Origin of the sequence: Paraburkholderia fungorum, assembly GCF_900099835.1 — a bacterium.
GTDB classification, from domain to species: domain Bacteria; phylum Pseudomonadota; class Gammaproteobacteria; order Burkholderiales; family Burkholderiaceae; genus Paraburkholderia; species Paraburkholderia fungorum_A.
This window is the reverse complement of record NZ_FNKP01000003.1, coordinates 1,152,835-1,268,177: the sequence shown is the minus strand read 5'-3', so window position 1 is coordinate 1,268,177 and position 115,343 is coordinate 1,152,835. Positions and strand designations below refer to the sequence as shown.

Annotated in this window: 98 protein-coding genes and 1 pseudogene (2 of these 99 only partly in view); 48 read left to right on the top strand and 51 right to left on the bottom strand. The window is 59.3% G+C overall.

Annotated features, from left to right (window positions below; genetic code table 11):
- The 4 genes from BLS41_RS34835 to BLS41_RS34820 all read right to left on the bottom strand — a co-directional run.
- Nucleotides 1-2,705 carry the 5' portion of an efflux RND transporter permease subunit gene (locus BLS41_RS34835; RefSeq protein WP_074772654.1) on the bottom strand. The gene continues 517 nt to the left of window position 1, outside the view, so only the first 2,705 of its 3,222 coding nucleotides appear in the window; it begins with the start codon at nucleotides 2,703-2,705; the stop codon falls past the left edge of the window.
- Between the two features lie 201 nt (nucleotides 2,706-2,906).
- Nucleotides 2,907-3,593 (bottom strand): response regulator transcription factor, encoded by a 687-nt coding sequence (locus BLS41_RS34830; protein WP_074772651.1) that lies wholly within the window; start codon nucleotides 3,591-3,593, stop codon nucleotides 2,907-2,909.
- Nucleotides 3,594-3,604: 11 nt separating this feature from the next.
- The gene (locus tag BLS41_RS34825; protein WP_074772648.1) at nucleotides 3,605-4,972 is read right to left on the bottom strand and encodes a sensor histidine kinase; all 1,368 of its coding nucleotides are present in this window, start codon (nucleotides 4,970-4,972) and stop codon (nucleotides 3,605-3,607) included.
- A gap of 3 nt (nucleotides 4,973-4,975) precedes the next feature.
- The gene (locus BLS41_RS34820; RefSeq protein WP_074772645.1) at nucleotides 4,976-5,653 is read right to left on the bottom strand and encodes a response regulator transcription factor; all 678 of its coding nucleotides are present in this window, start codon (nucleotides 5,651-5,653) and stop codon (nucleotides 4,976-4,978) included.
- A gap of 284 nt (nucleotides 5,654-5,937) precedes the next feature.
- On the opposite strand from BLS41_RS34820, the gene BLS41_RS34815 reads away from it, so the two are divergent.
- On the top strand, nucleotides 5,938-6,228 hold the full coding sequence (locus BLS41_RS34815; protein ID WP_074772642.1) for a DUF4148 domain-containing protein: 291 nt from the start codon (nucleotides 5,938-5,940) through the stop codon (nucleotides 6,226-6,228).
- A gap of 141 nt (nucleotides 6,229-6,369) precedes the next feature.
- On the opposite strand, the gene BLS41_RS34810 is transcribed toward BLS41_RS34815, so the two are convergent.
- The 6 genes from BLS41_RS34810 to BLS41_RS34785 all read right to left on the bottom strand — a co-directional run bounded on the left by BLS41_RS34810 (nucleotide 6,370) and on the right by BLS41_RS34785 (nucleotide 12,384).
- The gene (locus BLS41_RS34810; protein ID WP_074772639.1) at nucleotides 6,370-7,266 is read right to left on the bottom strand and encodes a fructose bisphosphate aldolase; all 897 of its coding nucleotides are present in this window, start codon (nucleotides 7,264-7,266) and stop codon (nucleotides 6,370-6,372) included.
- Between the two features lie 252 nt (nucleotides 7,267-7,518).
- Nucleotides 7,519-8,298, bottom strand: a complete 780-nt coding sequence (locus BLS41_RS34805; RefSeq protein WP_083380239.1) for a dienelactone hydrolase family protein — start codon at nucleotides 8,296-8,298, stop codon at nucleotides 7,519-7,521.
- Between the two features lie 413 nt (nucleotides 8,299-8,711).
- Entirely contained in the window at nucleotides 8,712-9,602 is an 891-nt protein-coding gene (locus tag BLS41_RS34800) for a type 2 periplasmic-binding domain-containing protein (protein WP_074772636.1), read from the bottom strand.
- Complete coding sequence (locus BLS41_RS34795; RefSeq protein WP_074773505.1) at nucleotides 9,595-10,425, bottom strand: ABC transporter permease; 831 nt, start codon at nucleotides 10,423-10,425, stop codon at nucleotides 9,595-9,597. Before BLS41_RS34795 ends, BLS41_RS34800 begins: the two co-directional genes overlap by 8 nt.
- Before the next feature lie 19 nt (nucleotides 10,426-10,444).
- Nucleotides 10,445-11,296 (bottom strand): ABC transporter ATP-binding protein, encoded by an 852-nt coding sequence (locus BLS41_RS34790; protein WP_074772633.1) that lies wholly within the window; start codon nucleotides 11,294-11,296, stop codon nucleotides 10,445-10,447.
- Complete coding sequence (locus tag BLS41_RS34785; protein ID WP_083380238.1) at nucleotides 11,293-12,384, bottom strand: ABC transporter substrate-binding protein; 1,092 nt, start codon at nucleotides 12,382-12,384, stop codon at nucleotides 11,293-11,295. Before BLS41_RS34785 ends, BLS41_RS34790 begins: the two co-directional genes overlap by 4 nt.
- A 352-nt stretch (nucleotides 12,385-12,736) precedes the next feature.
- On the opposite strand from BLS41_RS34785, the gene BLS41_RS34780 reads away from it, so the two are divergent.
- Together BLS41_RS34780 and BLS41_RS34775 are read left to right on the top strand one after the other, a co-directional pair.
- Nucleotides 12,737-14,092: an LLM class flavin-dependent oxidoreductase gene (locus BLS41_RS34780; RefSeq protein WP_074773498.1), complete on the top strand. Its 1,356-nt coding sequence runs from the start codon at nucleotides 12,737-12,739 to the stop codon at nucleotides 14,090-14,092.
- A gap of 58 nt (nucleotides 14,093-14,150) precedes the next feature.
- Nucleotides 14,151-15,098, top strand: a complete 948-nt coding sequence (locus tag BLS41_RS34775) for a TauD/TfdA dioxygenase family protein (RefSeq protein ID WP_074772630.1) — start codon at nucleotides 14,151-14,153, stop codon at nucleotides 15,096-15,098.
- A gap of 69 nt (nucleotides 15,099-15,167) precedes the next feature.
- Here the strand turns inward: BLS41_RS34775 and BLS41_RS34770 are convergent, their stop codons facing one another.
- Both BLS41_RS34770 and BLS41_RS34765 read right to left on the bottom strand, forming a co-directional pair.
- The gene (locus tag BLS41_RS34770) at nucleotides 15,168-16,517 is read right to left on the bottom strand and encodes an LLM class flavin-dependent oxidoreductase (RefSeq protein WP_074772627.1); all 1,350 of its coding nucleotides are present in this window, start codon (nucleotides 16,515-16,517) and stop codon (nucleotides 15,168-15,170) included.
- Between the two features lie 62 nt (nucleotides 16,518-16,579).
- Nucleotides 16,580-17,548, bottom strand: a complete 969-nt coding sequence (locus BLS41_RS34765; RefSeq protein WP_253189882.1) for a sulfonate ABC transporter substrate-binding protein — start codon at nucleotides 17,546-17,548, stop codon at nucleotides 16,580-16,582.
- Nucleotides 17,549-17,891: 343 nt separating this feature from the next.
- Between BLS41_RS34765 and BLS41_RS34760 the strand changes: the two genes are divergently transcribed.
- Entirely contained in the window at nucleotides 17,892-18,743 is an 852-nt protein-coding gene (locus BLS41_RS34760; protein ID WP_074772621.1) for a MetQ/NlpA family ABC transporter substrate-binding protein, read from the top strand.
- Nucleotides 18,744-18,787: 44 nt separating this feature from the next.
- On the opposite strand, the gene BLS41_RS34755 is transcribed toward BLS41_RS34760, so the two are convergent.
- From BLS41_RS34755 to BLS41_RS34735, 5 genes are all read right to left on the bottom strand, one after another.
- The gene (locus BLS41_RS34755) at nucleotides 18,788-20,518 is read right to left on the bottom strand and encodes an ABC transporter ATP-binding protein (RefSeq protein WP_074772618.1); all 1,731 of its coding nucleotides are present in this window, start codon (nucleotides 20,516-20,518) and stop codon (nucleotides 18,788-18,790) included.
- 29 nt (nucleotides 20,519-20,547) lie between these two features.
- Entirely contained in the window at nucleotides 20,548-21,537 is a 990-nt protein-coding gene (locus BLS41_RS34750; RefSeq protein ID WP_074772615.1) for an ABC transporter permease, read from the bottom strand.
- 47 nt (nucleotides 21,538-21,584) lie between these two features.
- Nucleotides 21,585-22,565, bottom strand: coding sequence for an ABC transporter permease (locus BLS41_RS34745; protein ID WP_074772612.1), 981 nt, complete (start codon nucleotides 22,563-22,565; stop codon nucleotides 21,585-21,587).
- A gap of 25 nt (nucleotides 22,566-22,590) precedes the next feature.
- Nucleotides 22,591-24,195 (bottom strand): ABC transporter substrate-binding protein, encoded by a 1,605-nt coding sequence (locus BLS41_RS34740; protein ID WP_074772609.1) that lies wholly within the window; start codon nucleotides 24,193-24,195, stop codon nucleotides 22,591-22,593.
- A gap of 347 nt (nucleotides 24,196-24,542) precedes the next feature.
- Nucleotides 24,543-25,760, bottom strand: a complete 1,218-nt coding sequence (locus tag BLS41_RS34735; RefSeq protein WP_074772606.1) for an acyl-CoA dehydrogenase family protein — start codon at nucleotides 25,758-25,760, stop codon at nucleotides 24,543-24,545.
- 354 nt (nucleotides 25,761-26,114) lie between these two features.
- On the opposite strand from BLS41_RS34735, the gene BLS41_RS34730 reads away from it, so the two are divergent.
- From BLS41_RS34730 to BLS41_RS34700, 7 genes are all read left to right on the top strand, one after another.
- Nucleotides 26,115-26,405 carry a co-chaperone GroES gene (locus BLS41_RS34730; RefSeq protein ID WP_074772603.1) on the top strand — a complete coding sequence of 97 codons (291 nt, stop codon included), beginning with the start codon at nucleotides 26,115-26,117 and terminating at the stop codon, nucleotides 26,403-26,405.
- Between the two features lie 13 nt (nucleotides 26,406-26,418).
- Nucleotides 26,419-28,059, top strand: a complete 1,641-nt coding sequence (groL, locus tag BLS41_RS34725) for a chaperonin GroEL (RefSeq protein WP_074772600.1) — start codon at nucleotides 26,419-26,421, stop codon at nucleotides 28,057-28,059.
- Nucleotides 28,060-28,170: 111 nt separating this feature from the next.
- Complete coding sequence (locus BLS41_RS34720) at nucleotides 28,171-29,205, top strand: ABC transporter substrate-binding protein (protein ID WP_436972077.1); 1,035 nt, start codon at nucleotides 28,171-28,173, stop codon at nucleotides 29,203-29,205.
- A gap of 28 nt (nucleotides 29,206-29,233) precedes the next feature.
- The gene (locus BLS41_RS34715) at nucleotides 29,234-30,085 is read left to right on the top strand and encodes an ABC transporter permease (protein ID WP_074772595.1); all 852 of its coding nucleotides are present in this window, start codon (nucleotides 29,234-29,236) and stop codon (nucleotides 30,083-30,085) included.
- Between the two features lie 26 nt (nucleotides 30,086-30,111).
- On the top strand, nucleotides 30,112-30,996 hold the full coding sequence (locus BLS41_RS34710; RefSeq protein ID WP_083380236.1) for an ABC transporter permease: 885 nt from the start codon (nucleotides 30,112-30,114) through the stop codon (nucleotides 30,994-30,996).
- A gap of 51 nt (nucleotides 30,997-31,047) precedes the next feature.
- Nucleotides 31,048-31,911 (top strand): ABC transporter ATP-binding protein, encoded by an 864-nt coding sequence (locus BLS41_RS34705; protein ID WP_074772591.1) that lies wholly within the window; start codon nucleotides 31,048-31,050, stop codon nucleotides 31,909-31,911.
- A gap of 56 nt (nucleotides 31,912-31,967) precedes the next feature.
- On the top strand, nucleotides 31,968-33,329 hold the full coding sequence (locus BLS41_RS34700) for an LLM class flavin-dependent oxidoreductase (RefSeq protein WP_074772588.1): 1,362 nt from the start codon (nucleotides 31,968-31,970) through the stop codon (nucleotides 33,327-33,329).
- Between the two features lie 94 nt (nucleotides 33,330-33,423).
- Here the strand turns inward: BLS41_RS34700 and BLS41_RS34695 are convergent, their stop codons facing one another.
- The 4 genes from BLS41_RS34695 to BLS41_RS34680 all read right to left on the bottom strand — a co-directional run bounded on the left by BLS41_RS34695 (nucleotide 33,424) and on the right by BLS41_RS34680 (nucleotide 35,917).
- Complete coding sequence (locus BLS41_RS34695) at nucleotides 33,424-34,263, bottom strand: CmcJ/NvfI family oxidoreductase (RefSeq protein WP_074772585.1); 840 nt, start codon at nucleotides 34,261-34,263, stop codon at nucleotides 33,424-33,426.
- Nucleotides 34,264-34,281: 18 nt separating this feature from the next.
- A complete protein-coding gene (locus BLS41_RS34690) occupies nucleotides 34,282-35,043 on the bottom strand; it encodes an SDR family NAD(P)-dependent oxidoreductase (RefSeq protein WP_074772582.1) in 762 nt (253 codons plus the stop codon).
- 158 nt (nucleotides 35,044-35,201) lie between these two features.
- Nucleotides 35,202-35,450, bottom strand: a complete 249-nt coding sequence (locus BLS41_RS34685) for a hypothetical protein (RefSeq protein WP_074772579.1) — start codon at nucleotides 35,448-35,450, stop codon at nucleotides 35,202-35,204.
- A gap of 164 nt (nucleotides 35,451-35,614) precedes the next feature.
- Nucleotides 35,615-35,917: a hypothetical protein gene (locus BLS41_RS34680; RefSeq protein ID WP_253189881.1), complete on the bottom strand. Its 303-nt coding sequence runs from the start codon at nucleotides 35,915-35,917 to the stop codon at nucleotides 35,615-35,617.
- 356 nt (nucleotides 35,918-36,273) lie between these two features.
- Here BLS41_RS34680 and BLS41_RS34675 point away from each other — a divergent pair, with 356 nt between their 5' ends.
- The gene (locus BLS41_RS34675; protein ID WP_253189905.1) at nucleotides 36,274-37,071 is read left to right on the top strand and encodes a MetQ/NlpA family lipoprotein; all 798 of its coding nucleotides are present in this window, start codon (nucleotides 36,274-36,276) and stop codon (nucleotides 37,069-37,071) included.
- A gap of 111 nt (nucleotides 37,072-37,182) precedes the next feature.
- Here the strand turns inward: BLS41_RS34675 and yghU are convergent, their stop codons facing one another.
- The 4 genes from yghU to BLS41_RS34655 all read right to left on the bottom strand — a co-directional run bounded on the left by yghU (nucleotide 37,183) and on the right by BLS41_RS34655 (nucleotide 40,720).
- Nucleotides 37,183-38,058: a glutathione-dependent disulfide-bond oxidoreductase gene (yghU, locus tag BLS41_RS34670; RefSeq protein WP_074772571.1), complete on the bottom strand. Its 876-nt coding sequence runs from the start codon at nucleotides 38,056-38,058 to the stop codon at nucleotides 37,183-37,185.
- 166 nt (nucleotides 38,059-38,224) lie between these two features.
- Nucleotides 38,225-38,947: an oxygen-binding di-iron domain-containing protein gene (locus tag BLS41_RS34665; protein ID WP_074772568.1), complete on the bottom strand. Its 723-nt coding sequence runs from the start codon at nucleotides 38,945-38,947 to the stop codon at nucleotides 38,225-38,227.
- Complete coding sequence (locus BLS41_RS38750) at nucleotides 38,944-39,549, bottom strand: DUF6875 domain-containing protein (protein WP_143026464.1); 606 nt, start codon at nucleotides 39,547-39,549, stop codon at nucleotides 38,944-38,946. The genes BLS41_RS34665 and BLS41_RS38750 overlap by 4 nt, the downstream gene beginning before the upstream one ends.
- Nucleotides 39,550-39,676: 127 nt before the next feature.
- Complete coding sequence (locus BLS41_RS34655; protein WP_083380235.1) at nucleotides 39,677-40,720, bottom strand: ATP-grasp fold amidoligase family protein; 1,044 nt, start codon at nucleotides 40,718-40,720, stop codon at nucleotides 39,677-39,679.
- A 445-nt stretch (nucleotides 40,721-41,165) separates the two neighbouring features.
- Between BLS41_RS34655 and BLS41_RS34650 the strand changes: the two genes are divergently transcribed.
- The 8 genes from BLS41_RS34650 to BLS41_RS39280 all read left to right on the top strand — a co-directional run bounded on the left by BLS41_RS34650 (nucleotide 41,166) and on the right by BLS41_RS39280 (nucleotide 51,847).
- Nucleotides 41,166-42,356: a sugar transporter gene (locus BLS41_RS34650; protein ID WP_074773488.1), complete on the top strand. Its 1,191-nt coding sequence runs from the start codon at nucleotides 41,166-41,168 to the stop codon at nucleotides 42,354-42,356.
- Between the two features lie 377 nt (nucleotides 42,357-42,733).
- Nucleotides 42,734-43,849 carry an alkene reductase gene (locus BLS41_RS34645; protein ID WP_074772561.1) on the top strand — a complete coding sequence of 372 codons (1,116 nt, stop codon included), beginning with the start codon at nucleotides 42,734-42,736 and terminating at the stop codon, nucleotides 43,847-43,849.
- 324 nt (nucleotides 43,850-44,173) lie between these two features.
- Nucleotides 44,174-45,421, top strand: a complete 1,248-nt coding sequence (locus tag BLS41_RS34640; protein WP_074772557.1) for a porin — start codon at nucleotides 44,174-44,176, stop codon at nucleotides 45,419-45,421.
- A gap of 203 nt (nucleotides 45,422-45,624) precedes the next feature.
- Nucleotides 45,625-46,122 carry a sigma-70 family RNA polymerase sigma factor gene (locus BLS41_RS34635; RefSeq protein WP_074772553.1) on the top strand — a complete coding sequence of 166 codons (498 nt, stop codon included), beginning with the start codon at nucleotides 45,625-45,627 and terminating at the stop codon, nucleotides 46,120-46,122.
- A gap of 30 nt (nucleotides 46,123-46,152) precedes the next feature.
- On the top strand, nucleotides 46,153-47,136 hold the full coding sequence (locus BLS41_RS34630; protein WP_074772549.1) for a FecR domain-containing protein: 984 nt from the start codon (nucleotides 46,153-46,155) through the stop codon (nucleotides 47,134-47,136).
- 180 nt (nucleotides 47,137-47,316) lie between these two features.
- Complete coding sequence (locus BLS41_RS34625; RefSeq protein ID WP_083380234.1) at nucleotides 47,317-49,806, top strand: TonB-dependent siderophore receptor; 2,490 nt, start codon at nucleotides 47,317-47,319, stop codon at nucleotides 49,804-49,806.
- Nucleotides 49,800-51,581, top strand: a complete 1,782-nt coding sequence (locus tag BLS41_RS34620; protein WP_143026463.1) for a PepSY-associated TM helix domain-containing protein — start codon at nucleotides 49,800-49,802, stop codon at nucleotides 51,579-51,581. Before BLS41_RS34625 ends, BLS41_RS34620 begins: the two co-directional genes overlap by 7 nt.
- Nucleotides 51,569-51,847, top strand: coding sequence for a DUF3325 domain-containing protein (locus BLS41_RS39280; protein ID WP_074772543.1), 279 nt, complete (start codon nucleotides 51,569-51,571; stop codon nucleotides 51,845-51,847). Before BLS41_RS34620 ends, BLS41_RS39280 begins: the two co-directional genes overlap by 13 nt.
- 66 nt (nucleotides 51,848-51,913) lie before the next feature.
- Here BLS41_RS39280 and BLS41_RS34610 read toward each other — a convergent pair whose 3' ends face one another.
- Complete coding sequence (locus tag BLS41_RS34610; RefSeq protein ID WP_074773481.1) at nucleotides 51,914-52,777, bottom strand: LysR substrate-binding domain-containing protein; 864 nt, start codon at nucleotides 52,775-52,777, stop codon at nucleotides 51,914-51,916.
- A gap of 162 nt (nucleotides 52,778-52,939) precedes the next feature.
- Here BLS41_RS34610 and phnX point away from each other — a divergent pair, with 162 nt between their 5' ends.
- From phnX to BLS41_RS34590, 4 genes are all read left to right on the top strand, one after another.
- Nucleotides 52,940-53,791, top strand: a complete 852-nt coding sequence (gene phnX / locus BLS41_RS34605) for a phosphonoacetaldehyde hydrolase (RefSeq protein ID WP_074773478.1) — start codon at nucleotides 52,940-52,942, stop codon at nucleotides 53,789-53,791.
- Nucleotides 53,788-54,912: an iron-containing alcohol dehydrogenase PsrA gene (psrA, locus tag BLS41_RS34600; protein WP_074772540.1), complete on the top strand. Its 1,125-nt coding sequence runs from the start codon at nucleotides 53,788-53,790 to the stop codon at nucleotides 54,910-54,912. Before phnX ends, psrA begins: the two co-directional genes overlap by 4 nt.
- A gap of 47 nt (nucleotides 54,913-54,959) precedes the next feature.
- Nucleotides 54,960-56,318 carry an MFS transporter gene (locus BLS41_RS34595; RefSeq protein WP_436972076.1) on the top strand — a complete coding sequence of 453 codons (1,359 nt, stop codon included), beginning with the start codon at nucleotides 54,960-54,962 and terminating at the stop codon, nucleotides 56,316-56,318.
- A gap of 296 nt (nucleotides 56,319-56,614) precedes the next feature.
- Entirely contained in the window at nucleotides 56,615-57,154 is a 540-nt protein-coding gene (locus BLS41_RS34590) for a P-loop nucleotide/nucleoside kinase family protein (protein ID WP_074772534.1), read from the top strand.
- Between the two features lie 26 nt (nucleotides 57,155-57,180).
- On the opposite strand, the gene BLS41_RS34585 is transcribed toward BLS41_RS34590, so the two are convergent.
- Nucleotides 57,181-57,885: a GntR family transcriptional regulator gene (locus tag BLS41_RS34585; protein ID WP_074772531.1), complete on the bottom strand. Its 705-nt coding sequence runs from the start codon at nucleotides 57,883-57,885 to the stop codon at nucleotides 57,181-57,183.
- Nucleotides 57,886-58,093: 208 nt separating this feature from the next.
- Between BLS41_RS34585 and BLS41_RS34580 the strand changes: the two genes are divergently transcribed.
- The 4 genes from BLS41_RS34580 (at nucleotide 58,094) to BLS41_RS34565 (ending at nucleotide 63,858) form a co-directional block, all read left to right on the top strand.
- Nucleotides 58,094-59,368 (top strand): glucarate dehydratase family protein, encoded by a 1,275-nt coding sequence (locus BLS41_RS34580; RefSeq protein ID WP_074772528.1) that lies wholly within the window; start codon nucleotides 58,094-58,096, stop codon nucleotides 59,366-59,368.
- Between the two features lie 154 nt (nucleotides 59,369-59,522).
- Complete coding sequence (locus tag BLS41_RS34575; RefSeq protein ID WP_074772524.1) at nucleotides 59,523-60,854, top strand: MFS transporter; 1,332 nt, start codon at nucleotides 59,523-59,525, stop codon at nucleotides 60,852-60,854.
- Nucleotides 60,855-60,872: 18 nt separating this feature from the next.
- The gene (locus BLS41_RS34570) at nucleotides 60,873-62,180 is read left to right on the top strand and encodes an MFS transporter (RefSeq protein WP_074772521.1); all 1,308 of its coding nucleotides are present in this window, start codon (nucleotides 60,873-60,875) and stop codon (nucleotides 62,178-62,180) included.
- Nucleotides 62,181-62,316: 136 nt separating this feature from the next.
- Nucleotides 62,317-63,858 carry a hypothetical protein gene (locus tag BLS41_RS34565; protein WP_074772519.1) on the top strand — a complete coding sequence of 514 codons (1,542 nt, stop codon included), beginning with the start codon at nucleotides 62,317-62,319 and terminating at the stop codon, nucleotides 63,856-63,858.
- A 403-nt stretch (nucleotides 63,859-64,261) separates the two neighbouring features.
- On the opposite strand, the gene BLS41_RS34555 is transcribed toward BLS41_RS34565, so the two are convergent.
- Entirely contained in the window at nucleotides 64,262-64,636 is a 375-nt protein-coding gene (locus BLS41_RS34555) for a phage holin family protein (protein ID WP_074773471.1), read from the bottom strand.
- A 286-nt stretch (nucleotides 64,637-64,922) separates the two neighbouring features.
- Between BLS41_RS34555 and BLS41_RS34550 the strand changes: the two genes are divergently transcribed.
- Nucleotides 64,923-65,216 (top strand): DUF6566 family protein, encoded by a 294-nt coding sequence (locus tag BLS41_RS34550; RefSeq protein WP_253189880.1) that lies wholly within the window; start codon nucleotides 64,923-64,925, stop codon nucleotides 65,214-65,216.
- Nucleotides 65,217-65,271: 55 nt separating this feature from the next.
- On the opposite strand, the gene BLS41_RS34545 is transcribed toward BLS41_RS34550, so the two are convergent.
- Complete coding sequence (locus tag BLS41_RS34545) at nucleotides 65,272-65,658, bottom strand: ester cyclase (protein ID WP_074772516.1); 387 nt, start codon at nucleotides 65,656-65,658, stop codon at nucleotides 65,272-65,274.
- A 291-nt stretch (nucleotides 65,659-65,949) separates the two neighbouring features.
- On the opposite strand from BLS41_RS34545, the gene BLS41_RS34540 reads away from it, so the two are divergent.
- Nucleotides 65,950-66,237 carry a transposase gene (locus BLS41_RS34540; RefSeq protein WP_074772513.1) on the top strand — a complete coding sequence of 96 codons (288 nt, stop codon included), beginning with the start codon at nucleotides 65,950-65,952 and terminating at the stop codon, nucleotides 66,235-66,237.
- Nucleotides 66,238-66,518: 281 nt separating this feature from the next.
- Here BLS41_RS34540 and BLS41_RS34535 read toward each other — a convergent pair whose 3' ends face one another.
- The 3 genes from BLS41_RS34535 to BLS41_RS34525 all read right to left on the bottom strand — a co-directional run bounded on the left by BLS41_RS34535 (nucleotide 66,519) and on the right by BLS41_RS34525 (nucleotide 67,834).
- On the bottom strand, nucleotides 66,519-66,827 hold the full coding sequence (locus BLS41_RS34535) for a hypothetical protein (protein WP_074772510.1): 309 nt from the start codon (nucleotides 66,825-66,827) through the stop codon (nucleotides 66,519-66,521).
- 192 nt (nucleotides 66,828-67,019) lie between these two features.
- Nucleotides 67,020-67,313, bottom strand: coding sequence for a hypothetical protein (locus BLS41_RS34530; protein ID WP_074772508.1), 294 nt, complete (start codon nucleotides 67,311-67,313; stop codon nucleotides 67,020-67,022).
- 86 nt (nucleotides 67,314-67,399) lie between these two features.
- The gene (locus BLS41_RS34525) at nucleotides 67,400-67,834 is read right to left on the bottom strand and encodes a response regulator (protein ID WP_074772505.1); all 435 of its coding nucleotides are present in this window, start codon (nucleotides 67,832-67,834) and stop codon (nucleotides 67,400-67,402) included.
- Between the two features lie 181 nt (nucleotides 67,835-68,015).
- Here BLS41_RS34525 and BLS41_RS34520 point away from each other — a divergent pair, with 181 nt between their 5' ends.
- Nucleotides 68,016-69,842, top strand: a complete 1,827-nt coding sequence (locus tag BLS41_RS34520; RefSeq protein WP_074772501.1) for a thiamine pyrophosphate-requiring protein — start codon at nucleotides 68,016-68,018, stop codon at nucleotides 69,840-69,842.
- Between the two features lie 203 nt (nucleotides 69,843-70,045).
- Here BLS41_RS34520 and BLS41_RS34515 read toward each other — a convergent pair whose 3' ends face one another.
- Nucleotides 70,046-70,420 carry a DUF4148 domain-containing protein gene (locus tag BLS41_RS34515; protein WP_083380274.1) on the bottom strand — a complete coding sequence of 125 codons (375 nt, stop codon included), beginning with the start codon at nucleotides 70,418-70,420 and terminating at the stop codon, nucleotides 70,046-70,048.
- 375 nt (nucleotides 70,421-70,795) lie between these two features.
- On the opposite strand from BLS41_RS34515, the gene BLS41_RS34510 reads away from it, so the two are divergent.
- Nucleotides 70,796-71,533, top strand: coding sequence for an ABC transporter substrate-binding protein (locus tag BLS41_RS34510; RefSeq protein WP_074772498.1), 738 nt, complete (start codon nucleotides 70,796-70,798; stop codon nucleotides 71,531-71,533).
- Nucleotides 71,534-71,692: 159 nt separating this feature from the next.
- Here BLS41_RS34510 and BLS41_RS34505 read toward each other — a convergent pair whose 3' ends face one another.
- The gene (locus tag BLS41_RS34505) at nucleotides 71,693-72,544 is read right to left on the bottom strand and encodes a LysR family transcriptional regulator (protein WP_171910383.1); all 852 of its coding nucleotides are present in this window, start codon (nucleotides 72,542-72,544) and stop codon (nucleotides 71,693-71,695) included.
- Nucleotides 72,545-72,642: 98 nt separating this feature from the next.
- Here BLS41_RS34505 and BLS41_RS34500 point away from each other — a divergent pair, with 98 nt between their 5' ends.
- Nucleotides 72,643-73,494 (top strand): alpha/beta fold hydrolase, encoded by an 852-nt coding sequence (locus BLS41_RS34500; RefSeq protein WP_074772495.1) that lies wholly within the window; start codon nucleotides 72,643-72,645, stop codon nucleotides 73,492-73,494.
- An 85-nt stretch (nucleotides 73,495-73,579) separates the two neighbouring features.
- Here BLS41_RS34500 and BLS41_RS34495 read toward each other — a convergent pair whose 3' ends face one another.
- The 6 genes and pseudogenes from BLS41_RS34495 to BLS41_RS39275 form a co-directional block, all read right to left on the bottom strand.
- Nucleotides 73,580-75,304 carry a dihydroxy-acid dehydratase gene (locus tag BLS41_RS34495; protein ID WP_074772492.1) on the bottom strand — a complete coding sequence of 575 codons (1,725 nt, stop codon included), beginning with the start codon at nucleotides 75,302-75,304 and terminating at the stop codon, nucleotides 73,580-73,582.
- A gap of 8 nt (nucleotides 75,305-75,312) precedes the next feature.
- Complete coding sequence (locus BLS41_RS39800; RefSeq protein ID WP_083380233.1) at nucleotides 75,313-75,546, bottom strand: aldehyde dehydrogenase family protein; 234 nt, start codon at nucleotides 75,544-75,546, stop codon at nucleotides 75,313-75,315.
- Nucleotides 75,547-75,608: 62 nt separating this feature from the next.
- Nucleotides 75,609-77,546, bottom strand: coding sequence for a thiamine pyrophosphate-dependent enzyme (locus BLS41_RS34485; protein ID WP_083380232.1), 1,938 nt, complete (start codon nucleotides 77,544-77,546; stop codon nucleotides 75,609-75,611).
- Entirely contained in the window at nucleotides 77,543-78,313 is a 771-nt protein-coding gene (locus BLS41_RS34480; RefSeq protein ID WP_074772489.1) for an ATP-binding cassette domain-containing protein, read from the bottom strand. Before BLS41_RS34480 ends, BLS41_RS34485 begins: the two co-directional genes overlap by 4 nt.
- A 44-nt stretch (nucleotides 78,314-78,357) precedes the next feature.
- Nucleotides 78,358-79,179 (bottom strand): sugar phosphate isomerase/epimerase family protein, encoded by an 822-nt coding sequence (locus BLS41_RS34475; protein WP_074772487.1) that lies wholly within the window; start codon nucleotides 79,177-79,179, stop codon nucleotides 78,358-78,360.
- Between the two features lie 52 nt (nucleotides 79,180-79,231).
- Nucleotides 79,232-79,843 (bottom strand): annotated as a pseudogene (locus BLS41_RS39275) (Gfo/Idh/MocA family protein); the annotation flags it as partial.
- Between the two features lie 656 nt (nucleotides 79,844-80,499).
- On the opposite strand from BLS41_RS39275, the gene BLS41_RS34465 reads away from it, so the two are divergent.
- Genes BLS41_RS34465 through BLS41_RS38150 form a run of 4 tightly spaced genes read left to right on the top strand, consistent with a single transcriptional unit; the run spans nucleotide 80,500 to nucleotide 85,539 of the window.
- Nucleotides 80,500-81,363, top strand: coding sequence for a site-specific integrase (locus BLS41_RS34465; RefSeq protein WP_171910382.1), 864 nt, complete (start codon nucleotides 80,500-80,502; stop codon nucleotides 81,361-81,363).
- Nucleotides 81,341-83,062, top strand: a complete 1,722-nt coding sequence (locus BLS41_RS38735) for a site-specific integrase (protein ID WP_074772478.1) — start codon at nucleotides 81,341-81,343, stop codon at nucleotides 83,060-83,062. Before BLS41_RS34465 ends, BLS41_RS38735 begins: the two co-directional genes overlap by 23 nt.
- Nucleotides 83,046-85,091: a hypothetical protein gene (locus tag BLS41_RS39795; RefSeq protein ID WP_253189879.1), complete on the top strand. Its 2,046-nt coding sequence runs from the start codon at nucleotides 83,046-83,048 to the stop codon at nucleotides 85,089-85,091. Before BLS41_RS38735 ends, BLS41_RS39795 begins: the two co-directional genes overlap by 17 nt.
- The gene (locus BLS41_RS38150) at nucleotides 85,060-85,539 is read left to right on the top strand and encodes a hypothetical protein (protein ID WP_216350639.1); all 480 of its coding nucleotides are present in this window, start codon (nucleotides 85,060-85,062) and stop codon (nucleotides 85,537-85,539) included. Before BLS41_RS39795 ends, BLS41_RS38150 begins: the two co-directional genes overlap by 32 nt.
- Before the next feature lie 1,163 nt (nucleotides 85,540-86,702).
- Here the strand turns inward: BLS41_RS38150 and BLS41_RS34450 are convergent.
- From BLS41_RS34450 to BLS41_RS34415, 8 genes are all read right to left on the bottom strand, one after another.
- Nucleotides 86,703-87,638 carry an electron transfer flavoprotein subunit alpha/FixB family protein gene (locus tag BLS41_RS34450; RefSeq protein ID WP_074772476.1) on the bottom strand — a complete coding sequence of 312 codons (936 nt, stop codon included), beginning with the start codon at nucleotides 87,636-87,638 and terminating at the stop codon, nucleotides 86,703-86,705.
- Nucleotides 87,639-87,652: 14 nt separating this feature from the next.
- Nucleotides 87,653-88,402, bottom strand: a complete 750-nt coding sequence (locus BLS41_RS34445) for an electron transfer flavoprotein subunit beta/FixA family protein (RefSeq protein WP_074772473.1) — start codon at nucleotides 88,400-88,402, stop codon at nucleotides 87,653-87,655.
- A gap of 59 nt (nucleotides 88,403-88,461) precedes the next feature.
- A complete protein-coding gene (locus BLS41_RS34440) occupies nucleotides 88,462-89,421 on the bottom strand; it encodes an ABC transporter permease (RefSeq protein WP_074772470.1) in 960 nt (319 codons plus the stop codon).
- A 7-nt stretch (nucleotides 89,422-89,428) separates the two neighbouring features.
- Nucleotides 89,429-90,928, bottom strand: coding sequence for a sugar ABC transporter ATP-binding protein (locus tag BLS41_RS34435; RefSeq protein ID WP_074772467.1), 1,500 nt, complete (start codon nucleotides 90,926-90,928; stop codon nucleotides 89,429-89,431).
- A 16-nt stretch (nucleotides 90,929-90,944) separates the two neighbouring features.
- Nucleotides 90,945-91,898 (bottom strand): ABC transporter permease, encoded by a 954-nt coding sequence (locus tag BLS41_RS34430; RefSeq protein WP_074772464.1) that lies wholly within the window; start codon nucleotides 91,896-91,898, stop codon nucleotides 90,945-90,947.
- 62 nt (nucleotides 91,899-91,960) lie between these two features.
- Nucleotides 91,961-93,040, bottom strand: coding sequence for a sugar ABC transporter substrate-binding protein (locus BLS41_RS34425; protein ID WP_074772461.1), 1,080 nt, complete (start codon nucleotides 93,038-93,040; stop codon nucleotides 91,961-91,963).
- Nucleotides 93,041-93,164: 124 nt separating this feature from the next.
- Entirely contained in the window at nucleotides 93,165-94,835 is a 1,671-nt protein-coding gene (locus tag BLS41_RS34420) for a GMC family oxidoreductase (RefSeq protein WP_074772458.1), read from the bottom strand.
- 114 nt (nucleotides 94,836-94,949) lie between these two features.
- On the bottom strand, nucleotides 94,950-96,458 hold the full coding sequence (locus BLS41_RS34415; protein ID WP_074772455.1) for an aldehyde dehydrogenase family protein: 1,509 nt from the start codon (nucleotides 96,456-96,458) through the stop codon (nucleotides 94,950-94,952).
- A gap of 293 nt (nucleotides 96,459-96,751) precedes the next feature.
- Between BLS41_RS34415 and BLS41_RS34410 the strand changes: the two genes are divergently transcribed.
- A complete protein-coding gene (locus BLS41_RS34410; RefSeq protein ID WP_253189878.1) occupies nucleotides 96,752-97,348 on the top strand; it encodes a TetR/AcrR family transcriptional regulator in 597 nt (198 codons plus the stop codon).
- Between the two features lie 53 nt (nucleotides 97,349-97,401).
- Here BLS41_RS34410 and BLS41_RS34405 read toward each other — a convergent pair whose 3' ends face one another.
- On the bottom strand, nucleotides 97,402-98,943 hold the full coding sequence (locus BLS41_RS34405) for an acyl CoA:acetate/3-ketoacid CoA transferase (RefSeq protein ID WP_074773453.1): 1,542 nt from the start codon (nucleotides 98,941-98,943) through the stop codon (nucleotides 97,402-97,404).
- Nucleotides 98,944-99,143: 200 nt separating this feature from the next.
- Between BLS41_RS34405 and BLS41_RS34400 the strand changes: the two genes are divergently transcribed.
- From BLS41_RS34400 to BLS41_RS34375, 6 genes are all read left to right on the top strand, one after another.
- Nucleotides 99,144-100,289 (top strand): acyl-CoA dehydrogenase family protein, encoded by a 1,146-nt coding sequence (locus BLS41_RS34400; protein WP_074772449.1) that lies wholly within the window; start codon nucleotides 99,144-99,146, stop codon nucleotides 100,287-100,289.
- Nucleotides 100,286-101,065 carry a 3-ketoacyl-ACP reductase gene (locus tag BLS41_RS34395; protein WP_074772446.1) on the top strand — a complete coding sequence of 260 codons (780 nt, stop codon included), beginning with the start codon at nucleotides 100,286-100,288 and terminating at the stop codon, nucleotides 101,063-101,065. The genes BLS41_RS34400 and BLS41_RS34395 overlap by 4 nt, the downstream gene beginning before the upstream one ends.
- 7 nt (nucleotides 101,066-101,072) lie before the next feature.
- The gene (locus BLS41_RS34390; RefSeq protein ID WP_074772443.1) at nucleotides 101,073-102,242 is read left to right on the top strand and encodes a dihydrodipicolinate synthase family protein; all 1,170 of its coding nucleotides are present in this window, start codon (nucleotides 101,073-101,075) and stop codon (nucleotides 102,240-102,242) included.
- 52 nt (nucleotides 102,243-102,294) lie between these two features.
- Nucleotides 102,295-103,146: a sugar phosphate isomerase/epimerase family protein gene (locus BLS41_RS34385; protein ID WP_074772440.1), complete on the top strand. Its 852-nt coding sequence runs from the start codon at nucleotides 102,295-102,297 to the stop codon at nucleotides 103,144-103,146.
- A 40-nt stretch (nucleotides 103,147-103,186) separates the two neighbouring features.
- On the top strand, nucleotides 103,187-104,155 hold the full coding sequence (locus BLS41_RS34380; protein ID WP_074772437.1) for a Gfo/Idh/MocA family protein: 969 nt from the start codon (nucleotides 103,187-103,189) through the stop codon (nucleotides 104,153-104,155).
- A 409-nt stretch (nucleotides 104,156-104,564) separates the two neighbouring features.
- Complete coding sequence (locus BLS41_RS34375) at nucleotides 104,565-106,046, top strand: GDSL-type esterase/lipase family protein (protein ID WP_171910381.1); 1,482 nt, start codon at nucleotides 104,565-104,567, stop codon at nucleotides 106,044-106,046.
- Between the two features lie 899 nt (nucleotides 106,047-106,945).
- Here BLS41_RS34375 and BLS41_RS34370 read toward each other — a convergent pair.
- A complete protein-coding gene (locus BLS41_RS34370; protein ID WP_074772431.1) occupies nucleotides 106,946-107,875 on the bottom strand; it encodes a Gfo/Idh/MocA family protein in 930 nt (309 codons plus the stop codon).
- A 127-nt stretch (nucleotides 107,876-108,002) separates the two neighbouring features.
- Nucleotides 108,003-109,736, bottom strand: coding sequence for an IlvD/Edd family dehydratase (locus BLS41_RS34365; RefSeq protein ID WP_074772428.1), 1,734 nt, complete (start codon nucleotides 109,734-109,736; stop codon nucleotides 108,003-108,005).
- Nucleotides 109,737-111,070: 1,334 nt separating this feature from the next.
- Between BLS41_RS34365 and chvE the strand changes: the two genes are divergently transcribed.
- The 4 genes from chvE to BLS41_RS34345 all read left to right on the top strand — a co-directional run.
- A complete protein-coding gene (gene chvE, locus BLS41_RS34360) occupies nucleotides 111,071-112,138 on the top strand; it encodes a multiple monosaccharide ABC transporter substrate-binding protein (RefSeq protein ID WP_074772425.1) in 1,068 nt (355 codons plus the stop codon).
- A gap of 125 nt (nucleotides 112,139-112,263) precedes the next feature.
- A complete protein-coding gene (mmsA, locus tag BLS41_RS34355) occupies nucleotides 112,264-113,793 on the top strand; it encodes a multiple monosaccharide ABC transporter ATP-binding protein (protein ID WP_074773450.1) in 1,530 nt (509 codons plus the stop codon).
- 1 nt (nucleotide 113,794) lies between these two features.
- Nucleotides 113,795-115,006, top strand: coding sequence for a multiple monosaccharide ABC transporter permease (mmsB, locus tag BLS41_RS34350; RefSeq protein WP_074772422.1), 1,212 nt, complete (start codon nucleotides 113,795-113,797; stop codon nucleotides 115,004-115,006).
- 82 nt (nucleotides 115,007-115,088) lie between these two features.
- A protein-coding gene (locus BLS41_RS34345; protein ID WP_074772419.1) for a hypothetical protein crosses the window boundary here: on the top strand, nucleotides 115,089-115,343 show its 5' portion. It continues 9 nt past the right edge of the window; 255 of the gene's 264 nt are visible here — the first part of the coding sequence; its start codon is at nucleotides 115,089-115,091; its stop codon lies beyond the right edge, outside the window.

The following is a 115,343-nucleotide window of genomic DNA, read 5'->3' as shown; positions in this document are numbered from 1 at the left end:
AGATAGATCAGCAGCACCGCACCGGCCAGGCCGAGCAGCAGGCCCGCGAACGCGCTGTGCATGGTCTGCACCTGGCCGCGAATCGTCACGTGCGAGCCGACCGGCAATTGCGGCTGCATCTGCCGCACGATTTCGCCGATGTCGTCGGTGACGCCGCCCAGATCGCGGCCTTGCGGCGTCGCGTAAATCTCGACCAGCGGCATGATGTTGTAGTGCGACACCACTGCGCTGGTCACGCCACGGTGAATCGTCGCGAGTGCGCCGAGCAGCTGCGCGCCGCCGGTGCCGCTGACGGGCATTGTGCGCAGCGAATCGAGCGTGGTCATCCGGTATTGCGGTGTCTGCGCGACGATCGGATACGACACGCCATTGCGCGGATCGAGCCAGAAAGTCGGCGCGACCTGCGAGGTGCCCGACAGACTTGCGACCGTCGCATTCGAGATGTCCTGCTCGGTCACGCCGAGCTGGTCCGCGAGAATACGGTCGACGTTCACGCTCAGTTGCGGATAGTCGAACGCTTGCTGGATACGCGCATCCGCAATGCCCGGCACGTGCTGCACGCGTTGCAAAAGTGCCTCGACGTAGCGGCGATTACCGGCTTCGTTGGTGCCCGACACCTGGATATCGATAGGAGCCGGTGCACCGAAATTCAGAATCTGACTGACGATATCGGCGGGCAGGAACGAGAACGTCACGCCGGGATAGATCGCGGGCAAGCGTTCGCGCAAGGTCTTCACGTAGCTCGCGGTGGGTGCGTGCTTGCCGGTCAGGCCGATCAGTACGTCGCCGTCCTGCGGGCCGATCGTGCCGCTGTTGCTATATGCGAGATTGATACCGCTGCCCGGCAAGCCGATGTTGTCGATGATGCTGTCCACGGCGGCAGGCGGAATCACCTGGCGCACGCTGCCCTCCACACGGTCGAGCAATGCCGCGACCTGTTCGACCCGCGTGCCGACCGGCGCACGCACATGCAGCGCGATTTCGCCCGCGTCGATATCGGGGAAGAAGTTCATGCCCAGCCACGGCAAAGTCGCGAACGACACCAGCGTCACGACGATGAACCCCGCCGCAAAGCGCAGCGGATTCGCCACCGCCAGATGCAACAGTCCCGAATAGCCCGCGCGCAATTTCTCGAACGACGCTTCGAAACCGCGCTGAAAACGCGCAAGCGGATGATTCGACACCGCCATATGCTCGCTGTCGTGACCATCCTGCAGATGCGCATGCGGCTTCAACAGCGCCATGGCCAGCGTCGGCACCAACGTTCGCGACAGAATGAACGACGACACCATCGCCAGAATCACGGCCTCGGCCATCGGCACGAACAGGAATCGCGCGACACCGTCGAGCAGCAGCATCGGCACGAATACGATGCAGATACACAGCAGCGACACGAATGCGGGCGTCACGATCTGCGCCGCGCCGTCGAGAATCGCGTCGCGCACGTTCTTGCCTTGCTCCAGATGCCAGTTGATGTTCTCGATGGTGACGGTCGCGTCGTCGACCAGAATGCCGACGGCGAGTGCGAGGCCACCCAGCGTCATCACGTTCAGCGTTTCGCCGAGCGCGGCGAGTCCGGCAATCGCCGCCAGCACCGCGAGCGGAATCGAGGTCGCGATGATGAGCGTCGAACGCCAGCTGCCGAGGAACAGCAGAATCATCAACGAGGTCAGCGCCGCCGCAATCACGCCTTCGCGCGCCACGCCCGTCACCGCGCCCTTCACGAATACCGACTGGTCGCCCATCACGACGAGCTTCAAACCTGCCGGCAATGTGGCCTTGATGCCAGGCAGCAGATCCTTGATACCGCTGACGATATCGAGTGTCGAAGCGGAGCCGCTTTTCAGCACGCTCATCAACACCGCGCGGTGTCCGTCGACTCGCACGATGTTGCCCTGCGGGCCGAAGCCGTCGCGCACGTGCGCGACATCGCGCATCAGCACCGTGGTGCCACTGACGGATTTAATCGGCAGGCGGTTCAATGCGTCGATCGACAACGGGCTGTTGTTCAGGTGCACGTTGTATTCGAAGTCGCCGATTTTCTGCGTACCAGCCGGGATGATCTGATTCTGCCGCGCGAGAGCGGTCGCAACGTCTTCCGCCGACAAACCATGCGCGACCAGTTCGGCCGGATTCAGATCGATCTGCACCTGACGTGTCTTGCCGCCGTATGGCGTCGGAATCGCCACACCCGCCACGCTCAACAGTTGCGGACGAATGATGTTGGTCGCGTAATCGGCGAGCTTCTGCTCGTCGAGACGATCGCTCATCAACGCGATCTGCAGCACGGGAACCGTCGACGCGTTGTAGTTCAGAATCAGCGGCGCGGTGGTGCCGGGCGGCATCTGCTTGAGCACCGTCTGCGAGATCGACGTGACCTGGGCCGTGGCGGTGCGAATATCCACCGACGGCTGGAAGAAGATCTTGACGATGCCGTAGCTGCGGTACGACTGCGACTCGATATGCTGGACATCGTTGACGGTCGTGCCGATCGAGCGCTCGTAGTAGGTCACGATTCGCCCGGACATATCGCCCGGCTGCAGCCCCGTGTATTGCCACACCACGCTGATCACCGGTATGCGGATGTCGGGAAAGATATCGGTCGGCGTTCGCATCGCGGCGAGCGGCCCGACGATCAGGATAAGCAGCGCCATGACCACAAACGTGTGCGGCTTCGATAGCGCGAGACGGACAAGCCTTAACATCGAATACGAGCTCCGGTCAGTGAAGTCCGCCAGAACACGGACCTCGTTCCCCGATCAGTGAAGGCCGATCCAGGACATGCCGGGTCATTTTGCGATCGCCGTTAAAGGCCGCCGTGGCGCAAAGATGAAGGAATCTTTAGTGAAGGGAACAACGCGCTTCGTCAGCGCGCGTGTAGCGAGCCGCTTGCCTGATGCAAACAGCTAGTCCGCATTCACGACGGCGCGATAGCCGAGCTTCGGCACGGTCATCAACGTGATGGGCAGATTGGTCTGGGATAGACGGGCGCGCAACCTCGACACGAGCAGATGAAGCGACGTGGTGTCGGCATCGGCTTCGCCGAAAATATAGTCGACCAGTTCGTCGCGCGCGACGGCTTCGCCGGGCACACGCAGCAGCCGGTCCATCAACAGATACTCTCGTTTGCGTAAAAGCAGTTGGTCGCCATCGCGACCGACGAGGCTGCGAGTGGCCGGAGAGAGGAGCGGTCGCGTGAACGCAGCAGACGGTGTTAAGGGTCTCGCAGCAGCCAATGCCGCATGATCGCGCTGACGGCAAAGCGCCTGCAATCGCGCGTGCAGTTCCGCATATTCATACGGATGATCCAGGCAGATATCGGCACCCGCTTCGAGCGCGGCCACGCGGGCGTCCTTCTGACCTTGGCGGTCGATCACCACCAGCACCGTATGAGCGGGACGCACGGCAAACGCTCGCGCTGCGTCGGATGCGCCGCCCGAGGTCAGCACGATGATCGCATCGACATGCTCGGCGCTCGCCAGATAAGCGGCATCGTCGAAATGGTTGAATTGGACGACGCTGTGATTCGACTCAGCGAGTGCTTCCGCAAGATAGCGCTGCGCGCCGCTGGTTCCCACGCAAACAATCCGCATGTCCGGTTCCTTTATGCGCGAGTGCGATGCTGCCAGCAGTCGAGTGTGACGCACAGTCCCGGCATCGCATCCGACAAGCTCAGTTCGAACTCGTGCAGATGCATGACCGCCTGCACGACCGACAACCCAAGCCCGGAACCGGGCACGGTGCTGGTCAATTCGCTTCGATAGAAGCGCTGGAAAACCGCCAGCCGCTCCGAGTCGGGAATGCCGGGACCGTTATCCTGAACGACAATGCGCGGACCGTCAGACGCGGCGCTGACGGAAAGCTGCACACGTCCCCCTTCCGGCGTGAATTTGATCGCGTTGTCGAGCAGATTGACGAGCGCTTCGAACATCAGCGGATAGTCGGCACGCACCATCGGTACGCTTTGCAGATCCTGCACCAGTTGCACACGCCGGGCGGCGGCAACCGGAGCGTACAGGTCGCCCACCTTACGGCAAAGGTCTTCCATCGATACATCGCAGAAGCCTTTTCGCCGGTTCATCGACTCGATTTCGGAAATGCGCATGATGGCGGCAAAGCGTTTTAGTACTTCGTCTGCTTCGTCGAATGCCTGATCGACGAGTTGCGCGTCTTCGGCAGCCATACCTTCTGTTGGAATACGCGCGAGCAGCGAACGAATGTGGATCACGGGCGTGCGCAGATCGTGTGCGATGCCGTCGCAAGCGCCCTTCACTTCGCGCATCAGCCGCGATACTTCGTCGAGCATGTGATTGACAATCTGCGACAGCCACGCGATTTCGTCGCGGCCCGCATCGGGTAAGCGGGCGTCGAGATCGCCGAGTGCAATCTGTTGCGCCACGCGTCGCACCTCGTTGACGCGCCGCAGTTGCGCCGTCGACACCAGCAGCCCCACGCCCAGGCCGCCCAGCATCACGATTGCCGCGCTCCATGCGAGGCCGCCGAGCATATAGCCGCGCAGCCGTGCCATTTCGTCGACGTCGCGAGAAATGACGAGCACGTTGCCATCCGCGAGACGCATGGCTTTGGTGCGCATGTACTCGGGCCGGGCGCTCGACTGTCCGTTCAACTCGGGCTTGCTCCACACGCCGTCGGCATCGGCGATCACGTCTTTGGGCAGCGCGACGATGTCGCCGGCAATCCATGTGCGGTCCGCGGCGAACAGGCCATAGTAATTCGTCGGACGGTGCATTTCACTGCGGATATGCGCGGCAATCTGCGTCGGCATCTGATCGACTGGCAGCGACGAAAAGTAAGCGAACTGCCAGTTGATGTTGTAATCCGCCTGGGTCGCGGTATAGGACGCCGATTTCCAGTAGTTCAGATACACCAGCCCCGACATCGACACCGCGAACACCAGCGCGAACATCAGCAACAGGCGGAAAATCGTCGTGCGCCACAGACTCATAGTCATCTCTCAGCCCAGCATGTAACCCGATCCGCGGACGGTTTTGATCAACGGCCGCATGCCCTGGGTGTCGATTTTCTTGCGCAGCAGGCCGATGTACACCTCGATCAGGTTCGTCCCCGGATCGAAGTGCATGTCCCAGACAGACTGGAAGATCATCGTCCGCGTGACGATCTGGCCGGAGTTGCGCGCGAGGTATTCGAGCAGCCTGAATTCGACCGGCGGCAACGCGATTTCCTGACCCGCGCGCCGCACAGAACGCGCGATCAGGTCGATCTCCAGATCGTCGACCTTGAGCATCGTGGCGACCGGCTGTTGCAAGCGGCCACGGCGACGCAGCAGCACCTGCACGCGCGCTTTCATCTCATCGGGTGCGAAGGGTTTGGCGATGTAGTCGTCGCCGCCTGCCAGCAGTCCGCTCACCCGCTCATCGACATCGGATAGCGCGCTGATCATCAGCACCGGCGTCTCGATGCCCACGCCGCGAATCGTCTTGACGATCGTCAGGCCGTCGATGCCGGGCAACACGCGGTCGAGCGTGATCACGTCGAACACGGGGTCCACCGCGCGGGCGATGCCCTCCTGCCCCGTGCGTACCCACTCCACGTCGAAACCGGCGTCGCGCAACGTATCGGTAATGTCGCGACCCACGATCGGGTCGTCTTCAATCGTCAGGATTCTGGTCATGGCTAACGCCTCCGCTGCGAGCATCGGCCTTCGATGAGAACAGCCGACAGTATCGCAAAGCCATTAACCGTGAAGATGAGAAATCCTTTAGGTTGCGGCCGGTTGTGTGGCCGCCTCATGCTGGAAGGCGTCTAACGCGCACCTGTGAAGCGCTGGAGGGATCGCTAAAGGAAGCTTCATGTTTCGGCAGCAAGCTTCCCGGGGCCGCTCTGCAAATATGGCTGCACGCTGTCCCACACGGTGCGAAACCGCATCGGATCAACCCTCTGGAGTCTTTCCACGCCATGAAACGAACCCTTTCCCTGCTTCTGATCGCAAGCGCAATCGCCCTGCCCACCGCCTCGGCGTTTGCCGTGCCGACACAATCCGCCCCGACGGGAATCAGCCGCCTGCAGGTTCGCCAGGAGCTGTACCGGGCCTTTCTGACCGGCACGATGGCCAATGACGAGATGTACACGTACCCGTCGCCGCCGGCCAATCGCGCCGAGATTCAGGCGTTCCGCTGCGGCCAGGCGCGCGCGCATTTGTCGCACTCGGAGTTTCCGTCGATCGTGAAATCGGTATGCAGCAGTTGAGTGGACTGGCGAATGAATGCGCCCGTCTGTGTAGCTGGAGCGTCGGCGCCTGGATTGCGCCGGCGCGCTTTAAAGAAAACGGGCCGCTGAAAAGCGGCCCGGAATCGACGAGCGAATGAACGCTTTGTTCGACTCGCCCGATTAAACCTTGTTGACGGACGCGTCGTAGATCTCGTCGGCAGATTGCTTCAGCGCCTGATCGAATTCAGCGTCGCTCATCTGCTCGCGCAGGTCGTTGATCAACGCGCGCGAGAAGCTCGCGATCATGCCGTGATTTTTGGCAAGCCGCTGACATGCGTCGGAGCGTGTATAACCGCCCGACAGCGCCACGACGCGCACAACGCGCGGATGCTCGATCAACGGGCGATAGAAATCCGCGACGTCCGGTATGGTCAGCTTGATCATCACGGGGCTGTCTTCCGGCAACGCGTCGAGCCCCTTCAGCAGTTCCGTGCGCAGAATGTCCTCTGCAGCGGCCTTGTTCGGCGACTTGATCGACACTTCGGGTTCGAGGATCGGCACGAGGCCGTGCTTGCTGATCTGCGCGCCGATCTCGAACTGCTGTCGCGCAATCGCGGCAATGCCCGATGGCGACGCATCGTTGATGACCGAGCGCATTTTCGTACCGAAGATACCGAGTCCGACTGCACGTTCGAGCAACGCGTCGAGGCCGGGGATCGGCTTCATCAGACGCACGCCGTCGGCTTCGTCTTCGAGACCTTTGTCGACTTTCAGGAACGGCACGACACCACGGTCTTCCCACAGAAAAGCCGGCACCGGTTTGCCATGCGCGTCACCGTTCATGGTGGCTTCGAACAGGATTGCACCGATCACCTTGTCGCCCGTGAAGGCCGGCGCGGTCATGATGCGCACGCGCATCTCGTGCATCAGTCTGAACATTTCGGCGTCGCCGCTGTACGCACTTTCGGGAATACCGTACAGCTTGAGTGCGCCTGGTGTGGAGCCGCCGCTCTGATCGAGCGCCGCGATAAAGCCCTGCTTCTCACGCATTTGCAACAGCATCTTCTCATTGGCCACGGACAATCTCCTTTTCAAACGAATACCTGATCGGAAACACGGTAACGCGGAATGCTGTCTGTATCTACTCCTTGTGTACGCAGCCTGTACGCAGCCGCACGCTGCATTGCTCGCGAGGCCGGCAAGTCCGGTAAGTGACGGCACCCCTGCTGCGGATAAAGCCTGAAACGCTCGATGCCGGTCCACTTCCGTCCTCCACGCCCCGCCGCCTCACGACGCGGGGCGTGGATGCACTACGGCAGACGCGCGAGCTTAGCCGAGCGTACGCGCGTAAAGCGCGAACAGGTCATTCCAGCCGCGTTCGGCGCCCGGGGCGTCGAAAACCGGCATGTCCGGCTTCATCCAGCCGTGCAATTTTCCTTCGTACAGTTCGCTCTTGTGCTTGACGCCTGCTTCGACCAAAGCAGCGTCGAAACGCTGTGCCATTTCCGGCGGGTAGCTATGGTCTTGATCCGCTGCAGCCACGAGTAGTTCCGCCTTCATCTTCGGCAACTGCAAGTGCGGGCTGGTCGGCAGATCGGTGGCGAGATTGCCGCCGTGGAAACTTGCCGCTGCCGCCACGCGCTCCGGGTACCAGGCCGCCGCCGTCAGCGCCATGCCGCCACCCATGCAGAAGCCGACGGTGCCGACTTTCGCGCCCTTCACATCGGTGCGGCTGTCGAGGTACGCGAGCAGTGCAGCGGTGTCGTCGGCTGCCTGGTGGTTGTCGGTGCTTGCCATCATCGGGCCGACCGTCGCGCGGAAGTCGCCCTTCAGAACTTCCTTCGGGTCGAGCGGACCGTAGCTGCCGAAGCGATAGAACAGATCGGCGAGCAGAACGACATAGCCCTGGCTCGCGACGTGGCTTGCCATCTGGAGCATCGCGGGGCGAATGCCAAACGCGTCCATGTAGAAGATCACGCCCGGCCATTGGCCCTCGCCGGCCGGCGTCAGCACCCACACGTTGCAAGGGCCGTCCTTGGCCTGAACGGTAGTCTGGGACTGATTGACGCCGTATGCGTTCAGTGAGGTGGCGTGGTTGGAGTTGTCCATCGAAAAAATCCTGGTGGTAGAAAGATAAACGAAGGCTTTGTAAGGATAGCTTCGCTGCGGCACGAAGAGTTTAAGGCAGATGAGCGAAAACCGTGCCGCAGCCCGGCAGGGTTCATCAGACGGATGGAGGGAGATGGCGGGACGTGCAAGCCGGTTGAAATAACCGGCTCTTTTGCCTGGCGTTTTCGCACTCGATGCAAGGTCTGGCGAGTGCGGGCGGCGCGGCGAACATGCGGCTGAATCGGGAGGGAAGAATTACGCGATCTGGCACAAATAACAACGTGCCTTCGATGCGAGCCGCCGGTGCATTGCAATCCGCTCGGGTGGCCTAGCGCCACAACCCAGGGGCTTCTCCGCGTATTGGGTAAAAGTTGCGGCAATTACCCGACGCTATTGACCCGCATGTCTGCCCTTCAGTGGCAATACAAATCGTTTTCCGCATTGAACATCTCGAACGCAAGCTGCGTCGCCCGATCTTCTCGCACCGAAGTCAGCCAGCGTTGACGCCGCCAATCGTCGACGACATGCTCGACATACACAGCACTCGCCGCGTCTTTACCACGCACCGCGATGAACGCGGGAGCCGCTTCGAACGAGCCAGGCAGCGCCCGGTAGTAAGCCCAATCGGGTTGTTTCAGCAGCGAGCGGATCACGTACTCGTCGTCGATCAACGCGGCACATTCGCCTGCCTGAAATGCGAGCAGCGCGTCGAGCGGCCGGTCGAAGCTCTGCAGCGTCGCGCCGAGCTCGAACGCGGCCCGGCTCGCATAGGGACTTTCGCGTGACGCGCAAACCGCGCGGCCGCGCATATCGGATTGCGTTTGCACGTTCCCGCCGCGCAACACGAGCGCCACGCCACGGCCCGACGAATAGGAGGTCGGCGCAAACGCAATCGACTCATCGGGTGACAACGCAAGACCCGCAATAGCCACGTCGGCCTCGCCGGATTGCACCGCTTTGCGCGCTTGCGCCGGGTCGCTCAATAGCAGCTTGACGGGCAAACCGACGCGTCGTCCGAGATCACCGGCAAGCGACGCGGAATAGCTCTCCGGCGCCCTCACCGAACGATCCACCTTGCCGACATACAGAATCGGCGCAGGCTGCGACGGCACGGCCACGACCAGTGTGCCGCGCGCAATCGCCGCAGCGAACGGTCGTTCGTCGCCGAATCTTCCGCGCCACGCGTCACCTGGTATCGACTTTAGCAATGCGCCTGTCAGTACCAGCGCGGCAAGCGCCGCGAACGGAGCCCAGCGCAATCGCCGGCCGTTGCCGACGCCAATTGCATGTCCGGCTCTAGCCATTCTGTTCGAGCCCGACGCGCCAGCGCAGCAGCCGCCGTTCGAGTAGCGAAAGGCTCCTGTTGATCAACAGCCCAAATAGCGCAAGCAGCACGATGCCCGCGTACATATCGGGAATCTGGAACGTCTCCTGCGAGTTGAGCGTGTAAAAGCCGAGACCCGAACGCGCGCCGATCATCTCCGCCGCGACCAGCGCCGTGATGCTGTATGCACCGGCGAGCCGCACGCCGGTGAGGATCTGCGGCAACGCTGCGGGCAACACGACCTTCGCAAAGATGAATCCTTGCGACGCGCCCATCGAACGCGCGCAATCGACAAAAATGCGCTCGACCTGTTTGACGCCCGAAATCGTGTTGAGCAGAACCGGCCAGAACGCGGCCCACACGATAATCGCGATCTTCGACGATTCGCCGATCCCGAGAAACAGCATGAACACCGGGAACAACGCAAACGCAGAGACCTGTCGCAGCAACTGGTACAGCGGATCGATAATGCGTTCCGCGCGCCGGAACCAGCCGAGCGCCACGCCGCACACCACGCCGCCCGCCACGGCCACCAGAAGGCCGCTAAGAGAGCGCCATGCGCTCGCGCCCAGATGCACCCACACGTCACCGCTCTGCACCAGCTTGAAGATGGCAACCGCAACTTGCGATGGCGGACTCAGATAGGCCGCGCTCACGATGCCGAGCCGTGGCAGAAACTCCCACAGCAGCACGAACACGATCAACGCGATGGATCGCTCGAACACGACGGACAAACGCACGCTGCCGCGTTGTGCAGGCGGACTTTGCGTCTCCCGCGCGATGAGAACCGCCACGTCGGACACGGTATTTTGCTCTGACACGCTACGTCCCTGTTTGATAGGCAATGCTGCGTTCGCGCGACGGCGTGTGCACGTCGCCCAATTCGCGGCTGAGGACTGCCCACGCGCGCTCGCGCAAAGCGACGAACGCAGGCGAATGACGAATCGACGCATCGCGCGGACGCGGCAGATCGACCTCGATAATGTCTTTGACCCGTCCCGGCCCGCGCCCCATGATCGCCACGCGATCGGCCAGAAAGATCGCCTCGTCGATGCTGTGCGTGACGAACACCACCGTTTTCGCGCTCTGCTCCCAGATGCCGAGCAACTCCTGCTGCAACGACTCGCGGGTTTGCGCATCGAGAGCGCCGAACGGTTCGTCCATCAACAGGATTTCGGGGCCGTAGGCGAGCACGCGGGCAATCGCCACACGCTGACGCATGCCGCCCGACAATTGATGCGGATAGTGATCGGCGAAATCGAGCAGGCCCACGAGTTGCAGAAAACGTTCTGCCTCGCTGCGCCGCTGTGCGCGTGCAACGCCGCGAATCTCCAGCCCCGTCTCGACGTTCTTGCGCACGGTGCGCCACGGAAACAGCGCGTAGCCCTGAAATACGAAGCCGAGCTTCTGGCTTGCGACGCCGACCGGCTCGCCGTCGACCGTGACGCTTCCTGAAGTCTGCGGCACGAGTCCCGCGAGAATGCTGAGGAAGGTCGACTTGCCACAGCCGCTCGGACCGAGCACCGCGAGAAATTCGCCGTCGCGGACTTTCAGATCGAAACGATCCAGCACCGTGTGGCGCGAACCATTCGCTTCGTTCGTATAGGTCAGCGAGATGTCGCGCGCAACGATCTTGTCGCGCACGCTCGCAAGTGCGCTCACGCGTTCGCTCATGAACGCTTCCCGCTGCCGGCGATTGCCGTGTTGTTTGCCGTAGTCTGCGTCTGCTTCGGTGCGAGCGGGTTGTACTCGTTCGTATAGACGTCCTTCACCGAGACCTTGCCCTTCGGAATCTTGCCGGCCTGTTCGAGAATATCGATGTAGTACTGGATCGGCGGCTCGGTTACGACCAGGTCCTTCACATACGCATAGCGCTCCACCAGTTTCTCGTCGATACCCAGACGCTCGGCGGTCAGCTTGCGGGCTTCGTCGGGATGCGCATTGACCCAGTTCCCCGCTTTCGCTATGGCCGCGACAAAATCCTTGACCGCCTGCGGATGCGCACGTGCAAACGCACCATTCACGCTATACGGCGCCATGCCGCCAAGTCCGCGATCTTCGTCCCAGTCGCTCCACAATTTATGCAATTGCGGGTCGGCTTCAGCCGCGCCCGAAAACGGTGGATGGATAATCGCAACATCCACATTCTTCGTGACGAGCGCCTGCTGCGACTGATTGTCGGGCACGACGAGCCAGTTCACTTTCGATACGTCAACGCCATGTTGCGTCAAATACTTTTTCGTCACGAATTCCGCGCACGCGCCGAAACTATTGAACGCGATAGTCTTGCCCTCGAAGTCTTTCGGCCCGCGAATGCCTGAATCAGCGCGGACGAAATACTTCATATGGGGCGCATCTTGCAGCGTCTCGCCACCGGCGGAAATCACCTTGATATCCGCGCCGCTCGCGATAGCCGAGATGACGAGCGGCACCATGCGGGTGCCGAAGTCGATCTCACCCGTCCCGACCAACGGAATGATTTGCGGCGCAGAAATCTTGCCGACGTATTTGGGACGCGTGCTGGTGCTCTCGAAGTAACCCAGCTTGTCGGCGAGGTAGACGAGATCGAACGCCGGGTTGTCGGGGTACTTGAAGTACGTGATTTCCTGCTTCACCGGCTGACCGCCCGCCGACGCAGAAGTCTGCACTTTGTCGTCCTGAGGCTTACAGCCGCTTTGCAGAATCAGCGCGGATGCAGCGACGACAACGGCCAGCGCTCGCTTTGCGAACAGCGGCCGGTTGGATGAGAGAAGCGCCTTCATGGGATCAGCCTGATTGGGAACAAGAGTGGTATGCGGAAATGGCGCCAGCCATTTCTGTGTACCCAATTTTCTGCGTTTCCCGGTCAATGGCAAACCAACAAAACAAGCTTAGTTTATCTACCGAATCAGAATCGATCGATGTTTTAACGTCTTAATTGATGCAATGACGGAGGTCGTGCGTTAGCACGGTTGCCGTTGCGTCGAACGCGTCACGCTTCGGGTCGGTCTTCAATGCATATCTGCATAGATGGTTAGCACGATTTCTTGCTTCGACGAGCCGGGCGCGAACCGTAACATCGAACGATCGTGTCCGTCGCGCAAGCTGGACCACTCATTTTTTTCGCGAGCTATTTTGAGCACTTCTCCTCCACGCCGCCTGCATCTGAACGTCAATATCCTGCATTCCGGTTTCGTCCCCTCCGCCTGGCGATTGCCCGACGCCGATCCGCGCGCGTTCATCGACGTCGCGCATTACGTGCGGGTCGCGCAGATTGCCGAGTCCGCGAAATTCGACGCCGTGTTCCTCGCCGACAACGCGTCGATCGCCGATCAGATCGACTTCCGCCCGATTACCGCGCTGGAACCGACGGTCCTGCTCGCGTCGATCGCGGCGGCGACCACGCACATCGGCGTGATCGGCACAGCATCGACCAGCTACAACGAGCCGTATAACCTCGCACGCCGTTTCGCGACACTCGATCATGTCAGCGGCGGCCGCGCAGGCTGGAATGTCGTGACGACAGCCGATCTCGGGTCCGCCCGCAACTTCGGACGCGACACCGTGCCGGTACACGCCGAACGCTACGCGCGCGCGGACGAATTCACGTCGGTAGTCAAGGCGCTGTGGAATAGCTGGGAAGACGACGCGTTCATCGGCGACAAATCGGCGGGACGTTTTATCGACATGTCGAAGGTTCATCCCATTGAACATCGCGGCGAATGGTTCAGCGTGGCAGGCGCGTTGAATCTGCCGCGCTCGCCGCAAGGACATCCTGTATTGATCCAGGCAGGCGGCTCGGCGGACGGCAGAGAACTCGCCGCACGTCACGCGGAAGCGGTGTTTTCCGCAGCGCAATCGTTCGACGAATCGGCTTCGTATGCGCACGATCTGAAGTCACGCGCGGCGGCATACGGGCGCGGCCCGAACGCGATTCGCGTATTGCCCGGGCTGACTACGATCATCGGCGCGACCGAGGCTGACGCATTGCGCCGTCGCGACGAACTGGTCGATCTGATTCCATGGAGTTACAGCCTCAACCGGTTAGCAGGCATTCTGGGTGTCCCTGCCGATACGTTGAAACTCGACGAACGCCTGCCCGACAATCTGCAATTACCCGGCGGCGGCAATGGCAATCACACGTTCTTTCACGCGACTCTCGCGCAAGCCCGCACGCATGGATACACCGCACGTCAACTGATTCGCGCGCTTGCCGGAGGCGGCGGACATCGCGTGGTAGTCGGCACGCCCGAACAGATTGCCGACGATATCGAGCACTGGTTCAAAGGCGGTGCAGCGGACGGCTTCAATCTGATGCCCGATGCGCTGCCTGACGGCTTGCAGGATTTCGTCGACGGCGTAGTGCCGATTCTGCGTCAACGCGGCCTGTTCCGTAGCGAATACGAAGGCCGCACGTTACGCGATCACTTTGGATTGCAGCGACCGGTGAGTCCGCATGCGAATGCAGAAGCGCCGGTTTTCGCCGCCTGAATCAGCACCCGCATAGAAAACACGTCCCCTATTTGCCGGATTCTTCGAGGAGCTTTGCATGAACGCAGCCGCATTGCAGCCAGTCACGCAGCTTGAAATCCAGCCGCTCTCCGCGCACATCGGCGCTGAAATTCACGGTGTCGATCTGACGCAGAAGCTCGATTCGAACCAGGTCACGCAGATTCGTGAAGCCCTGTTGAAATGGAAAGTCGTGTTCTTTCGCGAGCAGTTTTTGACGCATGAACAACACGTTGCATTCGCTGCGCAGTTTGGCGAACTGACCTTGGGGCATCCCGTGTTCGGTCACGTCGACGGGTATCCCGAGGTGTATTCGATCTCGAAGTACCGCAAAGCAACGCGCTTCGAAGGCCAGACGTTGCAGCGCCCCTGGACCGGCTGGCATACCGACGTGACTGCTGCGGTCAATCCGCCTTGGGCGTCGATTTTGCGTGGCGTGACGATTCCGCCGTACGGCGGCGATACGCAATGGACTAATCTGGTGACGGCCTACGAGAAACTCTCCGCGCCGTTGCGCGCATTCGTCGATGGCCTGCGCGGCCTTCACCGTTTTACGCCACCGGCTGGTGCAAGCGGCACCGATGCGTTCGTCAAAGCGGTCGAACAGCGCGCACTCGTGACCGAGCATCCGCTTGTCAGGGTGCACCCGGAAACCGGCGAACGCGCACTTTACGTGAGTCCGAGCTTCCTGAAATCAATCGTGGACGTCACACCTCGCGAGAGCCAGGCGTTGCTCGAACTACTCTGGGAACACGTTACGCGAACCGAATTCACGGTGCGATTCAAATGGGAAGCGGGGAGCATTGCGTTCTGGGACAACCGCGCCACTGCGCATCTCGCGCCGACGGATATTTTCGATCTCGACTTCGACCGACAGTTGTATCGCACGACGCTGGTCGGCGACATACCGGTCGGTCCCGACGGACGGCAATCGGTGGCGATCGAGGGCACGCCGGTCGGTGCGGCTGCGGCCGTTGCGCTCAATTAACGTTATCGGTTAGCGCTGACGCGCACGGACGCCAAGCGCGCTCCGTGCGTCGATCTGGCGGTAAGCGTGCTAATTCCCGCCGGCCACATACCGGTTCTGCGGACGCCGCAAACCGAGGTTCTCGCGCAACGTGCGTCCGGTGTATTCGTCGCGGAACAATCCCCGCCGACGAAGCTCGGGCAATACCAGTTCGATGAAATCATTGAGTCCATTCGGCAGCACAGGCGGCATCACGTTAAAGCCATCCGCACCGTAATTGACGAAGCGTTCTTCGAGTTCGTCGACAATCTGCGCGGGCGTGCCGACAAGTTGCCAGTGACCACGCGCACCGGCGATCCGCAAATAAAGCTGGCGAATCGTCAGATTTTCGCGGCGCGCCAACTCGATCGTCAGCAATTGACGGCTCTTGCTTGCATTGGTTTCCGGCAATTCTGGAATCGGACCATCGAGCGGATAACCCGACAGATCGAAGCCACCGGTCAGGCCCGAAACCAGAGCGAGCCCTACCTTCGGATCGATCAGCGACTGCAATTCCTCGAACTTCTCCTTCGCTTCGGATTCGCTGCGGCCGACAATCGGAAACACGCCCGGCATGATCTTCAGATCATCGGGACGACGGCGATATTTTTCCAGACGGCCCTTTACGTCCGCGTAAAAATCCACTGCGTCGCGCAGGGTTTGCTGCGCGGTGAAAATGACTTCCGCCGTTCTCGCGGCCAATTCGCGCCCGGCTTCCGACGATCCCGCCTGCACCACCACCGGATGCCCCTGCGGTGAGCGCGCAACATTCAGCGGACCCTTTACCTGGAAGAAGCGTCCCTTGTGATCCAGTACGTGACGTTTGGCTGGGTCGAAAAAACGGCCCTCCACCTTGTCGCGTACAAACGCATCGTCTTCCCAACTGTCCCACAGTCCCTCGGTCACCTCGGCAAATTCGGCCGCGCGTTCATAACGCTCGGCGTGATCGAAATGTCTGTCGCGATTGAAGTTCTTTGCCTCGTGTTCGTTCGAAGACGTGACCAGATTCCAGCCGGCACGTCCCCCACTAATATGATCGAGCGACGCGAACTTGCGGGCAATGTGATACGGCTCGTTAAAGCTCGTCGACGCGGTGCCGACCAGACCGATGCGCTCCGTCACCGCAGCCAGTGCGGACAGCAACGTGATGGGCTCGAACTGCGCGACATAACTGTGCGCGGTGCGGCTCAGAAATTCGACGCTGTCCCCGCGAGTGCCCACGCCATCCGCGAGAAAAACGAGATCGAACTTCGCGGCCTCGGCGGCCTGCGCCAGTTCGACATAGTGGCGGAAATTGAGTCCGGCGTCGGCGTGCGTATCGGGATGCCGCCACGCGGCAATGTGATGGCCGGTCGGATAAAGGAACGCGCCGAGGCGCAACTGCCCGCTACGTTTGCTCATGGAGTGTCGGCGAAAAGAGGTTGACGGATCGGTGACGCGTCGTGCGCGACGTTGTCGTCACGCTACGTGGTGCGCCATTTCGCATCGGCGACGACGAGCTTCCTCGGAATCAGCTTCAGCTCGGTGAACGTGTCGGCAATCTGCTGCTGGTAGTCGATCGTCGCGGCATCGATGGGCTGCACGCCGTAACTCGCCCGATTCAACGCGAGTTCGAGTGTCGGCGCATCGAGACCGACGAGCGGCGACAACTGGCTCGCGACCGCCGGAATATGCGTGCGGCTCCATTGATCGACCTGATCGAGTTCGGCCAATAGCGTATGAAGCAATTGCGGCTGCGTGTCGGCGAACTTTTTTGCGGCGACGTAATACTGCGTGTTGCGCACGAGTCCTTCACCCGTGGTCAGCACGCGAGCGTTGGCCTGCCGTTCTGCTGCGGCCAGATAGGGGTCCCAGATCACCCATGCGTCGATGCTGTTCTGCACGAACGCTGCACGCGCGTCGGCAGGTGTCAGATACACCGGTTGAATATCGCTGTAGGAAAGTCCCGCGCGCTGTAATGCCTTGACCAGCAGATAGTGAACATTCGACCCGCGATTCAGCCCAACCTTCTTGCCGCGCAAGTCCGCCACCGAGCGAATCGGCGAATCGTGCTGCACAACGATCGCTTCGCCCTTTGGTGCGGGCGGCTCGTTGCCGATATAGACGAAGTCGACGCCTGCCGCCTGCGCGAAAATCGGCGGTGTTTCACCTACGGTGCCGACATCGACCGCACCTGCATTCAGGCCTTCGAGAAGCTGCGGACCCGCCGGAAATTCGAGCCATTGCACCGTCGCGCCTTGCGCCGCGAGGCGCTTTTCGAGCGTGCCCTGCGCCTTCAGAACCACAAAATTCCCATATTTCTGAAAGCCGATCCGCAGCACATTGCCATTGGTCTGCGCGTGCGCCCGTTGCAACGGCAATAGCGTACTGGCGGCAAATGCTGCCGCACCCGCAGCGGCCGCTTTGAGCAACGTGCGACGGCGCGACTCCATTGAACTGAGGGCTGCTTGATCGATCGACGTAATGCGCGGAGCCATAGGATTGCCGGGTCAATATAAATCGAGTGGGAAACATACTTATCCCAGCGACGTTACCGGCCTGTGCAACGCACAGCAACCAAGCAAAGCTCATAACGTTATGAGCTCGACGAAGAACATTGGCGGCAATCGTCACTCGATTACTTTCAGTCTCACTACTTTCCGGTTCAATTGGAAAGCAGAATTAGTTGTTTTGGATTCCGAATGCCGAATGATTAACTGTTCCAGTTCCATACTTCGCTGAATCGCCGTCACGTGTTCAGCGCGACCGACCTGGTTCTCTCACTCTCCATTCGACATGACGCCTTCCACTTTCCCGGTTTCTTCTTTGAGACGCCGTATCGTCCGCACGCTCGTTGTGATGGCCGCATTCGCTCCTCTCGCCTCGCGTGCCGCCGACAGCAGCGCGCCCCATGAACTGCGCGTCGGCTTCGTTCCCGGACCTTATGCCGACGAATTCAAAGCCGGCGTCGAACCGCAGTTGCGCAAGAAAGGCTACACGATCAAATACATCGAGTTCAGCACCGGTCTCGAAGCAAATCAGGCTGTGTATCGCGGGGATATCGTGGCGGACGTGATGCAGCACGAGGTCTATCTGAAGTCGTATAACGACCGCAACGGCACCGATCTCGTCGGCGTCGTGCAGGTCCCGACACCGCCAATGGGCCTCTACTCGACCAGGCATCGTTCGCTTGCCGAAGTGAAGCCCGGTGCGCGCGTGGCGGTGCCGAACGATCCGGTGAATCTGGAGCGCGCATTGAAGATCCTGCAACGCATCGGCTGGATCAAGATCAAGCCGAACCCGAATCCCGTCGATGTCACCGAGCAGGACGTGATCGCCAACCCGGCGGGAATCAAGATCGTTCCACTCGATTCAGCGCAGGCGCCTCGTGCGCTGGACGATGTCGATTACGCCGCGATTCAGGGCAATTTCGCGATTTTTAGCGGGCACAAGCTGACCGACGCGCTCGCGCTCGAACAGATGACGCCGCCGTATATCAACCAGGTGGTGGTCCGGGCTGGCAACCGCGATGCACGAGCGACCCAGGATATCGTGCAGGCTTATCAATCGGTGGATTTCCAACACGCGATTCGCGGCAATCGCTTTTACGATGGTTTCCGTCTTCCGGCGTACTTCGATAAAGACTGAATGTGAAGCATGAGAAGGCGGCTACGTGGCCGCCTTTTTTCGGCTTATGCAGCTTGCGCGTCGAACGTCTTGCCGGGGATCGCGCTGAGCAGCGTACGCGTGTACTCATGCCGGGGCGCGCGCCAGATCTCAGCGTGATCGCCACTTTCGACAATGCGTCCAGCCTGCATCACATGCACGCGGTCGGCGATATAACGCACCACCGAAAGGTCGTGCGAGATAAACAGATACGCGAGTCCGAGGTCGCGTTTCAATTCCACCAGCAGGTTCAATATCTGCGCCTGGATCGACACGTCGAGCGCGGAAACGGGCTCGTCGCAAATCAATAGAGCGGGTTCGAGCACGAGCGCACGCGCAATGCCGATGCGCTGACGTTGACCACCGGAAAACTCATGCGGAAAACGGCCGAGCGCGGACGCGGGCAAACCGACGCGATCGAGAATCGCGGCGATCCGCGTCCGGCGTTGCCTTGCATCGCCGATGCCGTTGACTACCAGCACCGTATCCAGAATCTCCGCCACCGTGCGCCGTGGATTCAGTGATGCGTACGGGTCCTGAAACACCATCTGCACATGACGGCGCAGCGGTCGCAATTCGCGCTCGCGCAGTGGCACCAGATCGGTGCCGCGCAAAAGGATCTGGCCGCCTGCGGCGGGCACGAGCCGCATGATCGCTTTCGACAACGTCGACTTTCCGCAACCGGATTCGCCGACCAGCCCAACCGTTTCGCCGCGCGATATTTGCAGCGATACACCGTCGACCGCCCGCAATGTCGTCTTGCCATGCCGATGCGGATAGTCAATCCGCACGTCGTGTAGCGCAAGTAACGGCGGCTCGTCACCGCCGATCGCGATGGCCGGAAAGGCCGGCTCGCCATTCTGGCCCGTGCGTGCAGTGCGCGGTATCACGGCAAAAGTCGGCTGGCCGTCGTCGGCGATACCGTGACGGATTTCCGGCAACTTCCACTTGCGATGATGCAGGTCGTCGGCAAGATTGAGCGACGCGCCGAGCAGGCCGCGCGTATAAGCATGTCGGGGTTGTGTGAACAGTTGCCCAACCGTCGCTTCTTCGACTTTCCGGCCCGCCAGCATCACGGCGACGCGATCCGCGTGCTGCGCGACGACGCCGAGATCGTGCGTGATCAGCAGCAGCGACATCGACAGCTCGCGCTTCAGTTCGTCGAGCAGTTCGAGAATGCGCGCCTGAATCGTCACGTCGAGCGCGGTAGTGGGTTCGTCGGCGATCAGCAACCTGGGGCGGCATGCGACTGCCATCGCGATCATCACGCGCTGACGCTGGCCGCCCGAAAGTTCGTGCGGATAGTCGTGCACACGCCGCTGCGGCTCGGGAATCTGCACCAGTTCAAGCAACTCGACCGCGCGTTTCCATGCGGCTGCCTTCGACAGCGACTCGTGCTGACGCAACGTCTCCACGATCTGCGCGCCAATCGACAGCACAGGATTCAGCGACGTCATCGGCTCCTGGAAAATCATCGAAATCTGCTGCCCCCGCACCGCGCGGATTTCCTGCGGCGACAGATCGAGCAATTCGCGGCCGTCGAAACGCAGGCTGCCGGTCACGCGGCCTGGCGTCGGCACCAGCCGCATCAGAGACAGCGCCGTAGCCGATTTTCCGCAACCCGATTCGCCGACGAGCGCGAGCGTCTCGCCTTGCGCAATGTCGAAGCTGATTCCACGCACGGCCTCATGCGCGCCGAAACTCACACGCAGATCACGGACTTCGAGCAGGTTTGCCGCGTTATTCACTTGATGCATCCTCAGTAACGTTGTCGGTCGCGAGTTGTTCAGGGGCGTTGACGCAGACGCGGATTGAGCGCGTCGTTCAGGCCGTCGCCGAGAAGATTCAGTGCGAGCACCGCGAGGACGATCGCCGCACCCGGCACCGCCGTCAGATACCACGCGGTCCGCAAGGAGTCGCGGCCGGAACCGATCATGCCGCCCCAACTGACGACATTCGGATCGCCCATGCCCACAAACGACAGTGACGATTCGATCAGAATCGCGCTCGCCACCATCACCGATGCGGTGACGATCACCGGCGGCAATGCGTTGGGCAATATTTCGCCGAATATAATGCGCGCGTTGCTGAAGCCCTGGCTGCGTGCGGCCAGCACGAAATCCGCCTGGCGTAGCGTGCGAAATTCCGCTCGCACGATGCGCGCGACGGTGGGCCACGACGCGACGCCAATCGCCAACGCGATGATCGTCACGCTCGGGCTGCCAATCGCGACGATCACGATCACCAGCAAAAACGACGGAATGGTTTGAAAGAGTTCAGTGATACGCACCAGCACGTCATCGATCAATCCGCCGAAAAATCCGCCTGCTGCACCCACCAGCGTGCCGATCACGAGACCGATCGCAGCGGATGATGCGCCGATCAGCAGCGACACGCGCGTACCGTGAGCGATGCCCGCCGCCACGTCACGTCCGAGCGAATCGGTGCCGAGCCAGTATTGATGATCCGTACCGGGCCATTCGAATGGAGCGGCGACCATGTCGAGTGGATCGCCGGGGAACAGATGGCCGGCGAACACGGCGAGCAGAAGGAAAGCCGCCAGCAGAAAAAGCCCCGCGAGCGCTGAAGGATTACGCAACAACGCACGCCATATTCCACGCCCCTTCGCCGTCGAAGCGGAAATGTCTGTGGCGCTTGCACGGCTGCCGCCAAACCGGCCGAACAGGTTGCCCGCCAGTTGACGTCGCCAAGCCGAGCCAGCCGATTCGACCGGCTCATTCGAAGCGGAAATCAGATTGGGTAAATCGGAAGACATGTCATTCCTCTGGGAAGCGAGTGGGCGGACGCGAGTCGAATCGGACATCACGCGACGCGCGGGTCTAGCCATGCCTGTAATAGATCGACCACCACGTTCGCGATGATCACGAGCAATGAAGACAGCAACAGCACGCCCAGCAGCACGCTGAAATCGCGCGCCATGACTGCGTCGAGTGCGAGGCGTCCAAGGCCTGGCCAGCTGAACACGGTTTCAGTCACCGCAGCACCGCCGAGCAGCGTGCCGAAATGAATGCCGACGATTGTCGTCAACGGCATCAGCGCGTTGCGCAGTACATGGCGCACGGTCACGCGCCACGGGTGCAATCCTTTTGCCTGCGCTGTGCGGACGAAATCCTGGCGCTGCACTTCGAGCATCGCCGAGCGCGTGAGCCGCGCGTAGATCGCGATGAAAAACGTCGACAAGGTCGCGGCAGGTAGCAGCACGTGTTTCGCGGCATCGGCGAAATAGGCGAACCCGTGCAACGACACACCGAGTGTCTGATTACCGCCGCTCGGCAACCAGCCCAGGTGCACCGAGAACAGCACAATGGCGAGCAGCCCGATCCAGAAGCCCGGCGTCGAATAGAAAAACAATGCCAGTACCGACAGCACGCGATCAGGCCACTTGCCGGCCCAATGCGCCATCACCGCGCCGAGCACCACGCCGACCACAATAGCGAACGACAACGCCACGCCCATCAGCAACAACGTATTCGGCAAACGCGACAGGATCAGTTGCATCACCGGCATGTCGTAACGCGGCGAATAGCCGAGGCTGAAGTGCGCCAGATGCGATAGGTACGACCACAACTGGTGCAGAACCGGTTGATCCAATCCGAACTTCGCGCGCAGAACCTGCATCGTCTCCAAGGTTGCCGAACCGGATTCACCGGCGAGCACGTCGGCCGCGTCTCCCGGCATCAGCTTCAGCAGAAAGAAGTTCAGGATCACGATACCGATTATGGTCGGCAACGCCTGCCACGCTGTGCGGCGCACTATCGCGCCGAAACGCATACCTCGACTCATTGCCGCTCTCCTGTCATGCGTGGGCTCATGCGCTCAGGTAAACATCCGCGAGATTGCCTTCGAGGCCTTGCGCGGACACCGTGTGGTTATGCACACGCCGGTTCGCGAGCGTGACCATGCGCGGCGCGACGAGGTTGAGAATCGGCAGATCGCGATAGACGATCTGCTGGAACTGTTGATACAACTCGACGCGCCTGCTCTCATCGGTTTCGACTGACGCCGTTTCAAGCAAGCGGTCGACATCGGCGTTGCTATAGTGCGGCGCGTTCGAAAACGGCACACCGGGTCGAATATTCTTCGACCAGTAAAGACGCTGTACGCCCACACTCGGATCGAACAGCGTATTCACGCCGATGCTCGTGAAATCGAACTGGCGGTCTGCGTACACGCGCTTCAGGAACGCGGGCAGATCCTGCGAGCGCACCGTCACATCGATCCCGACTCGCGAGAGCGCCGACTTCACATAGTCGGCCTGGCGACGGTACATGTCGCCATACGGCAGGAAATCGTGAGTGAGACGGAAGCGCACACCACCGTCCTTACGCGGATACCCCGCTGCATCGAGCAGCTTTTCCGCGCTGCCGATATCGAATGCGTACGGCGCAAGCTTCCCATCGTGATAGGGCGAACCCGGCGTGATCGGCGTGGGCGACAGTTCGGCATAACCGTATGCAATCGTGCGTTGCACGACTTGCGGATTGATCGCATGCGCAATCGCCTGACGTACCCGCAGGTCTTTTAGAATCGGATGATCGAGATTGAAATCGATCTCCGATTGCGGTTCGAGAAAGCGATAGCCGCGCGTTTCAATGCTCAATTGCGGCAACTGGGTAAGACGCGGCAGGTCGGTCAACGGCACCGGATTTTCACCGCCCAGATCGAGTGCGCCCGTTTCGAAGGCTGCGGATCGCGCGGCTGCGTCCGGGATCACCTTGAATACGAGGCCGTCGATATAAGGTTTGCCTGCGTCCCAGTAATCCGGATTGCGCTCATAAACGATATTGGCGCCACGGGTCCACGATTTGAAGCGGAACGGCCCCGTGCCGATGGGCGCGTTGTTGTGCGGATTGGTCAGCGGGTCGCCGGATGCGTACAGGTGCTTCGGTACGATTGGCGATTCTCCAGCCGACAACGCCTTCAGCAGATACGGCGCGGGCTTCGACAACTCGATCACTGCGGTGCGTGCGTCCGGGGTCGCGACTCGCGTGACGTTGGCAAATGTGCTGCGTCCACGCGGATGCACCGACTTGAGCAGGTCGATAGAAAATGCGACGTCAGCCGACGTAAAAGGCTGACCATCATGCCACTTTACGTTTTGACGCAGTGTGAACGTGTACTTCAGACCATCGGGACTGACGGTCCATGCAGTCGCCAGTTGCGGCTTTGGCTTCAGATCGAAATCGTAGGCAAGCAGCCCTTCCAGAACTTTCGAACTGGCGACCAGCGCCGGCCCCGTCGTCTGGAAAATCGACACGAGAACCGGCGGCTCCGGGTTAATCAACATGTTTAGCGTGCCGCCCCGCTTCGGCGTCACGCCGTCGGCTTGCGCGCGAACCAGCGAAGGCAAACCCGTCGCGGCGAGCGCCGCCCCCGATGAAATCAGAAAACTGCGTCGATTCAGCCCTGCCATGTGATCCAGATCCTTTAGCCAGCACCCGCCGGTTTTGCCGCGCGAGATATCGTCATAGTGTGGTCGGCAACGTCGCTGCCGCAGCACTTACGATAAAGCAGCAGCGCTGCCGACAGAACCAATCGTTCCGCATATGCAAAGCAGCAGGCGGACGAAAGGCTTACCAGTAACGTGTGGGATCGCTTGATGATGAAAGCGGCGCGACGCCGCCTTTCGGTTTTGACAGGTAGCGCCAATGGCAGTGCAATACCAAAGGCGGTTGCGTCGATGGAAAGGAGATCGATCGAACGGGGGCCGCTAATGACTCGCCGCCCCTGCTTTGGTTGACATGTTAAGTAGGCGAAAAACTAGAACACACGCCCTTCGGTCAGATGCGTGGTCACGCCGTTCAGTTCGTATTCGCCAATGACCCGCGCCTTGTGCAGCAGCGGGTTATGGCTGAAGATGGTTCGCAGATTGCGCCAGTGGCGATCGAAGTTATGCGCGCGCGCGGTCGCCGATGCACCGCCAATCTCGAACAGCCGCTCGCCTGCATACAACGCCAGCTTGCTCACCACGAGTTGGGTCTTGGCCGTGGCGAGCGCACCTTCCAGCACCAGCTCTTCGGCGTTCGCGGCGCCGTTGCGGATCGCTTTCGCCGAGCGGTCCAGCGTCCGCGCATTCTGTTGCACCAGCGCGTCGATAGAGAGGCTATGCGCGGCAAGATCGCCCACTACCTGCTGCACGAAGCCGTCTTCGCGCGCGGACGGTGCCGGACTATGTAACACCGGGCGGCCATGTTCGACGACATAGCGCCGTGCGTCCGCGAGAATATTGCGCACAATGCCCGCTGCCACGGCGACCAGATGCAGTTGACGCAGCGCACTGCCATGACGCCCGGCGAGACTCGTATAGCCGCGCGTCGCCACTTCATGTGCCAGAACCTGCATGTTATCCAGAACGAGACTGCCGCTCGCCGTCATGCGCTGGCCCATGCCGTCCCAGTCGTCGAGTACCGTCAGACCTTCGCGCGACACCGGAATGACAATCGACACTTTCTCGTCGTTTTCGTCCTGAACATTGATACGCGCGTAGTCGGAGAACGCAGTGCCGGTCGAATAGTACTTCTTGCCGGTCACGCGGAAATTGTCACCGTCGCGCACGAGTTTCGTGACGATTTCACCGGGACGCGACGTGCCGCGTTCCGTCGACGCACCGCCAAAAATCGCACCACTGCGCACGCGCTCGATCTGCGTGTCGTTGAATGCCGAGCGAGGCGAAAGCAGTAGTTGTTCGGTCTGGTCGTAATGGATTCGCAGAGCGTGCGCGACATTCGACTCCGCGGCGGCAATCGACGTAACGACATGAATGAGGTCCTCCAGCGACCCGCCGAGTCCACCCCACTCAACCGGAAAACGCAGTACGCCTAGCCCCGACTGACGAAACAGGTCGAAACGATCGAACGGCAACTCGCGCCGCGCCTCGCGTTGCGCAGCGTCCTCTCCAATTGCTTTGGCCAGCGCTGGCAGTGCGGCCAGTGCGTCGTCGAGTGTCGCTGGCGCTTCAGTTTTGCGGGAGTCCGGCATACATGCTTTCCTTTTATAAGTGCAGACGGATCGCGAACGATCCTTCTATCCGATCAGAGTCTTTGATGGAGCAAGCGGCGAAACCGCGCCTGCTCGCGCAACGAATCAGTATAGGGACGCAGCGATTTTCGCTAAACCAGTGAATTGAGCTATGAATATTCGCCGTGCTGGATTGGGTTCATTTCTATGAATACCCAACCTGATGTTGGTCTGCCCGCCCACGACGTTAATAAGATTCGCAGATAACGATTCGAGGATTCGTTATTGGAACGTGCAACGGTGCATTTCTATACTCGATCCCGGTCAGCACTCACCTTCGACGAGTGCCAAATCTTTAACGAATCCATTCGACTTATGAGCCTACGTCCACTGCACGACCGCCTGATCGTCAAACGTCTCGATCAGGAAACCAAGACCGCCTCGGGAATCGTGATTCCGGAAAGCGCCGCCGAAAAGCCGGACCAGGGCGAAGTTATCGCAATCGGACCGGGCAAGCGCGATAGCGACGGCAAGCGTATCGAACCGGACCTGAAGGTCGGCGAACGTGTGCTGTTCGGCAAATACGCAGGACAGTCCGTGAAGGTGGATGGCGCCGAACTTCTGGTGCTGCGCGAAGAAGACGTCGTCGCTGTCGTCACTCAATAAGGGAATTCCGATCATGGCCGCAAAAGAAATCATTTTTAGCGATGTAGCACGTTCGAAACTCGTCGAAGGCGTGAATATTCTCGCGAACGCCGTCAAGGTGACGCTCGGTCCGAAGGGCCGCAACGTGGTGCTGGAACGCTCGTTCGGCTCGCCCGTCGTGACCAAGGACGGCGTGTCGGTCGCGAAGGAAATCGAATTGCAGGATCGCGTGCAGAACATCGGCGCTCAACTGGTGAAGGAAGTTGCGTCGCGCACCAGCGACGCAGCCGGTGACGGCACGACCACCGCTACGGTGCTCGCGCAAGCCATCGTTCGCGAGGGACAGAAGTATGTCGCGGCAGGTCTGAATCCGCTCGACCTGAAACGCGGCATCGACAAAGCCGTCGTCGCGGCAATCGATGAACTGAAGAAGATCAGTAAGCCGACCACGACAAGCAAGGAGATTGCACAAGTCGCGACCATCTCGGCGAACGGCGAAGAATCGATTGGCCAGAGAATTGCCGAGGCGATCGACCGCGTCGGCAAGGAAGGCGTCATCACCGTTGAAGACGGCAAATCGCTCGACGATGAACTCGACGTGGTCGAAGGCCTGCAATTCGATCGTGGCTACCTGTCGCCGTATTTCATCAACGATCAGGACAAGCAGGTTGCGATTCTGGACAATCCTTTCGTGCTGTTGCACGACAAGAAAGTCTCGAACATCCGCGATCTTTTGCCGGTACTCGAACAGGTCGCGAAAGCAGGCCGCCCGCTGCTCATCATCGCGGAAGATGTCGAAGGCGAAGCGCTCGCCACGCTGGTGGTCAACAACATTCGCGGCATTCTGAAAACGGTGGCGGTCAAGGCACCAGGATTCGGCGACCGCCGCAAAGCGCTGCTCGAAGATATCGCCATCCTCACAGGCGGCCAGGTGATCGCGGAAGAAACGGGTTTGTCGCTGGAAAAAGCGACGCTCGCCGAGCTGGGCCAGGCCAAGCGCATCGAAGTCGGCAAGGAGAACACGACCGTGATCGACGGCGCGGGCGAGCGCGTGAACATCGAAGCGCGCGTGAAGCAGATTCGCACGCAGATCGACGAAGCCAGCTCGGACTACGATCGCGAAAAGCTGCAGGAACGCGTCGCGAAACTGGCGGGCGGCGTGGCGGTGATCAAGGTCGGCGGCGCGACTGAAATCGAGGTCAAGGAAAAGAAGGATCGTGTCGACGACGCGCTGCACGCCACACGCGCGGCGGTCGAGGAAGGCATCGTGCCGGGCGGCGGCGTTGCCCTGATTCGCGTGCGAAAGGCGATCAGCGGACTCAAGGGCGTCAACGCCGATCAGGACGCGGGCATCCGCATCGTGCTGCGTGCGCTGGAAGAACCGCTGCGTCAGATCGTGACGAACGCCGGTGAAGAAGCGAGCGTAGTGGTCGCGAGGGTCGCGGAAGGCAGCGGCAATTTCGGCTACAACGCGCAGACCGGCGAATATGGCGACCTCGTGGAATCGGGCGTGCTCGATCCGACCAAGGTCACGCGTACGGCGCTGCAAAACGCGGCATCAGTGGCGTCACTCCTTCTCACGACCGACGCCACCGTGCACGAGGTGCCGAAGGATGCGGCTCCGGCGTCGCCTGCGGGTGGACCGGGCGCACCAGGTGCCGGCTACGACTTCTGATCTTCCTGTTTTCACCGGCGCATCCGGCACGCCAGTGCGTGCGTGAATGCGCCGGTCGACCTTGCCTGCCACGGAACCATGCGCTATTTCAAACTACTGAAATCTCTGGCGATGTTCGCCGCGTTGGCGACGGCGACGCTTCACGCGTATGCCGATAAACCCGCCGTTATTCGTATTGGCGTCGCTCAACAGGGCATCGGCGACCCGCCAACTTTTGGCGGCTCGCCAGCCGCAACGGTGCAATTGCAGCAGCGGCTCGAAAAAGAATTCGCGGCTGACGGCATCAAGGTCCAGTGGCTCTTTTTCAAGGGCGCGGGTCCGGCGGTCAACGAGGCCATCGCCGACAAGTCGCTGGACTTCGCGTTTCAAGGCGACCTGCCCTCGGTACTCGCGCGGGCCAACGGTCTGAAGACACACATCCTGCTGGAGTCCGGCGTTCGCGCCGGCGTCAAGATCGCCGTGCCGCCCGACTCCGACATTCACACGATCAAGGATCTGAAGGGCCGCCGCGTCGGGATATTTCGCGGCACCAATCTGCAACTGGTGGTCGACAACGCGCTCGCCGCGAACAAACTCGACGAACGCGATCTGCATGTGATCAACCTGGACGCCGCAAGCTCGCTCGCGGCACTGGCGTCGAAAGGAATCGACGCATCGACTAACGACTATCACCTTTACAAACTCCGCGACCAGGGGCTCGCGAAGATCATCTACGAATCGCAGAACGATGGCCCGCAATTCACGCGTCAATCGCATCTGCTGGTCGTGGACGACTTCGAGCATGCGCACCCGGACATCGTGCAGCGGGTAGTGAATGCATTCGTCAAGGGTTCGCAATGGTCGTCCGACGAAACGAACCGGGACGCGCTATTCAAGCTGTGGGCGCAAAGCGGCGTGGATGTCGCGCAATGGCAGGCGGAGTTTGCGAACCAGCCGCTGAAGGCACGCAATTCGCCATTGATCGACCCGTTCATCGTCGCGCGCTATAAGTCGGTGGCGCAAGACGCGCTCAAGCTGAAGCTGATCCGCCAACCCGTCGATGTCGACAGCTGGTTCGAGCCGCACTATCTCGACAACGCGCTGCATACGCAAAATCTCGACCACTACTGGACCCGTTACGACGCGGCCGGTAAGCCGCTGAGCTAACTGCGCTAACCCACCACGGAGCGAGACGATGAGCGAAACGGCAATCCCCCTTCCCACCGCGAATGGCGATGCGCGCAGCGCTCAGCGTCACGCTCCGCGCGCACGCAAACGGCTGCGCAAAATCGCCTGGCACGTTGCACCGTGGCTGCTGCCCGCAACGCTATTCGCGCTGTGGACCATCGGCTGCGAGCGGGGCTGGATCGCGCCGCAGATTCTGCCGCCGCCGTCGCGTGTCTACGAAACGTTCGTGGAGCTCGCGCGTAACGGCGACCTCGCGAGTAACACGCTAATCAGCTTGCAACGCGTGGTATTCGGTTTCGCCATCGGGACGCTGCTCGGCTTCGTGACCGGCGCGGCGCTCGGTCTGTCGCGCACGTTCGAAGCATACGTGCTGCCTGGCTTCAACGCGCTCGTGCAGATTCCCGTATTGGGCTGGCTGCCGTTTCTGTTGCTGCTGGTCGGCGTGGGTGAACCGCTCAAATACATCCTGATCGCGCATGCGGCGCTTGTGCCGGTCACGCTCAGCACGTTACAGGGCTTCCGGCAGTCGCCGCAGAACCTCGAAGAAGTCGCGCGAGGTTATGGGTACAGCCACTGGCAGCGGATTGTCCACGTCGTGCTGCCCGCTGCGGTGCCGACGCTGGCAACAGGCGTGAGGCTGGCATTTACGAAAGCGTGGCTGGCGCTGGTCGTGGTCGAGCTGGTTGCTTCGTCTGAAGGACTTGGCTATCTCATCGTTTATGGCAGGCAACTGTTCCAGCTCGATCTGGTGATGGCGTCGGTCGTCATGGTCGGCGCGATCGGATTCGTCGTGAACCGTCTGCTCGAAGCACTCGAAACGCGTCTGAGGCGCGGCCAGCCGTCCGCGTTTCGGGACTGAAACCGTGTCACCGCAAAGGAGCTCACATGCGCTTTCCTTCGATCTTCACTGCCCGCAACGGACCGCCGCCCTGCAGTTGCGATCTGCCCGTCGAGCGAAAAAAGAAAAGCACCTTTCTCAGCCGACGAAGCGCTGCGTGGCGCGGCCTCGTATTGCCCGCCATTGCGGTCGCGCTATGGTCGGCGATATCGGCATTGCACCTGGTCAAAAGCGGCCTGCTGGTGAGCCCTCTGGCGGTTCTGCATGCCGGCACGCAACAACTGCAGAGCGGCGCGTTGGTGCGTGCGTTATCCGCGTCACTGGCACGCGAGGCTTGCGGGTTTGTCATTGGCACCGTCGGCGGACTGCTGCTTGGCGGCCTGCTGGGTTTCTCACCGATCGCGCGGCGGATGGTCGGGCCGAGCTTCGATACGTTCAAGCAGATCTCGCTATTCGCGTGGATTCCGCTGATTTCAGTGTGGTTCGGCCTCGGCGATGCCGCCAAGGTCGTTTTCCTCTCACTCGCGGCATTGCTGCCCGTCACCGCGCACACGTGCGACGGCATTCATGCCGTGCCGCGCAGCTATATCGAAGTGGCTCGCGCGTTCCGCTATACGCGATTGCAACTCGTCGCACACGTGATTCTTCCCGCCGCCCTGCCGTCGATCTTCACCGGCATCTATCTCGCGCTGATCTATTCGTGGCTCGCGACACTTGGCGCCGAGTACCTGCTGGTTTCGGGCAGCGGCATCGGCAATCTGCTGATCGACGGCAGCGAGCAGTTCAGGATGGATCTGGTGCTGCTGGGGATCATCGTCGTCGGCTTGACCGGTTGGGCGCTCAACTCGCTGGCTCGCGCTGTCGAGCGGGCCATTTTTGCACGGCGCACGGTGCGTCCGTCGCGTGAAGCGACTACGTTGAGCGCATCCTGACGCACACGCTTCAAATGCAGCTTGTCCGCTAACTGATACAGGACCGTTCTCATGACCACTGTTGCATCAGAACTGGAAGGGCTCGACATTCGCCACGTTCGAAAGCGCTATATCCAGCACGGCAAGACGCTGGAAGTACTCGACGACGTCAGCCTGCATGTACGACCCGGCGAATTCGTCAGCGTGCTCGGTTCGAGCGGTTGCGGCAAGTCGACGTTGTTGCGTCTGATCGCTGGCCTCGATACCGATTACACCGGCGAGATTCTTGTCGGCGGTGAACGGGTGCGCGATACGTCGCTCGAACGCGGGATCGTGTTTCAGGACCACCGGCTGTTTCCGTGGCTCACCGCGTCGCAAAACATTCAGGCTGCGTTGCGTAACGCGCCGCTTTCAGCGAAACAGAAGCGCGATGCAGTCGCCGAACACATCGCGCTGGTTGGTCTGAAGGGCTTTGAAAACGCGTACCCGAATCAATTGTCGGGCGGTATGGCGCAGCGTGTCGCGATTGCACGCGGACTGGTCAACCGGCCGCGCGTGCTGTTGCTCGACGAGCCATTCGGCGCGCTTGACGCGTTGACTCGTGGGCGTCTGCAAAACGAATTGCAGCGTATCTGGCAACAGGAACACATCACGATGATCCTCGTCACGCACGACGTGGACGAAGCCGTGTACCTCGGCGATCGCGTGGTGACGATGGCCCCGCGCCCTGGGCGTATCAAACGAATCGTCGATATCGGATTGCCACGACCGCGCGAGCGTAGCGATCCACGGTTCATTCGCTTGCGTGACGAGATCGTCGCGGATTTTGGTGAGGCGGACGTTGCAAGCGATAAGCCGTTCGACGGCAACGACGGTCTGAAATCGCCGGCTACCGCTCCAAACCCGCCCATCACGGAATGGCGCCTCGCGTGGTAACGCGTGGAACGACGGTAAAAGACAGCTAAAAACAACGGTAGTCGATGGAGAAAATGATGAGCAAGAGCAAACGGCAGATCAGACTCGGCGCGTTCCTGATGGAAACCGGCCATCACATCGCCGCGTGGCGGCATCCCGACGCGCATGCGGGCGGCGGACTCGATTTTCAGCACTACGCCGAGCTCGCACAGATCGCAGAGCGCGCAAAATTCGACGCGATTTTTTTCGCTGACAGCGTCAGCGTCCGCGATAGCAACCTGGCTTCGCTGTCGCGAACCGCGCGCGCCGATCACTTCGAGCCGATTACATTGCTGTCCGCGTTGTCGGTTGTCACGCGCAATATCGGGCTGATCGCAACGGTGTCGACGACCTTCAACGAGCCGTATAACCTGGCCCGCAAATTTGCGTCTCTCGATCATCTGAGCGGCGGCCGATCGGGATGGAATCTGGTCACGTCGAGCACCGAGTCCGAAGCACTCAACTTCAATTTCGAACAACACCCCGATCACGCGGTGCGTTATGAACGCGCGCGTGAATTCTATGACGTGGTCGCAGGCCTCTGGGATAGCTGGGAAGACGACGCCTTCATTCGCGACAAGGACAGCGGCGTGTACTTCGATCAGGACAAGCTCCATACGCTCAACCATCGCGGCACGCACTTCAAGGTGCGCGGTCCGCTGAACGTCGCGCGTTCGCCGCAAGGCTGGCCGGTCGTCGTGCAGGCGGGTGCGTCAGATGCCGGCAAGGAGTTGGCCGCGCAAACTGCGGAAGTTATCTTCGTCGCGCATCAAACGCTCGAAGAGGCACAGGCGTTTTATCGCGACATCAAAGGCAGGCTCGCTCGATATGGACGACAGCCGGATCATCTGAAAATCATGCCCGGCATTTTCCCGGTGATCGGCAGGACCCAGGAAGAAGCACAGGAGAAGTTCGACGCGTTGCAAAACCTGATTCATCCGACGGTCGGCTTGTCGCTGTTGTCCAATATGTCGGGCGGCGTCGATCTGTCGGAATATCCGGTAGACGGGCCGTTTCCCGAACTCCCGGAGACGAATGGCGGTAAAAGCAGGCAACGTCTGTTGCTCGATCTGGCGCGTCGCGAGAATCTGACCATACGTGACCTGTATTTGCGGATAGCGGGCGCGCGTGGGCATCTTCAGGTGGTCGGCACGCCGCAAAGCATCGCGGACCAGTTGCAGCAATGGTTCGAAGAAGAAGGCGCTGACGGCTTCAATATCATGTCGCCGTGGCTGCCCGGCGGGCTCACGGAATTCGCGGAACTGGTCGTACCGGAGTTGCAAAAGCGCGGCCTGTTCCGCACCGAATACGAAGGCAGTACGCTGCGCGACAATCTCGGGTTGCCACGGCCAGTGAACCGTCATGTTCTGGCGAAAGATGAGGTGGCGCTGGTTCGATAACATCTCCATAGGCCGTTGCGGACGCGCAATTGCTCGCGTCCGCCATCGGCGCATCGCCCTCGTTTGCTATGTCGACTGGCGAAAGAAGCCTGCCTCAGAAGAACAGCAGCGAGCGCAATTCGATACTGCGGCGCGCGGGTGCATCGGGTGGCGATGTCGGATCGTCGAACGCTGTGTGCGCACTGAGCCGTGCAATCGGATCACCCGCCGAATCGTAGATTTTCAGCAGCAGGTATTCGTCGGGCGTCATGTGCGGAAAGTAGTACCAGCGATGCCGCGGATTGAACACCAGCGCGTAGGTCTCGCCGACCTTGTCTGGATAAACAAGGTCTGATGCCACCAGATCGTTCAGCGCGATACTGCGCGAATCACACAGCGCCAGCGGTGACGATTGCACGGTGTCGCCAATCGGCCGCCACAGGTTGACAATCGCCACGCGGCCTTGCAACAACTGCTCTGCTTCACCTGTAGGCAGGTGATCGCGTACCCTTCGCGGCCCCGACACGAAGGTCTGATCGTTATGAATGTACTTGACCGGCTCCCGCACGCCATCGGTGCGCTCCGGTCTTCCGTCACGCAGCGTGTGATCGAACACCACCACCCGTCTTGCACCGGTAGCGCGTTTGAGCAGCAATTCTGCTTCCGGGTAATAGATCGATTTGATCTGGGCCGGGTCCGAAAAATCGCGTAACGCGCTCGGTTGCCGATGCAGTTCGAAACCGTTTCTATCGATCGATAACGCGCCGGGCGGTGGCGCGACACGCGCGTTTGAAATCGGCACCCGATGTGCGCGATACACGCCACTGCGTTTCGGGACGCCCGGCGGCGGATCGTATTGATACGAAACGGGCTTTTCCCCGGTAAATTCGAGGTAATTCAATTCTGCGTCGATTGTTGTGGCCGACGCGGGCGTATCGATGACGATCTCGCTCATGTTCACGTCCTCATCACGTTAAAACGACTCATTGAACGGCCGCAAATCGATTTCCTGCGACCACGCGCTTCGACCTTGCCGATGCAGATGCCAGTACGCGTCGGCGATATCGGCGGGATTCAGCAGGCCGTCGGGACCGCGCTCGGCCACCCGTTGCGGCGACGCCGTGCGCAGACGCTCGCCGTCGATACCGCCGTCGACCACCACATGCGCGACATGAATATTTCGCGGCCCGAATTCGCGGGCAAGACTTTGAGTCAAAGATCTCAAGCCGGCTTTGGCCGACGCGAATGCCGCGAACGGCGGACGTCCTCGCAGCGACGCGGTTGCGCCAGTGAAAAGTAACGAGCCGCTTCCGCTCTCAAGCAGTAGTTGCAGTGCAGCGCGGGCGAACAGGAATCCACCGAGTGTAGTCACACGCCACGCCGCCTCGAATTGCTCCGCGGACAATTCCAGCGTCGGCGCACGGATCGCACCCGCTGCGTTGAAGATCGCGGCTTCGAGCGTGCCGGTATCAGCCAGTTGACGCGCTATAGCGGCCAGATCGTCTTCGCTGGTGACATCGCCCGGCAACGCGATTGCATGGCCACCGTGGGCGCGAATTTCGGCGACTACCGCGTCGAGTCGCTCGCGCGAACGTCCCGTCACGGCGACCGTCAGGCCTTCGCTCGAGAAGCGTCGCGCGAGTGCGGCCCCGAGTCCGGCGCTCGCGCCGACACCGGCGATCCACGCCAGGCGCGCGGAGCCGTCTTCTTTCTTTTGCTCAATAGTGGCAACCATCGACATCTCCATCGCATTTAGCCGCAACACGCGACGCGCGGCGGCAATTGACATAGGCACCCGATAATTCAGCCTAGGCGATTACCACGCGGGATGGAAATAACGATTCGTGGAAAGTTATGCGCTGGAAAAAGGCGCGCTGCAAAGCGTCGCTGCGTTCATTCCGGCGGAATGTCGAGCGGAACCACGAACATGCCTGCGGTGTATTCGACGTGGAAATAGCCGGTTCGCGCATAGGCCGCAATGCGCTCAAGCCGCTCGGTTGAGTTGGCATGGTGGACCGACGACACCACTGCTTCGTCCAAACGTTCATCGTGGATTTCACGGGTCTGACGCCTGACCCAGTGCCGCAGCACGTTACGTGGATGCCGAAATCCGTCCCAGATAGCTGTCGCTGAATTTGCCATCGTGCATGCTCCGTTAATTCAAGCCCATGCACCTCAAGTTATGTCATGCGACCGGATAACCGCAAATAAGCTTTTATGGAATGGTTTTCGCAGAATCGACGTGCGCCGATTGTGCGGGACGTTATCGAATTGATTAACGCTCTCGCTCCACAACTCCGGCGGCATTAGCGCCGGATCAGCATCGCAAGCGAACGATGTGCGTCGAGTTGCCGCTCGTATCCTGCTAGCGCGCCATCGACGCGACGCGTCACAGGCAGCGTGGCAACCGTGGTGACGTTGGAGAGACCCGTCGACCCGCCTACCGGTTTGGCACCGGCAAGGCAATATCCAATATCGCGGCGCGCATTGAAGCACGCGCGCACCTTGCCGCTTTCGACCAGGGTGGCGAGCGCAGATTCGACAACCTGCTCCGATACGCCAAACCTACGGGAAAAAGTCCCGATGGTGTAGACGCGGTTATGTCTCATCTTCAGCATCAAACTGTTGATCAATGGATCCATGATCGATAAGGGTTGGGCACTGCGATTGATAGAGGAACAATGACTGAGCGTCGCCTGCAGAACCTGCGCACGTCGTAAAAGCCAGCATGGCAGGATTCGCGGCGGACTGGAAACATCGAGTTGACATATCGTTATGAAGCGGGTTATGAACTGCGAGCCGGCCTGGAGGCAATTCGTATATATGGGAACCTGCATAGCATTTCGCACTTATGTATTTGTCAGCAGGTGCCCCTGTTCTCTAGCATCTACATCGTTTGCAACATGTCGTTTGCAAAAACACGAACACACCTTCAAAAATGAAAAGACAAACATTTATTCGAGCGATGCTCGCCGTGGTGGCGTTGAGTAGCAGCCTGGCAATCAATCAGGCAGCGCAGGCGGCCGATCAAACCTTGCGCGTCGGCATCATGTCCGGCGAAGACGAGGACGTGTGGCGTGTCGTAGCCGCGAACGCTGCAAAACACGGCCTGACGATCAAGATCACGACCTTCAACGACTATACGCAGCCGAATGAAGCGTTATCCCAGCACGACCTCGACGCCAACTCGTTCCAGCATAAGCCCTATCTGGATGCGCAAATCAAGGCTCGCGGCTATCAAATCGTGCCGGTGGGCTACACCTACGTCCAACCTATCGGCCTCTATTCACGCAAGGTGAAATCGGTTGCCGATCTGCCGAATGGGGCAACCATCGGCGTGCCGAACGACCCCAGCAACGAAGGCCGCTCACTGTTGCTGCTGCAAAGTCTGGGGCTGATCAAGCTGCGCGCCGATGTGGCGCTTCTGCCCACGATTCGCGACATCGCGGATAACCCGAAGAACATTCATATCAAGGAACTGGACGCAGGTATCGTAGGCCGCGCGATCGGCGATCTCGATGCGGCGGTGATCAACACGGACTGGGCGATCAAGGCCGGAATCAAGATTCCGCAAGAGCGCATTGCGCAGGAAAAGGTGGCGGGCAACCCGTATCGCAACTTCCTCGCCGTGAACGAAAAAGACGCCAAAGCTCCTTGGGTGCAAGCGCTGGTTGAAAGCTATCAGCAGCCGAACGTCGAGAAGGAAATTCTCTCCGTTTATCACGGAGCGACGTTGCCGGCCTGGAACGAATCGTCGAAATAAGATTCGGCACTGCCCGGGCTATTGCAACCCGGGCAGCGCTGCGCGGTGCCCGACCGCGCGTGTGTCTGCCTGCGTCACAGCAGGCGATTCAGCTACTGGAAAAGCTGCGACTTACTTCTGCGCGGCAAGCTTGTCTTGCGTATTGATTGCGAAATCGCCAGCGTCGTGGCGTTCGTGCAATTGACTTGAAGGCTCACCGAACACGCGATTCACCATCCGTCCGCGCTGCACGGCCGGACGTTCTCCGATTGCGTCGGCCCAGCGCCGCACGTGCCTGTAATCCTGCACCGACAGGAACTCGGCCGCCTCGTAAAGCCATCCTTTTACCAGACCGCCATACCACGGCCAGATTGCGATATCGGCGATCGTGTATTCACTGCCCGCGATGTATTCGTGCGTGGCGAGCTGCTTGTCGAGCACGTCGAGCTGTCGCTTGGTTTCCATCGTGAACCGGTCGATCGCATATTCGATTTTGCTGGGTGCGTACGCGTAGAAATGCCCAAAACCACCGCCCAGGTAAGGCGCGCTTCCCATTTGCCAGAACAGCCATGACAGGCACTCGGCACGCGCAGCGGATTCGCCCGGCAGAAACGCGCCAAATTTCTCGGCGAGATAAAGCAGAATTGCGCCTGATTCGAACACCCGAACCGGCTCCGAACCGCTGCGATCCAGCAGCGCGGGAATCTTGGAGTTCGGATTCACGCCGACGAAGCCGCTGCCGAACTGATCGCCCTCGCCGATCCTGATGAGCCACGCGTCGTACTCCGCGCCACTGTGGCCGAGGGCCAGCAGCTCTTCCAGCATCACCGTGACCTTTACGCCGTTCGGCGTTGCCAGCGAATAGAGCTGCAGAGGATGGCGTCCGACCGGCAGGTCTTTCTGATGCGTCGCCCCCGACACCGGGCGGTTGATGTTCGCGAAGCGGCCGCCGCTATCTTTGTTCCAGCTCCAGACTGTCGGCGGGACATAGTCGGAAGAATTGCTCATGCAGGAAGCTCCTTGTATGGTTGGGATATTTGCTCCTGCATGAGATTAACAAATCGACGGAATATCTGCCGGACGCGGCGCGAATCCGTATCGGGCGATGTCGGCGGGAGGGTTGCGGATCAGACTACTGACCGCGAGACGAGTACATTTCCGCACTCCATGCGGTTCATCCGTCGACCGCTTCCTTGACGCGATTCTTCACGCAGTACTCGATCAGTCCATCGATCGCTGCGCCAGCATTGTCCTGAATGGCAGGACCGTGCATCGGAAATATCGTTTCGATATCGTATTTCCTTATCTTGATCAAAACGGAATGCAGGTACTCGATGGACGGCAGGTATCCCGACTCCTCAATCGACGAAATCATCTTCTCCACCGGGTTCGCCCACTTGTCGTCAACGGTACCGAAACTCATGAAGATGTCCGATGAAAAAAGCGCCTTGAAACGTGGCACATAAATCACCAGCGCGTCCCACTGATGAACATGCTTGGCGAAGATCGGAATGATCACTTCGTCGTTGATCTTGATTGGTGTCTCGTCTTTGAAAAGCTTCGTTTTGACGGAGAAGATGTCGCCGAGCGCATGCGCGCAAATCGGGTGGGCATAAGCAACCAGCGACTTGTTGAGCGCGAGAAACTCCGGAAGCGCACCCATTTCATCGTCTTCGAAGTGCGGCACGATCAGGCTGCCCACCGACGCCACATCGATTCCTGCCGAAAGCAGATTCGACTTCAGCAGCGGAAAGTCACCGCGCGAACCCGTCTCGATACAGAGCGTGCCCGAAGCTGACTTGATGAAGAACTGGGAGAAGCTCAGATTGATCTTTTCGATATACGTGCTGTGCCGGACAATATGATCGGCAAATATATCGACTTTCGATAAGCTCATTTTGTCGTCTCCATGGTCGCTTCATATTGCCGAAGGGCAATCGTTCCGCGGCTCCCGAATTTTTTCATATACGCGCTCACGTACTGCTCGTTGCCATACAGAAATGCGATGTCTGTCGGCACCATATTGCGAATCGCAATCAGCGGAACCGGAGTTTGCAACGGACGAAATGCCTTGTTCCGCAAACCCGGTTCGTCGCAATCGGGAAAGAACTGCCCGATCATCAGATGATGCTCGACAAACGTGGGCTTGAGTTGCTTCTGAACATACTCGATTGCGCTGGACACGTCGCCAAGCCGGTCCGGGACAATAATTCGGCAACGATAGATATCGTCCCTGCCTCCGCCCTGCAGAAACTCTTCCCTATGCACTTCAATGTCATCGGAAAGACATTGTATGCTCGAAGAGTGATTCCAGTAGAACTCTATAGAGCGCTTTAATACCGCCGTTCTGGCGAACGGACATACGTCGCCCAGGCGCCCTAGTTCGGTGTTGGGAGCGCATAGGAAACTCTCGATCCATCTGAGGATTCGGGAGAAGCACTCGTCAGTCAACGCTTCTTCGAAAGAAATACTTTCCGACGCTGACAGGCGTGTTGCCATGGTCAACCTCACTATTCGCGGGTTTCGGGAAAGTCAGAAGCAGATCGGCAAACACGGGCGAAACATCGATCTGACACGCGCTTCACAACGCGCGTGTCTTTCGATATACCCGCCACGATTCGTCGCTTTACGACTTGCGAACGAAGTTTGCCTCTCGCGACGAGGGCATGGTCCTGATCAGTTGCCCCCACTCGTAATCGAAGCTGTCTTGCGAGAAACGCGTCACACCCGCACCTGGGGTGAAGGTCAATTCTCCAAAGAAGATTTCGTTGTCGTACGCGTATAGGTCTACGCGAACATATCCAAGGCCCTCCGACAAACGCGTGGCAACGTCGACGACTTCGCCCCAGTTGGCAGGGCGCCCGGCGGGATCGTCACTGCACGGATAGCCCGCCGCTGCGATATGCAGCGGATTCCATTGGGTATCGTAGAAATCGTGATGCGGCGTGCCGAAGCGGTCTGAAACCACGCCGGTATAGATCACCGGTTCGCCCTGTTCGCGATCGAAGATGTTTATTTTGTAATCGGGAGGCACCTTGCCGCTTCGGTCGGTCAGTAACTTCTCGAAGTAGATTCGCGGCTTGATTGGCCGGTAGTGCCGTTCGCGAGAGGCAACGGAGAAATCGGTGCTGAGCCATTGATCCGCGAGTTGCTGAAGCTCTCCAAACGAAACATCGGCTTTGTTCCATACCACTTTGACGAATCCGCATCCGTGATTCGCTTTCATGACAAACGACTCAGGAAGCGTATCAAACACCTCCTGCGTAAAAACGTCGGGCACGGCTATCAAGGGAATCAGGTACTTTTCCCCGATCTTCTCCTTCACATATTCCCGAACCGCGAGCTTGTCCGCCAGCACGCTCCATAACGGATCGGGATGCAGACAACGATCCAGAATGATTTCGTTGAAGGTTGCCGGATTCCGCAGGTTCGGAAACCGCCCGACTCTTCTGCGATGTGAAAGGAATAAGAAAACCGAATCGGGAAGAAAATATTTCACGCCGTGGAGCACGCCCGAGTAGAGAGTGCCAATACTGTTCCGAAATATTTTTCTGCCTGATTCTGGTGAATGTGTGACGGTTTTCCGGGAATCAGAGTGCGTTTTCAGCGCAGACCAGAAGCTTCCCTGACCGGACGATGTCCGCCGTCCAACATCATTTGGCGTACTCATTGGAAAAGACCTCTCGACTCGCTAATTATCGGATGGGTTCCGCAAGCGGCCACTTGCGGCGTAGCGCGGCAAGACGCGTTTCTCCACGCCCCGAACGGATCAGGACGACTTTTTCCGGACGCACGCTCACGACGTCTTTATGCTGCAGTGAAGCATAGGCCACCAAATCGGTGCGACTACCGATATGGCCGAAAACCTTGAACTTCTGTCGTACCCGTATACGGAATTTGCGTGCCGGAACATCGAAACCGAAACTCCAGCGAAGGAGAACCAATCGGCCGGCAATCTGCGACCCGGCATGACCTTTGCAGCGGCGAGCTCGCCTCGACGACGCTATCCGGCGGGGTCATCTGATATCGTCTACGTTCGCTTCGGAAACAAAGCGCGTCCCCGTCTTGCGCCGACTGACATCATTCGTGCTGTCAGCGCGCCACCTGGTCTCATGATGGCAACAACCGACTTCTCCTATTTCAAACGGCCCTGGTGGGGCGTATTCGCGCTGACATTGTCGGCATTCGTTTTCAACACCACTGAGTTCGTCCCCGTCGGCCTGCTCACCGCAATCGGCAACAGCCTCGACATGGAACCGACCAACGTCGGGCTGATGCTGACCATCTATGCGTGGACCGTCGCCCTCGCGTCCATGCCGCTGATGCTGCTCGTGCGCAACGTCGAAAGGCGCAAGCTGCTGATGCAGGTCCTGGCGATTTTCATCGTCAGCCACGTCATCACGGGCGTCGCGCCCAACTTCACGATATTGATGATAGGAAGGATCGGCATCGCGTTCGCACACGCGATCTTCTGGTCCGTTTCTGTCGCGATGGTCGTGCGACTGGTGCCGCCCAAGGACAAAAGTCGCGCGCTGGGTTTCCTGTCAGTCGGCACATCGATTGCGATGGTGGCAGGCATTCCCATTGGCCGCGTGATCGGCGAAGCGCTGGGATGGCGCACGACTTTTCAGATCATCGCGTGTGCAGCGGTAGTGGTGATGGCCGCGCTGTGGGTCACGCTTCCGTTGCTGCCGAGCGAGCGCGCCGGGTCGCTGCGAAGCCTGCCGAAGCTGCTGAAGACGCCGATGCTGATGGTTCTTTACGCCGTGACGGTGCTCACCGTCACCGCTCATTTTTCCGTCTACACGTACCTCGAACCGTTCGCGCACCTCGTGAATCACGCGAGCAACGCGCGCATCACCTATTTGCTGGTTCTGTTTGGCGTAGCCGGCATGCCAGCGGCAATCTGCTTCGGGCGCTTTTACCCGAAGCAACCTCACCGGTTTCTGTTGACCACGGTGGCATTGCTGCCAGCCTGCCTGCTGCTGCTTTTCCCTTTCGCGTTGACCATCGGTACGTTGTCGCTTCACATTTTGCTGTGGGGCGGAGTGATCATCTCCTTCGGCCTTGCGATGCAGGCCCAGGTACTGGAACTGGCACCCGACGCAACGGATCTGGCCGTGTCGCTTTTTTCAGGGCTCTATAACGTCGGCATCGGTGCGGGCGCGCTGCTCGGCAATCACATCGCGCATGACTTCGGACTGCCCTGGATAGGCTCGTTTGGCGGCGTCGTAGGGGCTATTAGCGCGGGGTTTTGCTGGATGTCGCTCGTTATTTCGCGGCGTGCGCGCGCAAGTTCGGCCTGATATCGCATTTCAAAACACGGGTCGGCCAACGAGTCATTCGTCCCGATCCGGCGCCCGCATTCAAATCCAGACGTAGCGCCAACCACTCGGCCCGCAGCGGACGCCGCTGCACCTCGCTTCACCAGAACCTCACCCTCATACCATGCCTTTCAGGCATGCCACCCAGCCTCTAAAGTCTTTTTATTTCTTATCGGCCGAGCCTAGATTACCTGTCAGGCGGCAACGAAACGATCCTCGAAACGGAAATACGGCTCCACAATCATTGACGACCCATGCGTTTTATCTATATCGCAAGGATGCCGGAAATGGACAAGCCGCTCGTTCGACGGTCGACGCGAACCGCATTCAGATGCTCACTAACCGGTAAAGGAAAGATCATGGCTAACTTGTTCACCCCTACGAAGGTCGGCGCTTACACACTGTCGCATCGCGTTGTTCTCGCCCCGATGACCCGCCTGCGCACCATTCAGCCCGGCGACATTCCAAGCCCGATGATGGCCGACTTCTACGGCCAACGCGCATCGGAAGGCGGCCTCGAAGTGATCGAAGGCGTCAGCATCTCCGAGACGGCGCGCTCGTATCTGGGCGCGGCCAGCTTCTACCACGACGGCCAGGTGGCCGGCTGGAAAGCGATCGCCAACGCCGTTCACGCGAAAGGCGGCCGCGTCTTCATGCAACTGATTCACGGTGGACGTCAAAGCCACGTCGAAATGACAGGCGGTGTCGATCCGGTTGCGCCGTCGGTCGTTCCGTTCGAAGGCGTCGCGCTGACGAAGGACGGTTTCGTGCCCGCCTCGCCCCATCGCGCACTCGACATCGAAGAAATCCCCGGCATCATCGAGGAATTCCGGGTGGCCGCTCAACGCGCGCTAGATGCCGGTTTCGACGGCGTCGAACTGCATGGCGCAAACGGCTATCTCGTCGATCAGTTCATTCAGGACGGCACCAACCTGCGCACCGATGCCTACGGCGGTCCGGTTGAAAACCGGGTTCGCTTTCTGCGCGAAGCGGTCGAAGCGCTCATTTCCGTGTGGGGCGCGGATCGTGTCGGCGTACGTATTTCGCCGTCCGGCGAATGGGGCGGCATCTCCGACAGCGACCCGGAAGCCACCTTTAGCTATGTCGCGAAGGTGCTCGACGAATACAGGATCGCCTACCTGCACGTGATCGAACCGCGCATCAAGGGCGACGACACGTTGCACGAAGGTCATCCGCCGGTTGCGAGCCACTACCTGCGTCCGCACTTTTCCGGGCCGATCATCGCGGCGGGCGGCTTCGACGGCGCCAGCGCTGAAGCAATCGTGAAGTCCGGCGACGCCGACCTGGTTGCCTTCGGACGTCACTTCTCGTCGAACCCGGATCTGCCGTACCGCCTCAAGCACGGCTTGCCGCTGACGCCCTATGTTCGCGCCGCGTTCTGGGGTGGCGACGAAAAGCACTATTCCGACTTCCCTGCTTATCACGGAGCAGCGGAAACCGAGGCGGTCGCCTGAACCGCGGGTACGTGGCCGATCATCCAGACGATCGACGGCCACGTACCCGCACGTTAATCGCATGATCGACAGAAGCTTACCGACGTAACGCCCTCCACCTTCCACCGCATCGATCGGGCGAGTGCTGCCGTTCACAGGTCAGCAGAGAGCCGAATCCGCGCTCTGCATCGGCAACCCATGCCCGATCCACTGACGTGTTTTCACGTCAGTCATGTCATTTCCCCGCGCGCCGCCCTGCTTTCGTGGTAAAAACTTCGCCCTCGCGACCCGGGTTCACGCCCGCACAAAAAAAGAAGTCGCGGGTGATCTATCTGATTGAATAACATGACAAAGACAAAAACCTTCGCTGCGCTGGTGACCTCGGTCGCGGCAACTCTCTCTACTCCGGTATTCGCACAAAGCAGCGTGACCTTATACGGGCTCATCGACGTCGGCCTCAGCTATACCAGCAATGCACAAACCGGTCGCAGCAACGGCGCATTGAAAGGCGCGTCGCAGTACTCCTTCCAGGATGCGGCGACTTCCGGCGTGACCGGTTCGCGCTTCGGCATTCGCGGAACGGAAGACCTCGGCGGCGGCAACTCTGCGATCTTCACGCTCGAAAACGGCTTTGGCGGCGGCACCGGCGCGATTGCCCTGGGTGGCGCGCTCTTCGCACGGCAGGCCTTCGTGGGCCTGAAATCGAATACGCTCGGCACGGTCACACTGGGTCGTCAGTACGACGCCGTCGACATGTTCGTGCAGCCGTTCGCCGCCGTGGCGACATGGGGCGGGTACATGGTTTCGCATGCCGGCGACGTCGACAATCTCGCGAATACTCGCCGCAGCAACAACTCGATCCGCTACCTGAGCCCTTCGTACAACGGCTTGAGCTTCGGCGGCGTGTATAGCGTCGGCGGCGTTGCCGGCAGCGCGACGCAAAAGCAGATCTACTCGCTCGGCGTGTCGTACGCAAACGGCCCCGTTGCCGTCGCTGCGGCGTATTTGAACGCACGCGACCCGAACCTCTCCTTCTACGGCAGCCAGGCCAACTCGGGAACAACCGCCGCCACCAACAACCTCGGCAGCATCGGTTCGGACACTACCGCGCAATCGATTCCGAGCTTCGCGGGCTATGCATCGGCGAAGGCGCTGCAGATCATCGCGGCGGGCGGGTCGTACAAGGCAGGCGCGGCGACGTTCAACCTCGTGTACACGAACACGCAGTTCCAGAACCTCGGCAACCTCAACGCCGGTCCGAATCCGTTCAACTACTCGGGTACCGCGACGTTCAACAGCGCGGAAGCGAGCATGTCGTATCGCTTTTCGCCGGCGTGGTCGGGGGGCGTGTCGTACAGCTACACGCATAACTCGGGTGCGAGCAATGCGGGCAGCGCCGTTTATCACCTGGCCGCTGCGGGCGCGGATTACTCGCTGTCGCAACGAACCGACATTTATGGCGTCGTCGTCTACGAACACGCGGCAGGTACAGACTCTCTGGATCAACCCGCCGTTGCTGCGCTGACCGGACAGACGCCGTCGGCGAACAATCATCAGCTTGGCGTGCACGTGTCGTTGCGGCATCGTTTCTGATCGCTGCCAACGCTAATCGCGATTGATCTGACGCGCGGGGCATGTTCCCGCGCGTTGCCGGTCGGTCAGCCGGTTGACCGTTAGTTGCACGCGGACCGAAAATTACAAAACAGTCACAAATTGCAATTCTTGCATTAGAATGCGATTGATTCTCATTAATCAATGTGACTGCGTTCATTCGTCCAGTGGCCAATTCATCTGTAATGACTTATCAGATCGACGCCGTCGGCTTGCTCTACCGGGAGCATCACCGCTGGCTCGTCGGCTTTCTGCATCGCAGACTCGGTGATCGCGACAACGCGGCGGATCTCGCGCACGACGCCTTCGAGCGCCTGCTGCGCGGCGATCCCGCGCAAGCCATGCAGCAACCTCGCGCGTATCTGACGACGATTGCAAAGAATCTGATGGTCAGCCACTTCCGCCATGCTCAGGTCGAACGTGCCTATCTGGACGTCCTGGCAAGCCAGCCGGAAGCCACCGCGCCATCGCTCGAAACGCGTGCGCTGATTCTGGAGACACTGGAACGCTTATGCCGTCTGGTCGAGGCGATGACCCCGCGAACCCGCACGGTTTTTCTTCTCGCCCAACTCGACGGGCTCAGCTACCCGCAGGTGGCGCAGCAGCTCGGCCTGTCGCTCGATGTGGTCAAGAAGGCCATGTCCAAGGCATTGCAGCAATGCTATGCAGTGGTCTACGAATGAGCCTGTTCCGCCCAATCCAGGCTTGACCGGATGACGCCCGCGAATCGTATCGACGCGTCTATCGTCGCTCAGGCTGCCGACTGGGTCGTCAAACTTCAGACGGCTCCCGACGCGCAGGATCAAGCCGAGTTCGAGCGCTGGCGATCGGCGAGTCCGGTCCATGCCGAAGCATGGCGGCGCATGGCCGAGATGACGCAGAGCTTCAATGACAACGTCGGCGAACTCGGGTCTAAGACGGCGCGCTCGGTGATCGAGAGCGTCACCGCGCAACAGAAACGCCGTCGCGCGATGACACGCCTGCTGACGCTGTCGGGCGCGGGTATCGTCGGCTGGACATTGCTGGACGTCACTCCCTGGCGCGGCTGGACTGCGGGTTTCAGCACGGCCGTGGGCGAGCAGCGCGAATTCGTGCTGGCCGACAATACCCGTCTGACACTGAACACCGATAGCGCCGCCGATGTCCGCTTCGACGCGCATCAGCGCCGCATCACGCTGTACAAGGGCGAAATTCTCGTGGTGAGCGGGCATGACCCGGCGGGTCGCCCTCTGCACGTCGATACGCGCAATGGTGCCGTCACGCCGATCGGCACGCGCTTCGTCGTGCGACAGCCAGGCGAAATGGACGGCGATACGCGAGTCAGCGTGATGGAAGGCGTGGTCGAGGTTCGTCCCGCCAACGCGGCCGGCCAGGTCCTCACGCTCACGCGCGGACAAACCACGTCGTTCAACCGCAACGAATTCGAGCCGCCCTCCGCGCTCGATTCCAGCACCGTAGCGTGGATCGACGGGCTGCTCGTAGCGCGCAACATGCGCGTCGCCGATTTCATCGAGGAACTGGCGCGCTACCGGCGAGGCATCTTGCGCTGCGATCCTTCGGTCGGCGACCTGCGCGTCACCGGCACGTTTCCCATCCAGGACACCGACAAGGTACTGCGCCTGCTTCAACACGTTCTGCCGATCACGCTTCACAGCCGCACCCGCTACTGGGTCACGGTCACTCAGCGATCCGCCTGATCCCCCTTGAAGCACGCCGCAATCGATACGTAACCGCGTCGATTGCACTTTCCCTATTCGTCGAAAACATTGCGTCGAAAAAAATCGGCACTGTTTTCTATTTCGAGCGTTAAACCTCATAAGACGAAGCCGAGGCGCACGGCAGCGTCGTCCATCTACCGCTCGAATCAAGGCCTTTTCATGGTTTCAGTTCAACCTCGCGCCACCGCGCGCGGCGCATTACGTCGTGCACCGAATCTCTTTACGCTGGCTATTGCCATGACTTTCGCCAGCGCGGCGCCCATGTTGCAAGCAAGCGATGCTCACGCGCAATCGCCGCGCGCCATCAACGATGTCCGACGCTACGACATTCCCGCCGGACGCCTCGACGACGCGTTGATCGCCTACGGACGTCACTCCGGTTTGATGATCGGCACCGATCCTTCGCTGACCGATGGCGCACAAAGCGCGGGCTTGCATGGAACGTACAGCGCGCCGGCGGGACTCGATGCCTTGCTGGCGGGTTCGGGTCTTGCCGCAAGCGTTGTCGAAGGAGGTGCCTACAAGCTCTATCGCATTCCGACTCCGCCTGTGGGCACGGAATCGACGACGCTCAAACCGGTTCACGTGAAAGGCCATGCTGAAACCGCGTGGACGGAAACCAGCGGATACGTCGCGTTACGCAGCGCGGCCGGCACTAAAACCGACACGCCGCTGCTCGAAACGCCGCAATCGATCTCGGTCGTCACCGCCGACCAGATCACCGATCAGGCCGCGCAAAGCGTCGGCGCGACGCTGCGTTATTCGCCCGGTGTACGCGGCGACAGTTTCGGCGTGACTACCGATCGCGACTATGTGCGCGTGCGCGGCTTCATGCCGAACTTCTATCTGGACGGACTGATGCTGCCGTACGGTCTCGGCGGTCAGGGCGCGCAATCGGAGCCCTTTGGTCTCGAACGTGTCGAAGTGGTACGCGGGCCGTCGTCGGTACTATTCGGACAGAATCCGCCGGGCGGCATCATTAGCATGACCAGCAAACGTCCGACCGACGAAGCGCGTCACGAAGTCGAATTGCAGGGCGGCAGTTACGACCGCGTGCAAGGCGCGTTCGACTTCAGCGGCCCTATCGATCAGGATGGCAAACTGTTGTATCGCTTCGTCGGTTTGCGCCGCGATAGCGGCACCCAGGTGGACGGCGCCGACGACAACCGCACGTACCTCGCGCCGAGTCTTACTTTCCGCCCCACTGCCGACACCTCGTTCACGTTGCTCGCGCAATATCAGAAGGACGATGCCGGGATCGCCACGCAGTACTACCCCGCGTATGGCACGCTGTACGCCAATCCACTGGGACAGATTCATTCGAATCAGAACCTGGGCGACCCCGATCGCGACACGCTTCAGCGCGAGTACTACGCGGTCGGCTATGAGGCGGACCACGCGTTCAACGACGACTGGAAAGTAAAGCAGGCGCTGCGCTACGCCCATGTAAAAACCCACAACTATTCGACGTGGGGCAATGGCTTCGTGACCGACGCGACGACCGGCTTGCCGACCGACTACCGCACGCTGCTTCGACGCGCGACGGACATCAACCGCAGCATGGACGAATTCACCGTCGATAACCAGGTTCAGGGCAAGTTCAAGACGGGCGTGCTAAATCACACCATTCTCGCGGGCTTCGATTTTCGCCGCGAGACGATCGACAACTACACCGGCACCGTAGCCGCGAGTTCGATCGATATTTTCAATCCGGTCAACACGGGTGCCGCACCGGCCATCACCTACACCGCGAACAATTTGCAGACGCTGAATCAGTACGGCGTGTACCTGCAGGATCAGGTGAAGCTCGATCGCTGGATTCTGACGTTGAGCGGTCGTAACGACTGGTCGCGCGCCGCATTGAACAATCGCAATACGCACCTCACCACGACCGCGAACGACAACGCATTCACTGGCCGCGTCGCGCTGGGATATCTGTTCGACAGCGGCATTGCGCCGTATATCAGCTACTCGACGTCGTTCGAGCCGCAAATCGGTACGACGTCGCCGGAATCGGGAAGCCGTCCTTACACGCCGACTCGCGGTCAGCAAACGGAAATCGGTATCAAGTATCAGCCGAACAATTTCGATGCGCTGTTTGCGGTGTCGCTGTTCGACATGAAGCAAAAGGACGTGCTGACGCCGGACCCCGAGAACATTCTGTATAGCATTCAGACCGGCGAAGTCGGCTCGCGCGGCGTCGAACTCGAAGCGCGCGCGGCGATCACGCGGCAGATCAAGCTGATCGCCAACTACTCGTTCACCGATACCCGCGTGCTCGCGTCGACCAACCCGGCGCAACTCGGCCACCAGTTGCCGCTGATTCCGAAGCATCAGGCAAGCCTGTGGGCAACCTATAGCTTCGATCAGCCGGTATTGTCGGGACTCGAAGTCGGTGCGGGCGTGCGCTACACCGGCGGTTCATACGGCGATGCCGCCAATCTGTGGAAGACGTCGAGCTACACCGTGTTCGACCTGATGGCCCGTTACGACCTCGGCCGAATCGATGGACGCCTGAAGGGCGCATCGGTGACGCTGAACGTGCAGAACATCGGCGATCGCGAGTATCTGACGGGTTGCCAGAGCGCGGCGTCCTGTGAATTCGGCGAGCGTCGTGCGATTCTCGGTACGGTGAGGTACCTTTGGTAAGCCGGCTCTGGCGCGTCGTATCGGCGAGTTCGCGCGGCGGGCTAACCTCCCGGATTGGCGTCGCCATTCTGGGAGGCTATGCGCTCGCCGCGTTGTCGAGCGTGGCAACGCTGCTTCTGCCCATTTCAAGGACAGAAGCGGTGATTGCCGGGCTGCTCGCGAGCTTTATCGTGTATGCGGGGGCCGTCATCTGGGTCTTCGCAACACGTAAGCCGGGCCACTCGGAGAAACGCGCCGGGCTTCGTCAGTCGATGGCGAATCTGCACACGTGGACCGGTTTGCTCGCAGGCTGGTTGCTTTATGCCGTGTTTCTCACCGGCACGGTCAGCTTCTATCGCGACGAAATCTCCGTGTGGATGCGGCCGGAACTCGCATCGCCACACGCGAATGAACCGGTCACGCAAAGCGTCGACCGGATCGTTGCGCATCTCGCGGAGATCGCACCCGACAGTCCGCAATGGCTGATCAGCGTACCGGGCAAACGCGGCAACGCCGCGCACGCGATGTGGCGCGACGCTAGCGGTTTTGTCGAAGGCACGTTCGATCCCGTCAGCGGAGAGCGCGTAAGCGTGCGCGACACCCAGGGCGGCGACTTCTTCTATAGCTTTCACTTCAATCTGTACTACGTGCCGCCGGTAGTGGGGCGTTGGCTGATCGGCGTGATGGCGATGTTCATGCTGATCAGCATTATCAGCGGCGTCATTACACACAAAAAGATTCTTGCGGACTTCTTCACGTTCCGCAGCGGCAAAGGGCAGCGCTCATGGCTCGATGCACACAACGCGTTTTCCGTACTGGCGTTGCCCTTTCATTTGATGATCACGTATACGGGTCTTGTCACGCTCGCGTTGCTGTATATGCCGTGGGGAATGAAAGCTGCGTTTCCAACTCAGGCGGCGCGCAACGCAGCGGTGTCGCAAATCAACGCGTTCGTGCCGCCCGGGGAGCGCTCTGGACAACACGCACCACTCACACCAATCGCGCCGCTGATCCGGGCGGCCGAAGCGCGCTGGGGCGCCCGCGCGGTGCGCAATATAACGATCACCAACCCAGGCGACCGGTCAGCGAGAGTACTCGTTGCCCGAAGCGAATCCGGGCGTGTTTCGACCAGTCCGCAATTCCTTCTATTCGACGCGACCGATGGCCGTCTGCTGCGTGTGCAAGACCACGTCGGCCCGGCAGCCGAAACGAGAGGCGTGTTGTACGCGCTGCATATCGGTCGATTCGCCGATCTGCCCACGCGTGCGTTGTACTTCATGCTCGGCCTGGCCGGTACGGCGATGGTCGGCACCGGGCTCGTCATGTGGACGGTTAAACGCAGACCCAGGCTGCCTAATCCCGACCGTCCGCCGTTCGGCTTTCGACTGGTCGAACATTTGAACGTCGCGACGATTGTCGGCCTGCCCATCGCGATGACTGCCTATCTCTACGCAAACCGGCTGTTGCCGGAATCGCTCGCACAGCGTGCAGAGTGGGAGATTCGTGTGTTCTTTGTCGTATGGGCAGCCACTTTCGTCTATGTGGCGTGCCGGACTCCGGCGCGCGCCTGGGCCGAGTTGCTCACATGCGCTGCGATCATGTTTGCGCTGCTGCCCTGCGTAGATCTTTTGACAACCCACGGTCTGCTCTTTTCGCGTCTCGTCGATGGCGACTGGCTATTTGCCTGTTTCGACCTGGCATTGTTCGCACTGGCGGTTTTGTTCGCGCGACTCGCGGTACGCGTCAGACGGCGCGAACGTGCAATAGGAAGTCAGGGACGAGAATGCACGCGATAATTTTTTTCATCGCGCTGGCCGGCTTTGTTGCAACCTGCCTCGCATCGTCGCGGCAACAGGAGCGTCTGTTCGGCCGAACCATTCATGGAGACGCGCAGGTGCTGCTGCGTTTTGTAGCGTGCGCTTCTTTTTGTGCTGCGCTCGTCTACGCCGTTCACGAAGCGGGCTGGTCGTTCGGTCTTGTCATCTGGTTTGGACATCTCAGTCTTGCAGCGGGCGTCGTGTTTTTATCGCTGATCCTGTTCGATCGCTTGCGCAGTATTTGAAAGAAGCACCGCACGTCTTGCTCAACCGGATTCAGCGGACAATATCCGCCCGCATTTCCGTAGCCGTTACGAAGCCTTATTCAGCGCCTTAAAAAACGAAGACACCAGCACGCTGTCGCGTCGCTCGCGCAAACAGCACACATGAATGTGCGTACTGACCGGATCGCCGTCGATCCGCAAAGGCCGCAGCCTGTCATCGGGAACGTACTCCGACTGCGAGACCGTACCCACTCCCAGCCCGCGCGCAACGGCTTCACGCAATGCCTCACGGCTGCCTATTTCCATCGCCGTGCGCGGCTTCAACCTTGCATCGATAAACGCAGTTTCCAGCGCCTTGCGCGTTGTCGAGCCGGGTTCGCGCATCAATAACGGCTCGGCGGCGAGTTCGTCGAGCGTGATCGTGTCGCGAGAAGCCAGCCTGTGCGCGCAATTGACGAACGCTATCACCGGATATCGCGCATACGGCTGCATGTGATAACGCTCGTCGTCGAACACGCTGGCAATCACACCGACATCGCACGCATAGTCGTTCAGGTCGCGTAACACGTCCTCGGAATTGCCGAGCGTGACCGCGAGATGCATATGCGGATATAGCGCGTGATACGACTCGATCATTTCCGTCACGTGGAACGGGCCGACCGCGCCGATCTTCAGCGAACCGCGTTTGAGCGTGCCGCTGTCGTGCAGCATCGAATTGGCATCGGCTTCGAGGCCGCTGATCTGCCGCGCGATCGGCAACAGGTCCATGCCGACGGCCGATAACTCGACGCGGCGTCCGCGCCGATGGAACAGTTCGACCCCGTGTTCTTCTTCGAGCGCCTGAATCTGCGACGTGATCGTGGTCTGACTGATCGACAGTGCACGCGCGGCCGCGGTGAAGCCGCCATGCTGGACAACGGCGATAAAACTGCGCAACTGAACGAGCGTCATAGGCTGATAGGTGAATTCGTCATACGTATGGCCTGAATCGATCCATCGAAAAAATCGATTGAAACCCTGCAATTAACCGGGTGATTCGATCATAGGTGCGTCATGTGACAAAACTAAGCTGTGTTCATCGACACCTCGCCACCTTTTTGGGTCATGAACACGATGCAGCCTTCCACTCTTCACACCGCCTATTCATATGGCCGCACGTATCGCGGTCCCGTCACCACGGCTATTTTCGACTGGGCCGGTACCGTGCTCGACTTCGGCTGCATTGCGCCGGTCGATGCCTTTCGTCAGTGCTTCGCGTCGGCCGGCGTGCCGATCTCCGAAGCTGAAGCGCGCGCGCCGATGGGCGCGGCCAAACGCGAACATATCGTCGCGATTCTGCGGATGCCCGATGTGCAGTCGCGCTGGAAAGCGCATCACGGTGTTCAGTCGAATGAAGGCGATGTCGACGCGCTGTACGCCGAATTCCTGCGCGTCGACGAGCGCAATGTCGCGCGCTATAGCGACCTGATTCCGGGCGCGCTCGACTCGCTGGCCGCGCTGCGGGCACGTGGTATCCGCATTGGCAGCACGACCGGTTATCCGCGCGAAGTGATGAACAACCTGCTGCCGATTGCCAGCGATAAAGGCTATCGCCCCGACCATTGCTGCACGGTTAGCGACGTGTCGCGCGGGCGCCCGTTTCCCGATATGTGCCTCGACAACGCGATAGCGCTCGGTGCGCCCGACGTGCGCGCATGCGTCGTCGTCGACGATAGCCCGACGGGTCTCGAATCCGGTCTCGCGGCCGGCATGTGGACCGTCGGCATTGCGGCGAGCGGCAACGAAGTGGGCCTCTCGCTGGCCGACTGGCAGGCGCTCGACGACGACGGCCGACGCTCGCGACTGGAACCCGCGCGTCAACGTCTTGCGCGAACCGGCGCGCACTATGTGATCGACAGCATTGCCGATCTGTTGCCGGTGATCGACGCGATCGAAACGCGTCTCGCCGCAGGAGAAAAAGCGTGAAGACGTGGAGCTTTCATAACCCTGTGCGCGTGCGTCTCGGCGTCGATACGCTGAATGAAATCGGTACGCTGCTGAACGGCCGCAGTTACGCGATCGTCACCTACCCCGACACGCCATTCCGCGCAATGACCCAGCGGATCGAAACAATCGCCGGTCCCGCACTCGCCTGCATCGACAACGTCGAAGCGAATCCTTCCATTTCGATGCTGCGCGCCGCATGCGCTCAACTTGCCGCGTTGCCCCGTTTGCCTGAGGTACTGGTCGCGCTGGGCGGCGGATCGGTGATGGATTCCGCGAAAGTGCTGGCCGCCGAACACGGCGAGTTCGAGCCGATGCTCGCGTATCTGACGCAAGGGCGCGAAAGCGGCCGCCGCGCGTTGCCGATCATCGCGATTCCCACCACGTCAGGTACGGGTAGCGAAGTCACTTCGTGGGCCACCGTGTGGGACCCGGAGAACGACCGCAAGCTCTCGTTGTCGCGTGACGATTTGTACCCCGAAGCAGTGCTGGTCGATCCCCGCCTCGTGGTTGGCTTGCCGCGCGTGCAAACCGTGGCGAGTGGGCTGGATGCGTTGTCGCATGCGCTCGAAAGTCTGTGGAACGTGCATGCCAATCCGGTGACGCGCGGCCTGGCCGTCGAAGCCGCGCGCGAGATCATCGACGCGCTGCCGCAAGTCGCCGCCGATCCCGCCAATCTCGACGCGCGCAGCCAGATGGCGCTCGGCGCGTTGCGCGCGGGTCTCGCGTTCTCGAATACGCGAACCGCGCTCGCGCACAACATTTCGTATGCAATCACGCTCGGCCACGGCGTGCCGCACGGCCTTGCATGTTCGTTCTCTCTGCCTGCCGTGATGCAGGCCGCGCTCGGCGCAGATCCCGCGTGCGACGCCGCACTAGAAGCCATTTTCGGCTCGCTAGATGAAGCGCCGCAACACCTAGCCGACTTTCTGCGAGCGCTGAACGTCGATACGCATCCTGCCGCTTACGGTCTCGTTTCAGGCGAATGGACCCGCATTGTCGACGAAGCATTCGACGGCGCACGCGGACGGAATTTCATCGGCTCGCGCGCCCAGTTTCCCTCTTTCGATTTCGAACCGACGCTGCTCAAGGAACCATCGTGAACCCTGAAAACACGATTCAAACCGACGCGCTCGCGCGTCTCGACAACATGCCGTGGACCCGCTTTCACACGCTGCTGATCGTTGCACTGGGTGTTGGCTGGGCGCTCGATTCGTTCGAGACCAACATCATCGGCAGCGTGTTCGGCGTGTTGAAAACGCAGTGGCATTTGAGTTCCTCGCAAGGCTCGATCGCGGTGAGCGTGTGGGTGTTCGGGATGCTGGTGGGCGCAATCGGCTTCGGCTATCTGGCCGACCGCTTCGGCCGCAAGCGGCTCTTTCTCGCCACGTTGCTCTGGTACGCCGCGTTCAGCGTGATGACGGTGTTCTCGTGGAATTTCGATTCGTTCCTGTTCTTTCGTGCGATGACCGCACTGGCCGTCGGCGGCGAATATTCGGCTGTGACCGCGACGATGGGCGAGTTCATTCCGAAGCGCCATCGCGGTAAAACCGATTCGCTGATTCTGTCGGGCTTTCCGCTCGGCGCACTGCTGTCGGCAGGCGTGTCGTATCTGGTGCTGAACAATCTGCCTGCGGATATCTCGTGGCGCGTCGGTTTCGGTCTCGGTACGACGATGGCCTTGCTGTTCTTCTGGATTCGCCGCGTGATTCCCGAGTCGCCGCGCTGGTTGCTGCAACAGGGGCGTGTGAGCGAAGCGGAAGCGGTAGTCGATCAGATCGTGAGCAGCGCGTCGCCGGAGCAGGCAGCGCATGCGAGCCGCCGTTATCCGTCGGTTGGATTCGTGCCGGAACAGGCTGCGTTCTGGCGCAACGTGCGGGCGCTGTTCGGCGAATATCGCGGACGCTGCCTGGTGGCCAGCGCATTCAATTTCTCGCAGGCGGCGGTAGTGTACGGCGTGCTTTCACTGATGGCGCTGGTGATTCTGCCGTTCATGAAAGTGCCGGCCGGCGATATGCCGCTCTACTACATGTACGGCAACGCAGCGGCGCTGTTCGGCGGCTTGACGGCTTCGGTCCTGGTCGAACGTTGGGGGCGGCGTGCATCGCTGTTCGTCAGCTATACGTTCACCACATTGTCGATTCTGGTGATCTACGGAACGAGTTCGCTGCCGGGTATGGTGATCGGTTATTGCATGATCCAGTTCGGCGTGACGTGGGCCTATATTTCCGGCTACGTCGTTTCGTCCGAAATTCTGCCGACTCGTGTGCGGGCGACGGGGCTGGGTGTTTCCGTGGCCGTGGGACGCGTCGGTGCGGTCGTGGCGCCGCTGATGTTGACGAACGCGTATGCGAGTTCGGGCACGCCTTCGTCGGCACTGATTGCACTGCTCGCGCTTGCGTTGCCGGGGCCGATTGCAGCGGCGTACTGGTGGGTTCGCGGTAGCGAGACGCGCAACGTGTCGCTGGAAACGGGAAGCGGGCAGGTTGTTGCGAGCGTGCTGCAGTAGGCGGTTTTGAGGGGCGGCGGTTGGTGAGCTTCACTGCTCTGACCGACCGCCCCAGCCACCTCTACTCAATAGTTATATGAGTTCGGCGATTGCGCACCCCACTTCGCCTTTGAAATTTGAATCCACACACTGTCTCGATTTCGACTATCCTTTCGCACATGAAGCGATTCCACATCAACTCCATTATTAACGCCGCGACAGTCCCGGCGGGATAGCTATTGAGTTGACAATACGCAATCACAACCCGCCCAGAAGGCGGGTTTTTGCTTTCTGGGCTCTCAACGGAGCGCCAGGCAATGACGAATGAAAGCAGTTCCGCTAATGCAGTTGACTCGTATGACGCCGCCGTTCTCCATATGGTCTGCGGCAAGATTGCGTCGGGCAAGTCCACGCTGACGGCACGACTCGCGGCTGCCCAGCGGACTGTGCTGATCAGCGAAGACGTATGGATCGCACGTCTTTACCCGGACGAAGTTCATACGCTCGACGACTACGTGCGCTGCGCAGCACGCGTGAAGACCGTTCTCACAGCACACATTCAGTCGCTTCTGTCGGCGGGAATATCGGTAGTGCTCGACTTTCCATTCAATACGGCCAGCACGCGGGCGTGGGGGCAATCTTTATATCGGATCGCCGGCTGCGAACATCGGCTTCACTATCTGGATGTGAGCGACGACATTTGCAAATCACGATTGAAGGCGAGAAACGCGGCGGGCGAGCATCCGTTCCAGACATCGGACGCGCAATATGAGTTGATCACCCGCTACTTCGTCCCACCCGCATCGAACGAAGGATTCGACATCGTCGTATATGACGAAACAGGACGTTGCTCGTGAGTTCCGGATAACGCACTGCAACGAACTCAATCATCCGCAAGAAAGTTCGGATGACTCGTGCGAATCTGATCGATCTGATTCAGCGTGCCCGACAGATGTTTGCGGAGCGCTGCCTGCGCGGCTTCTACATCGCCCTTTTCGATCGCATCGACGATCTTCGTATGATCGCGCACCACCGCCATCGTCTTACCCTCTACCGGCAGATGCAAACGGCGCAAACGGTCGATATGCCCGCTCAGCCGACGCACCAGATCCCAAAGCTGCGGTACACCCGCCGCTTCATACATCTGCCGGTGGAAGGCCTGATCGAGCAAGGAGAACTGCTCGATGTTCTTCGGATCGCGAAGCTCCGTTTGCCCGGCAATCGTCGCGCGCAAGCGGCTGATTAACTCGGCGTCGGGCTGCCCGGCGAGCGTGCGTACGACCTCCAGTTCGATCGAACGGCGCAGGAAATGCGCCTGCAACGCCGAGGTCACATTGATCTGACTGACGACCGTGGCGTGCTGCGGAAAGATGTCGACCAGCCCCTCTTCACCGAGCTTCATGAGTGCGTCGCGCACGGGCGTCTGACTCAGGCCGTAGCGGGTCGCCAGATCGGCGCGCGAAAGGACGGTGCCCGGCGCCAGTTCGAGCGACAGAATCATTTCGCGCAGTTGTTCGAATACCTGCGGCGCAGCATGACGGGACCGATCGAGCCGGTTCGCCGTCGACGAAGAAGCGTTGATTTTCATGGCAAAAACAGAATGTAGAGGCAGGCGCGGCATGCGACCGAGGCCCGCTGAGATACTAATACTATAGCCGACGCCCGAACCGCCCCGCGAGGCGGACAGCCGATTTTCGCCATACGGGCATGGGTATTTTCCCGACTGACACACTAATACATTAGTGCTTTACAATGGGTTCATCACACTCCCCTAGCCCTATTTGCTGATTGCCACCATGACTCGCGACATCACCATCACGCAGGTCCGCATCACGCCGATCGCCTTTCGCGACGGCCCGCTGCTCAACGCCGCCGGCATCCACGAACCGTGGGCATTGCGCGCCATCGTCGAACTGGAAACGAGCGATGGCCGCGTCGGTATCTCCGAAACTTATGGCGACGAGCCGATGCTGCGCGTGCTCGAGCAGGCGAAGGCGCTGGTGATCGGCCTGTCGCCGTTCGATCTCAACAAGATGGAAGAGCGTGTGCGGGCGTCGATCAAGGCCAGCCCCGGCGCGGTCGAATTCGAACTGGCGCCCGGCTCGCACGCGGCCAAGAACGCGCCGAAAGTCATCAGCACACTCGAAGTCGCGATGCTCGACCTGCAAGGTCAGATCGTCGGCGCGCCGATCGTCGACCTGCTCGGCGGCAAGGTCCGCGATGCGGTGCCCTACAGCGCCTATCTGTTCTTCAAGTACGCGGAGCACATCGAGAAACCGTACGCGCCCGACGCCTGGGGCGAAGGCTTGAGCGCGGAGCAGATCGTCGCGCAGGCGCGCCGCATGATCGATATTTATGGCTTCCAGAGCATCAAACTGAAAGGCGGCGTGTTCGAACCGGAGCACGAAATCGCCTGCATGCGCGCACTGCATGAAGCGTTTCCCGGCATGCCGCTGCGTCTCGATCCAAACGCCAACTGGACGCTCGAAACGAGCATCGCGGCCGCACCTCAACTCGACGAACTGCTCGAATACTACGAAGACCCGTGCCCGGGGCTCGCGGGCATGGCCGAACTTGCAAAGCACACGCGCCTGCCGCTCGCGACCAACATGGTGATCACGACGATGGAAGACTTCCGTCGCGGCGCGGAGATGGGTTCGGTCAAGGTATTGCTCTCCGATCACCACTACTGGGGCGGCCTGCGCGCAACGCAGACCCTCGCGCGCATGTGCAAGCTGTGGGATCTGGGTATGTCGATGCACTCCAACTCGCACCTCGGCATCAGCCTGATGGCGATGACACACGTCGCCGCGAGCATCCCCAACCTGACCTACGCGTGCGACACGCACTACCCGTGGCAGGAAGAAGAAGTCATCAAGGGTGGCCGCGTGAGCTTCGACAACGGCTCGGTGCGCGTGCCGACCCAACCTGGCCTGGGCGTCGAACTCGACCACGACAAGCTGCGCGAATTGCACGATCAGTACCTGTCGTGCGGCGTACGCAATCGCGACGACCTGAAGCAGATGCGCAAGTACGAACCCGGTTTCAGCGGCAAGAATCCGCGCTTTTGAGCGGCTTTTGAAAGGCCCTCAAGCGGCTTTCAAGTGCGCAAGAACCTGCTTTTCAGGCCCGCTCAAGACCCAGTAATAAAGCAGCGTCAGACTGCCCTGCGCCGTGCGCAAACATCTGGCGCGCGGCGCACATTGGCATCCGAGGAGACACCCCATGAGCAGATCTGTTCCAGACGCGGCCCGGCGAGGCCACGCCGACACGCTGGCAAGTGCGGTACGCAAGATCAAGTGGCATGTGCTGCCGCTCTTCGTCGCGATGTTCATCGTCAATTACATCGACCGCGTGAACATCGGCTTCGTGCGTCAGCATCTGAGTGCCGATCTGGGCATCGGCGCCGCGGCCTACGGGCTCGGCGCGGGACTGTTCTTCGTCAGCTATGCGATCTTCGAAGTGCCGTCGAATATCCTGATGCAGCGCTTCGGCGCAAAAATATGGCTGACTCGGATCATGGTCACATGGGGGCTGGCCGCCGTCGGCATGGCCTTCGTGCGCGGCGAGATGTCGTTCTACGCGATGCGCCTGCTGCTAGGCGCGGCCGAAGCGGGCTTCTTTCCCGGCGTCATTTTCTATTTCACTCAATGGTTGCCGCGCGATGAACGAGGCAAGGCCATCGCGATTTTCCTGAGCGGCTCGGCACTCGCTTCTGTCGTATCCGGGCCGATCTCGGGCGGCCTGATGCTGATCAACGGCGCGGGCCTGCACGGCTGGCAATGGATGTTCTTGATCGAAGGCATGGCCTCGGTGGTGCTGGCCGGCTTCATCTGGTTCTGGCTCGACTCGAAACCGCGCGACGCCGCGTGGCTCAGCCGCGCCGAACAGGACGCGGTGATCGGCGAGATAGAAGAAGAACAACGTCAGCGCGATGCGGCGCATGCGATCAAACCATCGGCGTGGAAGCTGCTGCGCGATCCGCAAATCCTGATCTTCTGCGTGATCTACTTCTCGGTTTCGCTGACCATTTACGGCGCGACTTTCTGGCTGCCGAGCATCATCCGCAAGATGGGGCAGTTCAACGACTTTCAGGTCGGCCTGTTCAATTCGATTCCGTGGCTGATCTCGATCGCGGCCATGTACTTCTTCGCGATGCTCGCAGCGCGTTTCAAATTCCAGCAGGCATGGGTGGCGTGCGTGCTGCTGATCGCCGCGCTCGGCATGTACGCGGCCGGCCAGGGCAGCCCCGCGTTTTCGTTCGTCGCGATCTGCTTCGCGGCGATCGGTTTCAAGGCGGCGTCGGCGTTGTTCTGGCCGATTCCACAGGGCTATCTGGACGCGCGCATTTCCGCGGCCGTGCTGGCCCTGATCAATTCGATCGGCAACCTGGGCGGTTTCGTCGCGCCCGCGGCCTTCGGCCTGCTCGAACAGAAGACCGGCTCGATCGAAGGCGGACTCACCGGACTGGCCGTGATGTCGGTAGTGGCCGCCGGGGCCGTCTTCTTTGCCCGAATGACGCCGCGCGAGGGGCGGCCTGCGCTTGCGCAGCAATAAAAATTTTCTGGAGACACGATGAAAGTATTAGAAGCCAGTACGGCCGCCAGCCAGTCGGTCGTCGGACGTTATAGATGGACCATTTGCGCGATGATTTTCTTCGCGACGACGATCAACTACATGGATCGTCAGATGCTCGGTTTGCTTGCGCCGCTGCTGCAAAAAGACATCGGCTGGAACCAGGTGCAATACGCGCAGACCGTGATGGTGTTCACGGTCGCGTATGCAATCGGCCTCGCGACGTTCGGCCGGATCGCCGACCGCGTCAGCACCAAGGTGGTCTACGGCAGCGCGATGGCCATGTGGAGCCTCGCCGCCATGTTGCATGCGGCGGCCGCCACCGTGCCCGGCTTCGCGGCCGTGCGCGGTTTGCTTGGCTTCGGCGAGGCGGCCAACTTCCCGGTCGCAATTCGCACCACTGCAATCTGGTTTCCGAAGAAAGAACGCGCGCTGGCGACGGGCTTCTGGAACATGGGCGCCACGATCGGCGGAATCGTCGCGCCTGCGTTCGTACCGATCGCCGCTGTGATGTGGGGATGGCGTGCGACATTCGTCGCGGGCGGCGCGGCCGGATTCATCTGGCTGGTTGTGTGGCTGCTCGTGTACCGGCCGCCCGCACAGCATCCGTCGGTAACGAAGGGCGAGCTCGATTACATCAATTCGGATCGCGACGAAGTGGTCGAGCAATCGGTTAGCTGGCTGTCGGTGCTCAAATATCGCGAAACGTGGGCGTTTGTTTTCGGCAAGCTGCTGACCGATCCGGTGTGGTGGTTCTATTTATTCTGGCTGCCCAAGTGGCTCAATGAATCGAGGCATATCGACATCGGCAATCTCGGCTTGCCGCTGATCGTCATCTACACGATGGCGTCGGTCGGCAGCGTGGCGGGTGGCTGGCTATCGTCCCGTCTGATGGCGCGCACCAACCGGCCCAACTTCGCGCGCAAGCTGGCGATGGGCATTTGTGCGGTGTGCGTGCTGCCGATCGCCACGCTGTCGCATTTCCAGAGCCTCTGGTACGCGGTATTCGCAGTCGGTCTCGCGGCGGCCGCTCACCAGGGCTGGTCGGCGAATCTCGTCACGATGGTCGGCGACGTGTTTCCGCGCCGGGTCGTCGGAACGGTGGTCGGGATCGGCGGCGTGGCGGGAATGGCCGGCTCGTTCCTGTATTCGGGTGTGATCGGCGAGACGTTGCAGCGTACGGGCCAGTACTGGGCGCTGTTCGCGGTGGGGGCATCGGCGTATCTGGTCGCGCTGTGCATCATTCACTTGTTGATGCCGCGTATGACCGCCGTGAAGTTGCGCGAACAGGGTGCCGTTTCGCGCTGAGAGCCGTACCGTTTTTATGCCGCCGCCGCGCCACGCCTAAAGTATTTCGACTTTCCGTCGATATACAGGGCTGAGGCGGCGGCCAGTGTCCCGAGGTGACCGCGATCATCCACCGACAATAACGACACACGGCACCATGACTACCCTATCGTCATTGAACGCAGCCCTTGTTACAACGGTGACGCCGTCATCGGGTACGACGAGCCTTGCCTCGACGGTGAGGTCATCCGCAGAAGCAACGGCCAACGCTGAATCCACCGTGGTCACGATTCCATCGCTGAGCGTGGAATCGCCTCTCGTGTACACGCAGCAAGGCATACTCGCCAACGTCGCAACGACGACAACGTGGGCGTCCAACCCTACCGACGCCGTCTCGATGACGATGGCCGGCGACTATCTCGCCGGCTCCATGTCCGGGCGATTCACCAATCTGGGCAGCGCACTGCTTGATCGATTCAAGACTAGCGGCAGCGATTTTTCGCAATCGGTCACGGTCGGCTCAACAGGTTCAACCGGTGCTACGAGCCTATCCGGGCAAGGGCCGCAAGGCGATATCAAACTGACCGTCGAAACCGCAAGCGGCGTCAAGGTCGATATCGAAATGGATAGTGAAGACGGCACGCTGTCGGTCAGCACACACAGCAGCGGAACATTGAGCGATGCCGAGCGCAGCGCGATCGCCAATCTCGCTGACGGATTCCAGAAAGCAATCGACGGCCTTGGCGCCTATCCTCAGCAACTCGATTTGAGCGGACTGACGCAGTACGACACTTCCGTGTTGTCGTCGGTGAACATGCAGTTCAATGTGACGGGCGACGGCGCGAGCAATGTGTCGGCCAACATATCGCTGAGCAATTCAGCGAGGAGTGTGAGCCTCACGAATTCCGAGGGAACGCTCAAGCTCAATGTCGATACGAGCGATTCCGCACTCTGGGGTTCAGGCGCCCAGCGCGACCAGGCCATTGCCAGTTATCTCGCGCAGTTCGACAACGCCAATGCGAAAGGTCACGGCGACGCAGCGTTGATGTCGATGTTCAAGGATGCGTTCACGCAAATGAACAGCGACTATGGGACGTCGTCGAAACAATTGCCGGGAACAACCTACGCGCCGTGGCTCGCTCAATCGGATCACGCAATGCTGACGGGACTCGCAGATTTCACCGCGTCGATTTCGGATAACGCGACGTCGCCGAATCCAATGTTGCCGAGTCAGACTGATAATTTCGCTTATCAGGTTTCGCAAAGTACGCGGACCGAAGGCAATTTGCTGAACGGTTCCATTGCGCAAACCCAGCAGTCGCATTTGCAGGCGAGCTATCACCAGTCGCTGGCGGGCGGTGCGGTCAAACTCGGTAAATCGCTGGCCTCGCAAACCTACGACTATATGCAGATCGACGACGACGCGAGCAGCACGGTCAACCTCGCAACACAACGCGGCAATCTCGTTCAGGCGACGTTGGATCAGTCATCCAGTCAATCCACGCGGAAATCGGAGTACGTGAGGGGCGTGCTCGTTTCGGATGTCGACACGCCAACGAACAATTCCAGTTCGACAGATCTGCTTGCATTGCTGAAACCTTTATTCGCCGATCAGGAAGCCGAACAGAATAGTGGAACGTGGCAACAGGCGCTGTCGAAAATACATGGAATGGTTTTACTGAACGCAAATGCGAGCTGAAGTCAGCGCTCGCCGTCCGCGATGTCCTGCAACCGCGTGACGTCGAAGTTCCCGAAAAATTGATGACTGGGGCGACGCCTTCTTATCGGGGGACTCGAACGTCACCGGCGGGCAACCCGTTTTGCGCTGCTCGCAACCCACCCGGAAACACCCGCTCGCAAAATGATTCGCAGCGCACGTGACGGGCCGAACGTCAGCGCGCCGACACACAAGGCGAGCAAAAACGTCACGTGAGGCGCATTGGCTAGAGCAATCGCCGCTCCCGTTGCCGACGTCATCACGCTATTCCGCTGCCGTCGCGGAATCAGGGCTATGGCATTAGCTTCCCGCAATGCATCGCGGGACTGCGCCATCCGCAATAGAAGCGCGGCATGCTCATCGCTGCCAGTCGTTGCTCGCCGATTCATTTGAGTGACTCCCTGAGTGCGTCCAGATCGCTGCGAATCTCCGACTGCACGATATGTAAAGGTTCCGACAGCTTTTGCGCGCGCGCGACGATTAAAGAGGCCAAAGTCACCACCATCCACAAAATGGCGACGCCCCACACGACCGTCAGAAAGTAAGGCGTACCCCACGCTGTCGCAATCAGCGCGATGCAAAGGAATGAAAGAGCGAACAGTGCGGCCACCGCCATCACGATGACAGCGACCACTTCACGCACGAGTCGTCTCTTCGTGTCGTCCACTTCCAATGCAACCAGTTCGCTGTAATCCGCGATCCGCTCAATACAGAACTGGCCGACATTTCGCCATCTACTGAGATTTGAATGGAGTGACACGGTGACTCCGAATAAGGTACTGGCGACCACGCGCCTTTAGTTTCGACGCGCGATTCAACCACTGGCGTTTCAATTCATTGGGCAGGTTGCGACGGTGGTACATGCGATGCCGTGCTCCATTTTTGGCTCGCGCAAGGAACGGGCCTCAGCGCGGCGTCCACTGCTTAATGTGTGCAAAAATTGGATCGTCCTCCTTTGCAGCGTTTTCTAGCGCAACCGTATGAGGAAATGAGGAATGTCCGTTGCTGTTCAAAACTCACGAAACTGGTTGAGGACGGAGATTTCCATGACCGAGCTATATCCATCGAGCCAATCCGCCGATAACGCCGAAGATCAGAGCGAGCGAGCTTCGAGCGGCGCGATGCATGTCACACATCGAGGTGTCGTTATTACGGTAACGGCACGCAAAAACTTAGAAGGTGCGTGGCTCGCCGCTATTTCGGCCTATATCGACGGCAAGCCGCTCGACTTGCCCCACGTCGAGCCTGCTACTCCAGAGTGGCTGACGGAATCGGAAGCTTTGCGGGCCGGCATCGAGCACGGCTGCTATCTCGTCGACCGCTATCTACCTCACCGGTAAATGACTTTTAACCTGGTTGCAGGATTTACGCGTCAGCGGTGTAGCGGTGAATCGCTTATAACTGTGCCTCGATTGCCGCCTTATCTATGATCGACCATACCTGCCGAATCTTTTCTCGCTCGAATTCATAGAAGACATTCTCAGCGAATACGATTCGCTTCCCGCCTATAAGAAGCCCCATAAAAGTGCCGACCGGTGTGCAATCAAACCGCAGCCGGCTCGCAATGTAAGGCGGTTCGCAAACGATTTGCTGAATATCGAAGTGAAGGTCCGGAATGTCGCGAAAGTCTTTTTCCAGCATCGCCCGATAGCCCGACAAGCCGATTTTTCTACCATTGTGGATTGCTTCGTCACTGACGAATTGCGCTAACAGCTGCCAGTTTTGCGCATTCAGACAGGCAATATAGCCACGATAGATTTCCGAAAGACTGGTTTTATCCATGACAATCGTTCCTTGCTGATTAATCTACTGACATGACAATCTGCAGTTTGCGAAAAGGCGCTCAAAACTTCCACAAGTTGATGCACGGCTTAATCGAGCCTCACACAAGGTCAGAGGAATCTACGCGCGCTCACCAAATCGCGCGTTGCATCAAAGAAATTACAAAGCAACCCGGCTGTCGTCGATCGGCGACACTTTATTGCTGCCCCATTTTTTTCCGGAAGATTGGCCGTGACTGAAAGCCGGACAGGTTAGGATGGCTAGAGTTAAAGCCCTAGAAATCGAAGTTCGATGTTGCAAGTTCCTTTGTCTGATGAATCATGGCAGACGGTCTGTCATCTATTCGAGCCAGCGGTAACCGGCCGTGGACGGCCACGCAGAAATCCCCGCCACGTGCTGGACGCGATCCTGTGGATTCTGCTCAATAACGAAAAATGGCACCGGCTTCCCGCCATTTTTCCGCCTACGCAGACCTGCTACGCGAAGTGGCTTGAGTGGAGTCGGGACGGCACCATGACACGCGTACTGACCGAACTCGACCCGGACCGCGTTGTTTCCAACCTCGGTATTTCCAATTAAGTTCTGCGTCACGCACGTTGGCGCAAGGTATTTTCTTGTGCGGAGCGCGTGACGACGATTCGCCAGCAACTAATAAATATGTCTATGAAAACGGTCGTGCTTCTTTTTATTAACCGGAATGTGCAGGAGAAAAACCACGCTTCGCAAGACGCGAACGGAAACCGGTTGAGCGACATACAGAAGAACTATGGGGCAGCCGCAAAAGACGCGTTCCCGTCGGCATGCGCAGAGGCTGTCGCCGGAGATTAACGCGCTGCGTGACAGCGAATACTGCGCTGTTCTTATAGCCGCCGCATGTCGTCGCGAGACTCCACGGCCCCATTGGTCGCCGGTCTATCCACAGGGGCAGACACGATGGAATCGACGTAGGTGTGAGCGCGGTTTTCGCCGTACCTGAACGCTTCCTGCTCCGAGAGAAAGACGAACTGCTCGGGAAAGCTGGCAACTTCCTGATCGGGAAAGCCTGGCGAGGAAACGCTCCATGACACGCGAAATCGCCGTGTCATGCCGCCCATGACATGCGCCTTCGCAGGCGTGACATGGACTTCGATATCGCAACCACGATACGGCCCATATGATTGAGTGGACATGACCTGTCTCCTTTGAAGATCACGATGTCTGCAGCGACCGATCTTTCACCGCATGCATCGTGCCTGCGCGCCGGGCGCCTGCTTTCGTGCCTGAGAACATTCGATCAGCACTGATTCCGCAGACAAAAGCGTATTACCGACAAACGATTTCAATCCATGGGCAGACCGTCGAGCGGTCTGCCGAACGCCCCGTTAGCCCCCACCCTTCGCCTGATCTGCCGAGTTACCGCTACCGCCGCTCATCGACTTTTTCGATTTATGCGTCGATTTTTTCACGGTGCTGGAGTGCATCGCGGGACCGGATGCGGCCATCGCCCCCGCCGCCGGATTATTCCCGCCGCCACCCGATACATCCGCGCCCGATGGCCCTGCACCACTGCCGTTGCTACCGCCATTGCCGCTTCCTCCTGTGCCCGCGGCATAGACCGATGAGAAAGAACATCCCAACGCGACAATTGCCACGCCCACAAACTGTCTGATTTTCATTCTGTGCCTCCATTGAGTTTGAATTCTGACCTGGACGCACACGTCGCACGCTCCCAGCCTCCAACTACACAGCAACGGCCATACCACTACGTCCAGTTTCTCGACGACATGGCGGGCCAGCGACCTTTACCCGAAATCGGCGCACGCCGGAATTGCGGCGCACTCAGACGTCTCGTGATCAACGCGTCAATGCATCTCTCGACAGCGGGTAAATCGAGCGGCTTGCGAATAAAGGCCTTCCACAATGCCGACAGATTCGCAGGCGGGACTTCGCTAGACGTAAAAACCACGGCAATCCCGGCCAATGCCGGATAGAGCTTCAGCCTCTTGCAAAGACCGATGCCGTCGAGTCTGGACATATGCCAGTCCGTCACGATGACTTCGGGCAAATAGCGCGACGCCTTATTGAGCGCGTCTTCGCCGTCGAGCGCGAGCAGCACATGATGCCCTTGTGCTTCGACAACCAGACGGAGCGCCCACAAGGAATCGATATCGTCGTCTACGAGCAGGATCACGGACATAGGTTTTCCCCACTTTGCCTACATGCCGCAATACGTGTGCCGCTTCTGACAAAAAGGCATGCAGGGCGCTTCACGTCGGTTATGCGTCGAAAATCGAAAACCGAGTTATCACGAACCCGCGGAATGATCCTTGCGAACTCGCCGTCAACGGCGTTTTTTCAGGCATTTTTCGGAGACAGTCATGAGTCAAACCGTTGGCGACTTTATCGTCGAGCGTCTTCATGCGTGGGGCGTTCGTCGCATGTACGGCTATCCCGGCGACGGTATCAACGGTGTTTTCGGCGCGCTGAGTCGTGCCCACACCGACGCGAAAAAAGATAAAAAGCCCAACCATGCAATCGAATTCATTCAGGTCCGTCACGAAGAAATGGCCGCGTTCATGGCGGCGGCGCATGCCAAATTCACCGGAGAACTCGGGGTTTGCATCGCGACTTCCGGTCCCGGCGCATCGCACCTGATTACCGGTCTGTACGACGCGAGAATGGATCACGTGCCGGTGCTCGCCATCGTAGGACAGCAGGCACGCGCGGCACTCGGTGGTCACTATCAGCAGGAACTCGATCTGGTGTCGATGTTCAAGGACGTGGCCGGCGCTTTTGTCGAACAGGCGAGCGTGCCCGAGCAAGTGCGTCATCTGATCGACCGGGCAGTACGTATTGCCCTTGCCGAACGCAAGGTCACGGCGATCGTGCTGCCGAACGACTTGCAGGACCTGCCCTACGAAGCACCCGGCCGCAAGCACGGCACGCTGCATTCGGGTGTGGGCTATCGCGCGCCATGCCTTGTGCCCTACGACGATCAACTGCAGCAGGCGGCAGACGTGCTCAACGCCGGCAAGAAAGTCGCGATCCTCGTCGGCGCGGGCGCACTCAACGCAACCGATGAGGTGATTGCCGTCGCCGAAAAGCTCGGTGCAGGCGTAGCGAAGGCGCTGCTCGGCAAGGCCGTTTTGCCTGACGATCTTCCGTGGGTGACGGGCTCGATTGGCCTGCTCGGCACGAAGCCCAGCTACGACTTGATGGCCGGTTGCGACACCTTGCTGATGATTGGATCGGGATTTCCGTATGCTGAATTTCTGCCGAAGGAAGGCGCGGCGCGCGGTGTACAGATCGACATCAAGGCGGACATGCAGAGCCTGCGTTATCCGATGGAAGTGAACCTCGTGGGCGACAGCGCCGAGACATTGCGCGCGCTGCTGCCACTACTGGAAAAGAAAACGAGCCGCTCGTGGCGCGACAAGATTGAAGGCTGGACCGCCGACTGGTGGACGACACTGGAAAAACGCGCGCACGAACCCGGCAAAGGCGCGGTCAATCCGCAACGCACCGTGTGGGAACTGTCCAAACGTATTCCGTCGAATGCAATCGTGACCAGTGATTCCGGCTCGGTCGCCAACTGGTACGCACGCGATTTGCAGGTTCAGCGCGGCATGATGTGCTCGCTATCGGGCGGCCTCGCGTCGATGGGCGCCGCGGTGCCCTATGCGATTGCCGCCAAATTTGCCTATCCTGAGCGGCCCGTTATCGCGCTGGTCGGCGACGGCGCGATGCAGATGAACAACATGGCGGAATTAATCACCGTGTCGAAGTACTGGAAAGACTGGGCCGATCCACGCTGGATCTGCATGGTGCTCAACAACGGGGATCTCAACCAGGTGACGTGGGAACAGCGTGCAATGGAAGGCGATCCGAAATTCGAGGCGTCGCAGAACATCCCTTCCGTGCCTTATCACAAGTTCGCGGAATTGATTGGCCTGAAGGGCATTTACGTCGATGACGCGGAACAGATGGCCTACGCGTGGGACCAGGCACTGGCCGCGAAATGCCCGGTCGTGATCGAGGTGAAGGCCGATCCGAACATTGCGCCGCTGCCGCCGCATATCACGCTCGCGCAAGCCAAAGCCTTTGCATCGACGCTGATTAAAGGCGATCCCGATGAAGGCAATGTCATCGTCGAAACAGCGAAGCAGGTGCTTGGCGCGGTGCTGCCGGGTCATCGCGATAAATGAGGCGTAGAGGAATCGTCTTGCGCAAAAAAAAACCCAGCCGCCAGAGCTGGGCAATTCAGCGGAATCTATCCCACTGAAGGAGGTTTTCTTTAGCGAGACGCGCATGCACGTTGCGCGTCTCGAATCTCATCCTTCCCGGAAGACCACAATTCAGTTAGCGATCCGAATATAAATTCGTGGTCTTCTGCAATCCATCCGGCAAATTACGAACCGAAATACACCGGCTTCGTACCGTTGTTTGCATCCACACGAATGGATTGCTTGATCTTGTGACCCACTCGCGACACGTCGCTGACAAACTCACCGCGCAGATGATGAATACCCGATGCTGATGTTCCTTCCGCAACGCCGCCGTAACCTGCATCGGCTACGTTTTCTGCATTCACACGAGCTTGCGCGGCCTCAATGTTCGCCGGGTATTTCGTATTGTCGCTAGCCGGGTTGTAGCCAGCCTTCTCGAGTTGCACCAACTGCGCCTTCACTTCTGCGCGGGTAACAGGCTGGTTCGATTGAGCGAAGGACGACACAGCAGGAATAGCGAGTGCGGCAGCAACGATAAGCGATTGAACGAGTTTCATGATATTCACCTCAAGGTTTTGTATTTCCGCAAACACCCGTTTGCGTTTCAGTGAATGCAGTCTATGCCGCAGCCCGCCTGTTATTAAGTAGCCGACGAACATAAGAGTGTTGTCGAATTTCGTCCTACCGATTGCGAACGATGGTGCGATTTCCATCGCGGCCCGAACTGCGCTGACCTGCTCATCCTGGCAGGTACGCTAATCGCCGGGGATCGCTAGTACCAGTGCAGCATTCTTCCTGAGCTAACCCGCGCCTCTGCTTGCGCGCAACGCCATCCGCAATAGCATCAGCCCCGGCATCGTCCTGCGATTCTCGCGGCAAAGACCGTGTCTGCCCGCTTACAATCCGGAGACCCTGTTGCAACGAGAGCAATCATGAACATCGAGCAATCCGTTGTCGCCGCGTTCACGCCTGCGGGCAGGCTGCGAGCGTCGATCAATCTCGGCAATCCGATTCTTGCCAATACGAATCCCGAATCCGGTGAACCTGTCGGCGTCTCGGTCGATCTTGCGCGAGCCTTTGCTGAGATGCTCGCTGTCGAACTGGAACTGGTGGTCTTCGATACAGCGGGCAAATCCGTTCAGGCGGTGAGTGAAGAGCGTGCGGATTTCGGCTTCTTCGCAATCGATCCATTGCGTGGCGAAACTATCGCGTTCACAGCGCCCTACGTGTTGATCGAAGGCTTCTATCTTGTGCGCGACGAATCGCCTATTCAATCGAATAGCGATGTCGATCAGGCTCACAATCGTGTCGCCGTCGGCAACAAGAGTGCTTACGACCTGTTCCTGACGAGAGAACTGAAGGCCGCACAGATTGTTCGCGCGCCGACATCACCCGCCGTCGTTGCAACGTTCCTCGACCAGAATCTGGAGGTCGCTGCGGGCGTGAAGCAGCAACTCGAAGCAGACGCACGCAAGACCGCAGGACTCCGCCTGCTCGATGAGCGGTTCATGGTGATCCAGCAGGCCATGGGAACGCCGAAGAGCCGAGGCAGCGCTGCGGCAGACGTGCTGAGCGCCTTTGTCGAAGAAATGAAAGCGTCGGGATTCGTGGCCCGCTCGCTGTCGCGACATGGAATCGACGGTGCATCGGTTGCGCCGCCTTTTGAATGACCCAATCAGAACGCTATAAGTGACGTAGGTTCGCGCCCGCCCGTCCCGATCCTCTCGAACCCGGCCAGTCGATCGTATTCTGCGGTATCAATCCCGGCATTTCAGGAAAGTCCTGTGATTCGCCCTCGCGCGTAACGACGAGCGCCGCCTCTACAAACTCTACCGCCGCAATTCCGACAAGATCGCCTCGGCGAGAAACTCGCAGGGCGGCCGCTTCGACCCCGTGCTCCGCGCCAGCACCATCTCGAGCGCGTCGATTTTCGGCAAGCCTTGCGCCTGTCCGAGCACCACAAAGTGCGCCGGCACTGCGCAACGTGCCAGCGACACCACGGCAAGCCCCGCCTCGGCCATCGAAATCAGCCCCAGCAGGCTCGGGCTTTCATACGAGGTCCGGTAGGTAATCTTCGCGCGCTCAAGACTGCGGATCGCGTTTTCGCGCGCGACACTGCCGGGCAAAAAGACCGCAATCGGCAGCGGCCGCTCCTGCCAGATTTCATGTGCGCTCGGCGCAGCCGCCCACTCCATCGGCTCGAAGCGGATGAATTCGCCCGACAGACCCTTCACACGCGTCGCGCAGACGAGATCGACGGAGCCGTCCTTGACCATTGGCGCAAGCGCGACGCTCGGCAAGCCGACCACCTGAATTTCCACTTTCGGATAAGTGACGGAAAACTTTTTGAGGATCGGCGGCAGCAGCGACGACGCGTAATCGTCCGGCACGCCGATACTCACGCGCCCGGTCACGTCCGGCCGCACCACGGCCGCCCACGCTTCGTCGCGCAGCGCGAGCATGCGGCGGGCGTACGTCAGCAGCACCTCGCCGTCCTGCGTCGGCACGACATTGCGGGGCTTGCGGACGAACAGCGGCTTGCCGAGCGCCGTCTCCAGCGTCTTGATCTGCATGCTGACGGCGGACTGCGACCGATGCACGACTTCCGCCGCCCGGCTGATGTTGCCGGTGTCGGCGACGGCGACGATCATCGCCATCACGTCCAGGTCGAGCGCTTTCATTGATTGGTATCAGAAAAATTGATAGTTCCGATCAATATTACGCGATTTTCTAAATTTATGACATCGGGCATATTGGCGGCAAAAGGAGCCTCCCCAAAATGAACGCCCGTACCGACCACTCAGTGCTTGCCGTAGCAGATCTGTCGTTTGCGACCATCGGATCCGGCATCAGCGTGCCGTACGTCGAGTGTGGACAGGGCGAGCCGCTGGTCTTCGTGCACGGCTCGCTGTGCGACTACCGCTACTGGGAGGCCCAAACGGCGGCGCTGTCCGAGCATTTCCGCTGCATCTCGGTCAGCCTGAGCCACTACTGGCCGGCGAGCGAAGCGGTGATCCAGAGCGAGTTCGGCTGGCAGACTCACGTTGCCGAACTGGCCGAGTTCCTCGAGGCGATCGATCTTGGGCCCGTCCATCTGGTCGGCCATTCGCGTGGCGGTAACGTGGCGTTTCAGGTCGCGCGCGAATTTCCGCGCCTCATCAAATCGCTGACGCTTGCGGACCCGGGCGGTCCGCTGCAAATCGACGGGATGCCGGACGCGTCGCTGCCGAGCGCGACCAACGTGTTGCGCGCGCGCGTCGTCGAACTGATCGAGGACCAGCAGGTCGACGCAGGGCTGGAGCTTTTCGTGGATTCGGTGAGCGCGCCCGGTTCATGGCGCAAGAGTTCGATCGCGTTTCGTACGATGGCGATCGACAACGCGAGCACGCTGCCCAAGCAGCTTCGCGACCCGCTGCCCGCTTTTTCGCGCGATGCGGCACGCGACATCAAATGCCGGACCTTGCTGATCGAAGGGCAAAGAAGTCCGCGCATGTTCCGCAACAACGTCGAAAAGCTCGCCGAGTGGATCGACCAGGCGTCGCGCGAAACGATCGCCGGTGCATCGCACGGAATGAATGTGTCGAATGCCGGTGCGTTCAACCGGCTGGTGCACGCGTTCGCGAGCTTCTAAGCGCATTCTCTGCGCGGTCAGTCTGCGGGCCGGTGGTATCGGCCCGCGTTCGTCCGCCGCGTTCAGTTGCCAGGCTCAGCCGGCGCTACCTCAAGAACCCGAAATCGCAGCCGTCGTCGGCTTGCAGAATCTCCCGCTCGTATAACTTCGCATAGCCGCGTTGCGCCTTCGATGCCGCACGCGGCGGTTGCGCTGCGCGCCGCCGTTCGAGTTCGTCGTCCAAGACCAGCAACTCCAGCTTGCGCTGCGCGACGCTGAGCCGGATCCGGTCGCCGTTCTGTACGAGTCCGAGCGGGCCGCCGGAAGCGGAGTCGGGCGTGATATGCAGCACGATCGTGCCGTACGCGGTCCCGCTCATTCGTGCGTCGGACATGCGCACCATGTCCTTCACGCCCGCGCGCGCGAGCTTGCCGGGAATCGGCAGATAACCCGCCTCGGGCATCGCCGAATCACTGGTCGGCCCGGCGTTGCGGAGCACCAGAAAGTCTTCGGCGGTCACGTCCAGATCGTCGCTGTCGATGCGGTTCGCGAGGTCTTCCAGCGAATCGAACACGACCGCGCGCCCTTCCTTCTCGAACAGTTTCGGGTCCGCTGCCGAGCGCTTCATGATCGCGCCGCGCGGCGCGAGGTTGCCGAACAACGCGACCAGCCCGCCGTTCTCGCGCACCGGGTCGTTGAATTCGCGGACCACCGCATGGTCGACCCAGCTCACGTCATGCAGACGGTCGCCGAGCGTCTCGCCGGTCACCATCCGGCAATCCAGATGCAGCAGGTGTTTGATCTCGCGCAGTATCGCGGGCACACCGCCGGCCGCGTACAGGTCTTCCATGTAGTGCTCGCCGGTCGGCTTCAGGTTGACCAGCACGGGCGTGGTGTCGCTCAATTCGTTGAGCCGTTGCAGATCGACCTTCAGACCGAGCCGCCCGGCAATCGCGGCAAGGTGGATCACCGCGTTCGTCGAGCCGCCGATCGCCAGCAACACGCGCAGCGCGTTTTCAACGGAGTTCGCCGTGATCACCTCGCTCGGGCGGATCGGATGGCCGATCAGGTCGAACGCCGCGCGCCCGGTTTCCTCGGCGATCCGCAAGCGGTCTGCATCGACCGCGGGGCAGGCGGCGCTATTCGCGGGCATCATGCCGAGCGTTTCGGCGATGATCGCCATCGTGCTCGCCGTGCCCATCACCGCGCACGTGCCTGCTGTCGATGCGAGACGCCGCTCGACCACGTCGATCTCCTGCGCATCGATTTCGGTCGCGCGAAATTTGGCCCAGAAGCGGCGGCAGTCGGTACATGCGCCGAGCCGCTCGCCTCGATGACGGCTCGTCGACATCGGCCCCGCCACCAGTTGAATCGCGGGAATATTCGCCGACGCCGCGCCCATCAACTGCGCAGGCACCGTCTTGTCGCAACCGCCGAGCAGCACGACCGAATCCATCGGCTGCGCGCGCGTCATTTCCTCGACATCCATCGACATCAGGTTGCGGAATTTCAAACTGGTCGGCGTGAGAAAGGTTTCGCCCAGCGAGATGGTGGGGAATTCGATCGGCAAGCCGCCCGCGGCCAGCACGCCGCGTTTGACCGCGTCGATCATCTCCGGGAAGTGGCGGTGGCAATTGTTGAAGCCGCTCGCCGAATGCGCGATACCGACAATCGGCCGGTCGAGCATTTCGCGGCTATAGCCCATCGAACTGGCGAACGTGCGGCGCAGGTAGACGCTGAATTCGCGGTCGCCGTAATTCGTCAATCCGCGTGCAAAACCCACGGGGGCCGAACCTGCTTTCGGGTCTTTGTCTTTCTTCTGATCGCTCATCGAGACACTCACTGAAGACGAAACTGGATGTATGTCGGTTCGAGGTAATCGCGAATGCCCAACTGTCCCCCTTCCCGCCCGATGCCGCTCTCCTTCGCGCCGCCAAACGGAATTTCCGGTGACGCGAGCAGCATGTCATTCATGTCTACCTTACCCGATTCCAGCGCTACGCTGATGCGGGTTGTGATGCCGAACGGGTTTGATGACGCGTTGTGAGCGCGCCCGTCGATGCGCGCCGCCACTTGCCATCGATGAGCAAGCCATCGTCGTCATACACAAGGGAACTCGTTAAGCGCCAGCTCTGCTAGAGCGTCTGCCCACCATACAGCTTCTCGACCTCCGGCACCCACGGACCAACATTCCAGCGGCCATAAGCGCCCATACCGCCTTCGTCGAGACGTCCCCAATAGACCGGCACGTGAACCACCGACAAACCGTCGTGCCGGTACGCTTCGTCGAGCGCCGCCTCCAGTTCTTTCGCGGACCATCCGCCGAACAAACCTTTCACGCCGGTCACCGAATTCGCCATTGCCACGAAGTCGACGCGCACATCGTCGTTAGTGCCGAAGTCGGGGCCGTACTGCGCGACCTGCAACGACGAAATCGCGCCCATGCGACGGTTGTCGAACAGCACGAGCATGCCCTTCACGCCGTGCACGACCGCGTCGATCAGAATCTGCGGATTCATCATGAACGAGCCGTCGCCGGTGAACGCCATCATGTAGCGGCTGTGGCTCGCGAACGCGCCCGCGAGCAGGCCGCTTGCGGCAAAGCCCATGTACGACGCGCCGCTTTCGGTGAACGTGTCGTCGGGGTGATCGTCTTCGGCCAGTTGGAAACCGTTGGCCTGCACGTCGCCTGCATCGAACAGCTTGACTGCGCCGATGCGCTTTGCAAACGAAGCGGCCGTGTAAATCGCGCTCGGCTGGGTCAGCACCTGCCTGCCCCATGCAGCGTCCATCAACGTCGCGCCGCTCACGCGTGCACGCTTTAACGCGGTCCATTCGGCCTTTTTGGCGACGCATGCGTCGAGCCAGTCGCGACTCACGAGTTGCTTTCTCGCGCGCCGCTGCAACGCAACGATCAGACCGTCGACCACCGCGCCAATATCGCCGGTCAGAGCAACTGTGTGGTTGTAGTGATTCGCGTCGTGAATATCGCCGTTGATGTTGATGACCGCTTCGGCCATCGGATAACCCGTGCCCGAACAGTCCGCCTGGCAGACCGCGCGCGAGCCGACCGCAATCAGCAACGTAGCGTTTTCCATCGCGTGATTGCCGGACACCGAACCTTTGCTGCCGCCCACATGCATGTTGCGCGGATGCGCATCGGGCAACACGCCCAACGAATTCGGCGACAACACCACCACCGCGCCAGCCACATCGGCCAGACGCTCGAGTTCGGCGCCATAGCGGCGCGCACCGCCGCCCGCTTTAATCACGATCCGTTGATGACTTTCGATCAACTCGCACGCGGCGTCGTAAGCGTCGCTGCGTGCGGGAGCGAGTACCGGCATCAGCATGCGTTCCGGCAATGCGTCTACACGCAACTGCACGCGTTTCGGCTGAACGTTGATCGGCAGCATCAGAAAAAACGGGCCCGCGAAATAGGGACGATGCACGGTTTCCGTGCCGCGCCGCATTGCGTCACGTAGCGCTTCCGGCGTATGCAGCGTGTAAGCCCCGCTCATCGTTTCAGTCAGACGCAGAAACTGGTTCTGCCGGGGGCCGGGAATCTGCTGCATGTTGTAGCCTTCGCCGTGCGTGGTTTCGTCGCCGTAGATGTGATAGACGCCCACGCCGTTCGACGCCGTTGCCAGCGATCCGGCAAAGGCCTGCAATGCGCCCGGCCCGATCGACGTCACGACAGCCGGTGTTTCGCCGAACACCCACGCGAGCGCGGTCGCCGCATGCGCCATCGCGACTTCGTTGCGGCAAGGGAAAAACCGCGTGACGCCCTCTTCGGAATAGATACGCAGGATGTTGCCGAGGTCGGTCGTGCCGTGCCCCAGAATGCCGAGATATTTGCTCACATTCTGACGCAGCAACGCGAGCACGAGCGCTTCGGAAACGGTCACATCGAGCGACGCATTCAGCGTGCCGGCGGCAATGGCGTTCATCACGCCGCCTGCATTTGCAATCGCGCGCGCACGATGCCGCACCTCAACCGCTGCGGCGCTTTCCGGCACCTCGGGTGCGTCGCGCGATTGCGGCTGGGCGATGGAAGTTTGCCCGGCCGTCATGCGCGACTCCGTTTGCCCGACATGATCATCTCGACGATCTCGCCCTGACTGGTCTGCGCCGTGATCAGCTCGCCGGCCTTCTGTCCGCGATACATCACGGCGATCCGGTCCGTTACCGCGAGCACATCGCTCATGTTGTGCGTGATATAGATCACCGCGACGCCCTGATTCGCGAGCGAGCGCGTCAACTCCAGCACTTTGTTCTGCTCGGGCACGCTAAGCGCAGCGGTCGGCTCGTCGAGAATCACCAGGTTCGCTTTCCAGCGAATCGCGCGCGCAATCGCAACCGCCTGGCGCTGACCGCCGGACAAGCTATCCACCGAGACTTTCAGCGACGGAATATGAATATCGAGCCGGTTCAGCGTCTCGCGCGCGTCGGCATGCATCGCCTTGTTGCGCAGCACCTTGATGAGCTTCGGAATCAGCGTCGTGGTGATTTCTCGGCCAATGAAAAAGTTATCGGTGACACCGAGATTGGGCACCATCGCCAGATCCTGAAACACGGTCTCGATGCCGAGTTCGTGCGCGACTTTCGGCGCGGAGATATCGACCGATTGCCCGTTGCACCAGATCTCGCCGGAACTCAGCGAATGCACCCCGGCCAGTACCTTGACGAGGGTCGTCTTGCCCGCGCCGTTGTCGCCGAGTAGCCCCAGTACCTCGCCGGAATGAATGTCCAGGTCGACGTTGCGCAAAGCCTCGACGCCGCCAAAGCGCTTGCCGACCGAACGCAGTTGCATGAAGGGTTGAGCGTGTTCTGATCGCATGTCATGGGTCCTGTCGGTGCGGTCACAGCGTGGTCACGGCATCGTCACACGTCGAGCCGCGCGAGAAACGCACGGCTTTCGTCGAGTATCTGCTGCTCGCTCAACTCGAATCCGTAGACCTGTGCCTCGTATTCCACCGACAACGCGCCGTCATAGCCAATCTCACGCAAGGCGGCAACTAGCGCTTCAAAATCGATTCCGCCGTTGCCCAGCGGCGGAAATGAGAAATCGGGGAAATGACCCGCGCCGTCTTTCATATGCACATGGGCAATGCGGTCGCCGAAACGATTGACGATTTCCAGCGGATTCGCGCCCTGCACCGCGATCTGGCTCGGATCGAAGTTCACCTTGAACGGCACGCCGGGCAGATCGGCGACAAGCTGCGCGTAATCGTCGGCGCGATGAAACAGATGGCCCGCAATCGCTTCGATACCCACGTCGACATCCAGCGACGACGCGTGCTCGACCACTTCCGCCACCGCGTCGGCGAACCAGCGCCAACCGGTATCCTCGCTCGTGCTGGTGGCGAGCGGCCCCGAAAGAATGTGGATGTAGCGCGTCTCCATCTCCACCGCTAGCTGGCTACATCCCTTCACGAAGTCGATTGCATCGCGGCGGCGTTGCGCATCGGGATGCAGCATTGGAATATGCGCACCCACCGCCGCCACTTTCAGATCGGCCGCACGGATCGCTTTGAGCACGCCCGCGCGTTCCTGAGGCGACGTGTCCGGCGTGATGTGCGCGTCGGCCCACGGCAAGGTTTCCGCATTCAGCTCGATGCCCGCGTAGCCCGCGCGCTTCACCGCGCCCACCACTTCGGCGAGCGTGCGCTTTGGCAGCCCCACCGTATGAAATGCTGCGTACATGTGCTCTCCTCCGCTCGGCGACGTTCGCGTCGCTGTGTCCGTTATGCGTACGTCAATACGACGGTAGATTGAACGGCGCGTCGACGGGTAACGGCAGATCGACCCAGCGCCCTTCGTTCTTCGAGATATACGCGCCCTGCACGACTTCCTGCGCGCGCAATCCGTCGATACCCGACGCGAGCGGCACCGTGCCCTCGTGAATGCATTGGCAGAACGCAGCGAATTGCCCGGAATAAGGGCTTTTACGTGGCGGGAATATCTTGATCCACCCGCCTTCAAATGTGTTCCACCATGCGTCCGGGTAATGCGCTTCCCGCAGAACGTCGGGCAATTCGGCGGCTTTGCGCTCGGTGTAAATGGCAAGCGGCGCGGCATGAAAAGGATTGAGCGTTTCGCTCGCAATGTGAATCGAGCCTTCGGTGCCGTACAGATCCGTGCCGTCGCCAATCGCGGGCGAATAGCGATCCGACGACAGGCCGCCGCGCGCGCCGTTCGCGAAGCGCGTCAACAGCCACACATTGTCATCGACTTTTTCCGGCAGCACGTGATGCGAGAGTTCGGCGAACACGCCCGTGATATCGCCCACCAGATGACGCGCGAGGTCGATGCGGTGAATCGTCAGATCGATAATGGTCGCGCCGCCCGACTGCGCGAGGTCATAGCGATAACGCGACGCAGCGGGATACGCCGACGCTTTCTCCGATACACGTTAGTTTTGAGTATTGACATAAATACTAATTAGTCACACTCTATAGACATAGTCGCAATTTCCTTTCTGATCGGATCAGCATCGAGGGTCCGTGACGACCACGCGTTTATGAATCGGATTTCCCATGAAACTAACGACCGGGGAGTGCCCAAAAGACTTTCTGCGGGGGGCTGATGGCGCGGCTTGAAACAGTGAGTTTTCGACCACAACGTGTTCGGGTTATTGACGGCGAAGTCGACTGGGCGCCTGTGAACCACGGCAGACCAATTCCCCGACTACCAATGATCTTCTGGAATACGGGAGACCCTTGGAGGGAAGCAAACGTTTGGATGCTCGAAGCCGCAACTGACGGACATGTTGACATCCGCACAGTCCAATCCCGCGCAGCGTCACTACTGGCGTACGCGAACTGGCTTGAGTCCACCAACACCGATTGGTGGGATTTCCCAATGCAACGGGCGAAACGCTGTCTGGTTCGTTACAGGGGGCACCTTGTCGATTTGCGGCGGACCGGTGTCCTAGCGCCCTCAACCTCATCCCAAAGGATGCGAACGGCAATCCAGTTCTATCGATGGCTGCGAGCCAACGCACTACTTTCTACAACTTGGCCCATGTGGCAGGAACGTATTGTTGGAATTCATATCCCGGACCCTACCGGATTTGAACGCACTATTGGTGTTCTTACCACCGATTTGAGCATCCCAAACCGCCGACCGGTAGGTGTGCGTCTCGAATTCGGTCTACTGCCGATTCGCGCCGAAGATCGCAACGATGCTCTCAAACTCGCAAATGACCACGCATCCGAGGAACTCTATCTAATGCTTATGCTTGGATTTTTTACCGGCATGCGCATCGGTACGATTGCAGATCTCAAGGTTCAAACGCTGGATAATGCAGTTCCCGATCCTGCGGCACGTCATTTTTTTAAAATAACAGTAGGGCCCGGCGCACATCCTCCAGTCGCGGTTAAACTCGGTGTCACTGGTCAGATTTCACTTTCATCGCTTTTACTAAACAGGCTGCGCGATTATGCAACGGGAGCTAGACGACTAAAGCGCGAGATAAAAGCTTCACTTCAAAACAAAGATCTTTTGTTCTTAACTCGATTCGGCAACTCTTTTTGTCAAAACGGTGTAAATAACAGCAACGCAATTAATGTCGAGATGCATTCATTTAGAGAAAAAGCAAAATCGTCCGGCCTGAATGCATTACGTGATTTCCACTTTCATCAGAGCAGATGCACCTTTGCGACCGAGCTCGCGAGACTGGCAATCCGCGTCGGAGGTTCGATGTTTGCTATCTCAATGGTCAAAAGAGCATTGCTGGTGAAATCCGAGTCGACCGCGCTTCACTATATACGCTTTGTCGAAGAAACGCCCATCAAGGAACAAGCTGCGAATGATTTCACCCGTGAATTTTTAGGCCTTGTCCAAGGCAGTGAAGGAGCAACTAATGGCAAAATCCCGTGTTCCTGACCTCACTTTCCCCGAAGCGAAATTCAACGCGCACCAAATTCCATGGGATCTGTCTTATATGTTATATAAGGATGCCGCCGGGATACCAGCAAGAGAGTTTGGCGCACTGGGGAATAGACAACGAGGTACTCTTCTCGAAAAGCGCCAACCACTTGTTTTCAGACTCCATCAAATCCTGCAGGCCAAGATTGTATCAGGCACTAGCCGCGCAACTCTTGATCATTATCTTTATGCGCTTCGTATTTTTTTCCGCTGGGCAGATGCCTTCAATATAACGCCGACAATCGCGTCGGTAGAAGGAGACTTTCTGCATTGGTCCGAACATCTGTTGCAGCAGCCATCTTCGACAAGATCGATTCAAACAGCGTATGACTATGCACGAACACTCGGCAATCTATTTGACGAACTGTGTGATAGCAAAGTAAAGCTACTAAGTCGGACGCACTTCCCACGTAAGTCCCTCATGTCCTCAAAGAAGAAAACAATTGGAAAAGAAACGGATAAGCAAAATATTTCCGACACGTTTGTCTTCGGGCGATTTTTGATTGACGTAATAAATGGGCTTACCGCAGAGGCCATTTTCGGCGATCTTCCGGTACGGATTCGCCTGAGGAGCGGCCAGTCGCTTGAAGAATGGTCCGGACTTATGCCTGCAGAAAATGTCAAATCTTTATCTTCAACCGCCCCGTCTTGGGATCGCCGAAGAATAACCGAGAAGCGAAAAAAATGGAACGATGACAGATCGCTTCGTACCCGACATACATTAACCACACTCAGAGTGGAAGCTGAACTGTTGACTTTCATGGCCTGCTCAGGAATGAATCTTTCTCAGGCTCGAACACTTCAAGTCGGGCAATTTAACTATGCATCGAGCCACAATGGGTATGAGGTTCGCCGAATTTTCAAAGATCGTCGTCGCGGTGAAGTCGAATTTTCTATTTATAGCGAATACCGACATATCTTTGAGCGCTATCTAGAATGGCGTAAGGCCGTGTTTCCAACAGATGAACGTTTATTCCCTCGATGGAACTACCACGGCAAATCAGACGCCGCCGACACTCCCTTTAATTCGGTTCGAACGCGGTGCAAACGATTAGGCATTAAATTTTGTGGTGCACAGATTCTCCGCAATACTCAAATCAATTGGCTACTACGCCGAACGTCCGACACCAAATTGACAGCGGAAATGGCTCAACACGCGGAACAAACACTCATACGCGTCTACGAGAAACCCAATCATCAGCGTGCAATAAACGAAATAAGTCGATTTCATTCTATTTCTGACCCCGCTATGGCAGCTGCCGGGCCCGGCGTGTGCGCCGGTAAAAAACCCGAACCATTCGATGAAAGTCCCTCAGATGCACCAAAACCAGATTGCGTAAGCCCCGCAGGCTGCCTGTTCTGCCAGCATCAAAGAGACCTAGATACGGAAGATCACGTGTGGTCGCTTGCCTCCTATCGCTATCTTAAATCGCTGGAACTTTCAAAGTATCGCCCGCCCCAGAAAGACAATGCACAACACCCTGCTAAAGCTGCAATTGATAGATTGAGCGAAAAGCTCAAGGTGATACGAGAGATCGACTCACGCAGGAACGAATGGGTCGAAGAAGCTTCGACACGCGTAGTAGAAGGAACATACCACCCCGCATGGGATGTGTTCATCCAATTGACGGAGAATCGCAATGGGTATCAAGATTGACCGACTTCGCCTCGCTGTGCAATCACCGCTCATCAACGAAAGTAGCGAAAATTTTCGCCCTGCGACTTGGCCGCCTGCGGATGACTTTCCAATCGTTATTGACAAAAATGGCATCGTCGTTAGTCGTTACGGTGACGCCAAATGGGACCTTTCGTGCTGGGAAGGCCGTCCATTAACCATCAGCTTCAATGGGGGAGCAACGTCAAATAGCAGAGGAATTATTTCACCGGAAAATGCGCGTCTACTTCGTCAAGTATCGGCATGGCTATTTTTTGGTCGACGTAGCGTGAGCAGGGCTACAACTATTGTAGAGCATATAAAATTTATAAAACCCTTCTTCATCCTGTGCTCTCAGGAAAACATTCTTGCGTCTGCACTCTATCGTTTCCCCGCTGTCGTCGATAAGGCAGTGAATCTAGTTCAGAAATCTCGTGCTGAAAGCATTTTGTCTCTGCTACACACTTTATTCGAACGCAGAAGCGAGATCGGATTCACGCTTTTTGACAGAGAGGGCTTGAGACGGATCGCGGCGGGAATTTCGGACCACGAGAACCAGCAAACCGCTTATATCCCTTCACGAATTTGGACCTATCAACTTTCAAGACTTCGCTTGTTCCTCGACGATTTCTTGTCGCATCAAGAACAAATCGAAAATCTCTATCACTTCTGTCTCGGTGCGTACTCAAAAAATTATGGGTCATTGCAAGCGGCTTACGCTGACGATCGAAATCCCCATTTGCTCCCATTTACAAAAAGCACTCGCACCCCAGCTCACATATATTACGGGACATTCGGCGACGCAGCACGCAAGTTTGGCGTCGACGGAATTTTGCAACGATGGTGCGCCCTCCCCGGGCAGTCGTTAAGAGATCTTCGCATTAGCACATTCGGTAGCTACTTTAGCAATATCCAGAGAGCAAGTATCGCGTATCTAATTAATTTTTCCTTAATGCGCATAAACGAAGCATGTGCTCTTCGATCAAACTGTTTGCAAATCGAAGACGACCCATCCTTCGGGGCAATTTATCTTTTATGTGGTCCGACTGCAAAGTCGATCCAAGACGATGATGCTCGATGGGTTACTTCGCCGTCCGCCAAAATCGCGGTCGACGCTGCAAATGTTGTTGCTCGTCTTCGACTGGAAGCCGCCAAAGGCTGTTCCGGCGTTCTGGACGATCCGAAGGCGTTTGATAATCCGCCATTGCTTACGCGCTCATACGAGCCATGGGCCATGGGCCCTAGTAAGTCGTCCATCAGTCTTCGATTTAAAACTCCGAACTATGGAACGCTGATTGAGAACTGTCGGAACCTCTTTGATCCCGAAGTTTTACGCATCACAGAATCCGACTTGGAGATTGCGAGACGTGTCACGCCGACGCTGGACGGCGAAATTTTTGCAGTCGGAAAAATTTGGCCTTTAGCTTGGCATCAATTGCGGCGTACCGGCATGGTCAACATGCAAGCGTCGGGAATCGTTTCCGAAGCATCAGCGCAGTATCAAGCCAAGCATGCTTGCAGATCAATGTCTCTCTATTATGGACAAGGCTTCTCGGAAGTCGCGTTAAATGAGTCTGCTCGGAAGGAATACATCCGGACGATGTACGAAATGATGGGCAAGGAAATCCGTCAACTGTTCTCCGATCGCTTTCTCAGCCCGTACGGGTCCGAACGTAAGGCCGAAGTGCTGCGATTGTTAGATCCAAAAGATGCCAAAAATCTTGTACAAGCAGGCAAGACCGGTCAGATATCCTGCAGACAAACTTTGTTGGGCGTCTGCACCCGTCGAGGTCCTTGTGAATACGGCGGCATCGACAATATTATTAGATGCGGCGGTGGCGACGGGCGTGGCGCGTGTAATGATGCGCTCATAGATTTTCAACAATTAGAGCCAATTTCGGCGTTCGTTCAGATTGTAGATGACCGGATCGCCGATACTCCCGCAGATAGTCCTTTATACAGATCGCTAATCGCGCAGAAGCGCGCTTTGGAGAATGCAATTGCCATCCTCACAAAAAAAAAGCAAAGTTGAGAATTCAACCGCAGAACAATTGTTCAGGCACGCTTTTACTCGCTTGAAAGAAAACCGACCGGAACATCTTCCAAAGGGAAGTCCGGTATCTCAAAACAATGTTGCGAAAGAGGCCGGCCGTGACCCGTCAGCTCTTAGGAAATCCCGTTATCCCACCCTCATTAATGATATCCAGAGATGGTTGCGGGATCCTACTCACGAAACTTCTCCATCAAAACGGAAAATAGATCTTGCAAAGAGGAGTCAGAATCGTGATTTCAAGAAGAGACTTGAGGAGATCAAACTTCAAAGGGATCAAGCTGTTTCCAGGCTCGTGGAAGCCGATGCTAAAATACTTGAATTGGCATTGGAAAACGCTGACTTGATTGCGAAAATCGAGATATTGGAAGGACCGTCTACACCGTCTAACGTTACCAATTTTCGAGGAAGAAACGCGAACAAGAAGTAAAGTTTCTCGATAGATCAATTTCTTAATGGAAAAAATCGACTTGGCCGCCCAATTGAACTGTTGAAAAAGCGGAACGAGAGCAGAGCACGAATTCGATCACAGCACAGATTCAGGAGCAATTCTCGCTCCGCGGGCGATTCATTGATCTAGATCGCCCTGCAGACTGTGCCGCTGCAATCAAATCGGATTAGCGATCGTCGTAGCTGTCGAATATCGGAATCAAACCACAAATAACAGGATCGTCCCACTTGGATTGAATTTTGCCGCGATAACGGGGGGTTATCGCGGCCTCGCCGTATCGCCGACCGGGCTATAGAGGCATGCACACCTAGCCCAAGCATCTCAAAAAATCTGCTGACTTGAATTATGTGAAATCGTGAGAAACGTTTGTTCACATCAAATCGAAGTTCGTTCTCTCTTACGCGCAGACGGTGGGGACGACCCCATGTGCAAACGAAGTCAACTGTCCGACGGCGAGAGCTCGCTTGACGAGGTGAAACATGCAAGCGTCAACTAACGACCTGCAGTTCAGTTTGCGAGGGCGTAAAGTCCGAAATTTGACATTTTTTCGATGGCTTTTCCTGCGAGCCTTAGCCGGTTGAAATAATTCCGCTGCTAGATAATTTGGTGGTTTTGCCAAACACGACCGTAACGAATACGGTGCAGAGTTTGGAACGTGCCGCCTGAACCCGCGCGTTTGCCATGCGTCAAGTAATATCCTTTTCCACCATGCCAAACTGATGCCCCACTTTAGATTACACCGGGCACTTGCCGGGCCTAATCTTTCCAGCATGTCGGCGCAAGCCACTACCTCGACGTCCTCTAGATACCTTTGCTTAGATCAAAACCAGCGAAAGGCGTTGCGTATCTACATCAAGAAACTGGAGCTCCTCCTACTGTGGTCCGTCGTGGTACCAAACAAATCGCCTAGCTCGACCTTGCCTACCAGTGTGAGGCGTGTCAGAACTTTCTGAGGCCTCCGGACTGGCCGTCGCGACGCCAACAGATCGCTCCGGCACCGGCGTGCGACGTTGAAGAAATCTGCAATCTCTAACGAAGTTGTCGGATCGACGCACGATCGCGGCTTGCTTTAACTTTGCATGTCCCATTGTCGCCGTGCCTTCTGCGAGGCAAATGCACATTAGCTATTTGCGCGACTGCGCTTAAGGTAGATTGACGACAAATTCCGGTACAACAGAAAACAGATCGCCCACCAGACCGTAATCGGCGACGCTGAAAATCGGCGCTTCCGGGTCCTTGTTGATCGCGACGATGACCTTCGAGTCCTTCATGCCGGCCAGATGCTGGATTGCACCCGAGATGCCGACTGCGACGTACAGTTGCGGCGCGACGATCTTGCCGGTTTGCCCGACCTGATAGTCGTTCGGCACGAAGCCTGCGTCGACCGCTGCACGCGATGCGCCAAGCGCTGCGTTCAGCTTGTCGGCCAGCGGCTCAAGCACCTTGGTGTAGTTCTCGCCATTGCCCAGACCGCGGCCACCCGACACGATGATCTTCGCCGACGTCAGTTCAGGACGGTCCAACTTCGTCACTTCACGGCTGACGAATTGCGAGATGCCGCTGTCGGCTGCCGCTTCGATCTTCTCGACCGCTGCGCTGCCGCCTTCGGCTGCGACGGCGTCGAAACCGGTCGAGCGAACCGTGATGACCTTGATCGGATCAGCCGATTGCACGGTGGCGATGGCGTTACCCGCGTAGATCGGACGCTCGAACGTGTCGGCGGAATCCACAGCGGTGATGTCGCTGATCTGCGCGACGTCGAGCTTCGCGGCGATACGCGGCGCGATGTTCTTACCGTAAGCGCTAGCCGGTGCGAGGATGTGCGTGTAATCCTTCGCGATGTTCAGCACGGTCGCTTCGACGTTTTCGGCGAGGCCCGCTTCGGGTTGCGGCGCGTCGGCCAGCAACACTTTGCTCACGCCTGCGATCTTCGCTGCGGCATCCGCAGCAGCTTGTGCGTTGTGCCCTGCCACCAGCACGTGAATGTCGCCGCCGATTTTCTGCGCCGCTGCAATCGTGTTCAGCGTCGCGGCCTTGATCGACGCGTTGTCGTGTTCTGCAATTACCAGATTCGTCATTTCGTCAGTCTCCCTCACAGCACCTTGGCTTCGGTCTTCAGCTTCTCGACCAGCGTCTTCACGTCCGGTACTTTCACACCGGCAGAGCGCTTCGGCGGCTCGGCGACTTTCAGCGTTTTCAGGCGCGGCGCAACGTCAACGCCGAGGTCTTCCGGCTTGATCGTTTCCAGCGGCTTTTTCTTTGCCTTCATGATGTTCGGCAGCGTCACATAGCGCGGCTCGTTCAGGCGCAGATCGGTCGTGACCACGGCCGGCAGCGTCAGCGACAGCGTTTCAGCACCGCCGTCCACTTCACGCGACACCGTCGCTTTACCGTCAGCGACGACCACCTTCGACGCGAACGTCGCTTGCGGCAGATTCGCCAACGCGGCGAGCATCTGGCCGGTCTGGTTCGAATCGTCGTCGATGGCCTGCTTGCCGAGGATGACCAGTTGCGGCTGTTCCTTGTCGACCAGCGCCTTCAGCAGCTTCGCAACGGCCAGCGGCTGCAGTTCTTCAGTCGATTCGATCAGGATCGCGCGGTCCGCGCCGATCGCCAGCGCGGTGCGCAGCGTTTCCTGCGATTGCGTGACGCCTGCGGACACGGCGATCACTTCAGTCGCCACGCCCGCTTCCTTCAAGCGCACGGCTTCTTCAACGGCGATTTCGTCGAACGGATTCATCGACATTTTCACGTTCGCGATATCGACACCCGTGCCATCCGATTTCACACGGACTTTCAGGTTGTAATCGACCACTCTCTTCACTGCTACTAGCACTTTCATTCGTCCTCACCCTTCTTCGCCAGATTGTCCATATCAGTCGAAACAGACCACAAAAAAATCTATTTGATAACCAACACCTTCGAGCGATCGAAAGCCACTGTCACGGCGATGATCAGGATCACACCGAATACGATTTGCTGCGCAAACACGGTAATGCCGACGAAGGTCATGCCCACGCGCGCCACCGAGACCAGCAGCGCTCCGATCAACGTGCGCACAATGCCGCCCGATCCACCCGTCAGTGCCGTTCCTCCGACGATCACCGCAGCGATCGCCGGCAACAGGAACTGATTGGCCAGAGTCGGCGAGCCACTGCCCAGGCGCCCCGCCATGACGACGCCAGCCAGCCCGGCGAAAAAAGACGACGTGGCGAAAACCAGGCACTTCGTCACGGAAACACGTACGCCTGAAGCGATCGCGGCCGGCTCGCCTGCGCCAATCGCGTCGGTGCGACGTCCAAACACTGTCGAACGATGCAGAAACCAGCAGAACGCAAACACCGCCACAGCCAGCAGGATCTCATGCGGGATGCCGAACGAGGTTCCGGTAGTCCAGCCCAGCGACCCGTCGCGCATGTCGTCGCTGATCGCGATCGAACGCGTGCCGGACAGCGTGAGCGCCGCTGCCGAGGCAATCCCGCCGATGGCAAGCGTTGCGATGAACGACGGAATGCGCAGCACAGTCTGTATCACGCCACTGAGCAGGCCGATCCCGAACGACGCCGCGAGGGCAATGACCGCTGCCCAGGCGCCATATCGCGGCAGGAACAGCGCAACGATCACACTCGCCAGCGAAGCCACAGCCTGAAGCGACAGGTCGATACTGCCCAGCAGCACGACAAAAGTCGTACCGGCGGCCATGATGAACAGTGTGGAGCTGTCCGCCAGCAGTCCGAGTTGCGTGGATAACGCCATAAAACCCGGCTCGGCGATTTCGATCAACACGTATAACGCCACCAGTGCGATAAAGGGCGCGTTGTCGCGCAGCGTGGCGCGCGAAGGTGATTTCAGAAATGACATAGCTGCCTCACACCATATGTTCGACGACTTCAACCTGCGAAGGCTTCGAGCCCACTTCGCACGGCAGAACTTTTTGCGCGCGGCCATCGCGCATCACCATCACGCGATGACTCAGACCGAGAATCTCTTCGAGCGTGTCGCCCGTGAGCACGACGGCCACGCCTTCGGCCGTCAGTTCGCGAATCAGCTGGTAGACCTCTTCCTTCGCACCCACATCGAGTCCGCGTGTCGGATGGTCGAGCACGAGAATCCGGCTTCCGGCAAAGCGCCATTTGGCGAGCACGACCTTCTGCTGGTTGCCCCCGGACAGATTGCGGCACGATGCGTCCGGTCCCGGCGTCTTGATTTGCAGCCGCCTGATCCACTCGTTGGCGATCTTGCGCTCGTTACCCTTACGCACGACGCCGCCCCGGCTTACCGATCCCAGACGCGGCAAAGTCAGGTTTTCCGCCACGCTCATCTGCGTCACGAGTCCCTCCACCTTGCGCTCGCGCGGCACATAGCCAACGCCCAGCGCCACAGCATGATTCGCTTGTGGCTTGAGCAGCGTGTCGCCAATCCGCACCTCGCCCGAATCGAGCTTCTCCAGACCCGCGATCACACGGCACAGTTCTTCGCGCCCCGAGCCCACCACACCCGCCACGCCGAATACCTCACCCTGCCGCACGTCGAACGAAACGTCATTTAACGCATGACCCAGCGAGGCGTGTCGAACGGATAGCGCGACCTCATCGCGACACGGGTTCTGCAGATTTTCGCGGTAATACTCTCCGTTCATCGAACGGCCCACCATCAGTTCATGAAGCTGCTTGACCGAAGCGTCGGCCGACGCCATCTGCGCCACCACCTTGCCGTCTTTCATCACATACACGCGATCGCTCAGCGACAGTAGTTCGTCGAGCCGGTGCGAGACGAACACGAACGACGCGCGTGATTTGAGTTCGCGCACCAGCCTGAACAGAATCTCGATTTCGGCAGCTTCGAGAACCGACGTCGGCTCGTCGAGCAGAATGATCGGCGTGCCGCCGGTTCGACTCGCCAGCGACAGCGCGCGTGCCAGCTCCACCATCTGACGCTGGCCGAATGACAGGTCTTCGCAGACCGTCAATGGATCGATGTCCAGATGCACGGTGGCAAGTTCCGCTTGCGCAGCGTGTTTAAGCTTCGACCAGTTCATGCGGCCGAACGTCGTGAAGTTTTCCTCGCGGCCAAGAAACAGGTTCTCGGCGATAGTAAGGTTCGGCAGGATCGACTGCTCCTGATAAACCATCGCGATGCCTTTCGCCGTAGCGTCGCGCGGATTGCGAATCACGAGCGGCCGGCCGCCGAGCGTGATTTCGCCTGCGTCCTGGCGGTAAGCGCCGGTCAGCAGTTTCATCAACGTCGACTTGCCCGCACCGTTCTCGCCGATCAGACCGACAATTTCATTGGGCCGCACTTCGACCGAAACATCGTCCAGCGCGAGCACACCTGGAAAACGTTTCGTGATGTTCTTGAGATTCAGCATGTCGACTCTCCCAGTCTTACTTGACGATGCGCCGGTGCGATCGATTGAGCGCCAGCGTCACGGCAACGATAATCAGCACGCCCTGTATGCCCTGTTGCACGTACGGCGGCACGCCGAGCAGCACCATTCCGTTGCCCAGCACCACGACGATCAAGGTGCCGATGAGCGTATTGAATGGACTGCCGTTGCCGCCCGCGAGCGACGTGCCCCCTACCACGATGGCCGTGATCGCGACAAACAGCTGGCCGTCGGCGATCAGCGCATGGCCCTGCCCATATTGCGCGACCGCAAGGATGCCGGCGACGCCGTAGAATGTGCCCGCCAGCGCGAAGATCGCGATCCGCACGCGTCGCACCCGGACCCCATTCAGACGCGCGAGGTCCTCTCCGCCACCGACTGCCAGCGTGTGACGCCCGAGCAACGTATGCCGGTAGATAAACCACGCGACGCCAAGCGCGAGCAGGCCGATCCAAACCGACAACGGCAGGCCCGCGTAGCGTGTGATCGCAATCGATCGCAGCGCCGTGTCGCTCACGCGGATCGTGTTGCCCGACAGCCATGCGGTGCCGATTCCGGTCGCCACGAAGCCGACCGCGAGCGTGGCGATGAATGACGGAATACGCAGAAACACGTGCAGCACGCCGTTAGCCAGGCCCAATACCGTGCCCGCGGCGATCGCCACGGCCAGCACCCACAGCCCGTAGTGATTGTCGTTGTACGAGTTCCCGACCAGCATCGACACGGTGATGGCCGAAACCGCGACGATCCCCTCCGCCGACAGATCAATGCTGCCGAGCTGAATCACGAAAGTTCCGCCGAGCGCGATGGTGAGCGGAATCGCGGCGGAGATCGCGATTCGCGCCAGGTTCATCGGATCAAAGAAATCGTGATTGACCGCACCGATGCAAAGGCCGAGCGCCAGCAAGACCAGCAGCGGCGCAAAGCGCTGTAGCAGGGAATGCATCGACATGAACCCGATCCCGGTTGTTGTTGTGCTGACGGCCCGCCGGGTAGGCGCTACGGTTAGTTTGCTCATCGATACACCACGGGCCCCGCGACGCGGGCGTAGAGATTGTTCCAGTCGGCGTTAGGCGCAGATTCATGCGCCATGACCGTCTGCACGTTCGCCTTGTTCACGAGGGTGGCCTTGCAGAACGATTCGCGCTGATCCTTCGGCAACGAAGCAACCTGCAACTTCTTCTGCTGCGCCTGGAGGCCCATCGAGAGACCGATGCCACCGAGCCAGTAAGGGTCCCAATCCACCGTCGTCACGAGTTCACCGGCCTTGATCGCGGCCAGCCCCGGCTGCGTGCCGTCCATGCCGGAGACCGGCAGTTGGCCGGCCAGCCCTTCGGCGCGCAGCGCTTCTATCGCGCCCAGCGCCATGTCGTCGTTCGCGGCCCAGACGCCCTTGATTTTCGAATTGAAGCGGGTCATCCACGCCTGCATGATCGGGAAAGCCTTTTGCGAATCCCAGTCCGCCACCTGAAAGTCCAGCAACTGGATATCGGGGAATTTCTTCAATGCCGCCATCAGGCCCGCCTTGCGCTCGATAGCCGGCACGTTGCTGAAAATGCCGCCTATCGCAACGACACCGCCCTTGCCGCCCATCGCCTTGAACAACTCGGTCGCGGTCGCCTCGCCGTATGCCACGCCGTCGAACGACATGTGCGCCACGTAGTTCGGATTGAAATCCCACGGATGCAGATCCTTCGGTTTGTTCCAGATCGTCGTCACGTATGCACCGGCTTTCGAGCAGGCTTCGACGATCACGCGCGCGTCGGCCGAATCGTTGGGATCGACGTTCAGCACGAGATTGCCGCCGGTCTTTTGCAGCAGCGCGCGAATATCCGCGATGCCCTTTTCGGAACTGCCTTCGGTCGTCAGCGGCACATACGGCAAGCCGATGCTTTTGGCAAAGTTCTGTGCGCCCTTGTTGAACGCGGTGTAATACGGATTGGTCAGCGAGCGGAACGAGCAGGCGAGCGTTGTTTGTCCCGCGCCGAACGAGAGCCGCGACATGCCGCCGCTCGCGACGGCAAATGCCGCGCCTGTGCCGAGCTTGATGAAGTCGCGACGCGATACGCCTGTGTGTTGATCCTGTTTCGACATGATGTCTCCTCCGAGCCAGAAAGACCCTGTGCATCAGGGTCGTCTATAAATAACTGGATATTTACCGATGGGGCAGGGCGGCCCAATTTCCCGGGCCGTCCCTAACCGCTGCCTCCGTCTGATCTCAAACCGTCACGGCGCTCTCGAGTGCGACTCGGCCCGAGGTACTCGCGAGTTTGCCCACCGGCGGCCGAGGCGTTGCCGCCAGACCCCGGATCAGATCCGCGGCCTTTTCCGCGATCATCAGCGTGGGGGCATTCGTATTCGAACTCACGATGCGCGGCATCACCGAAGAATCGGCGACACGCAGCCCATCGATTCCATGCACGCGCAATTGCGGATCGACGACCGACAGTTCGTCGATGCCCATCTTGCAGGTGCCGACCGGGTGATAGCCGGTACGTCCGTACAGCTGGGCGTAGGCTTCGTATTCGGCCTGGGTGCGCACGTTTGCGCCCGGAAAATGCTCGCTTTTGATGTACTTGCTCAGGGCTTTCTGGCTCATGATTTCGCGACTCTGACGAATCCCGTCGACGGCTACCTTCAGGTCGTACGGGTCGCGAATATACGCAGGATCGATCACAGGTGCGTCAGCGGGATCGGCACTGTGCAACGTGACGCTGCCCCGGCTGCGCGGCCGCAGGAAGTAAGAATTGAGCGTACAGCCCGAGCCGGACGGCACCGGCGGCACGCCGGCCTCGACGCCCGCGCCGGGCAGAAAGTGAAATTGCAGATCGGGCGTCGGGACGCTGCTGTCCGAATACCAGAAGGCCCCTCCTTCGGCGATGTTGGACGTAACGGGCCCTTTGTTGAAGAGTTTGTATTCGAGGCCGGCGAGCAGCATCATGTGCTTCTTCGAATACTTGTCGAGGCTGTACGCGCCGTTCAACTCGTAGACGATGTCGATATCGAAGTGATCCTGCAGATTCTGGCCGACACCGTTGAGCACGTGCACGGGTTTCACACCGGCGCGTTCCAGGTCCTGCGCGCGCCCAATGCCGGAAAGCATCAGAAGCTTGGGTGACCCAATGGCGCCCGCCGTCACGATCACTTCGCGTTCGGCTCGCGCGATGGTGACATTCGAGCGGTCGTCGCCGGGAGCGAATTCGACGCCGGTTGCACGGCCGTTTTCAATGACGACGCGCGACACGAGGCAACCGGTTCGCACTGTCAGATTGGGCCGCGAACGCGCGTCGCGCAAATAGCCGACGGCCGCACTGCAGCGTTTCCCATGACGCTGCGTCACCTGATAGACCCCCACGCCTTCCTGCTGCGCGCCATTGAAGTCGCTGTTATGCGGCATGCCGGCTTCCTGCCCCGCAAGTACAAACGCCTTGGTCAATTCGTTGACGCTGATGAGATCGGACACGCCGAGCGGGCCGCCGACACCGTGATACTCGTTGCACAGCCGCTCGTTGTCTTCCATGCGGCGCAGGTATGGCAACACTCCATCGCGAAAGCCCCAGCCGGTGCAGCCGTCGCGTTCCCAGCCGTCATAATCCGACGGTTGCCCACGTGTGTAGACCATCGCGTTGATCGAGCCGCCACCGCCGAGCACGCGGCCTTGCGCGAACGGAATCTGCCGTCCTCGGGTTTCAGCCGCCGCAACCGTGCGATAGCCCCAGGTCAACGGGCCACTGGTCATCTTGAAGAAGCCAACCGGCATGTGGATATACGGATCGGTATCAGCGGGTCCGGCTTCGAGCAGCAGCACCCGGTTGCCCGCATCCTCGCTCAGACGCGCCGCCAGCGCACAACCCGCCGCGCCGCCACCTACGATCACATAGTCATACATTGCTGTCTCCGATACTGTTCTGCGGCCACACTGCTGCGTGCGTTTCCGCTATTCCTGAGGCTTGCACAACGGCTCCTGACGGCCGCTCAACCGGCTTGAACCGACCCGGCCGATTCAACCGATCCAGCGCGGCCGATTGCCCAACTGGACGTGAACCGATTTCAGTTCGGTATATTCCTCGACCCCATAGCGTCCCGTTTCCCGACCGATACCCGATTGCTTGACGCCCCCGATCGGCATTTCCGGGCCGCCGGTAATGGTGCAATTGACCCAGATACGCCCGGCCTGCACGTCGCGAAAGCTTTTGATCGCACCCTTCAGATCGCGCGTCCAGATGCTGGCGGCGAGGCCGTAGGGCACGCCGTTCGCAATCTGGATGGCCTGATCGAAGGTATCGAATGACGTGACCGCCAGCACCGGTCCGAATATTTCTTCCTGGGCGAGAGCGCTATGCGGCTCCACGTTGCGGAACAGCGTGGGCTGGATGAAGAAGCGCTCGCCCTCCCCGCTCGATGTGCCACCGTGTACCAGTTGTGCCCCGTCGCGTTTGCCCGCCTCAATGAAACCGCCGATCTTGTCGAACTGACGCGCATCGACGATTGCGCCGACATGGTTCGACGCATCGAGCGGATCACCCACCCGCACCTTTTCCATCACGCCCTTGACGCGCTCGACAAGCTCTTCTTCGACGGAGCGATGCACGACGAGACGGCTGCCCGATACGCAGCATTGACCCGCGTTGAAGCAGATACCGAAGGCAATGGCGTCGGCGGCATCGGCCAGATCGGCGTCCGCGAACACGATCTGCGGATTCTTGCCGCCGAGTTCGAGTCCGACCTTCTTCATGTTGCCGCCCGCTGCCGTCAACACCGAGCGGCCCACGGCCGTCGATCCGGTGAACGACACCATGTCGACGTCCATGTGTTCCGCGAGTGCCTGCCCCACTTTCGAACCGAGACCGGTCACGACATTCACGACACCGTCGGGCAGCCCCGCTTCGGTCAGCAGCGCGGCGAGTTTGAGCGTCGTGGTCGAGGTGAGCTCGGCGGGTTTCACCACTGCCGTGCATCCCGCTGCGAGCACGAACGGCAACCTTTCGGACAGAATGAAAAAGGGGAAATTCCATGGCGTGACGATGCCTACCACGCCGACCGGTTGGCGCACCACGAGGCCGAACAGGTCCGCGCCCAGGTTGTCGTGCGAATCGCCGTGCGCGACGCGTGCCAGACCCGCCGCGTATTCCCAGATGCCCGCGGCCGCATTGATCTCGCCACGTGACTGGCCCATCGGTTTGCCACTTTCCAGTGTTTCCAGATAGGCGAGCATCTCCACGTTTTCGCGGATCAGGCTTGCCGTTTTGAGCAGCACCGTGGCGCGTTGCTCGCCGGACAGACGGGACCAGCGCCCATCGTCGAAAGCGCGGCGAGCCGCGGCAACCGCCGCGTTCAGATCGTCGACTGATGCGTGCGCCGTGGATGTCACCGGCACGCCGTGGCCCGGACTGTTGCGCGTGACGAATTCCGCAGTGGGCGCGACATGGTCCCGGCCGTCGATGAACATCGGCGTGCGAACAGGTTCGGACGGAAGTTTCAGTGTTGCCGCCAGCTCATTCAGATTGCTCATTCACGTCTCCAGAGTTTCTTCCACACGCGCTGGAAAGCGCCCTGCGGGCCAAGGGAATCGCACAATCGACGCGATGCCTCATGCATTTTTTGCGTCCCATTCTGCACCATCCGGTTACTTCCGGGTAATGCTTTTTTGGTCTATAGTCGGTGCCACGACGCCAGATCGACAACGACGCCCTCCACCCTTTACTGCAGCGAAAATCCGATATGACTGTTGCGAGCACGCCCCCCAGCCGGGCCCCGAAGAAAGCTGCCGCTGGCGCTGCGCCACCCCGGCAGCGAGACCCCGAGGTGACCAGGGCGCGCATTCTCGAAGCCGCCAAAAAAGAGTTCGCCAAGCTCGGTCTCGCCGGTGGCCGCGTCGAAGCCATCGCGACGCGCGCCAAGGCCAACAAGCGCATGATCTATCACTACTTCGGCAGCAAGGAGGAACTCTTTCAGGCCGTGCTCGAAGATGCGTACGCGGACATCCGGCACGCCGAACAGAAGCTCAATCTCGAACATCTGTCGCCGCAGGACGCTATCGTTGCGCTCACCACGCACACGTGGAACTACTACCTGAAAAATCCCGAGTTCATGACACTCGTCAACAGCGAGAATCTTCATAAGGCGCGTCACGTCAAGAATTCCGAACGGTTCAAGGAGTTGCATCACGGTTTCATCTCGATGTTGCAAGGCATACTCGATCGCGGCGTCAAGGCGGGCGTGTTTCGCAGCGGCGTCGATGCCCGTCAGCTTCACATCACCATGGCCGCCGTCGGTTACTACTATCTGACCAACCGCTTCACCAGCGGGGTGATATTCGACATCGACTTCATGAGCAAGGAAGCGTTGAAAAATCGCCTCGACTTCAACGTCGAAACGGTCCTCCGGCTGGTACGCGCCTGAGTGCCAACTCATGGTGCGCCGCGCGTCGGCGCTCGCTGGCGCGCGGCCGTTCATCAGGCTGCCTGCTCCTTTGGCTTGTCCGCACCACGACTGCGCGCGAACAACGCGTCGTCGACAAGCGGACGAAAACCCATCCGTGCGAGCACGTCCCGTTCGATATCCACCCCCTCGGCCACTTCGATCAAACGAACGCCGCTCTCCTCCAGCCTGAAGACGGCGCGCTCTGTCACGTACAACACTTCCTGTTGAGCAATACGCGCCTGCACGCCACTGAACGTGATGTGCTGCACACGCTCGACGAGTTTCGGCACACTCCCCGGCGAAACGATATTCACACGTTCTCCGATCTGCTCGACCTGCAGTCCCTTTGCTTCGAAACTGCCGCAGAAAACGATCTTGCGGGCACCCTGCGTGATGTCGATAAAGCCGCCCGGCCCCACTACCGTCGAACCCAGTTTCGACACGTTGATGTTGCCGTCGCCATCCATCTCGCCCATCCCGAGAAACGAAATGTCGACACCCCCGCCGCTGTAGAAATCGAATTGATCGACGCTTGAGAGGATGGCATCGGCGTTGCGCGCGGAGCCGAACATCGGGCCATCGACCATGGCGCCGTTGTGAATGCCCTGCTCGACGGTTCCCCAGAATGTGCCCAGCCGTCCCTGCTGCGCGAGCAGACCCGGAATCCCGCCAGGGATGCCGAAACCGAAATTCGCCGAATGCCCGTCGTGCAATTCACGCGATGCGCGCGCCGCGATGATGCGGCGAATGCCGGTGGGTACTTCGTAGAAACCGTCGGCAATCGTGCCGAGCGATTCGCCGCTTAGCGTCGCGTCGTAATCGGCGATTGCGCACTGCGGCGCGGCCGCTGTCTCGACGAGCGTGTCGACGAGAACACCTGGAATGCGCACCAGTCGCGCCGGCACGTAGCCTGCCGGCTCGCGCTCCCTGACCTGGACGATCACGTGGCCGCCGCTGTTGTGCGCGGCCAGCGCTGCGGCATATGTGTCGAGATCGACGGGTTCACGGCGCAGCGTGACATTGCCGGCCGCATCTGCGGACGAACCGCGCACGATCGCGAAATCGACTTTGAACGGCTTGTAGCGCAGATACTCGCGCCCATCGAGTTCGATCAGTTCAACCAGATCTTCCGTGGCACGCGCATTGATCTTGCCGCCGTCTAAACGTGGATCGACGAACGTGCGCAGCCCCACATGAGTGACGAGACCCGGCCGTCCTGCGCCAATTTCGCGCAGCAGCGTGGAGATGGCGCCTGCCGGGAAACTGTACGCTTCGAACGCATTTTCTCTGGCCAGTTGCTGCATGGCCGGCGACCAACTCCAGTGTCCGCCGATCACGCGGCGCACCATGCCCGGATGCGCGAAACGCCCTAGCCCGCTGCCCTTGCCGTCGCCGATTCCGAGCGCATGCACCACCGTCAGATCCCGCGGATGCCCGGTCGCCAGAAAACGCTCCTCCAGTTTCTCGAGTACGGCGTCCGGCTCCAGCATGCCGCCGCCGTTACTCGCCAGCGCGATGGTCGCCCCATCGAAAATCTGCTCGACCGCCTCTTCGGCTTGCCTCCAGTTTTTCAAACTACCCTCCAGTTCGATCGGCCACAAAGCTCGTTGACATCAGTGATTCGTTGGTTTTAAATAACCATCCAGATGGTTACTTGTTGGCAATGTTGGCACAGGAAATCACGTAATTCAAGCGGTGAAACGCGAGGCTCGGGTTTACCTGCACAGCACAAACCAGGCACAAAAGAGGTGCCGATCATGAGGATGGAGACAGCATGAAACTCTCGGAAACGCATCAGCAGATTCGCGACACCACGCGGCGCTTCGCTCAGGAAGTGATTCGTCCGGTCGCGGAAGAACTGGATCGCGACGAACGCTTCCCGGCGGAGATCTACGCACAGATGGGTGAGTTGGGCCTGTTCGGCATCACCGTGCCGGAACAGTTCGGCGGCGCCGGACTCGACGTCACGGCCTACGCACTCGTCATGGAGGAACTGTCGCGCGGCTATGCGTCCGTGGCGGACCAGTGCGGCCTCCTCGAACTGGTCGGCACGCTGCTCGCCGTCCATGGCACGGACGAGCAGCGTGCGACCTACATGGAGCCGCTATTGCGCGCGAAACTGCGGCCGGCCTATTGCATCACGGAGGCCGACGCGGGCACCGATGTCTCGGGCATTCGCACCACCGCGACCCGTACGGCAGAGGGCTGGGAACTCAATGGGGCCAAGCTGTGGATTCACAACGCGCCGGTCGCCGACGTCGCCTTCGTGCTGGCCCGGACCGACCCTGCAGCGGGCAAACGGGGCATGAGCATTTTCATCGTCGACTGTTCGCTGGACGGGGTGTCGAAGGGCCCCAAGGAGCACAAGATGGGCCAGCGCGCGTCGCAGGTCGGCGAGTTGAATTTTGACCGTGTGAGGTTGCGCCATGACGCTCTGCTCGGCGCGCAGGGCCGCGGCTTTCACATGATGATGAGCGCGCTCGACAAAGGCCGCGTGGGGATCGCCTCGCTTGCGGTCGGCATCGCGCAGGCGGGGCTCGAAGCAGCACTCGACTACTCGCAGACCCGCAAGCAATTCGGCAGCCATATCGCCGAATTGCAGGGCATTCAATGGATGCTCGCGGACATGGCGAAGGATATTCAGGCCGCACGTCTGCTCGTCCTCGATGCCGCCGAACGGCTCGAATCGGGCGAGCGCGCCAGCATCGCGTGCTCGATGGCGAAGTGCTTTGCCGGCGACACCGCCGTCAGGCACAGCGCCAACGCCGTGCAGATTTTCGGCGGCAGCGGCTACATTCGCGGCTTCGAGGTCGAACGTCTGTATCGGGACGCGAAGATCACGCAGATCTACGAAGGCACCAACCAGATCCAGCGCACGATCATTGCGCGCGATCTGCTCGCTAACGGAGCCTCGCTATGAGTACACGTCCGATTGCCCTCGTCACGGGCGGCCGGCGCGGCATCGGGCGCGCGATCGCGATTGAACTCGGGCGCGCCGGTTTCGACCTCGCGCTAACCGACGCCGTTGCATCGGACGAACTCGACGATGCGGTGCGTGAGGTGCAGCACACCGGTGCACGAGCGATCGCGACGCTCTCCGATCTTGCCGACATCGATTCGCATCCGGCAACGTTGAAGGCGATCGAGACCGCCCTCAACGGTCAGATCGATTGCCTCGTGAATAATGCTGGCGTCTCGGTACTGTCGCGCGGTGATCTGCTCGACGTCACACCGGAAAGTTTCGACCGTTGCGTCACGGTCAATACGCGAGGCACATTCTTTCTCATGCAGGCATTCGCGAAACATTGCCTCGCGCGCCCGGGCGCACCCGTCGCCGCGCATCCGTCGATCATCACGATCACGTCGTCCAATGCGATCGCGGCCTCGTCGCTGCGTAGCGAATATTGCGTATCCAAGGCCGGTCTTTCGATGGCGACCACGCTCTTCTCCCTGCGTCTCGCGGAACACGGTATCGGCGTGTATGAAGTGCAACCCGGCCTGATCGAAACCGAAATGACCGCGCCGTCACGCGCGCGCTACGACACGCAGATCGAACAGGGGCTCACTGCCATCAAACGCTGGGGCACGCCGCAGGAAGTGGCGATCACAGTGCGCACGCTTGCCACCGGCGGCCTTCCCTACAGCGTGGGCCAGGCGATCCGTGTCGACGGCGGCCTTCTCGTCACCAAATACTGAGCTAGCTATGATCCTGTCAATCAGACTTCCGGCCGCGTCCGGCACCCTGGAAACGTATCTCGTGCGAGGCACGCCGCTCGAAGTGCGCCCCCCTGCACGCGAATTCAACCGCATCGCGTATTCGGCCGCGCACGTGGTGGCCGATCCATTGCGCGCGGTTGAACTCAATGCCGCGCCTGCGATCGACTGGGACCGCACGATTGCCTATCGACGCTATCTGCTCGAACAGGGGCTTGGCATCGCGGAGGCGATGGACACGGCGCAGCGCGGCATGGGATTGCCATGGAGCACAGCGCTTGAACTGATCACCCGCAGCATTGAAGGCACGCGGGATATAGCGGGAGCACTCATCGCTTCGGGTTGCGGCACTGACCACATCACTCCCGCTTCAGTCACGAATTGCGATCAGGTGATTCGCGCGTATGCGGAGCAACTCGAAGCCGTACAACGCGTAGGCGGACGCGTGATCCTGATGGCGAGTCGCGCGCTCGCAAAAGTGGCTCGCTCACCAGATGACTATCGTCGCGTCTATCGCGAAGTGCTCGCCATGTGCGATCAACCCGTGATCCTGCATTGGCTCGGCGACATGTTCGATCCCGAACTCGCGGAGTACTGGGGCGCAAGCGGATTCCCCGGAGCAGCGGAAGTCTGCCTCGATATCATCGAGGCCAATGCGTCTAAAGTAGATGGCATCAAGATCTCGTTACTCGACGAGCAGAAGGAAATCACGTTCCGCCGTCGGCTGCCGCAAAGCGTGAAGATGTACACCGGCGACGACTTCAACTATCCCGCACTGATTGCCGGCGACGGAACGCATTTCTCCCATGCATTGCTGGGCATTTTCGACACGATTGCTCCCGCCGCGTCACAGGCGCTGGCCGCGTTATCGGCGAATGACATCGCCGCCTACAACCGATTGCTTGCGCCCACGGTGCCGCTTTCACGCCATATTTTTCGCGCGCCCACGCAGTACTACAAGACGGGCGTGGTGTTCCTCGCGTATCTGAACGGCTTCCAGGATCACTTCTTCATGCCGGGCGGTCACCACGGTATGCGGCCACCCGCTTACCTCGCCGATGTGTTCCGCCTCGCCGACCAGGCCGGCCTGCTGCGAGATCCGGGCGATGCAGTCATCCGCATTCGCAAGGTCATGGCGGCACTCGGATGCGGAGACTGATCATGGCGCGATCTGGGGGAACTGCTTGTCTTCGCTATCTTTCGGGAAAGTCATGAGAAACCTTCACGGAAGGCTGGACCTGTGCGCAATCAATACCGCCACGCTGGGTCATCGGGAACCGCTTGATCGCACGATTGATCGCATTGCGCGAGCGGGATTTGGCGGAATCGCGCCGTGGCGTCGCGAGGTAGAGGAAGGCGACGTCTCGCAATTTGCCCGGCAGATCCGGGCGCTCGATTTAACCGTGAGCGGCTATTGCCGCTCGACCTGCCTACCGGCTGCAACGCGTGCGGAATTCAATGCGAATGTCGAAGCAAACCGGGCCGCGATCCGCGATGCGGCCGTGCTCGGAGCGCGTTGCTTCGTGATGGTAGTCGGTGGCATCGTGCCCGGTAGCCGCGATCTGGACGGTGCTCGAGCACAGGTGACAGACGGCATCTCGATGCTGATGGACACTGCTCGCGAGTACGGTGTGCCGCTTGCGCTCGAACCTCTTCATCCGATGTACGCAGCCAATCGCGCGGTGATCAACACCATCGCTCAGGCGATGACCATTTGTGAAACCGTGGACCCGGACCGGTCGGGTCTGGTCGGTATAGCAGTCGATGTTTACCACTGCTGGTGGGACCCTTCGCTGCGCGCGTCGATCGCGGCAGCCGGGAAAGCGGGCCGCATCACGGCCTATCACGTGTGCGACTGGTTGCACGATACTCATGACATGCTGCTCGATCGCGGCATGATGGGCGATGGTGTGATTGATCTGCCAGCGGTGCGGTCGTGCGTCGAGCAGGCGGGATACGACGGCCTCGTCGAAACCGAAATTTTTTCGGCACAGAACTTGTGGCGGCGCGATCCGGATGAAATACTCGCCGTCTGCGCTGATCGGCTGCAAACCGTCTGTTGACGGTTCGACGCTAACTCAAACAGAACAACACGGAATTCGAATGACTGAAAAGATTCGCTGGGGAGTACTGGGTGCCGCAAAGATCGCCGACAACTTCGTTGTACCGGCTATCCAACGCTCGTCGAACGGCCGGGTAACCACTGTCGCCAGCCGCGACCTTGATCGCGCGCGGGCTTTCGCAGGTAGACACTCAATCGACCACGCATTGACAAGCTACGACGCGGTGATCGAAAGCAACGATGTCGATGCGATCTATATCCCGCTGCCAACGGCGAGCCACGTCGAATGGTGCAGGAAAGCACTGCTTGGCGGCAAGCATGTGCTTTGCGAAAAACCGATCGCGATGAACAGTGCCGAGGTGCTCGAATTGATCGCGTTGCGAGACAGGACGGGGCTGGTATGCGGCGAAGCCTTCATGGTTGCCCATCACCCGCAATGGGAATTTGTTCGCGACAGCATCGCTCGCGGCTTGCTCGGCGAACTCACCCTGATCGAAGGATCGTTCACTTACTTCAACGACGATCCCAATGCACTCAAGAACAATCCTGCTCTCGGCGGCGGCGGAGTTCGCGACATTGGCGTTTATCCGGTCGTGACCACGCGCCTTGCCACAGGACTCGAACCGGATCGGGTTCACGCCGAAGTCGAGTTTGATCCACGCTTCGGCACCGACCGGTTTGCCCGATGCACCGCCGGGTTTCCAGGATTCTCGATGACGTTTTACTGCGGCACGCAATTGTCGCGCCGGCAACACATGATCTTTCACGGAACCAAAGGCTGGTTGAGCGTCGATGCACCGTTCAATCCGGGCACTTATGGGCTTGCGCAAATTCGCCACCGTTCCGATGAAACCGGTCAGACACGCACCATCGAATTTGCGGATGTCGACCAGTATCAATTGATGGTCGAAGATTTCGCCCGAACTGTACTCGGACAAAAAATGAATCTGGTTTTCACCCTTGAAAACTCGCTCGGCAACCAGCGAGTGATCGATCAGATACTTTCATAACGGCAGATGTGCGAGTCGCCGGGACGGGTTTGAAGCATGGACCGGCAGCCGCGAGATTTTCCGTTGCTGTTCGAAGCCTGGTTCAAGCCTGCAGTGGCGTCGGCGCGGAATGTCCGGCAACGAGTTGCTGCGGCGCCACCTCGATGGACACCGATAGTCCCAGCAGACCTGCTGGATCCTGCGCATCGCTCCAGAGGGGCCGCATTTCAGTAACGAGATAACTAAAGCCTCCTCTCTCTTTTATAAGGCGTATCCCGCCAATTCATGTCGATTCGAAGTCATCGCATCGATTAAACCTCTGCATTTGTACTATGTTCCCTCTTGCATGAAGTCGTAGCCATACAGTTGGCCTTGCACGCCTATTGGCCTTGAAACAGATGCGCGCTCACTCGCGACGAAAGGAGACATGATGCAAGCAAAACAAAGGACAAGCCGGCAATCGCCGTGGGGGACGTCGGTCGGAATGTCGTTCCACGTCGACGTGCGGCGCAGCAAACCACTCGTTGTCGCGGCCCTGGCAACAGCCGTTTTTGCGACAGGCTCAGTCAGCGCAGACGAAAACGGTCGCAATGGCAATGGCGGCGGGAATAAATGGGCCGCTTCCTGGGCAACCTCCATTCAGGCAGCGTATGTATTACCCACCACGCCACAAGGCGCCTCCGTCCCCGGATACGATCCGCAACCCGATCTGAGTTTTCCATTACCGGGTGCGACCACGAACGGCGCGGTCAACCAGACCTTCAGGATGATTATCAAGCCCGACCTCTGGGGCGGCAAAATACGTGTCCGCTTTTCAAATGTGTTCGGAACGAGGCCGGTTACGTTCAGCCATGCCGCTGTTGCACTGCAAAGTTATCAAGCCAACCTCGTGTCCGGCACCAATGTGTCGCTGAGTTTCAATGGCAATCAAAGCGTGACGATTCCAGCCGGCCAACAGATATTCAGCGATCCTGTCGACTTGCCCTTCGTTTCGCAAGGCGATCCTCATGCGCTGGCGGGACGCAACCTCGCGGTGAGTTTTGCTGTGGATGGCGCATCCGGCCCGGCGAGCTATCACGCGACGGCATTCACGACCTCCTACATCAGCGCGCCCAATTCGGGTGACCAGGTTCTCGCCGAGGACGACACGGCCTATCCGTACTCCACGACATCGTATTTCTTCGTCAGCGAACTCGATGTGCTTGCGCCGCGCGATACGCTGGTGGTGGTCGCGTTCGGCGACTCGATCACCGACGGCACATTTTCCACGCTCAACGGCAACGACCGCTGGGCCAACGTGATGTCGCGCCAACTTCACAATCAACTGGGCGATCGCGTCAGCGTAGTCGATGAAGGGATCGGCGGCAACGGTGTGGTCGCGCAACTCGCCGGACAACCGGCCACGCAACGCGTGAATCGCGACGTCATTTCGCTGTCAGGCGTGAACCTTGTGGTGTGGATGGAGGGCATCAACGATCTCGGCAACGCACAGTTGACGCCGCCGCCGATTATCGCGGGCTACCGGCAGGTGGTTGCGGCGCTGCGCAAGGCGGACATCGCGGTGATCGGCGCGACGCTCACGCCGAGCTTCGTTCCGAATGGACAGGTGCCCGCCAATAGCCCGCTGGCTGCTGCAGCGGGCGCAGCATTCGCGGCGTCTTACGGCAGCGCTCAAGTGGATGGCTACCGCAAGACACTCGACAAGTTCATTCTGTCGGGCGGGCTATTCAACGCAACTTCCGACTTCGCAGCGGTCACGACCGATCCGAGTACGGGGACCCTCTATCCTCAGTTCGTTCCCAACAGCGAGGGAAGTGCCGGGGATTATCTGCACCCTAATCGCGCGGGCTATCAGGCAATGGGGGTGGCGGCTGCGAATTCGGTCACCGGATTGCTGAGAAATGGACACTAGGGCCGTCTCGCGATCCATCAGATAGCGACCTCTTCAAATCACAACGGCTCGCCTGGGGTGCATGGTGGCGGCTACGCTCGAATGCGGACCGCCGCCATTCACGGAGACCGCCACTATGTTCTCATGACGTTGCGTACCACGATTATCTGGGTGTCGCCATTGATCCGACAAAGGTAGAACGGCGTCCGCCGATCCGGCGCGATCATGAATTGCGGGTCGCAAGTGCTGGGATCGCGCCCGCCTTCAATGCGACCGACTGACCTGAAACCCCATGCCGTGTTCAGGTCGATGTTTGGGATTGCAACTCCACGCCCATTCATCCACAAACCCAATCAGTGTATTCGTTCATCGCATGGATGCCGCGCCGTCACTTGACGAGAATATGACGTAATCGGCTCTGGTGCCTCCGTAGTAATTGCGGCGCCCAGCTCACCGTCCATTATTTAAATCAGGAGACACCATGGCAGAGCAGAACAGCCGGACCCGGGTCGACAAGGCCAGACAGGCACGGCGCGCGCTTATTTCCAGTTGTGTCGGGACGTCGGTCGAAGTGAAAAATCGCACGGCCGTTCCGACCTATCGAGTCGAATTTGGAAGCGGTCTTCTGCATGGCCGTCCAGTCCACTCGCCACTCAAACCGCCATAATAATATCGGTTGCCAAGCCCGTTCGCGCGGCTATACGCCTTCACCAATTTGTCGTTGCTTAGTCTCGTTGCGGTTACATGACCAACAGATCGTCCGCCGGTCCGGCCTTGCGGCCAAGGGCGTAGCCGACAATTTGACCCCAACGCTTCGTCATTCCATTCGACGACAATTCGAGTCCCTGCACGTTGTCCGACACCGTCCAGCGCCAATGCGGACATTCAGCGTCGAGCGGTTTGGCGATATACCCACGAAGTTAGTGAAAAAACGGTGCTGTTGAATAACGGGTGCCCAGCAACATAGCGTCAGCAACATGTTGGAGAGGGCTGAAATCTACCTCACTAGCACCATCGGATATCAACTCAGCAAAACGTTCGTACAAACTGGAATACTCACGCTCCTCACCGAGATCCCAACTCTTGCCGTCAATCTGCAGGTGTTTGCCACCCTGCGCCAGTCGTAAAACACCAACTGTGGTAGTTACCTCTACCTCCCAAATTTCCTCATCACCGTGGCGCCAATCGAACTCCGCTCGAATTGGGGTGGACCGATCGTCTCGAAAATCGAGATTTGCTGCAATGGGGTTGTGTTTATTGGACGGCGTATAAAGGTCCGCTGCTTTCAAAAAAAATGGACGAGGCAGGATGCGCGTTACGATGGATAAAGCATTGATTCCGGGATCGAACACGCCGAGTCCTCCCGGTTGCCAGATCCAATCCTGACCGGGATGCCAAAGCCGCACATCTTCTTTCCAGCGAACCATCACCGTAACGAGTTCCTTGTTCGCCAGCCACGCACGCGCGGACTTGACCCCTGGCGCGTGACGGGAGTGCCAGGATGTGAACAGACTGCACGCGCGCTCACGCGCAACTTCGGCTAATACAGCTACTTCCGCAACGCTAGCGCCGGGTGGTTTTTCCAGCAACACATGCTTGCCCGCGGCAAGCGCGACGCACGCCTGCGAAAATCGGACCTGTGGAGGAGCACACAAAGATACGGCCGCTAGATCTGGCTCCGCATCCAGCATTGCTTCAAGACTTTGATAGTGAGCTATGCCAGCGATCCGGGCGTTCGGATCGGCGCAGGCGATGAGCTCAAAACCAGGGTGACCATCAATGGCCGGGATATGCTGATCACGAGCGATCTTGCCAACGCCGACAAGCCCAATCTTGATTCGATCTTTCACGCTTTCACCTTCTTGACGTCATCCAAGCTTTCGCCCTGCTGGGAGAAAGCTTGTGCAACAGTAGTTCTAAGTGCTGGGATACATCACACGGACTTCACTTGCAGACCGTGCGCATCAAAACAACAACTCAGTGGGAATGTCGTGGTACGCCCGCTCCCCGGCAGCCGACCAGAAAATCAAGGTCGCAACCTTCGTCCGCCTGCAAAACGTGGTCCACGTAAAGGCGTTGATAGCCACCACCCTCAGGCGGTTGCGGCGGTACGTGATTCGCCATCCGGCGTTCGAGTTCCGCGTCGCTGATATCCAGATGCAGCGTGCCCGCGTCGCAATCGAGTTCGATCCAGTCGCCGTCCTGCACCGCTGCAAGCGGACCCCCCGCAGCCGCTTCCGGCGTCACATGCAACACGACCGTGCCGTATGCGGTGCCGCTCATGCGCGCGTCGGAAATGCGCACCATGTCCTTCACGCCCTCGCGCAGCAGCTTCGGCGGCAGACCCATGTTGCCGACTTCGGCCATGCCGGGATATCCCTTCGGCCCACAGTTCTTCAACACGAGCACGGAGTTCGCATCGACGTCGAGTTCTTCATCGACGATCTTTGCCTTGTAGTGCTCGAGGTTCTCGAACACCACCGCGCGCCCACGATGCTTCAGCAATTCAGGCGTGGCCGCCGACGGCTTCAGCACCGCACCACGCGGCGCGAGATTGCCGCGCAGCACGCGAATACCGCCATCGGCGACGAGCGGATTGTCGAGCTGACGGATCACTTCGTCGTTCGTATTCGGCGCTTCCTTCACGTTCTCCCACAACGACTTGCCGTTGACGGTCAACGCACCCGGGAACGGCAGCAGGTCCGCTTCGCCGAGACGGCGCAGCACCGCCGGCAAACCGCCCGCGTAATAGAACTCTTCCATCAGGAAGCGGCCCGACGGCATCAGGTCGACGATAGTCGGCGTGTCGCGGCCAATGCGCACCCAGTCTTCCAGTTCGAGATCGACACCGATACGCCCGGCAATCGCCTTCAGATGGATCACCGCATTGGTCGAGCCGCCAATCGCGGCGTTCGTGCGGATCGCGTTCATGAATGCTTCGCGCGTCAAAATCTTCGACAGCGTGAGCCCTTCATGCGCCATCTCGACGATGCGGATGCCCGACATATGCGCGAGCACGTAGCGACGCGAATCGACCGCAGGAATCGCCGCGTTGTGCGGCAGCGACGTGCCGAGCGCTTCGGCCATGCACGCCATCGTCGACGCGGTGCCCATCGTGTTGCAGGTGCCCGCCGAGCGCGACATGCCCGCTTCCGCCGACAGGAACTGATGCAGGTTGATCTCGCCCGCCTTCAGCGATTCGTGCAGTTGCCACACGGCCGTACCAGAGCCGATGTTCTTGCCGTCGAGCTTGCCGTTCAGCATCGGGCCGCCGGTCACGACGATCGCGGGCACGTCGCAACTCGCCGCGCCCATCAGCAATGCGGGGGTGGTCTTGTCGCAACCGGTCAACAGCACGACCGCGTCGATCGGATTGCCGCGAATCGCTTCTTCCACGTCCATCGCCGCGAGATTGCGCGTGAGCATCGCGGTAGGACGCAGATTCGATTCGCCGTTGGAGAACACCGGAAACTCGACGGGGAACCCGCCTGCTTCATAGATGCCGCGCTTCACGTGCTCGGCGAGCTTGCGAAAATGCGCGTTACACGGCGTGAGTTCCGACCAGGTATTGCAGATCCCGATGACCGGGCGGCCATCGAATTCGTGGTCGGGAATGCCCTGATTCTTCATCCAGCTTCGATACATGAAGCCGTTCTTGTCGGCGGTACCGAACCATTCCGTCGAACGGAGTGGACGCTTTTCGGAAGACATATTTGTTCTCGATATTAGTAGTAGGGTTCGCGCAAGTTGTTTTGCGCGAACTTCATGTGTCCGGAACCACCACGAGTGATCCGATTTCTCTCTTCTCTTCGAGCAACCCGTCGGCCTCGAAACTCGGCACGCTCCGGTTCAAATTGGAGCGTAGAGGTTCACGTACTAACCGCACCATCGGCTTGCTATCGAGCAGCATTTGATCAATCTCCTCGGCACATTAATCAGATGTATCGACGCACAGGCCTCTCATCGTGAACCGTCACCTCCAAATGCACAGACTTATCGAACGCGCTTGGACGGGTGTTCGATAAGTTAGTGGCTCCGACGGTTGGTGTTTCGGTCGTAGAGGCGAGCCTTCGAAGGTTTTGATCGTCCATCACGCAGGTGCGACGGAAAGACCAAAGGACTTCATCCAGCCGCACCAATGCTGCAGCACGTTCTGAGAGCACTTTCGGCGAGCAACTCGCACTACCGCGATGCCTAGCCGGCAAGGTGTCGTCGTCGTTTGTTGATAGTTGCCTCGTGGAATGAAGAGTACTTCGCCTGAGGAGAAGGACTCCATTTTTCTCTCCAAATAAGATTACCGAAACCTTCGATATCGGTCCAATCAGTTATCCGGCAATACAGATATCATGTTCGATATAAGTGAAAATACGCATGACTTTGCCATTGGTTGCGCACCTTCAATTAACGCGCGACGTAATGCACATTTTATTTTTTGCATGTGAAAAATTTGATCGGCAAACAACCTTCTATCTCTCTATGCAGCTTATTAGGTATGCGATCAAAGTGCACATGACTGATTTGGTATCAACTTTGGCAAAAAAAAGATTGGAAAGTAATCGGCCGCTTCCGTAGAATCCGGCCATTGCATGCGTAGCGACTTCTACCAACCTGGACTGGAGCACCACGACCTGCATTTGAATTAGCCAGTTTCGAAGTTGTACGGCGTACGCACATGCTGCGGGTTATCCCATCTTGCAAAACCTAATAACTATTAAGGAGACAAAGAACCGCCAGCCTTCTCCCCCATCTATGGACGTCATCGCTATTTTCTTAAATTAAGTGGTGACTACACCATTGAACTGGTGGTCCGACGCGCACGTGAAAATGTCGAGGCACATGCATCCGTCAATAAAAGAATCAGCTGAAGAAACGCTTTAAAAACGTACCGCTTGACGATTCTGGGCATCGACATCGCATGGTGAAGATACACATCCTGCTAGTCATTAGCTCGCTTCGCAAAACGTATCTGCGATTGAAGTCACAACCAGTGCTCGAGTTATCCAGATGCGGCACTGATCTAAAACGCGACATATCAGGAGACACACATGAATTCGTTGAAACTAATGACCGCTGCGCTGGCAGTGACGCTTTTCACCACAGCTTCTCTCGCCGGCGCGCAGGAAAAAGGCCTGGTAGGTATTTCTATGCCGACCAAGTCGTCGTCGCGCTGGATTTCAGATGGTCAAAGCATGGTCGATGCATTCAAAGCAAAAGGCTATCAACCCGACCTTCAGTATGCGGACGATGACGTCCCGAATCAGATTGCACAGATCGAGAATCTGATCACCAAAGGAGCGAAGATCCTGGTTATCGCCCCGATCGATGGAACAACACTTTCCAACGCACTCAGCAAGGCTCAGGCTCGCGGAATCAAGGTCATCGCTTATGACCGCCTGATTAGAGGCACCAAGGACGTTGACTACTACGCGACGTTCGACAACTTCGGCGTTGGCGTTCTGATGGCCCAGTCAGTGGTTAAGGCACTCGACCTGAACAACCGAAAAACGCCGGCCAACATTGAAATCTTCGGCGGTTCCGCCGACGATAACAACGCTCACGTCGTCTACGACGGAATGCTCTCCGTCATCAAGCCGTACATGGACAAGGGCAAGGTTGTTGTTCGTAGCGGGCAGGTTGCGTTCGACAAGGTTGCGACTTTCCGCTGGGACGGGGCTACCGCGCAGGCTCGCATGGACAATCTGTTGAGCGCCTACTACGGGAACTCTCATGTAGACGCCGTTCTTTCGCCCTATGACGGAATCAGTATCGGCATCATTTCGTCACTCAAAGGAGTTGGGTACGGCTCTGCGCAACAACCCATGCCTATCATTACGGGCCAGGATGCTGAAATCCCAAGCGTGAAGGCCATTATTCGTGGCGATCAAAATACGACCATATTCAAAGACACGCGCGAACTGGCCAAGGCCACCGTCGAGATGGCAGATGCAGCTTCCAGCAATAAACCTGTACCGGTGAACGACTCCAAGACCTACAACAATGGAGTCAAGGTGGTTCCTACTTATCTCCTGAAACCGGTCGTGGTCAACGGTGGCAACTGGAAATCTGTTCTGGTCACGAACAGCGGCTACTACAAGGAATCACAGCTTAAGTGAGTGTGGATGGGTCGCGGCATAGGCTCCCGTTGCTCGACTCGAGTGGACTTCCATCGATTGGCCTGCTGGCGGCATCTTTCGAGATGCTCCTGCAGGCTGCATCCGATGCTACAGGTTGCGAAGTGATGAATACGATTCTAGAAATGCGCTGTATTCAAAAGAGCTTTGGCGGCATTAAAGCTTTGAATAACGTGAATCTGTCGGTCCGAGAGGGGCAGATCCACGCGATTTGCGGGGAGAATGGCGCGGGCAAGTCGACTCTCATGAAGATTTTGAGCGGCGTCTATCCACACGGATCGTACGCAGGCGAGGTGGTCTATCGTGGGATAGAACGCAAGTTTTCCGGCATCCACGACAGCGAGCAAGCCGGTATCATCATTATTCACCAGGAACTCACACTGGTGCCAATGCTCTCGATTACCGAAAATATTTTCCTCGGAAACGAACAGGCCAAAGGCGGCGTAATCGATTGGCAGGGATCGTACGCAAAGACCAAACTGCTGCTGGAGAAAGTCGGTCTCAACGACTCTCCCGATGCTCCCGTCGTGACACTCGGTATCGGAAAGCAGCAGCTCGTCGAAATCGCCAAGGCGTTGTCGAAAGAAGTGAAACTTCTCATTCTTGACGAGCCTACCGCGAGCCTCAACGAAAAAGACAGCGACACCCTGCTCGCACTTTTGCTTGAACTGCGCGAGCGAGGCGTAACTGCCATCATCATCTCGCACAAGCTCAACGAAATTTCTCGAGTAGCCGACGCGATTACCGTTATTCGCGACGGCTCGACGGTTGACGAACTGGACTGCAACGCCAAGACGATAAGCGAAGAGCGCATCATCAAGGCAATGGTAGGACGGGAAATGAATGACCGATATCCACCCCGTACACCCAATGTCGGCGAGACAATCTTTGAGGTGTCCGACTGGAAAGTTCACCACCCTAACCATCTTGAGCGGCAAGTTATCAAGGGTGTAACGATCCATGCCAAACGCGGCGAAGTTGTAGGGATTGCCGGACTGATGGGGTCCGGGCGGACCGAACTTGCCATGAGCGTGTTCGGCCGGTCTTACGGCAAGAAAATAACTGGCACCGTGACGCTGCATGGAAAGAAAGTCGACGTCTCGACCGTCCCGAAAGCGATCAGTCACGGCCTGGCTTACGTTACCGAAGACCGAAAGGGTGCTGGATTACTGCTGGACGACACCATCAAGAGAAACATTTCTCTAGCTAACCTGAAATCGATCTCTCGTCTGGCCATCGTTGACGAGCATAAGGAAAACTCGATTGCTTCAAACTTCAGGCAGAAGCTTCGCATTCGATGTCATGACCTCGACCAGAAAGTGGGGAATCTATCGGGTGGGAATCAACAGAAGGTAGTGCTGAGTAAATGGCTACATTCTGCGCCGGAAGTTCTCATTCTCGATGAGCCAACGCGTGGCATCGATGTAGGCGCGAAGTACGAAATCTACACAATCATCAACGAGGCGGCAGCGGACGGTAAATGCGTCGTCATGATCTCGTCCGAAATGCCAGAACTTCTGGGCATGTGCGACCGCATATACGTGATGAACGAAGGACGAATCGTAGGCGAGTTGCGAGGCGAAGACGCCAGCCAGGAAAAAATCATGCGTGCCATTATGAGAAACGGAGTTAATTAAAATGAGCAATCCTCTCACAACGCCAGCATCGCCTGAGCCTCAGGGCGGTAAGCTGGAATCCGTGCACGCTCTCAAGCGTGGCCTGCGCGAATATGGCTTGCTTGTTTCGCTGGTCATCATCATGGGTTTCTTTCAGGTGTCGACCAACGCCACCCTGATGCAACCACTGAATCTGACGAACCTGATCTTGCAAAACAGCTATATCGTCATCATGGCGCTCGGCATGTTGATGGTGATCGTAGCGGGGCACATCGATCTGTCCGTCGGTTCGACTTCAGGTTTTATCGGTGCGCTGGCGGCGGTCTTGATGGTCCAGTTGAACGTCGACCCGATCCTCGGAACAGTGATTTGTGTGGCTGCCGGCGCATTGATCGGTGCTGCGCAAGGCTACTTCGTTGCATTCTGGCGGATGCCGTCCTTCATCGTGACGCTCGCGGGCATGCTCGTTTTTCGCGGACTCACCATTACCCTCCTGCAAGGACAATCAATAGGACCTTTTCCGGATGTTTTCGCCGTCGTCAGTTCGGGCTTCATTCCTGATTTCTTCCACGGCCAAAACCTCCGAATTACGTCGCTTGCCCTGGGTCTCCTTGTCGGACTGACATTCTTCTACATCGAGTTCCGTCATCGGGCCAAAGCTACGGCGCATGGAGTCGGAACCAGTTCGGCCGGTATGTTTATCGCGAAGAATGTCGTCCTTACGGCCTTCATTGTTTACTTCTCTTATTTGCTCGCATCGTATCGAGGCATGCCTACGGTCCTCATTATTATGGGTGTCCTCATTGGCGCCTACACCTTCGTCATGAATCGGACCACGATCGGGCGGCGTATCTACGCGGTGGGTGGCAATGTGAAAGCGGCGAAGCTGTCGGGCATCAACACCGAGCGCGTTTCGTTCTACACATTCATCAATATGGGAATTCTGGCTGCACTTGCGGGCCTCATATTCGCTGCCCGCCTGAACAGTGCGACGCCAAAAGCCGGAACAGGTTTCGAGCTCGACGTGATTGCGGCGTGTTTCATCGGCGGTGCTTCGGCCTCTGGCGGAGTGGGCAAGGTCATGGGCGCGGTGATCGGCGCATTCATTATGGGCGTCATGAACAACGGTATGTCGATCATGGGGATTGGTATCGACTATCAACAGGTCATCAAAGGACTGGTTCTTCTTGCCGCCGTTTTCATCGACGTCTACAACAAGAACAAGATTTCGTAATGGCATTGGTCTGCTGCGAAAACCCGGCTTCCGTAGCAGATCATCACTTTCGAATACATGTGCAACAAACGGAGACGAAATTTTGCCGAGCCCCAACGAGATTCACGACAATCTGGACGACCGTGACCGTAAGTTGCTTGCAGATGCATTAGGCGCTTTGCTTAGAGAACGTTCATGCGCGTTGCAAATTGCGTCAGACGTCGCGGCTGTGAAAGGCGAACGCGGGCCGACCGTAACCGACTTCGGTTTGCCTGACATCCTTCGCCTTAGCCGGATGTTGTCGCAATCGGAAGAAAGAGTGCTCGATCAATCGAGTTCGAATTTTCGCGCTGATGTG

What these genes read in the sequence shown, in the direction of transcription:
- BLS41_RS34625 (WP_083380234.1), top strand. Translation starts at nt 47,317, where the DNA reads ATGGTTTCAGTTCAACCTCGCGCCACCGCGCGCGGCGCATTACGTCGT.
- BLS41_RS34535 (WP_074772510.1), bottom strand. Translation starts at nt 66,827, where the DNA reads ATGTCCACTCAATCATATGGGCCGTATCGTGGTTGCGATATCGAAGTC.
- BLS41_RS34530 (WP_074772508.1), bottom strand. Translation starts at nt 67,313, where the DNA reads ATGAAAATCAGACAGTTTGTGGGCGTGGCAATTGTCGCGTTGGGATGT.
- BLS41_RS34400 (WP_074772449.1), top strand. Translation starts at nt 99,144, where the DNA reads ATGAAACTCTCGGAAACGCATCAGCAGATTCGCGACACCACGCGGCGC.
- mmsA (WP_074773450.1), top strand. Translation starts at nt 112,264, where the DNA reads ATGAATACGATTCTAGAAATGCGCTGTATTCAAAAGAGCTTTGGCGGC.
- BLS41_RS34785 (WP_083380238.1), bottom strand. Translation starts at nt 12,384, where the DNA reads ATGAAGGCGCTTCTCTCATCCAACCGGCCGCTGTTCGCAAAGCGAGCG.
- BLS41_RS34705 (WP_074772591.1), top strand. Translation starts at nt 31,048, where the DNA reads ATGACCACTGTTGCATCAGAACTGGAAGGGCTCGACATTCGCCACGTT.
- BLS41_RS34365 (WP_074772428.1), bottom strand. Translation starts at nt 109,736, where the DNA reads ATGTCTTCCGAAAAGCGTCCACTCCGTTCGACGGAATGGTTCGGTACC.
- BLS41_RS34665 (WP_074772568.1), bottom strand. Translation starts at nt 38,947, where the DNA reads ATGAGCTTATCGAAAGTCGATATATTTGCCGATCATATTGTCCGGCAC.
- BLS41_RS34650 (WP_074773488.1), top strand. Translation starts at nt 41,166, where the DNA reads ATGGCAACAACCGACTTCTCCTATTTCAAACGGCCCTGGTGGGGCGTA.
- yghU (WP_074772571.1), bottom strand. Translation starts at nt 38,058, where the DNA reads ATGAGCAATTCTTCCGACTATGTCCCGCCGACAGTCTGGAGCTGGAAC.
- BLS41_RS34645 (WP_074772561.1), top strand. Translation starts at nt 42,734, where the DNA reads ATGGCTAACTTGTTCACCCCTACGAAGGTCGGCGCTTACACACTGTCG.
- BLS41_RS34385 (WP_074772440.1), top strand. Translation starts at nt 102,295, where the DNA reads ATGAGAAACCTTCACGGAAGGCTGGACCTGTGCGCAATCAATACCGCC.
- BLS41_RS34380 (WP_074772437.1), top strand. Translation starts at nt 103,187, where the DNA reads ATGACTGAAAAGATTCGCTGGGGAGTACTGGGTGCCGCAAAGATCGCC.
- BLS41_RS34735 (WP_074772606.1), bottom strand. Translation starts at nt 25,760, where the DNA reads ATGCCGGACTCCCGCAAAACTGAAGCGCCAGCGACACTCGACGACGCA.
- phnX (WP_074773478.1), top strand. Translation starts at nt 52,940, where the DNA reads ATGCAGCCTTCCACTCTTCACACCGCCTATTCATATGGCCGCACGTAT.
- BLS41_RS34775 (WP_074772630.1), top strand. Translation starts at nt 14,151, where the DNA reads ATGAACGCAGCCGCATTGCAGCCAGTCACGCAGCTTGAAATCCAGCCG.
- BLS41_RS34740 (WP_074772609.1), bottom strand. Translation starts at nt 24,195, where the DNA reads ATGGCAGGGCTGAATCGACGCAGTTTTCTGATTTCATCGGGGGCGGCG.
- BLS41_RS34640 (WP_074772557.1), top strand. Translation starts at nt 44,174, where the DNA reads ATGACAAAGACAAAAACCTTCGCTGCGCTGGTGACCTCGGTCGCGGCA.
- BLS41_RS34595 (WP_436972076.1), top strand. Translation starts at nt 54,960, where the DNA reads ATGCCGTGGACCCGCTTTCACACGCTGCTGATCGTTGCACTGGGTGTT.
- BLS41_RS34450 (WP_074772476.1), bottom strand. Translation starts at nt 87,638, where the DNA reads ATGACGAATCTGGTAATTGCAGAACACGACAACGCGTCGATCAAGGCC.
- mmsB (WP_074772422.1), top strand. Translation starts at nt 113,795, where the DNA reads ATGAGCAATCCTCTCACAACGCCAGCATCGCCTGAGCCTCAGGGCGGT.
- BLS41_RS34710 (WP_083380236.1), top strand. Translation starts at nt 30,112, where the DNA reads ATGCGCTTTCCTTCGATCTTCACTGCCCGCAACGGACCGCCGCCCTGC.
- BLS41_RS39280 (WP_074772543.1), top strand. Translation starts at nt 51,569, where the DNA reads ATGCACGCGATAATTTTTTTCATCGCGCTGGCCGGCTTTGTTGCAACC.
- BLS41_RS39795 (WP_253189879.1), top strand. Translation starts at nt 83,046, where the DNA reads ATGGGTATCAAGATTGACCGACTTCGCCTCGCTGTGCAATCACCGCTC.
- BLS41_RS34680 (WP_253189881.1), bottom strand. Translation starts at nt 35,917, where the DNA reads ATGAGACATAACCGCGTCTACACCATCGGGACTTTTTCCCGTAGGTTT.
- BLS41_RS34390 (WP_074772443.1), top strand. Translation starts at nt 101,073, where the DNA reads ATGATCCTGTCAATCAGACTTCCGGCCGCGTCCGGCACCCTGGAAACG.
- chvE (WP_074772425.1), top strand. Translation starts at nt 111,071, where the DNA reads ATGAATTCGTTGAAACTAATGACCGCTGCGCTGGCAGTGACGCTTTTC.
- BLS41_RS34700 (WP_074772588.1), top strand. Translation starts at nt 31,968, where the DNA reads ATGAGCAAGAGCAAACGGCAGATCAGACTCGGCGCGTTCCTGATGGAA.
- BLS41_RS34635 (WP_074772553.1), top strand. Translation starts at nt 45,625, where the DNA reads ATGACTTATCAGATCGACGCCGTCGGCTTGCTCTACCGGGAGCATCAC.
- BLS41_RS34750 (WP_074772615.1), bottom strand. Translation starts at nt 21,537, where the DNA reads ATGTCTTCCGATTTACCCAATCTGATTTCCGCTTCGAATGAGCCGGTC.
- BLS41_RS34575 (WP_074772524.1), top strand. Translation starts at nt 59,523, where the DNA reads ATGAGCAGATCTGTTCCAGACGCGGCCCGGCGAGGCCACGCCGACACG.
- BLS41_RS34465 (WP_171910382.1), top strand. Translation starts at nt 80,500, where the DNA reads ATGTGGCAGGAACGTATTGTTGGAATTCATATCCCGGACCCTACCGGA.
- BLS41_RS38735 (WP_074772478.1), top strand. Translation starts at nt 81,341, where the DNA reads ATGGCAAAATCCCGTGTTCCTGACCTCACTTTCCCCGAAGCGAAATTC.
- BLS41_RS34545 (WP_074772516.1), bottom strand. Translation starts at nt 65,658, where the DNA reads ATGGATAAAACCAGTCTTTCGGAAATCTATCGTGGCTATATTGCCTGT.
- BLS41_RS34440 (WP_074772470.1), bottom strand. Translation starts at nt 89,421, where the DNA reads ATGTCATTTCTGAAATCACCTTCGCGCGCCACGCTGCGCGACAACGCG.
- groL (WP_074772600.1), top strand. Translation starts at nt 26,419, where the DNA reads ATGGCCGCAAAAGAAATCATTTTTAGCGATGTAGCACGTTCGAAACTC.
- BLS41_RS34505 (WP_171910383.1), bottom strand. Translation starts at nt 72,544, where the DNA reads ATGAAAGCGCTCGACCTGGACGTGATGGCGATGATCGTCGCCGTCGCC.
- BLS41_RS34690 (WP_074772582.1), bottom strand. Translation starts at nt 35,043, where the DNA reads ATGGTTGCCACTATTGAGCAAAAGAAAGAAGACGGCTCCGCGCGCCTG.
- BLS41_RS34430 (WP_074772464.1), bottom strand. Translation starts at nt 91,898, where the DNA reads ATGTCGATGCATTCCCTGCTACAGCGCTTTGCGCCGCTGCTGGTCTTG.
- BLS41_RS34475 (WP_074772487.1), bottom strand. Translation starts at nt 79,179, where the DNA reads ATGTACGCAGCATTTCATACGGTGGGGCTGCCAAAGCGCACGCTCGCC.
- BLS41_RS38750 (WP_143026464.1), bottom strand. Translation starts at nt 39,549, where the DNA reads ATGGCAACACGCCTGTCAGCGTCGGAAAGTATTTCTTTCGAAGAAGCG.
- BLS41_RS34655 (WP_083380235.1), bottom strand. Translation starts at nt 40,720, where the DNA reads ATGAGTACGCCAAATGATGTTGGACGGCGGACATCGTCCGGTCAGGGA.
- BLS41_RS34590 (WP_074772534.1), top strand. Translation starts at nt 56,615, where the DNA reads ATGACGAATGAAAGCAGTTCCGCTAATGCAGTTGACTCGTATGACGCC.
- BLS41_RS34580 (WP_074772528.1), top strand. Translation starts at nt 58,094, where the DNA reads ATGACTCGCGACATCACCATCACGCAGGTCCGCATCACGCCGATCGCC.
- BLS41_RS34435 (WP_074772467.1), bottom strand. Translation starts at nt 90,928, where the DNA reads ATGCTGAATCTCAAGAACATCACGAAACGTTTTCCAGGTGTGCTCGCG.
- BLS41_RS34745 (WP_074772612.1), bottom strand. Translation starts at nt 22,565, where the DNA reads ATGAGTCGAGGTATGCGTTTCGGCGCGATAGTGCGCCGCACAGCGTGG.
- BLS41_RS34395 (WP_074772446.1), top strand. Translation starts at nt 100,286, where the DNA reads ATGAGTACACGTCCGATTGCCCTCGTCACGGGCGGCCGGCGCGGCATC.
- BLS41_RS34480 (WP_074772489.1), bottom strand. Translation starts at nt 78,313, where the DNA reads ATGCGATCAGAACACGCTCAACCCTTCATGCAACTGCGTTCGGTCGGC.
- BLS41_RS34685 (WP_074772579.1), bottom strand. Translation starts at nt 35,450, where the DNA reads ATGGCAAATTCAGCGACAGCTATCTGGGACGGATTTCGGCATCCACGT.
- BLS41_RS34570 (WP_074772521.1), top strand. Translation starts at nt 60,873, where the DNA reads ATGAAAGTATTAGAAGCCAGTACGGCCGCCAGCCAGTCGGTCGTCGGA.
- BLS41_RS34495 (WP_074772492.1), bottom strand. Translation starts at nt 75,304, where the DNA reads ATGAGCGATCAGAAGAAAGACAAAGACCCGAAAGCAGGTTCGGCCCCC.
- BLS41_RS34720 (WP_436972077.1), top strand. Translation starts at nt 28,171, where the DNA reads ATGTTCGCCGCGTTGGCGACGGCGACGCTTCACGCGTATGCCGATAAA.
- BLS41_RS34800 (WP_074772636.1), bottom strand. Translation starts at nt 9,602, where the DNA reads ATGGCTAGAGCCGGACATGCAATTGGCGTCGGCAACGGCCGGCGATTG.
- BLS41_RS34765 (WP_253189882.1), bottom strand. Translation starts at nt 17,548, where the DNA reads ATGGAGTCGCGCCGTCGCACGTTGCTCAAAGCGGCCGCTGCGGGTGCG.
- BLS41_RS34540 (WP_074772513.1), top strand. Translation starts at nt 65,950, where the DNA reads ATGTTGCAAGTTCCTTTGTCTGATGAATCATGGCAGACGGTCTGTCAT.
- BLS41_RS34830 (WP_074772651.1), bottom strand. Translation starts at nt 3,593, where the DNA reads ATGCGGATTGTTTGCGTGGGAACCAGCGGCGCGCAGCGCTATCTTGCG.
- BLS41_RS34520 (WP_074772501.1), top strand. Translation starts at nt 68,016, where the DNA reads ATGAGTCAAACCGTTGGCGACTTTATCGTCGAGCGTCTTCATGCGTGG.
- BLS41_RS34630 (WP_074772549.1), top strand. Translation starts at nt 46,153, where the DNA reads ATGACGCCCGCGAATCGTATCGACGCGTCTATCGTCGCTCAGGCTGCC.
- BLS41_RS34585 (WP_074772531.1), bottom strand. Translation starts at nt 57,885, where the DNA reads ATGAAAATCAACGCTTCTTCGTCGACGGCGAACCGGCTCGATCGGTCC.
- BLS41_RS34500 (WP_074772495.1), top strand. Translation starts at nt 72,643, where the DNA reads ATGAACGCCCGTACCGACCACTCAGTGCTTGCCGTAGCAGATCTGTCG.
- BLS41_RS34820 (WP_074772645.1), bottom strand. Translation starts at nt 5,653, where the DNA reads ATGACCAGAATCCTGACGATTGAAGACGACCCGATCGTGGGTCGCGAC.
- BLS41_RS34695 (WP_074772585.1), bottom strand. Translation starts at nt 34,263, where the DNA reads ATGAGCGAGATCGTCATCGATACGCCCGCGTCGGCCACAACAATCGAC.
- BLS41_RS34425 (WP_074772461.1), bottom strand. Translation starts at nt 93,040, where the DNA reads ATGTCGAAACAGGATCAACACACAGGCGTATCGCGTCGCGACTTCATC.
- BLS41_RS34825 (WP_074772648.1), bottom strand. Translation starts at nt 4,972, where the DNA reads ATGACTATGAGTCTGTGGCGCACGACGATTTTCCGCCTGTTGCTGATG.
- BLS41_RS34730 (WP_074772603.1), top strand. Translation starts at nt 26,115, where the DNA reads ATGAGCCTACGTCCACTGCACGACCGCCTGATCGTCAAACGTCTCGAT.
- BLS41_RS34415 (WP_074772455.1), bottom strand. Translation starts at nt 96,458, where the DNA reads ATGAGCAATCTGAATGAGCTGGCGGCAACACTGAAACTTCCGTCCGAA.
- BLS41_RS34715 (WP_074772595.1), top strand. Translation starts at nt 29,234, where the DNA reads ATGAGCGAAACGGCAATCCCCCTTCCCACCGCGAATGGCGATGCGCGC.
- BLS41_RS34815 (WP_074772642.1), top strand. Translation starts at nt 5,938, where the DNA reads ATGAAACGAACCCTTTCCCTGCTTCTGATCGCAAGCGCAATCGCCCTG.
- BLS41_RS34375 (WP_171910381.1), top strand. Translation starts at nt 104,565, where the DNA reads ATGCAAGCAAAACAAAGGACAAGCCGGCAATCGCCGTGGGGGACGTCG.
- BLS41_RS34515 (WP_083380274.1), bottom strand. Translation starts at nt 70,420, where the DNA reads ATGAAACTCGTTCAATCGCTTATCGTTGCTGCCGCACTCGCTATTCCT.
- BLS41_RS34760 (WP_074772621.1), top strand. Translation starts at nt 17,892, where the DNA reads ATGACGCCTTCCACTTTCCCGGTTTCTTCTTTGAGACGCCGTATCGTC.
- BLS41_RS34550 (WP_253189880.1), top strand. Translation starts at nt 64,923, where the DNA reads ATGACCGAGCTATATCCATCGAGCCAATCCGCCGATAACGCCGAAGAT.
- BLS41_RS34675 (WP_253189905.1), top strand. Translation starts at nt 36,274, where the DNA reads ATGCTCGCCGTGGTGGCGTTGAGTAGCAGCCTGGCAATCAATCAGGCA.
- BLS41_RS34805 (WP_083380239.1), bottom strand. Translation starts at nt 8,298, where the DNA reads ATGGACAACTCCAACCACGCCACCTCACTGAACGCATACGGCGTCAAT.
- BLS41_RS34525 (WP_074772505.1), bottom strand. Translation starts at nt 67,834, where the DNA reads ATGTCCGTGATCCTGCTCGTAGACGACGATATCGATTCCTTGTGGGCG.
- BLS41_RS34420 (WP_074772458.1), bottom strand. Translation starts at nt 94,835, where the DNA reads ATGTATGACTATGTGATCGTAGGTGGCGGCGCGGCGGGTTGTGCGCTG.
- BLS41_RS34510 (WP_074772498.1), top strand. Translation starts at nt 70,796, where the DNA reads ATGAACATCGAGCAATCCGTTGTCGCCGCGTTCACGCCTGCGGGCAGG.
- BLS41_RS34755 (WP_074772618.1), bottom strand. Translation starts at nt 20,518, where the DNA reads ATGCATCAAGTGAATAACGCGGCAAACCTGCTCGAAGTCCGTGATCTG.
- BLS41_RS34790 (WP_074772633.1), bottom strand. Translation starts at nt 11,296, where the DNA reads ATGAGCGAACGCGTGAGCGCACTTGCGAGCGTGCGCGACAAGATCGTT.
- BLS41_RS34610 (WP_074773481.1), bottom strand. Translation starts at nt 52,777, where the DNA reads ATGACGCTCGTTCAGTTGCGCAGTTTTATCGCCGTTGTCCAGCATGGC.
- BLS41_RS34565 (WP_074772519.1), top strand. Translation starts at nt 62,317, where the DNA reads ATGACTACCCTATCGTCATTGAACGCAGCCCTTGTTACAACGGTGACG.
- BLS41_RS34445 (WP_074772473.1), bottom strand. Translation starts at nt 88,402, where the DNA reads ATGAAAGTGCTAGTAGCAGTGAAGAGAGTGGTCGATTACAACCTGAAA.
- BLS41_RS34770 (WP_074772627.1), bottom strand. Translation starts at nt 16,517, where the DNA reads ATGAGCAAACGTAGCGGGCAGTTGCGCCTCGGCGCGTTCCTTTATCCG.
- BLS41_RS34485 (WP_083380232.1), bottom strand. Translation starts at nt 77,546, where the DNA reads ATGACGGCCGGGCAAACTTCCATCGCCCAGCCGCAATCGCGCGACGCA.